Source organism: Pseudodesulfovibrio hydrargyri (assembly GCF_001874525.1).
Classification (GTDB): Bacteria; Desulfobacterota; Desulfovibrionia; order Desulfovibrionales; family Desulfovibrionaceae; genus Pseudodesulfovibrio; species Pseudodesulfovibrio hydrargyri.
The window spans coordinates 119,925-234,731 of the sequence record NZ_LKAQ01000005.1 but is presented as its reverse complement, the minus strand read 5'-3'; the positions used below and the strand labels follow the sequence as shown (position 1 = coordinate 234,731).

Genomic DNA, 114,807 nt, shown 5'->3' with positions numbered 1-114,807 from the left:
GCCCGCACGGCCGTCTTCCGGCGGAGGATTCCCCACCAACGGAGCAGCAGCGCCCAGACCGAGTCCCAGGTGAAGCCGATCACGGCCTGCAGGGAGATGATGGTCACGAACAGCCAGAGCAGGAACGTGCCCACGGGCCGTAGGTACGGCATGGTATATTTAGTGATGATGGACCGGCCGAAGAACCCGGAACCGATGAGACCGTAGGCGTCCTCGGGCACGGTGAAGAACCACGGGTGCATGGTCCAGGCCTCGAAAGCCACGAACAGGCCGACGAGGCCCAGCCAGCGCAGGGGCGAGAGCTTCAGCCGGGCCACGAACCGGATCAGGCCGAGATAGAGGAAATACAGGGGCCAGAACACGGCCCCCATGCCGAACATCTCCACCAGGAAGCCGGCGCAATAGGATCCCGCGTAGCCAACCACGTTCTGGACCTTCCGCCCGGAGGTGACGGCCTGGTTGAAGCTTGGGTCGCCGGGGCTGAAGGAAAGGATGCTTAAGAAAAGGAAAGCGGAGAGAAAGAGAAAGAACAGCCCGATGAACTCGTTGCCGCGTCCCTTTCCCTTCTCCGTCTTGACCGTGGTTTTCCGTCGTCTCGCCATTGAGCCTCACTTGATGAAAAAGGTCCTGGGCGGCAACCCGCCCACGACCTTTTTACGCAATTTACACAAGGTGTTGCAAGTCCGCTTTATTCGCGACCAAGGTACTCTCCGCTTCGGGTGTCCACCTTGATAACGTCGCCTTCGTTGATGAACAGCGGGACGTTGACCTTCAGGCCCGTCTCCATGGTGGCGGGCTTGGTGGCGTTGGACACGCGGTCGCCCTGGATGCCGGGATCGGTCTGGGTCACCTTCAGGCTGACGTTGGCGGGCAGGTCCACACCGATGAGCTCGCCGTTGTACAGAAGCACCTTCACGGTGTCGCCTTCCTTGATGAAGCCGCCCTGCGGGCCCACGTTAGCGCCGGGCACGTGCATTTGCTCATAGGTCTCAAGGTCCATGAACACGAAATTCTCGCCTTCCCGAAAGATGTACTGCATCTCGGTCACGGACATGTCCGGCTTTTCGACCTTTTCCCCTGAGCGGAAGGTCTTGTCCAGGACCTGGCCGGTCATCATCTGGCGCAGCTTGGTGCGCACCATGGCCCCGCCCTTGCCCGGCTTGAAGTGCTGGAACTCGATAATTTCAAAGGGCTTGCCGTCAATCTCGATCTTCAGGCCGGTCCTGAAATCCTTGGTTGAAATCATGTATTGTCTCCAAATGGTTTCCGGGATTCCCCGGGTATTTTTCTATGCAATCAGCCCCGAAGCCGCTGGTACAGCGCCTGGACACCGAGGGCATAACCCAGAATCCCGAATCCGGCAATCACGCCGACGCACCTCTCGCCCATGAGGGACCGCTGGCGCAGGGGCTGATCCGTGCGCGCCCAGATGTTGCTGATGTGCACCTCGACGCAGGGAATGCCGATCCAGGCCAGGCAGTCGGCCAGGGCGAGCGAGGTATGAGTGTACGCCCCGGCGTTGAAGACCACGCCATCCACGCCCTGCTCGCGGGCCTGTTCCAGCCGGTCGATGAGCGCGCCCTCGGAGTTGGACTGGAAATGCTCCAGCACAACCTCCTCCCCGTTGGCGCCCATGACCTGCGAAAGGAGTTCGGGCATGTCGCCCATGGTCCGCGATCCGTAGATCTCGGGCTGGCGGGTGCCGATGTGGCCGAGATTGGGGCCGTTCATGATCAGAATTTTGAGCTTGTCCATGCGTCTTCCCTTGTGCGGCGGGATGGTGTATTCCCCGCTCTCCTTGACGCGCCCCGCGAAAAAAAGAACATTGGGGGCGTTCGAAAACAAATTGCCGAAACGGTACCTCTTTATGAACCGAACCATCGAGTTAGTCAAAACAATATACGAAATCAAGCAGCTTGAGGCCTTTGACGAACCCCAGATCGCCCTGGCGGGCCGGTCCAACGTGGGCAAGTCCTCGCTGGTCAACCGGCTGGCAGGACGCAAGGCCCTGGCCAAGATAAGTTCCAAGCCCGGCAAGACGCGCAGCCTGAACTACTACCGGGTCCAGCCGGACGGCTACTTCCTGGTGGACCTGCCCGGCTACGGCTACGCCAAGTGCTCCAAGCAGGAGCGGCTCAAGTGGGCCAAGCTCATCGAGGCCTACATGAAGGACAACCAGGGCCTCAAGGCCGTGGCCGTCCTTCTGGATTCGCGGCTCTCCCCGCAGAAGATAGACCTGGAGCTGACCGCCTACGTGCGCGGCCTGGGCATCCCGGTCATCCCCATCCTGACCAAGGCGGACAAGCCCAAGCAGCGCGAACTGGCCCAGCTACAGAAACAGTGGCAGGACATTCTGCAACAGGACCGTGCCCCGGTGCTTTTTTCCAGCAAGACCGGCAAGGGTGAGGAAAAACTGTGGAACCGGCTCGGTGAATACGCCGGGCTGTGATCACGCCCGCCGGGGAATCAGCCCCTGAACCGCGGTCAGGACCGAGGCCTTGAAGGCCGGCACGGTCACCCAGACCAATCGCAGACAGGCCAGCCCCCCCATGATCCCATTGCCGAGCCAGGCCGCCATGATCGGCGGCAACACGCCCTTCTCCCCTGCGGTCGCCCCGACCACATGGACCCCGTATTGCAGGAATATGAGGATGAGCGACAGGCCTATGTTGGCGTAGACGTTCTCCGAAAAAGTCACCAGCGCCAGGGCCAGCAGGGCCATGATCACTATGGAGAAGGCGTAGGACAGCTTGCTGTGCCAGACGGTCCGCAATATCTCCACGTTGGAGCCCGACTCCTGAAGTCTGTTTATGGCTTTGGACAATTCGAACAGCGGCAGCTGCGCGGTGTCGCCCTTGAGCTCCACGGCGGCGTAGGCGCTCAGGTTCTGCCGTACGGACAGAAACTGGGACGGCCGGTCCACGGTGATGAACGTCCGGGTGTCCAGTTCGTGCACATCCAAAAGCCCCCAGCCGTGGTCGTCGATGAGCGCCTTCTTGGCGTTCAGGATGCGGATGAGCTCCTGGTTGTCCGTGGTGAACTCGTAGACCGTGATGTCGTTCGCCCTGCTCTTGCTCGGCTGGGCCTCCTTGGCCAGGACGATGAACGGCCCGTCCCGGAACCATAAATCCTGGATGGTCAGTTCGTCCATCTGCTTCTTGCGGACGTCCTCCTTCCAGATGCGGTTGGCCTCCTGCTCGCCGAACACCCCGAGAAACTGGGAGAATACCAGCTGCCCGACGCTCCAGACCAGGGCGTAGGCGACGAAAAAACGGATGAACCATGTAAAGGCCACGCCCCCGGCGCGCAGGGCGAGCATCTCTCGCGACCGGCTGAGCACCCCAAGCTGGATGACCATGGCCAGGAGAAAGACCGCGGGCATGAGCTGCGAGACGATGAGCGGAATCTTGACGATGAAATAGAACAGGATGGTCTGCGCGCCCAGCCCGGCCCGGATGAAATCGTCCAGCCGGTCGAAGATGTCCGACAAAAGGTACAGGCTGGTGCCCACGGTCAGACAAATGGCCATGAGATAGAGATTCTGCCGGATCAGGTATCGGTTAAGGACGCCGATGAGCTTCATGCCCCGGCCTCCCCCCTGCGCCCGGGCAGACGCAGGTGCATGAGCCAGTGGACCACTGTGGGCGTACGCTCCAGATTGGCGTAGCGCATGCCGAAGAGGGCCACGAATACGAATAGGATATCAGAGGCCCACATGCCGTACTGGGGCGGGATCGTTCCCGATTCCCCCATGCTTACGCCGACGGAGAACATGGCGTAGTAGACCATGAACAAGCCCATGGCCAAAAGCAGGCCGTATTGCTGCTTCAGCCCCCGAAAAACCGAGGCGATGGGGATGGCGAACATGCCCAGGATGAAGCAGCCCAGCGGCAGGGTCAACCGCTTGTAGAACTCGGTGTCCACCTTGCGGAAGAACCGGTCGTTCTCTAGCGGCATCAAGCTGTGGTCGTTTCGGATGTCATTGAGGCGAAAAAACGGCATGTCCTTGGCCTTCTGCTCCACGAAGTTGAAGCCGGTCAACAGCTTGCCCAGGTCGAGCTTGATGGAATACGTGCCGAACTTGAGGATGTTCAATTCGTCACCGCTCTTGCGGAAGATGCGACCGTTGTGAAAGACCACGTGAATTTCGGCCTGGCGCGGCTTGGAGACCACCTCGGCCTCCGGCGCGACCACGACCACCGAGGTTCCCTTGATGGAATCGTCGCGGACAAAGGCGAACTTCAGCTCGCCCTTCTCGTTGTCCACCTGGTGGGCATAGAAGGTAATGCCCGGGAATTCCTTATTGAACACACCCGGTTGCAAGGCGAACTTCGAGTTGGTCTTGGCGAAGTAGTAGAGCTTGGTCTTGAACATGTCCATGCCCCAGGCCAGCCCCCAGAAGGAGATGAAGAAGGCAAACAGCGTGCACAGGCTGCAAAAAAGCACGGGCGCGGGGAGCATGCGGTACAGGCTGACCCCGCTGGCCTTGAGCGCCACCAGCTCATTGTCCGTGCTCATGCGCAGAAAGGTCAGAAAGACGCTGAGCATGGTGGCGATGGGTGTGATCAGCAGCAGAAAAAAGGGAGTCAGGAAGAAGAACAGCTGCATGATGTTCAGCACGCCGATGTTCTGTGACAGGAACAGGGAGCGCAACTGGAGCATCCGCCCCACCAGGATGAGGCCCAGGAGGCAGGACACGGTCAAGCCGAAGAGCTTGAGCAGTTCGAGGAAGATCTGACGCTGAAGCAGTTTCACCGGAAGGAATCAGCCCTTGTTTTCCTTGAAGAAGCGCAGAAGGAACTCCATGTCCCTGGGACCAAGATTGAAGCGCACGCCAGCCTCTTCGATGAGCGCGGGGAGCGCCCTCTTGTCGCCGTTGTCACGCGTCTCGCAAATCCAGGCCACGGCCTTGCGGGTCAATTCGCTCTGCGGCATTACGGTCGTCATGGCTCGCTCCTGTTGTTGAACATGGTTCCAGCGAAACGAAATACACCAGCTTCCGCAGGGTTGCAAGACGGCATTACCTGGGCTAGACCCTAGCGTATTGCCCGTCCCAACCCTATTTCGCTCATGAGGATCACATGGCACCCTGGTATGTTGCGATCATTCTCGGCATTGTCGAAGGCCTGACCGAATTCCTACCCATCTCGAGCACCGGCCACCTGATCATCGCCGGACATCTCCTGAACTTCACCGGCCCCAAGGCCGAGACCTTTGAGATCGTCATCCAGCTCGGGGCCATCCTGGCCGTGGTGGTCCTGTACTGGGACCGCTTCGTGGGGCTGCTCTTCCCGGACAAAAGCCGCAAGTTCTCGGGCGTGTACGGCCTGTGGCTCCTGTTCCTGACCTCCCTGCCCGCCTCGGTGCTCGGGCTGCTGACCCATCACTACATCAAGGAATACCTTTTCTCGCCCTTTACCGTGGCCGTGGCCCTGGCCGTAGGCGCGGTGCTCATCTTCGTGGTCGAGGGCATGGACAACCGCAGCACCACCTTGACCCTGGACGAGATCACCCCGAAGACGGCGCTCGGCATCGGCTTGTTCCAGTGCCTGGCCCTGTGGCCCGGCTTTTCCCGGTCCGCCTCGACCATCATGGGCGGCATGCTCCTGGGCGCCAAGCGCACTGTGGCCGCCGAGTACTCCTTCATCGCGGCCGTGCCCATCATGTTCGCCGCCACGGGCTACGACTTTCTCAAGAACTACGCTCTGTTCGAGACAGGCGACTTGATCTTCCTGCTCATCGGCTTCGTGGTCTCCTTCATCGCGGCCTGGCTGGCCGTCAAGGGGTTCATCGTCCTGCTGGGCCGCCTGACCCTGCGCCCCTTCGCCGTATACCGCATTGCCCTGGCCGCCCTGATTCTCCTGTTTTTGTAATATGTTCCATTTTTCAGCCCGAACCGGAAATTTACACTTGCCAAGCCCGAAAAGACGGTCTATAGACTGTGACCGCTTCGGCGAAACAAACGTGGCGAGGTAGCTCAGTTGGTTAGAGCATGCGGCTCATATCCGCAGAGTCGGAGGTTCAAGTCCTCTCCTCGCTACCACGAATGAGACGAAAACCCCTGAAATCATTTCAGGGGTTTTCTTTTTTTTAAGGCCTCCCTAGGCGGATCGATCCCTTTTCCTTTCTTCCAGGATACACCGCAACCCTCGGCCATCGGCGGCCGATTGGAAGCATCCGTTGCAGGCCAGGCAGGCGGGCATTTCATGATGATCGCGTTTCCAGCGACGGATAAGATCCGGCTGGCGGATCAGGGGGCGGCTGAGGCCGACGGCGTCGCACGCACCTGTTTCCACGAGGTTTCGAGCCGTGGCAAAGGAGCGTATCCCCCCTACCAGGATCACCGGGACATTGACGGTCTCTTTCAAACGTTGCGCGCTTTGAGCGTACCAGGCTTCGGGGCCTTTCCTGCCCGGCCGGGCCGGGCCATGTTTCCCCAAAGGATCCATCGTGCCGCCGGAAAGCTCGATGGCGTCAATGCCATGGGCTTCCAGCAGGGTGCAGACCCTCAACATATCCGCCTCGGTGAAACCGTCCTCCAGATAGTCGTCGGCATTTATCTTGACCAGGACAGGATAGTCCCGGCCCACTTTTTCCCGGATGGCGTCCAGGACTTCCACCAGAATCCGGGCGCGGTTTTCCAGAGGCCCTCCGTAGGCATCCTTTCGATTGTTGTAGAAGGATGAAAGGAACGCCCCCAGATAGAATCCGTGGGCGGCGTGGATCTGAACCCCGTCAAAGCCCGCCTTTTTTGCCCGAAGAGCCGCATCGGCAAAGGAGCCGATTGTCTCCTCAATCTCTTTCCGTGTCACGGCCCGGGCAGGAGTGCGCCCTTCGGCCGTGGAATCGGATGGCCCCAGAGGCTCCATGCCCGACAACACAGGGACCGCCCATATGCCCTGATGGGCCAGTTGGACAACGATCCTTCCATCCGCCGCATGGACCGCGCGGGTCAGTTCTTCAAGCCCCGGCAACAGAAAATCGTCATAGATGCCGATCTGGCCCGGACCGCCGATGCCCCTTTTCTCAACATTTGCGTGGCCGCTTATGATCAGCCCCACCCCGCCCTTTGCGAGATAGGCATACGTCTTGACCAACGCCGGGGTAACGCCGCCCTTTCCGTCCGCCATTGCTTCGCAGGTGGCGGACCGGACAAACCGGTTCTTCAGGGACAAGACGCCGATGGATACGGGCTCAAACATGCCGCTCATTCATTTCCTTCCTTCAGCCTTTTCAACTCAGCCAGAGTCTCTTCCGGTTCCGTCCGGACAGTGTAATCGGGATTCACGTCTGCGAAACGGATCACTCCATGCCGATCAACGACATAGCGCGCGGGCATGGCGAGAACCCAGGAGTCGTCGCCGTTGATCCGTTCCAGATCCAGGTTGAACGATTTGTAGACCTCCTTGAGAGCGCCGGAAAGGGTGAACGCCAGCCCGAACGCCTTGGCCAACCTGTTGCCGGTATCGGAAAGGATCTCAAAACCGAGGTTGGCGTCACGGATGACCTGCCGGTTAAAGGGGCGGCGCTGTGGAGATACGGCCAGAAGGGTTGCGCTCAGGGAATGAAACTCGGGTAGAAAGTCGTTGAGAGCTTCCAGCTCTGCTACACAATACGGTCACCACTGGCCTCGGAAAAAGGTGAGCACCAGCGGGCCGTTTGCCAGGGCGGCGGAAAGCCGCACCTTGGTGCCGTTGGAATCGGGAAGCGCGAAGTCCGGCATCCGATCGCCGACTTTCAGGGCCTTTTCAAGAATCCCCGAATTCGCAAGATCATCAGTGGCCCGGTGCATAACCTCAAGCACCCGGCTCGGGATGTTGCTTTCCAGGCTCGTTTTCATGGTGCGGAGCTTGTCTTGCAATTTCATTTTAGTTTCCTTGTTTGCAAAGTACAGGTTGGGAGTCCGGTGATTCTTAGCCCTCCGCCCCGGTCTCGGGACGATTTCCTCGGGCCTCGGTCAGCTTTCTCCACAGGGACTTATGCAGGAAGCTGTTTTCATCCAGATTGCAGATCCGTTCGAACATGGACTTGGTGACCGTAAACGCGAGGATATTTTCCGGCAGGTATTTGCGCATGCCCAGGTCCGTTGCACCGATGACGGCTTTGGGGAGATCGAAATCCCGCAAGACGGCGGCCAGTTGCGCACAGCCCGATCCAAAGGGAGCCTGGACCGGCGGAGGATTCACACCGGCATTATCGTACTCGCAGGCCATGACCAGGCAGGCCAGTTGATCAGGGGTGACGTAGAAAGTGACCGATTTGAGGGAGTCGTACTGGTCGTCTTTCAAAGGACCGACAACGATATGCTCATACTCCCCTTTAAAAGGCGGCTGGCTGTCAAGCCACTTGCCCATGAGATCAGTCGAGCATTTCAGTCCTTCTCCTTCCGCCAACATGTGGGCGAATTTCTCCCGAGGCAGGGTCTCGACGCCGCACATCCAATACCTGGCTCCGATGCATTTGAAATCATCTGGGGAGACATGGATGTATTCCCCTTGGAAACACTGATCAATCGAAGCGAAGATACACGAACCGGGTTTGGCGAATGCACCGAATCCCTCAGTGTCTTGCACATTATAATAGCCGATGAGCGGTGTCTCGATGCCAACGGTTTCCACCAATCTTTTCACGTCTGGTTTCATCGTAATTCCTTGTTGCTATTTTGTTTGATTTTCAAAGTAAAACAATCGTTCTCAATATGTATAAAAAAAACTGGTCAGGCTCACGCAAACCAAAGAGGATCATTTATTTTTTACAATGCTGAGGGCGGTATCCACACGTGCGGTCAAGGCCATTTTTCCGGGTTTGGTCTTGCATAGGGCCATCATGCCCGCCGTGAAGGTCATCAAGAATCCCGCCAGGACTTCGAGGTCTTTGCCCTCCGGAATTTCTCCCCTGTCGGCGGCAGCCTCAAGGCAGGCAAAAAAAGCATCCTCAAGACCGGCCAGGGACTCTTGGACCAGATCAAACGTTCCGGCATCGATAAGCTTTTTTTCAACAGCGGAATTTATGACCATACAACCATCGCTGTCGCAGATGCTCGCCTGATCAATGCGGTTGGCAAAAAAGGCTTCGATATTGGCCAGTCCCAGTGGCTGGCGACTTAAAATGGAGCTGGCCTCCCTGTTCAGATTGAACATGTAGTTCTGGAGGCATTCCCGAAAGAGATTTTCCTTGCTGCCGAACTCCTTGTACATGCTCCGTTTGCCCAGTCCCGTGGCCTGGACCAAGGCGTTGACCGAAGTGCCGGTGTATCCCTTTTCCCAGAATACGCGCGTGGCGGCGTTCAACACCTGGTCCTTTTCATATTCCTTGTTCCTTGCCATTCCAATCTCTTTTGGTATGAGTTGGCCACTTAATAGACCGATCGTTCTCAAAAGTCAATCCCAAAACAATTCACGGCGAATTGCGATCTAGAAATGAAAACAGGCCGCCCTCTATATAACGGACGGCCTGTCTTACTCGTTCCAGGGGGATCAGAATCTCTCGAACCCGTCTCCGCCTCCGGGCTCTCCCCTCTCGGAATGCAGGGCGGGAGTGGCACTTCTCCTGCTCGCCCTAGTGGGCCGTGTGGAACTGTTGCCGTCGATCTTGAAGTAGGCCACCGCGCTCTTGAGATGCTCGGCCTGGCTGGCCAGTTCCTCGGACGTGGACGACATCTCCTCCGAGGCCGAGGCGATCTGCTGGATGACCTGATCCAGTTGATGGATGGCGGTATTGACGCCTTCCGCGCCGGACTGCTGCTCGTTGCTCGCGGCCGTGATCTCCTGGATGAGCTCTGCGGTATGCTTGATGTCCGGGACCATCTTGCCCAGCATTTCACCCGCTTCCTCGGCCACCTGCACGCTCGAGATGGAAAGGTCGCTGATTTCCGCAGCGGCCATGCCGGAGCGTTCCGCCAGCTTTCTGACTTCAGCGGCGACAACGGCGAATCCCTTGCCGTGCTCACCCGCCCGGGCCGCTTCGATGGCCGCGTTCAGGGCCAGGAGGTTGGTCTGCCGGGCGATTTCCTCGATGACGGATATCTTGTCCGCGATCTCGCGCATGGCCACCACGGTCTGGGCCACCGACTGGCCGCCCCGCTCCGCGTCAACGGCGGATCGTTGGGCTATATGCTCGGTCTCGCGGGCGTTCTCGGCGTTCTGACTGATATTGGCCAACATCTGTTCCATGGACGAGGCCACCTCCTCGACATTGGCCGCCTGCTCGGTGGCGGCCTGGGCCAGACTCTCCGCCGTGGCCGACAACTCCACCGCTCCGGAGGCCACTCCGTCCACAGTGCTTCTGACGTCGCCGACCACGCCCCGGAGCGTGCGGCCCATTTCGGACAGGTCCTGGGCGAGAACGGCCACCTCATCCTTGCCGGACACGGTGATGGCGGCCGTCAGATCGCCACCGGCCACCTGGCGCGTAAACTCGCCGCTCCGGATGATGGGGCCGGTCATGGACTTGGCGATCCGCCAGCCGCCCAAGGCGAACAGGGCCGCGATGACCAGCCCGATGACGGCGGTGTTGAGAACGGCAGTGTTGGACGCGCCCATGATCTCACCGCGCTCGATGAGCGCCACGTACTTCCAGCCGGATTCCGGAGAGACGTAGACGCTGCCGAACATGTTCACGCCGTCGATGTCGAGATCCTCGACCAGTCCGCCCTTTGTTCCGTCCAACGTCACAAAGGTTCCGGGCAGTTCGCCCATCTTCTTGAAGACGAAATCCTTGTGCCTGGGATCGGCCAAAATGGTTCCGTCATTCTGGATAATCATCATATAGCCGGTCTTGCCGATCTTGATGCTGGCCGCGATTTCCGTAAGCTTCGCCAGGGACATATCCACGGCCCCGATGCCCACGAGCTTGCCGGAGGCGTCATGCGCCTTTGCCACGACGCCGATGTTCGGCACCCCTTGGGTGGTGATGTAGGCGCTCAGCAGGGTCACTTCCGTGGCCGACTGCTTGCCCTGGGTGTACCACGGCCGCTTTCTGGGATCGAACTTGTTGCCCATGTTCTCGCTGGGGGACTGGGTGTAGCCGCCGTCTTCTAGCCCGGCATAGACGTAGGCGAAATCCGGGTGGGACTTCATCAACCGTTCAAAGGTGTAGAATGCGGAGCGTTCCTTGTCGCTCATGCCCTCGTGCAGGACGGGATTGTCGCCGGCGGGCAAATCGAAATAGCGGGTCCACTCTCCCGTTCCTTCGGTCATGGCCGGAAGGGAAGCGACGTATTTCGCGATTTCTGCAGGCCCCTTCAGCAATTGTGTGACGAAGCCGTCAACCACACGCAGTTCTTCCTGGGACGACATCTTGAACTGCTCCGTGACCGTGCTGCTCACCTGCAGGGAGACCACGCTGGAGATGACGACCACGGACACGACCACCGGAACGATGATCGACGAAATAAACTTGGCTCTAATCTTCATGGCAACCCCTCCCACTACGCGAATTTAATGGAATAATAGCCCACGTAATACAATATGCAATTATATTTCCCATTTTCATACAATTGTCGACTAGAATTGAAGAATTCAATCTTTGCAGACTGTTCCTTCCTGGTTTCAAGCAGAAAACGCCCCCTGTCTCGCTGCCGGGAGACGCTAAACAACTTTTGAGTGCACCCCAAAGGCCATTTCCGCCGTTTCCGCGATTATTCCGAATAATGAGATACCGTATTTGGCCGCTCTTCCCTTGTTGGACGACTTTTGATGTAAACCACTCCGGAATTACGTCACTCGGGATGATGACAGACTGGAGCCTGTTATCATGGGCGCTTGTCGTTTGTTGCGACATGCAGGTTAAAATTTCCATGGACCGATTCACCATTCATCCAATATAAATAGCAAGATACCACAAGCTCATTCCTCCTGGCGGTCTTCCTTCCCCGGTCCCGGCTCGAATCGATGACCACCTCTCACGCAACAAAAAAAGCCCGCACGGCATGCCGTGCGGGCTTTTTTTGTTGGTGCTGAACTAGACGGTGAACTTGGTTACCCAGAAATCATGCAGGTTACAGAAGCTTGTGGCGTAGTATTCACCCTTGGCCGGAAGGTCGTAGGTGGAAACAGGCTTGTCCTCGGGCGTGAAGACCGTGGCGCCGATGACCGTGCCGTCCGCAGCGACAACGGTATGGCGGACGATAAAATGGGCCGCGCTCATGGAGTGCTTGGTCTGCACGGTCAGTTTGCCGTCCGCCATGCTCACCTGGGGCAGGTGAATCGCGGCCTTCTTCTCCCAGATACCGGGATCGTCGGCCGTGTAGACGATGTTCGAAGGGAACGGGCCGGTTTCGGCCGAAGCCTTGTGGACACCGAGGGAAAGCCCGGCCGCCAGGGCCAGGGCCGATTTGAGGAAAACACGTCTGTTGCTCATGATGCCTCCATGTGGAAATAATTATTGTCCCCACCTTACCACCATCCGGCCGACATGCAAGCCATTTTCCGAATAAAAACGGCTTGTCTCCCCGTTGACACGCAACCTGAGCCAATCACCGCCAAGATCGGCGCCAAAGAAAAGAGCCCTTGAAATCTTCTGATTCCAAGGGGGCCGATCCTTTGCGCCAGAGGCTGTCGCGCCCATTCCGGAGGGGACGCATATCCCCCACGTCCTCAACCCGCAAGCGCCAGATAGACGTGCTCATAGGCCATATCTCCTGCCACGAGGAAGAGCATGACTCCCATGATGTAGTTCAGCAATTTGAAATACCTGGCATTATCGATTCGCTTGGAGACCAGGGCCCCGATGGCGGCATAGGAGAATGGCGCTCCCACGCTCAGGATGCCGAGGACCAGGGACCATCCCGCCACCGCCGCTCCCCCGATCCCGGCCGCCGGAAACTGGATCGTGGTCACGGGCAAGACCACCATGAACGCCTTTGGATTGAGCAGTTGCATGAACAACCCGTCCTTGAAATCCATTGCGGGCACGGACTCCGCGTCTCGGCCCAGGTTGACATCCGAGGTCACGACCTTCCAGCCGAGATAGAGGATGAAGCAGGTCCCGAGTCCGGCAATGAGCGGAAGCATGCCGCCGCCGACAACTACGGCTCCGGCATAGCCCACCACGGTGAACCAGAAGGCCAGGGCCGTGCCCACGCCGAGGCAGAACGGGATGTGCCGGGAAGGACTGCGCTGCATGCCGCAGTTGAGGCTGAGGATATTGACCGGACCGGGAGTATACATGACCCCGATGCAAAAAAGAATGATGCCGAGCATGGGAACCTACCTGGTGAATTGGATCTGGTACTGACGGGGCGTAAGGCCGTAGGCGCGCTTGAAATGGCGGTTCATGTGGCTGACGTCGAAAAAGCCGAACCGGGCGGCCACGTCCGTGGAGGGCGTGCCTTGGGCGAGCTCCTCCCGCACCCTGTTGATCCGGTGGTTGATGACGTACTGGTGCGGAGTCAGTCCGAACTGGCTGCGAAACAGGCGGATGAAGTGGAATTTCGACAGATGGGCCGTGCGGCTCAGGTCGTCGATGGAGATGTCATCCTCGATATTCTCGTGGATGTAGTCCCGAACCCGCAGCAGGAGCGCATCTTTGGCATCGGTCCAGCCGTCCGGGCGGTACACGCCCAGCCGACTCGTCAGCCGCCGGGCCAGGCCGTACAGGCTGGACTCGATCTCGAGTACGCTGCCGCCCGGGGCCGCCACCAGCCGTGCCGTGCGCAAAATCAGGGTTCGTAGGACCGGATCCGAAAAATTGATTTCCCGGGCGTGATACTCCGCCCGGCCGCCATCGGTCGCGCTCCGGGCAAGCTCGTTGAATATGACCGGATCAAGATACAACATGGTGTATTTCAGGGCGGTCTTGTTGCCGGGATTGCCGTTGTGCGCCTGGTCTGGATTGAACAGGATGATGCCGCCGGGGGGGCTGCTGAACTGCTCTCCGTTGCAGGAAAACTCCTGCACGCCGTCCAGGGTCACGCCCATGGCCACTTCCTCGTGGGCATGCCTGCCGTAGGCGAAATCCGACATGACCGCGTTGAGCACGGTCACGCCCAGGTCCCGCCCGCTGTTGACGAATTGAAACATATTGCCCTTGGCTGTCGACATTCCCTGTCCCTCTGTTCTGTACTTGGTACTCCACGCGCACCCGGTCGGCTTGGACAAAATTGCGCAATCCAGTTCCCACGCGAAATAAACAAAGCGTCGGCCAGCAAAGAGGTAGCCATTGCGCCGCAGCCGTCAAGCCCGGCCCGCCCTTCCGCACGGCCGCCACTCGCGTCAGGGGGAGTCTAGACTCCAGGCGGTAGGAATCGAAAGTCCAACCCACCGGACTCGCAAACGATCCGTTTTACCTGTCCCAAACAGCCCACAAATCGGCCGTATTTATCTAGATTTTTTCTATATTTTTTCTAGATATAATATATCTACATGATAAATCGTATTTTTTCATCGAACACAGTCACCGGATGCCCTTTCCGAAAAAAATACCGGTTTTAGTTGCCAAACGGTCACAAGAACTTATATAGGACATGTCCCGAACGGTTCTTTGACATGGGGGCGCACTGGTTTCGACGGGGATAGTTGAAGCCGAAGCCGCAGGTCGAGGTTGGTCGATGGCCTCGTAAAAATCGACCACAAAGATAATTGCCAACGACAATTACGACTACGCAATGGCTGCTTAATTGCAGAGTTGCACCTGACAACACAGCTTGTCACGATTCACCCGCCGACGCCTTATAAGCGGGCCGGATCGTCAAACCCATAGGGCTAGCATCGTATGCTGGTTTCTTGCCTGGGATGTGAAACTCTAACAGAAACTAGCCCGCCGGCCGTCTGGCCCGGAGCAATCCGACGGGCGAACCTTTATTCCGGACCTAAACCTGTAGACGCTTTCGCGGATCGTTCTCGGACGGGAGTTCGACTCTCCCCGCCTCCACCATTTTCCCTTCATCTCATTTATATGATGAAGAAAAGTGGAAACACTTTGAGCTTCAGCACACTCACGGGGTCAAACTCAGCCATAACTCATGGCTGAAAAGAGACTCTTTGAAGTGAAGCTCGAAATCCTTCCTGATCAAAAATAAAGAACCGACCATTTAGTCAACCATAGACATACCTCGCCCATTGGTAGGACACCCTCCTGCCTGTGGAGGAGGTGTGGTATTCTTCGCTTTGGGTATGCCATCCCCCCCCCAACCGCGCTCTCTCCCGGGCAAGTCGAAACACAACTTCAGCCTACGCCACCTCCATTTTGGGCAAGAGGTTATTGTTGCAGTACTGCTGGTTTTGACGAGGAAATAATCAAAGCATATATTGGTCGCCAAACTCAGCACCCAATCTTGCAGCCGGGATGCGGCATGTTTCTAGGTAACGGCTCCAAGCCCGGTAACAAGGTTCGGAATCACCTAATCCGCAACCATATATGGAACAACCGACAATGAACAAAAGTCCTTTTTACACGTTAAACAATGGCGTGCAGATGCCGGCCTTCGGGCTTGGCGTTTTCCAGAGTTCACCCGAAGAAACCATCGGCGCCGTCTCGTCTGCCATTGCCGAGGGCTACCGGCTGATCGACACCGCGGCTCGATATGTCAACGAACGCGAGGTCGGCGAAGGCATCCGCCAGAGCGGCGTTGACCGCAACGAGATTTTCGTCACCACCAAGTTATGGTTCACGGACTACGGCTACGATGCGGCCCTGCGGGCTTTCGACAACAGCCTGTCGCAGCTGGGTCTGGATGAACTGGACTTGTACCTGCTGCATTGGCCGGTTCCCACCGACTTCGACAACACCATCGCGGCATGGCAGGCGCTGGAGAAGCTGCTGGCCGAAGGGCGCGTCCGCGCCATCGGTGTCAGCAACTTCAGCCCCCAACACCTGAAGCGTCTTGCCGAGCACGCCACGGTTGTTCCGGCTGTAAATCAGGTCGAGCTGCACCCGTTCTTCGCTCAGCGCCAGCTGCGTGAGGCCAATGCTCAACTTGGTATCGTGACCCAGGCGTGGTCACCCATCGGCGGAATCCGACGCTACGGAAAACCGGGCGACCAGGAAGGACAGGATCCACTGAGCCATCCCTTAATCACCGGCCTGGCGCAGAAGTACGGCAAGACCGCAGCACAGATCATCTTGCGCTGGCACATGGACATCGGGGTCTCAGCTATCCCTAAATCGGTCAAGCCGGCACGTATTGCCGAGAATTTCGATATCTTCGACTTCTCGCTGACGGCCGACGAAGTTTCGGCCGTCACGGCTCTGGATACGGGTGAACGCGGCGGCCCCGACCCGGAAAAGGTCAGCACCCAGTTTTTTGGCAGTTAGCCGGCACACCACAAACTACCGGGCGGATGCGAGCATCGCGTCCGCCCGGCCGCATTCCGCAGCTTCCTCCGGCCGATAAGCCGGCTCTGTAAGGCCGCATCCACTCCCCCGCCCTTAGGCCGGGATTGCGTATTCTTCAGTACGGTTGGCTACCGGGATCTCCCCAGCGGGAAAGCCCCTGCGCTACCACTTGGAGCGGCCGGACGGGAGGAAGAAGAATTCCACGCGGCGGTTGGCCTGGCGGTTTTCCTCGGAAGTGCTCGGCAGAAGCGGCTTGGAACCGCCGTAGCCCACGGCCTTCATGCGGGTGGGCGGGATGTCCGAATTATCGAGGAGATAGCGCAGGCAACGGGCTGCGCGGGCGGCTGACAGGGCCCAATTGGAGCCGTACTGCCGGGACTCGGGCGCCTCGCCGTCTGTATGGCCCCGGATGACCAGGTTGAAGTCGGTCTTCTTCATGGAGTCGATGACCATCTCCAAGGCCTGCCTGGCCTCGGCGGTCAGCTCCACGGACCCCTTGTCGAAGAGCACCGGGCTGCTCATCCTGAGCATGACGCCCGACTTGTCGGAACTGACCTTGGCCATGTGGGTCAGGTCCTTGGCCCGGATGGCCTTTTTCAGGATCACGCCGAGCTCGACTATCTGTCTGTTTTCCTTGACGCTCTGCCGTTCCTTGAAGGTCGTGTCCGCATACGGAGTGGACAGGGCCACCCTGTCCTCGTACTGGACGCCCAAGGCCTCCTGGATGGACCCCATCAGCTTGCGGAAGTTGGTCACGTCCTGGTTGGTAAATGACAGGAGCAGGACGAAAAAGCACAACAACAGCGTGACCATGTCGGCGAAGGTCGCCATCCACGGCGGAATCCCCTCTTCGGGCTTGGGCGGATCGGACTTGGGCCCCCCGCCCTGCTGTTCCATCGCTTCCTGTTCAGCCATATCTGTCCCTACCAGGCGTCCCGCTGGGGCATGTGCATGTAAAATTCGACCCGCTGGTTCCTCAGCCGGTCCGCCTCGGTGTCGTTGGGCACCTCGGGCCGGGTGTCCGCATAGCCCACGGCCTTGGCCCGGTTGATCTCGATCCCGCCCTTGTTGACGATGTAATCCAGGGCCACGGCGGCGCGCGCTGCGGAAAGCTCCCAGTTGGACGGGTACTTGGCCGTATGGACAGGCCGGTCGTCCGTGTGACCCCGGACCACGAGATTCAGCTTGTAGTCCTTGAGAACCTTGATGACCGCGTCCAGCATCTTCCCGGCCTCGGGCCGCAGTTCGGCGGTGTTGGGCATAAACAACGCGGCCGAATTGGCCCTGAAGACCACGCCGTCGCGGTCGGCGCTCACCCCCGCCCCCTCCTTGAGCTTCACGTCCATCTTCTCAAGCATGGACTTGACGCGCATGACCACCGAGAGGAGCAGCCGCTCATCGTGGGAGATGGACGAGACCATCTTCTCGGTCGCCTCGGAACTGGTGTTGAACTGGGCCATCTCATCGGAGACCGCCCGGACTTCCCTGACCCCGAAAGCCCCCTTGAGCGAGCCCAACGCGTCGCGGAACTTTTCCTCACTCTGTTGGGCAAAGGACAACAGCAGCACAAAAAAGCACAACAAAAGAGTGACCATGTCGGCAAACGTGGCCATCCACGGCGGCAATCCCTCGTCGCCCGGAGGATCCTCCGGCGGCTTTCTGCGTATGACTTCTTCGGCCTTGGCCATGGCTTCTCCGAGTATCGTATACTAGGTCGCTTCGCGCAGGGCCGGGGACAGGAATGCCTGCAGCTTTTCCTTGACCACCGACGGGTGGTCGCCGCGCTGCAGGGAGGAGACGCCCTCGATCATGATCTGCATGAACAGGACGTCCTCGGCGGACCGCTCCTCCAGCTTGGTGGCCATGGGCAGGAACATGACGTTGGCCATGATGGCCCCGTAGAAGGTGGTCAGCAGGGCCACGGCCATGGCCGGGCCGATGGACGAAGGGTCGGACAGGTTGGAGAGCATGTTGACGAGGCCGATGAGGGTGCCGATCATGCCGAAGGCCGGTGCCATGGTGCCCATGCCCTTGAAAACGGCCTGCCCCTGCCGGTGGCGTTGTTTCATGAATTCCAGTTCGATCTCCATGACCGAACGGACCAGCCCTTCGCTGGAGCCGTCCACAACCAGCATCACGCCCTTTTTCAGGAATGGATCGTCGATGTTGACCTTTTCCAGGGCGACCAGGCTTTCCTTGCGGGCCGTGTCGGACAGGGAGGTTATCAGTCGGATGATATCCTGAGGGTCGGACGACTTGAACAGGAGGGTCTTCATGCCGACCTTGAAGGCGTTGATGACCACGCCCATCGGAAACATGATAAAGGTAACGGCAAAGGTACCGCCGATGACGACCACCACCGAGGGAATGTCGATGAAACCCGCCGCGTTGCCGCCCATGAAAATGGTTGTGATGACCAGGGCAAAGGCCCCGACCAGGCCGATAAGAGTTGCGATATCCATATGTTATTTCTTGCTTTTTGCTGCTGAAGCGCCAATCTTGACTTCACCGTTGTCATAATAGAAAAAGACATCTTCCAAAAAATCATCCACTCTATAATATGCGGAACCGATGCAGATTTCCACGCCTGGCTTGACCACGCCCGGTACAAGAACCCGGCAGTCGTCCAGCCGTTCGGTGGCGTAGATGCCGTCCCACAGCTTGACCTTCAAATCCTTGAGTAGATCCAGCTCCCTGCGGGCCGACTCGAGCCGGGGCTGGTATTCGGCCTTGAATTCCTCGCCCTTGTTCAAGGCCTTTTCATAGGAGGCGATGTCCTCGTGCAAGGTCTTGATCCGTACGTTGTAGCGCTGGTCCGCGAAGAGCAGCGACGGTTTGTACCCCAGGATCAGGGAGGTATCGGTGTCCATGCCTCCGCCCAGCTGTTCGCCCACGTAGATGTAATTGTAGGCGCAGATGTTCCCGCCGGTGAGCCGTCCGCCCACGGCCAGCCGCTTGCCCGCGTAGACCTCGCTGTGCATCAGCGCGCCCTTGATCATGATGTCGCCGCCCGACAACAGGGTCGCGAATTCGCAAAAGGCCAGCTTCATGTCCTTTCCGGCCTTGAGCAGCGCCTTCCGGCCGCCCTTGACCCCGCCCCGGCAGTCCAGACCACCCCGGGCCTTGATGGTCGCCCCGTCCACCTGGGCATTGACCCGCACGTCCGTGGCCTCGATGGAGAAGCCGCTTCGCACGGACCCTTCGACCACCACATTGCCCACGAAATTCACGTTGCCGGTATGATAATCGATGTCGGAGTGGACCGTCAGCGGATTGCGGACGAGAATCCTCCCCTCTTTGTAGCAGACGTAGCCGTCCACGGCAGCAAAAAGCTTGTCCGGAAACTCCCTCTTGATGCCCGTGCCCTTGCCCGCGGGAAAGGATTTTTCCTCGGAGACGAACCGTTCGTCCAGGTCATCGCCCGCCTCTTCCACCGGAATCCATTCGGCGATGAGGTCGCCGGCAGCCACATTCACGACAAACTGGCGCTCGTGATGGTCCACGCTTCCGTCCGCCTGCTCTTCCGGCGTGAGCTTGGCCGGGTCCCAGTCGGGGTCGAAGTAGTGTTTCAGGAAAAACGGCATTGCCCCTCTGGAGAATTTGATGGAAAACCGACCGCCCAAGGGTGCATTGGGCCGCCATGAAGACTCAAGCAAACCGACCTGTTACAAGCCTGATTCAATACTTTCGGATCGTATTGAATTATCGACTTTGCGTCAATGATTATCAACTTTTGCGCACCCGTCACAATACTTGAAACCAAATATTGCCTCACCCTAAAGAAAACGACGATCAGGCCGATATTGATCGTAAGAGACATATTGGGTTGGGATGATTCGTGCAACACCAGGGAGGGAGACCATGAATATCCCCATGATGAACATCGACATGAAGCAAGAGCTGCGCTCGGAGAGCGTTGTTCCGGCCAAGGCCGTGCACAAGCCGCCCGTTCCGGACGGCTCGGTCCGGCGCGATGACATGGTCATGGCGCAGGATGAGGCGCAGTCGGACGGGCAATCCGGCACCCCCACCCGGGAGGAACTGAACACCTTGATAGCCGAGGCCGAGGAGCATCTCGAGTCCAAGAACATCAAGCTGAAGTTCAACATCCTGGAGAACAACGACACGATTCAGGTGGAGATCATCGATTCTGACGGGAAGACCATCCGCAAGATTCCGGAGGACGACCTGCTCAAGTTGACCAAGTCCCTGAAGAGTCTCGGACAGGGGTTCCTGGACAAGATGTCCTGAGCCGATTCGCACGCAGCCATGGATCGCGTCCCAGCCTTGCGGCCGGGGGCGTCTTTGGCGCTGACGCGCCCATTTCTCATGGGGTTGCCAACCAGTTCGGGCTCGTGCATAGTCTAGTGGTACACTGCCCAACAACGGAGGCGCCCATGTCGGACATCAGCATATCCATGGACACGATCCAGAGCATGAGCATGGACAACCAGCTGCTCGGCCCGGAGTCCCTCAACAACTACGCCGACGAGATCGGCTCGGGCATCAATCCCACGGGAGGCATGGACAACCGCGAACAAACCGTGGCGGGCCTGGAGGTCGCCTCCCGGACCGACGATTACCTCGGCGCGGGCACGGACTTCTCCTCCACCGGCACGGACGTGGACATCCAGCAGACCATGCACCAGATGGCGGCCGAGACCGGCATCGGATCCATCACCGACAAGATCGCCTGACCCTTTGCAGAACAAATGAAAAGGCCCCGACCTGAGCGGTCGGGGCCTTTTTTTATTGCCTTCATGCAGTGGCTACCACTGCTTCTTGCGCTGTTTTTCCAGGGCCGCCTCCTGATCCTCGAAGGTCGCGAAACCGGCGTGGTGCATGGCGTCCTCCACGGTGTTGTGCCAGTCCCAGCTGGCGTAGATGACCGGCTTGTGGAAGGTGGCGCGGAACTGCTCCATCTCCTGGCGGTAGAACTCCTCCTTGGGGGTCTCCATGTGGTCGCGCAGCTGTTCGCTGAAGCGGTCGAGCTCGCCCTCGTACCATTCCATGAAGTCCTCGGGAGACTTGTACTTCTTGAGGATGTGCCCGTAACTGTTGGCTTCCAGCAGCTCCTGCAACTTGACCATGTGCTGCTTCTTGAGCCAAGCCCCGAGTTCGCTGGTTTTGATGTTCTCGGACTCGATCTCGGCCATGTCCAGCTTGGTCTGATGGTAGGTGTCGGGCACCACCGAGGCGGACACGATGCCCGCGATGGCCACCAGGCCGCGCAGGATCACGGAGTTGGACACGCCCTGGCCGCAGAAGCCGACCTTCTTGCCGACCTTCTGGCCCGCGAAGATGGCGGACAGAATGGCCCAGACCACGGCCGGGTCCTCCTCGTCGTAGATGTGCTGCAGGCTGGCGTTGTCGCGGTCCGTGGCCAGGACCATCTGGGTCATGTCGTTGGAGCCGATGGAGAACCCGTCCACTTCCTTGAGGAATTCCTTGCACAGGATGGCGTTGCTCGGGATCTCTGCCATGAGGATGACCTTAAGATCGTCCTTGCCGGATTCCAGGTTGTGGACCTGTTTGAGGTAGCGCTTCATGGAGCGGGCCTCTTCCAGGGTACGCACGAACGGGAACATGATGGACAGGTTCCGGCCGCCGTAGATGCCCCGGGCCAGCTTGAAGGCCTCGAGCTCCCAGTCGTGGATGTTCCGCGAGACGCCCCGGTAGCCGATCATGGGGTTGTCCTCGTGGGCCTCGAACAGCGAGCCGCCCAGCAAGTTGCGGTACTCGTTGGATTTGAAGTCGGTGGTCCGGTAGACGATGTTGGAGCCGTAGAAGGCCATGGCGAACAGGGCCAGCCCCTGGGACAGGGTCTGGATGTAGTTCTCCTTGCCGGTGGTGTAGCCGCGCGATTCGAGCAGGCGGCGGATGCGGTCGGGCAGGGTCGCCACCTCGTCCATCTCGGACTTCAGGCCCATCTTGAGAGCCACTTCCTCGCGCAGGCGGGTGATCTTGTCGAGGTGGGCCACGAATTCGGGATCCTCCTTGAGGCGGGCCACGTACTCGGAAACGGTCTTCTCATGCTGCTGGCGGATCTTCCACGCCTCGGTTCGGACCGACGGGGTCGGCTCGAGCATGTCGTGGTAGCCCAGGACCACGGCCACGTGGGCCTCGGGGTCGATGGAGGTCTTGAGCACGTCGAGGCGCTCGGTGGCGTGGGAGATGTGCTCGTCAAGCTTGTGGTCCATCTCGCGCAGGCGGCGGTGCATGGCCAGGACCTCGTCCGTGCTGCGGGCGCCCTCCTGCTCGGCCAGGGACTCCATCTCGCGGGCCAGGCCGGTGATCAGACCGACGTACTCGCGCAGTTTCAGCGGCATGGTGATCAGGCCGGAATCCAGCTGCTCCTTCATGACCTTGGTCAGGTGGTGGTCCATCTCCTGGAGCTTTTCCTCCACCAGGTCGTTGAGGGCGTCCTTGTCGTAGGCCTCAAGCGCCATGGGGTGGACGCCGATGTTGCCGAGCATGAACTCGGCGCGCAGCAGGCCGACCTCGAAATCGGGCACGTTGCGCAGGCGGGACAGGAACAGGGCCTGGCCCACGTCGGCCAGGATCAGGCCGACCTTGGTCTTGGTGGCGGGCAGCTCGCTGACGTTGATCTCGCCGCCGACCTCGACCAGGGGCAGCTCGCCCCGGTAGACCTTGCCCCGGGAGCCGTCCACGGTGACCTGCTGGCCGTCCATGGAGCGCAGGGCCTCCAGGCGCTGGATGCCGATGATGGCCGGGATGCCCAGCTCGCGCGAGGTGATGGCCGCGTGGCTGGTGTCGCCGCCCACGTCGGCCAGGATGGCCGAAGCGATGCGCATGCCCGGAACCATGTCCGGGTCGGTGCGATCGGCGGCCAGGATGTCGCCCTTGTTGATCTTGTTCAGTTCCAGGGCGGAACGCAGATACTTGACCGTACCCTGGCCCGCGCCGCGGGACGCGCCGTTGCCTTCCAGGATGACCTCGGCCGAGTCGATGGCCTTCTTGTCCACCTCGAGGCGGCGCATGAAAATAGTGTGCGGATGGAGCTCGAAGTCCTCGTTCCAGCGGGTCTCGGGCCGGGCCTGGACGAACCACAGACGGTCGGTCTTGTCGATGCAGAACTCGGTGTCCATGATCATCCCGCCGTAGGCCCGGGAGATGTTGCGCACGCCCTGGGCCACGGTCTCGGCCTGGGCGATGGACAGGGCCCAGCGGAAGACCTCGTTGTCCGCGACCTTGACCACGTGGGTGCCGCTGCCATCCTCCTTGTAGACGATCTTCTTTTCCTTGCAGCCCATGTAGCGGATGACCACTTCGCGGCCGCCGTCGCGCTGGAAGACGTAGAACTTGTCCGGGGTGACCATGCCGCCGACGACCGCCTCGCCCAGGCCGTAGCTGGCGTCGATGGACACGAGATCGTTGCGGTCCGTGCCCCGGCAGCCGGTGGCGGTGTCCGCGCTGAACGCCGTGCCCGAGATGACCGGATTGATCATCCGCATGATGCAGACCGACAGGGAGGTGTGCTCGATGGCCCACTCCTTCTTGGCGGTCTCGGCAATGGAGTCGTCGCCGGTCTTCTCCGCCTTGGTGATGGCGTCGAGAATGGCCTCGCGGCGGTAGGTCATGGAGCGCAGGTTGTAGGCCGAGGCGCAGTCCCAATGGTAGGCCTCGAGGCACTCCTCCTCACCCACTATGTTAAGGTAGGTGTCCTGCAGACCGGCAAAGGCCTTCTTGCGGCTGTCCTCGCCCGCCGCCGAGGAACGCACGGCCACGGGCACGTCGTCCAGGCCGGCTTCCTTGCAGATGGACTGGTAGGCGGCCTTGACCTCCTTGCCGACCTCTTCGGGCATTTCCACGGACAGGATGGCCGACTGGACCAGGACCGAACGCATGCGCAGCTGGTCGATGCCCTCGGGAGAGGTGGCAAAGCCCTCGACCACGTTGTTGATGAAGGTGCGCAGGCGGATCGGCGTGCCGGACTGCTTCTTGGACTCCTCGCGGATCTTCTTGCCCACCTCGCGGACAAAGTGCTGCAGGTAGTCGGAGTCCTCGTTGACCGCGTCGGAGTACCAGTCGATCTTGTTGTACTCCTTGTCCACAGTGGCCCGGACCACGGCGGCGTTCACCTTGGTCTCGTCCAGAAGGATATGAAAGGCATTGGAGGAAATAGCCCGGAACTCCGGAGCGCGGATGCCTGGCACCTGGCTGATGATAGCCGTATTGTAGTTCTTGCCGCCGACTAGCAGTTCGGCGTCTTCACCGATTTTCTTGATTTCGGCGCCGTTCAGGACGAGCTTCTGCTTGAGACTCTCCACCTTGGCATCGGGTTTCTTGGCTTTGGCCGCCGGTGCTTTATCCGTTGCGTCATTTTTGGCTTTGGCCATCTCTTCCTCCTGGTATAACCGTGCCGGGCGGACGTTTCTCACTTCGCCCCACCCTGAAACCACGGCGCTTTCTATTTTGAATCATCAAAAAAGAACAATCAAAATCTGCGGTTCGAGTTTCCGCTTACAGGGTTAATTACCGCTTCGTCAACGAAACAATTGGTCCAACCATTATGCCAATTACTTGCAACAAAAACTCCAAAAAACGTCTGAGATTATGTCTCTTGAATTCTGCTGAATCGATAAAAATAAAGGCCGACGCGCTGTTGTAGCGCGTCGGCCGATTCATTTCGGATATCGCTTCGTCATAGAACGACGAGCTGCCGGATCAGACCAATTCAATCGGTCGTGTTATTTTTTTACAGTTTCTGGCCGCAGTTGGGGCAGAAGTTGCAATCCTCCATGGGCACGTCGACCTTGCAGGTGGGGCAGGTGCCCGCCTCGGGTCCGAGCTCCACGAGCAGCTCCCCTTCCACCACCGGGATCATCTTCTTGTCCTCGGTGTAGTTGGCGGACTTGATGACCCGCCGGACCATGCCGGTGACCGGCGCCAGGACCGCCTTCTCCTGCTTCATGATGGAGATGTTGAACAACTCCTCGCCCGCCTTGACGCGGTCGCCGGGACGCACATGGGTGACCCACAGGTCGCCGTTGCTGGGCGAGCCCACGTGGTAGACGTTGGCCGGATCGGCCATCTCGGTGGCGTCCTTGCCCCCGGCCTCGGCCTCGGCCACCTTGACCTGGTGGCTCATGATCTCGGAGTCGAGCACGTAGCGGACCACGGCCATGCCGTTCTCGTCCGGCTCGGAGATGTCCAGGATGCGCATGAGGTGCGGCTTCTTGCAGTTGCCCTGGAAGTCCAGGACCTCGCCCTTCTCCAGACCCTCGAACCAGATGTCCACGGGCAGGTTGTTGATGTTGCCGAACTTCTCGCAGAAGTCGATGGTCTTGATGGCGTCGCCCGGATGGTTGAGATACATGATGAACTCTTCCTCGGTGGGCTGGCGGTGCAGGCGGGACTGGAGCGCCTTCTTCTCGGCCACCAGGTCCACATCCTTGAGGGTGGTCAGCGGGGAGGCCTCGGTGCGCTCCTTGATGGCCGTCTCCCAGCCCGAACCGAAGGCGGACTGGTAGACCCAGTCGGCCGGGAAGCCCAGGGGCAGCTTGCCGAACTTGCCGAGCAGCAGGTTGCGGAAGGCGTCGTTGGAGTCGCGGTACAGGTCGAGACGCGCCTCGCGCTCGAGATCGGTCAGCTCGTCCTCGCGGCACAAGGTGACCACGTCGAGCATGTTCAGCAGGCGGCGCACTTCCCGCTCGCCGCCGCGCTTGTAGGCCCCGGTCACGGCCAGGAAGGCGGTGTTCCAGGTGATCTGGGAGCCCGGGGTGACGTCGTGGTAGCGAACCACCTTGCGGGTCCCTTCCAGGAACTTGAGCATGTAGGGCAACAGCTTGATGTAGCCCTGCTTGAGCGCCCCCTCCTGGGAGGAGGACGTCGCGCCGCCGGGCATGCCGTGGCGGACCACGTCATGGTCGATGCCCTGGAAGTACGGAGCGGTGTAGCGGTCGTAGTACGGCATGATCTGCTTGAGCCGGAAGTTGGTGGCCCGGATCATGTCCTTGTCGAGGTGGGTCTTCAGTCCGATCTCGTCCTCGATGTAGGCCGCCGTGGACAGGACCTCGCCCTGGCCGTACCAGCGCACGCTCGCGCCGATGGCCACGTCCACGATGTGCGCGCCTGCCTCGGCGGCCGCGCCCATGGTCGGGACGAACAACCCATCGGTGTAATGCCGGTGGCTGTGGATGACCAGTTCGGGATATTTCTTGGTGATGGCGCCGATGAGTTCGCGCATGAACCTCGGGGGGCACACGCCGCCCATGTCCTTGAGGCCCAGGATGATCATCTTCTCGGCCTGCTTGGGGGTCACGCCCGCGGCCTCGGAGCACATGTGGATGATCTCGTCGGTCACGGTCATGTATCGCTCGACCGTGAAGCCCTTGGCCCAGGACAGGGAGATGGCGGGTTCGAAGATGTTTCTCTTCGAGGTCATGGCCACCTCGGCGAACGGCCGCATGTTGTCGACATGGTTAAGAAAGTCGAAACAGCGGATGATCTCGTAGTGCTCGTTGATCATCTCGCCGGTCAGCCGCATGACGTTCTTGGGCTGCGGTTTGTAGCCCAGGATGTTGGTCGACCGGATGAGAATCTGCTTGAGGGTATTGGGCGCGAACTTGTTCCACTCGGCCGCCTCGGAGAACGGATAGGTCATGTTCGCGAGCATGGCCACGTGGAAGTGCGCCCCGCCGCCGTTCTCCAGGGAGAAAAAGCCGCATTTGTCGAGCGAGGGGCCGATGATGCGGTCTTCGGCCAGGCGGAACCGGTTGCCGCTGTTGGACTGGGTGATGTCGCGGGTCGTGGTGTCCGTCATGTGGATGATCCCGGCCTCGCGGTCCGTGCGCAGGGTGTCCAGGATGGCGTCGCGGTCCATCTTGCGCGAGAAACGCGGCTCGAACCAGGAGGACACCTCGGGCGGTTTGGCCAGGTGGAACCGGCCCACCCTCTTGTCCTCGCGACCCCGGTATTCGCCCAGCTGGACGTACCGGTTGTATCCCTGGGCCGATATCTCGGCCACCAGCCGGGTCAGGCGCAGGGAATCCGGCTCGCGGTCGGAGTAGTCCATGAGCTCGGCGTAGTTCTGGCGGACGAAGTTGGTGTCGTAGTCCGCCTCGACGAACTTCAGATGGTCGATGATCTTGCGGTGAAACGGGATGGTCGTCTTGACCCCGCCGATCATGTACTCGCGCAGGGCCCGGGTCATCAGGGCCACGACCTTCTTCCAGGAGTTGCCGTAGGCGATCAGCAGGGAGGCCGCCGAGTCGTAGTTGGACGGGAAGCGGTAGCCGTCGCCCACGCAGGAGTCGATGCGGATGCCCTGCCCGCCGGGCGAGACGTACCGGGTGATGCGCCCGGAGTTGGGTTCGAAATGCTTCTGCGGGTCCTCGCAGTTGATCCGGCACTGCATGGCCCACTGGAACGGCTTGGTGTTCTCCTCGTTCAGGCGCAGCTTGGCACCGAAGGCGATGGCGATCTGCTCCTCCACCAGGTCGATGCCGTAGCGGCACTCGGTGATGCCGTGCTCCACCTGGAGCCGGGTGTTGACCTCGATGAGGTACGGCACGCCGTCGCCGTCCACCAGAAACTCGACGGTGGCCAGGGAATAGTAGCCCACGGACGAAACCAGCCGCCGGGCGTAATCCTTGAGCTGTTCGCGCAGCTCGGGGGTGAACTTGGGCCACGGAGACGGAGTGATCTCGATGAGCTTCTGGTGGTTGCGCTGGACCGTGCAGTCGCGCTCGTCCAGACAGAACACGTTGCCGTACTGGTCGGCGATGACCTGGATCTCGATGTGGCGCACCGAGGTCAGCAGCTTTTCCACGTACAGGCGCGGATTGCCGAAGGAGGCCTGAGCCAGGGCCGAGGCCTTGGAAAAGGCGTTTTCAAGGTCTTCTTCCTGGTAGACCTCGTAGATGCCTCGGCCGCCGCCGCCGCCTTCGGCCTTGAGCATCACCGGGAAACCGATCTCCTGGGCGATCTTGCGCGCCTCGGGGATGGACACGGCCCCTTCGGAGCCGGGGACCACGGGCACGCCCTGCTCGATGGCCAGCTTGCGCACGGCCACCTTGTTGCCCAGAATGCGCATGGGCTCCTGCTCGGGGCCGATGAAGATGATCCCCTCCTTGGCGCAGCGGGCCGGGAAGGAGTCGTCTTCCGAGCAGAATCCCCAACCCGGATGGATGGCGACCACGTTGTTGGCTTTGGCCTCGTGGATGATTTTGTCCTGATCCAGATACGCCCGGGGGTCGGAGCCGAGCATCAACAGCTCGTTGGCTCCGGAGGATGCCGGAGAGGTTTTATCAACGTCGGTGGCGGTCATTATCGCCTTGGCGTTGAACATTTCGGTGATGGAACGGCAGATGCGCCTGGCCGGGATACCCCGGTTGGCCACCAGTATCCGCTTCCCCTTGACCTCTTCAAGTACCTGTTCAAAGGACTTCGGCTGCATGAATCTCACTGGTCTCCTACGACAGAAATGACTGAAAAAAACCTTATTGGCCCGTCCCGCCCCATGCGGGACCTAGAGAGGAAATATCGATCCCGAATAGAGCACCGACTCCCCCCCGTCTCGACGGAGAACAAGTCCACCATCCAAGGAAAGGCCCGCCAAAAGAGCCTCGTAGGAGCTATCGTCTCCTTCCTTGACCAAGATAGTTCGTCCGAACCAGGCGAGTTTGCTCTCGAACATGGAGATGAATCGAGGGGGTGGAATCTCGTCGAGCATTACTGCATACACGCTTTCCCCATGGTTTACAAGCTGATCGATGAGGGCTGCGGGGCCGGAAGAAAAGAACGGAAGCCGGATTTTTGCGGCGGGCACCGAACGATCTTCGCGCATTTGCGAATCATCCGGACAGTCGGCGAGATTCAGCCCCACGCCGACGATGGACGTACCGTTTCGCTCTTCGATCAGCATCCCGCCAACCTTGCGGCCATCCTGAAGAATGTCGTTCGGCCACTTGATCCTCAGCTCCGCGCCCAGGCCGCTCAGGACCTCGGAGAACACGTGTCCCACGACCAGGGGCAGGAGGTCGGACAGGGCCTTGGCCCATGTCCCTGTCGCGGGCGCGGGCGGGAGCACGATGGAAGCGTGCAGGTTCCCGGCCAAGGACGCCCACGGCCGCCTGAGCTGGCCCCTGCCCCGCGTCTGCCGGGCGCAGACCACCGCGCCCCACGGGCCGAGCCTGCCGTCGGCGACCAGCCGGGCGGCCAGCTCCATGGTGCTGGTGCAGGACCGGGCAACGACCACGGTGCCGTTCGCGAGCCCGCCGCCCATGAGCCAGCCTGCCGGGACCGCGTCCCTATCCGCCGGGGTCCAGGGGCCGTATTCGCGCAGGTCCCCCTGCCACAGCGGATGCACCGGCGGCTCGTCGGCGGTCACCGGATCCATGAGAAAAATTCCTTGTGGAAGCATGGGTTACCTTGTGCTACACGTGGGCAATGAAAGTCTATCTGGCTGGCGGCGCGGTCCGCGATCTCCTGCTCGGCAGGCCCCTGCACGACAGGGATTACCTGGTCATGGGTGCCACCCGCGAGGAGTTCCGCCGGGCCTTTCCGGCCGCCCGCGAGGTGGGCCGGACCTTTCCGGTCTTCCTGGTGGACGGCCTGGAGTTCTCCTTTCCCAGGGCCGACTCCCTTGATGAAGAATTAAAAGCCCGCGACCTGACTGTCAATGCGCAACTGCTCGACGAGGACGGCGAACTCGTCTGCCATCCGCAGGGGCTGAACGACCTCGCGGCCCGCATCCTGCGCCCGGCCTCGGACCATTCCCTGACCGACGACCCCCTGCGCGTCCTTCGCGCGGCCCGTTTCGCGGCCCAGTTGCCGGACTTCACCGCCCATGCGGAACTGATCACGGCCATGCGCGCGGTCGGCGCTTCGGGAGGGCTTGCGTCCCTCTCCGCCGACCGGGTGGTGCCGGAACTGCGCAAGGTCCTGGAGAGCCCGAAACCCGGCAACTTCCTGCGGCTGCTGGCCGAGTCGGGCTGCCTCCTGCCGTGGTTTCCGGAGTTCGAGACCGGCCGGTCCGTCCCGGCGGGCCCCGCGCCCTACCACCACAGCGACATGCTGACCCACACCTGCCGGGTCATGGACGATCTGGCCGGGGACCCGGTGGCGGTCTGGATGGGACTGGCCCACGACCTCGGCAAGACCCTGACACCCCGCGAACGGTGGCCCCGCCACTACGGCCACGACCTGGCGGGCGTGCCCCTGGCCGAGACCGCCGCCCTGCGGCTGCGCATGCCCAACGAATACAAGACCGCGGGCATGAAGGCCGCGCGCTGGCACATGACCGCGGCCCGCTACGGCCACCTGCGCCCCGGCACCCGGGTGGACCTGCTCATGGACCTGCACCTGTCCGGTACCCTCGTCCCCCTGTTCAAACTCGTCCTGGCCGACCACGGCGAGGATCATCTTGAACGCGCCCGGACGGAGCTGGCGGCCATCCTGCCGGTCCGGCTCGCCCCGAAGGACATGAACCACGGGGCCGAGTCCGGAGAAAAGCTGCGCATGCTCCGGGCCGAGGTCCTGCGCGGCGGCTGACCGCCGGGCAGCGGCTTTGACAAACATTCCCCGACCGTCTAGCATGCATCATCCTGCATAAGACAGGCGAAGACAACCGGCAATCACCCGCGATACATGGAGAATCAGCATGAGACTCGTGACCCGATCCGACTTCGACGGCCTGGCCTGCGCCACCCTGCTCAAGCACCTGGGAATCATCGATGATTACCTCTTCGCCCACCCCAAGGACCTGCAGGACGGCCGGGTGGAGGTCGGCGGCGGCGACGTCCTGGCCAACGTGCCCTACGTCAAGGGCTGCGGCCTGTGGTTCGATCACCACACCAGTGAAAAGGACCGGCTGGGGGAGATCGAATTCGAGGGCGCGAGCCGACCTCTGGCCAGCTGCGCGCGGGTGGTCTACGAGTATTACGGCCCGGACAAATTTCCGGCCGCGTGCGACGCGTTCGTCAAGGCCGTGGACAAGGTGGATTCGGCGAGCCTGACCGTGGAGGAGATCACCCATCCCACCGACTGGATCCTGCTCGGCTTCATCATGGATCCCCGGACCGGACTCGGCCGTTACCGGGACTACCGCATCAGCAACTACCAGCTCATGCTCGACATGATCGAGTACTGCCGGACCATGACGGCGCGGGAAATCCTTGAAATCAACGACGTGAAGGAACGCGTGGACAAGTATTTCGGGGATAGCGAGGACTTCGCCCAAATGCTGCGGGACAACGCCGAGGTCCACGGCGACGCCGTGATCCTGGACCTGCGCCATCAGGAGCCCATCTACTGCGGCAACCGGTTCATGATCTACACCCTGTTCCCGGAGTGCTCCATCAGCGTGCGCGTCATCTGGGGATTCAAGAGACAGAACGTGGTCCTGTCCGTGGGCCATTCCATCATCAACAGGACGAGCAAAGTGGACGTGGGTTCGCTGATGCTCACCCTGGGCGGCGGCGGACACCGGGCAGTGGGCACCTGCCAGGTCGCGGAGGCCGAGGTTCCCGAGACCCTGGAAAAAATCCTCGCCCGGATCAACGCGGCCTAGCCGGTCGGCTCAACGCCCTCTGAACGCGTCCACGGCCTTGAGCGCCTCTTCCCGGCGCTCGTCGTAAACGCGTTTGCAGAACCGTCTCAGGGCGGGCCTGACCGCATCCAGCGGCGGCGGTTCGGTCACCTCGGGGAAACGGTAGCCGTCGAAATCGATGGGCATGAAGCACATGTCCCTGTCGAGCCCCTCGCCCCTGCCGTAGCAGACGTCGCCGAGCAGGTCCTCGCGTTCCATCTGTTCGGGGTTCATGTTCTTCACTTCCCGCAGCACGGACGACACGGACCGGTCGTTGTTGGCCTTGTGGACCTTTTCGTTAATGATGTCGGCGATCTCCTCGAGCCGATGGTAGTGCATGGTCATCCGTTTGCGGCCGGGCCGCTTGGGATCGTCGTAATAGTGCCCGTGGAGGTAATCCCGGATGGCGTCGAAAAGCCCCCGGTAGGCCGCTTCCACGCAGACCGCGTACCGTCCCTTGGCGGTCAGGGTGAACGGCAGGGATTCTCGGACCAGAATGGGGGCGTCCTCGGACGGAGGGAGCCGGTGGGGATCAAGGCCGAGCTCGGCGCAGAAGGCGTCCGTCGTGGCCTCGTCCAGGAGCAACAGACGCAGGGTCGCGGCCGCCCGGAACATGGTCTCGATGACAGGCAGGAATTCCTCGACCATGAGCGCGAAGGCTTCCAGCGCGTTGTCCAGCTCCTTCCTGTCGCCGAAAAAACTCTCGGCCATGTCCGAGATCACATCGGCCTGCAACTGGTCGGCAAAATCACTGATGTCTGACACGATTCCTCCGCTTTCAGGACCTTACCCGTCCTAAGAATCCATTTTCCCTCCAAACAACGCCATGGTCAATATATTTACATTGATTCAAACGCTCAAACCCACTAAGGTTCCACCGTCCCATAAGCCAAGACCAGGAGCCATCCATGTTACTCGATGAGCACAACAGCAAACTCCTCTTCGCAGCGTCCGCAATTCCCGTCCCCCAAGGCGCGGCAGTCTTCCCCGGCGAGGAAGACGATTTCGCCCCGGGCTACCCCCTGCCCTGGTTCCTCAAGGCCCAGATCCTGTCCGGCGGGCGCGGCAAGGCCGGGGGCATTCTGCGCATCGACGACCCCGCCGACTTTCCGGCCAAGGCCCGCAAGCTGTTCTCCCGCGAAATCAAGGGCGAATCCGTACCGTTCATCCGCGTGGAGCCGGGCGAGGACATAGCCCACGAGTTCTACCTCTCCCTGTCCGTGTCCCGTCGGCAGCGCTGCATACTGCTGACCTGCGGCCGCCAGGGAGGGGTGGAGGTCGAGAAACAGGGCGCGGAAAACCTTCTGATCCAGAAGATACGCCTGCCCGAAGGCCCGGCCCCGCACCAGATCAGGGCGGCCTTCTTCCATCTCGGCCTGGACAGGGAACGGTTCCGGGATTTCGCCGGGTTCCTGGACGCCCTGTTCCGCTGCCTGCTCGACAACGGCTTGCTTCTGGCCGAGATCAACCCCCTGGTCCTGACCCCGGACAACCGGCTGGTGGCCCTGGACGGCAAGGTGGAAATGGACGACAACTTCGCGGACCTGCACCCCGAGACAGAGGTGTACCGCAGGCGAGAACACGCCGCGCCCGAGGAGAACATGGCCCGCGACGCCGGGTTGTCCTTTGTCCGCCTGCCTGGCTGGGTTGGGCTGATGGTCAACGGCGCGGGGCTGGCCATGGCCACCATGGACCTGCTCAACTTCTCCGGCCTGCCCGCCAGCAACTTTCTGGACCTGGGTGGCGCAGCCGACCAGAAACGCATGGAGACCGCCCTGGAGCTGCTCTTCGGCGATACCCGGGTCAAGGCAATTTTCATCAATCTCTTCGGTGGAATACTCTCCTGTGAAAAGGTCGCCCTGGCCATGCAGGGTGCCCTTGGGGGCACATCGCCGAAAAAACCCATCGTGGTCCGCATGTCCGGCAAGGACGCCGAGGCCGGACTCAAGATCCTCAGGGAAATGGACGGGAACAACCTGCACATGGCCGCTGACATGCAGGCGGCCATAGCCATCCTGGACACCATCCGGCCCGCCGACGCCGCGCCGGTGGATCACCCCGCTCCCCTGGACATCCCCCTCGGGCCGCGACCGGCTCCCACGGATTGGCGAAGCGATGCGCATTTCCTCATCGGCGCGGACACTCCCATCCTGGTCCAGGGCATCACCGGCCGCGAAGGCCAGCTGCACACCCGGCTCATGCAGGAGTACGGGGCCAGGGTGGTGGCGGGCGTGACCCCGTTCAAGGGCGGCCAGGAGACCCTCGGCGTCCCGGTCTACAACTCCATCGCCGAGGCCAAACGCCACCATGACATCGGGGCGTCCATCATCTTCGTGCCGCCGCGCATGGCCGCCGACGCCGTGGCCGAGGCCGTGGACAACGGAATCCCGTGGACCGTGTGCATCACCGAAGGCATCACCCAGCACGAAATGCTGGCCGCCTTCGAGCGGGCCGAGGGCTCACCCACCCGCATCGTCGGCCCGAACACGCCGGGGATCATCGTCCCGGGCAAGACCAAGATCGGGATCATGCCCACCATGCCGTTCATGCCCGGACCGGTGGCCGTGTTCTCCCGCAGCGGCACCCTGACCTACGAGGTGGCCGACCGTTTGACCCGGGCCGGAATCGGCCAATCCATATGCGTGGGCATCGGCGGCGACCCGTTCATCGGAGTCGATTTTGTTGATCTGTTTGAAATGATTCGAAATCACGACCAAACCAGGGCCGTGATCATCCTTGGTGAAATCGGTGGACAGGCAGAGGAGAATCTGGCTGAATACGTCGTCCGCACGGGATTCGACAAACCGGTCATCTCGTTCATCGCCGGACAGACCGCCCCAGCGGGCAAACGACTGGGCCACGCCGGAGCCATATTGGAGGCCGGCGGCGGCATACAAGACAAGCTTGAAACCATGGGCAGAGCCGGATTCGCGGTCTGCCCCAGCCTGGAAGCCGTTGCCGAGGCGACGAAAAAGGCTTTGAAATAGAAGAGGTTTACGTTGAAGGTACTGTTACTCGACCTGGGCAAGATCATGCGCGGCGGACAACGCCAGGTATATTATCTGGCGCGGGCCCTGCACCGCGCCGAACGGTTCGAACCCCTGGTCGCGATACCCGGGGACTCGCCCCTCAAGCCCCTGCTCACGGCCGACGGCATCCCCTTCACCGAGCTCCCCGGCCACACGGACTACAATCCCATGAACATCCTCCGGGTGCTTGGGATCGTCAAATCCTTCAAGCCGGACGTGGTTCACACCAACGACGCCAAGGGCGCGTCCCTGGGGGCCATGGCCAAAAAGCTGCGCAACACTTTCCGGCTGGTCCACAGCCGCCGGGTGTCCTACCGCCTCAAGCCGGGCTGGAGCAAGAACAAGTACCTCCTGGGCGACGTCATGGTCGCCGTCAGCCGCGAGATCCAGGAGGTTCTGGTGGACTGCGGCGTGCCCGAGGAAAAGACCACGGTCATCCACAGCGGCATCGACCCGGCCATGTACACCACCGAGTCACGCCAGCATCCGGTGCTGACCCTCGGTGCCGTGGGCGCGCTCAGCTCGCAAAAGGGGTTCGAAGTCCTCATCGAGGCCCTGGCCCATCTGCGCAAGTCCCCGAACATGCCGGACTGGCAGTGCATGATCGCGGGCGAAGGCCCCTTGCAGCAGGATCTCAAGAGGCAGGCCGAAAAACTCAACCTGGCCGATTCCATCCTTTTCCTGGGGTACCGCGACAGCCGCGAGGTCCTGCCCGAGATCAACATCCTGACCGTCCCGTCCGTGGACGGCGAAGGGTCCAACGCGGTCATCAAAGAGGGCTGGGCCACCCGGACCCCGGTGATCACCTCGGACCTGCCCTCCAACCTCGAACTGGTCACCCACGAACGCGACGGCCTGGTCTTCAGGAACCGCGACGCGGCCGACCTGGCCGCGTGCATCGTCCGCCTGGTCAACGACCGGGAACTCAGCGACCGGCTGGTCTCGGGCGGCGCGGAATCCGTCACCGGCTACACGGACGTGAAAATGGCCGACCGGTACATGGCCCTGTACAAGGGCTTGCGCGGCTAACCTTCTGGCGCGGCAAGCGCACCCCGATCAAGAAATTACCGGAACTCCCCGTCCAGAGCCAGGTGGGAGAAGTAGCCCAGGACAAAGGCGGCGTAAAACGGCGCGAAGCGCTGGGCCAGCCCCGGGGTCTGCATGAAGAAGGGGATGACCACGATGGGCAGCGGGACCAGGAGCATTGCCCACCAAGTGTGCGTCCAGCCCCGGTGCGAACCCACGGCCGGGAGCATGGAAAAGAGCCCGAACCAGGCAGCCCAGACGTACATCCCCTTGATGATCAGCCCCAGGTCCACGAGCACGAAGACCGCATAATACAGGTTCTGTCCCTTGGAATTGGTGTCCACGTCCGGGAACAACGCTCCGAGCAGACAAAAGCCGAGCAGTCCGGCGGCCATGAGCGGATCGAAGGCCATCCAGCCCAGCAGGATCACTCCCACCAAGCCCATGACGCCGAAAAAGAGCCCTCCGGCCAGATGTCCTCTGTAATCAGGCATAATAAAAGACGGAATGAAAAGTTCTAGGCGCAGACGCTGTGCAGGACGAATTCCCTGGCCTCGGCAAACAGGCCGGGGATGTCGTAAGGGGTCAGGAACCGGGTGCGGACCGCGCCGACGATGACGCCGTAGACCATGAAGGCGGTCTGAGGGACCGGCAGGTCCCGCATGGAGCCGTCCTCGATCCCGCGCCGCAGGATGTCCTCGATGATGTGGATGAGGTCCAGGAACTTGGCCGCGATCTTCTCGCGGTCCAGGTCAGGATTGTCGTCGCTGAACGGCGAACAGCGGATGATCGTGGGAAAGGTCTTCTCGTGCTCGATGGTGAAGTCCAGATAGGCCCTGACAAAGGTGCCCAGGGCCTCGCAACCGGAACTCGTCTCGTCGGTAACCTTGCGCAGTTCGGTGACCATGTCGTTGATCAACTCGGCACCGGCCACCATGAACAGGTTCTCCTTGGACTCGTAGTAGTGGAAGACCAGGCCCGAGGCCACGCCGGCCTGCTCGGCGACCATCTTCATGGTCGTGCCCGCGTAGCCGCAGCGGGCGAACAGTTCCTGGGCCGCCAGCAGAATCCTATCCTTTTTCGTCATTCTGCACTCCCTGTCAGGTCGCTATTCTTTGATAAATCAATGCCATTGATTAGTACGTCAACCCGGTTTGTTCAAGGGCTAATTCAACCCGCGGCGGCAAAACAAAAGGGGCGGTGGCCGAAGCCGCCGCCCCCGTGACGTGCATTGTTCTGGACTACATGGCGTTGGAAGCCTGCAACTCCTCGATCTGCTTGTCGATTTCCTTCTGCAGGCGATCGGGCAGCCCCATGATGTCGGTGTTCAGGAAACCGCGTACGATGGTCGAGGTGGCTTCGTTCTCGTCCATGCCACGGGCCATGAGATACTCGATCTCCTCCTGGGCGATCTTGCCCACCGAGGCCTCGTGGGAGAGCTCCACGCCCTCGACCGTGCCGTCCAGCTCGGGGATGGCCCAGATGCGTCCGCCGCCGAGGATCAGCCCCTGACATTCCAGGTGGCCCTTGCTCGGCACGTTGTTGGCGGCGATGTGGCCCCGGTTGATGATGGTCCCGCCCGCGGCGATGGTCCGGGCGATGATCTCGCACCGGGTGTCCGGAGCGTTCATGACCACGCGGTTGCCCATGTCCAGAAGGGAACCTTCGGTGGCCACCACCACGGAGTTGAAGCGGGCCACGGAATCCTTGCCGTTCAAGGTGATGGCGGGATACATCTGCAGGTCCTTGACCGGCTTGAGCAGGACGTAATTGTTCAGGAACTTGCCGCCCTCCTCGACCACGCCCGCCGAACGCGGCCGCACGGCCACGGCCTCGGACCAGTTGTGGACCATGGTGAAGGTCAGCGACGCGTTCTTCTTGACGAAAAACTCGGAGATGCCCAGGTGCGCGCCGGATTTGGTGCCGTGGGCCACGGAACAGCCGGTGATGATGTGCGCCTCGGCGCCCTCCTCGATGATCACGATGTTGTGGACGTTCTGGCCCACGTTCTCGGACTTGAGCATCAGACAGGACTGGATGGGCTCCTTGATCTTGGCCCCGGCCTTGACGCGGATGAAGTAGCCGCCGTGCAGGTTGTCGTGCGCGGACCGGGTGAACTCGTCCTTGTCCTTGTCCACCAGGGTCCAGAAGTACTCCTTGAGGCCGTCGTACTTCTTCAGGGCGTCCTTGATGTCCATGATCTCCACGCCGTCGTTCCTGGACTGACAGTGCACCGCGGACTGGTCCATCTGCAGGTAGGAGGCGGAACGGGTGGACAGGTCCGAAACCACGCCCGCCATGAGGAGCTGATCCTTGTCCGCGTCGGACAGGGCGTTGAGATCGCTGATGGCCTCCTGTTTGAGGCCGTCAAACTTGAAATTCTTCAGATCGACTTTGCTCATATCTATAATCTCCCGTGCCGGGCTAGTTCATGCAACGGACACATTCTTGGTAGCCGTGCTCCCGGATGTGGTCCAGAATGTCTCTGGGGCGGCCTTCGCAGCACAGATGCCCCTGGTACAGGACCTGGCCCCGGTCGGCGTTCACGTAGTCGAGGATGTACCCGGTATGGGTGATGATCAGACCGGCGGTCTTGACCCGCTCCTTGCGCTCCTTGAGGCTCAGGTCCGGGGCCACGCTGAACTTGCCGTCCAGCACGTCCCTGGCCACCTTACCCACCAACTGCATGTTCTCCATGTCCACGCCGGACTCGGGCTCGTCAAAGAGCACCAGATCGGGCTGCTGAGCCATGAGCTGGAGCAGTTCGGAGCGTTTGATCTCGCCGCCGGAAAAGCCCGCGTTGATGTCACGGTCGAGGAAGTCGCCCATGTTCACGGTCTCGGCCAGCAGGTCGGTGTTGACGTGGCCCTTGCGCGAACACATCTGCACCAGATGGCGGGTACGCAGGCCGTGGATGGTCGGCGGCCGCTGGAAGGACATACCCATGCCCAGGCGGGCGCGCTCATACATGGGGGCGTTGGTGATGTCCTCGCCCTTGAATATGATCTTGCCCTTGGTCACCTCGTAGCCGGAGAAGCCCATCAGGGTCATGAGCAGGGATGTCTTGCCCGACCCGTTGGGGCCGAACAGGATGAAGGTCTCCCCGTCGTTTATCTGTAAATCGATCCCTTGCAGGACCTCTTTGTCGCCGATATTGACATGCAAGTCTTCAATGGTCAGCATGTAATTCCTCGCTTTGAATGATGTGCAACAGGCTCATTACTCAAGCACGTCGCGGAAGTCCAGCGCTCGCTGCGCTGGGCGGCACCAGCCACCACCCCCTCGAGGGTTTCGGATATACTCGGCTCGACCAAAGGAAGGTTACATGATGGGCAAGAAACGCATGAACGACCTTGGCGATCTCAAGCAGATCAAATTCAAGAAGGAAAAAGAGGACATCTATTCGCTTCCGTACCAGAAAAATGAGCCTCCAAAAGAAAAAGTCAACCCCGAGAGCGACCCCAAGGCCGAGGAAATCTTCATGGCGGCCATGCACGGCGTACAGCGCATGGACGGCAAGAGCGGCCGCAAGGTCGCCCCTGCCGTCGCTTCCGCACCGGCCCAGCCCCTCGAGGACGAGACCGGCAACGACCTGGATCGTTTCATGCGCGGGGACATCGAGTTCGAACTCGAATACACCGACGAGTTCATGTACGGCTACGTGCGCGGCCTGGACATCAAGATATTCCAGCGGCTCAAGGCCGGTTCCCTGAGCGTGGCCGCCCACCTGGACCTGCACGGCATGACCTCGGACCAGGCGCGGGACTCCCTGCTTTTCTTCATCCGCGAGTCTTATCTCCAGGGCCACCGCTGCGTGCTGGTGGTCACCGGCCGGGGCCGAAACTCCCCCGGCGGCCAGCCCATCCTGCGCACCGAGGCCGAGAGCTGGCTGACCAAGGAGCCGCTGCGGCGCGTGGTCCTGGCCTTCTGCACGGCCCAGCCCAAGCACGGCGGGGCCGGAGCCCTCTATGTGCTGCTGCGCAAGCAGAAGAAGACCGAAGGCAAGGTCCGCTGGGACAAGATGATGAACTGGGAGGAATAACCCCCGCAAAGGAGGAGTCATGCAAGCGTCTTTCATCTCCGCGCAGGAATTGGTCCGGGCCGTCCTCGGCGTGGTCGGGGAATGCTTTGACGGCGCACAGGACCGGGGCGCTTTCCTGGTCCCGGGACAAGGCGGCCTGCTCGCCCTGCTCGACGGGTTGTCCGCAAGCCAGGCATCGACCCCGGTCGCGGGCGAATCCATAGCCACCCACGCCCTGCACCTGGCCTTCAGCCTGGACGCCTTCACCGACTGGATAGAGGGAACGCGGGACAAGGAGTACGATTGGGAATCCAGCTGGACCGTGTCCACCGTGAACGAACGGGAATGGCTCGCCGTTCGCCGGAGGATGGCCGATCAGGCCGGGAGATTGCGGGAGGTCATCGAACGCCGCGCGCCCGTGGACCCGGAGGCGGCCTGGAGCGCGGCCGGGGTGCTGGCGCACACGGCCTATCATCTGGGCGCCGTCCAGGTGAAGGCGGACGTCCTCTCCAACGGCCATTAGGCAAAAAGAAACCCCCGCCCTTTCCGGACGGGGGTTGTTGTTTCGGCTCTAGGCCTGCGCCGGTGCGGCGGCCTCTTCCGGGGCCGGGACGCGATCGCCTCCTCCCAGGCTGGCCATATCCTTGGCGATGGCCAGTTCCTCGGCGGAGAAAATCTTGTTGATGTCGATGATGATGATGAACTGCTCGTTCTGACGGCCCATGCCCTTGATGTACTCGGCGTTGATGGCCGCGCCCATCTTGGGCGCGGGCTCGATGGTGTCCGGGGTCATCTCGAAGACCTCGCGCACGGAATCGACCAGCGCGCCCATGATCGTGAACTCGCCCTCGTACTCGATCTCCACGATGATGATGCAGGTGTCCACCGTGTCCTCACCCTTGGACATGCCCAGCTTGAGGCGCATGTCCACCACGGGCACGGCGTGGCCGCGCAGGTTGATGACGCCGCGCATGAACTTGGGCGTCCTCGGGATCTTGGTGATGGAAGTCAGCTCCAGGACCTCACGGACCGTTCCGATATCCAGGGCGAATATTTCCTTGCCCAACGTGAAGGTCAAAAACTGATTGATGTCTTTCAGAGCTTCATCAGCCATGCCAACCCCCTGATTGCTTTTACATTATGTGAAAATTCACCCGAAGTGGCCGCACCGTTCGGCGCCTTTGCCCTTCAGGGGTTATCCTGCGTTCCTGCCTTGTTATTATACACGACCGCGGAAAAATGCCATTATAAATATCCGCGTCCAGGCAATGAAAAGTCTGCGCGGGCCGGGGACAATCCTCAAAAAAAACGACGAGTTGACTTTTTTCCCCAAAAAACCGTTGACAACAAACCCGTGCACGGCTAGTTACTCACTTCGCGTCGGGATGTAGCGCAGTCTGGGAGCGCACTTGAATGGGGTTCAAGGGGTCGAAGGTTCAAATCCTTTCATCCCGACCAAACGAAGAAATACCCCGGCGGGCCGATGAAAAATCGGCCTGCCATTTCTTCGAAAACAGCCGGAACGCTGCTGTAGCTCAATCGGTAGAGCGCATCCTTGGTAAGGATGAGGTAGGCGGTTCAATCCCGCCCAGCAGCTCCATATATCAAAACCGCCGTTCGCAAGATCGGCGGTTTTCTTTTTGGACGACCGCCACTTTCCCCGTATGATCGCTCGGGCTCCTTCCTTGCTGAAACGGCGAAGGAGTTTTCTTCGTCGTGCAGGGGCTGATGCCCCCTTCACCCGCACCGCGTCCAGGCCGATTTCATGCGCGACGTCGCCGGCCAGCACGGCGACAGGCTAAAAACATCATTCTACCTCGGGCGCATCCTCAGGACACCGGTATGGACATTGCCCGGGTGTTCCGGTGAACGGAAAGAGGCTCATCTGAATTATTCCGCTTCGGGAAAAAACCTCTTGATTTCTCGCCAGACCGTGCCCCTTGAATCAGTACTGACGGTTCTACTATGAACTGACTTACTTATGTACCAAAAGACAAGAATGGATTTTTAAATAGAACAGTGGTAATAACGTGTTACCCTTTAAAAGAAGGCGGCGTATGCGGCAAATAAAATATAAATTAGTTCAAATTTAAAGACAAACACTATAACAAACCACCGATTCGCATACCTTGGATTTGCGTTGCCGCAAAAGCCATAACCTAATTAAAATAACGTAAAAATAAAACGGTTGCCAAAATTACGTGAGCAAGTTGCGCATTCGATACGATACTCCGTAACCATGCGACAGGGAACGTCAACACTATAACGCATCAGGCGGAATTCCCTGCCCGGTGCTGCCGGAATGAAGAGAAAACTGTTGCTGCCATGTGTCGCTGTTTGTGCTAGTATCCACACATGCCATATTTCAAAATTTCGGATTAGTGCGGTTCTGGAGTCCCGCGCCAGGATAGGTGTCACGTTGGAAGGAAGATCAAATCGGCTTGACTAAAAACGACTTTGGACGAAACCTGTCTCAGGACTGAACCAGCCTGACAATTGCGGACCGTCAAAAGATATCCCCGTCGAATCAAGGACAAGACACAAAACTTAAGCGCAGGGCAAGAGAATACGCTTATGGACAATATCATTTAGCCCTGCTCATCATAACAGTAAGGATTTAGAATGGCCTCTTACGGAATAATAAACAATACGGCTCGATTCAAACTGCTCTCAACACTGTTTCTGGCCGTTTCCCTTCTCTTCGGGTGCAACGATGGCGCGGATACGGCGATGCCCGCATCAACAAGCCGCCAGGTCAGCACGGTCGCGATACACAGGCAGGCGGTCACGCTGACCATGGAACTGTCCGGGCGTACCACCCCCTTTCGCATAGCGGAGATTCGTCCGCGCATCAGCGGACTGATCCAGCGGCGCCTGTTCACGGAAGGCTCCGACGTCAAGGAAGGAGAGGTCCTCTACCTGATCGACCCCGCTCCCTTCCAGGCGGAGTACAACAACGCGCTGGCGGGACTCAAGCAGGCCCAGGCCCAACTTCAGTCCGTAGGCTCCAAGGCGGAACGCTACGAAAAGCTTCTGGAGGCCAAGACCGTAAGCCAGCAGGACTACGATGATGCCGCCTCCGCTCTGAATGAACTCAACGCCAGGATCAGGTCGTTGCAGGCGTCCCTGGAAGTCGCCCGCATAAACCTGGGATACACCAAAATCACCGCCCCTATTCCCGGCCGCATCGGCAAGTCCTCCGTCACGGACGGGGCCATTGTCACGGCCTATCAAAGTACCGCCCTGACCTCCATCCAGCAGCTCGACCCCATTTATGTGGATGTTCCCCAGTCCACCACGGAACTGCTGCGTATCCGGAACAGCGTCGGGAAGGGGCAATTCAAATCGAATTCGCAACAACCCGAGGTCCAACTTATCTTGGAAGACGGCACCCTTTATCCCCACGAGGGAACGTTGCAGTTCAGCGACGTCACGGTGGATCAGACCACCGGGACGGTGACCCTGCGGGCGATTTTTCCCAATCCGGACAAAACGCTGCTGCCCGGCATGTTCGTCAAGGCGGTGGTACAGGAAGGCGTCGACGAACAGGCCATCCTCGTTCCGCAACAGGGCGTGTCGCGCGATCACCGGGGCGATCCCTACGCCTTGATCGTGGATGACGAAAGCAAGGTTCAGCTGCGCCGTCTGGTCCTCGACCGGGCCATCGACGGCGACTGGCTGGTTGTCTCCGGGCTGGTCCCCGGCGACCGTGTGATCGTCGAGGGTTTACAACGGCTGCAGCCGGGCACGGAGGTCAAGGCCACCCCGTTCAATCCGGCGCAGGGACAGGCTGCTACACCCGCTCCTGACGCGCAACCCCGGAAACAAGGCGCTGGTGCAGAATAATGCTGTCGAAATTCTTTCTTGACCGTCCGGTCTTCGCCTGGGTCATCGCCATCATCATCATGACGCTCGGCGCGCTCATGATCTATGTAATGCCGATCTCGCAGTATCCGCCCATCGCTCCGCCCTCCATCTCGATCGAGTCCTTCTACACCGGCGCTTCGGCGGAGACCGTCGAAAACACGGTCACCCAGATCATCGAGCAGAAGATGACCGGCCTGGACGGCATGCTCTATCTGACCGGTACGAGCTCCTCTTCTGGCCAGTCGCGCATCGAATTGACCTTTACCCCGGGCACCGATCCGGACCTTGCCTGGACCAAGGTGCAGAACAAGCTGCAACTGGCCACGGCCAGCCTGCCCGACTCGGTGCAGCGCTTCGGCATCAAGGTCAGCAAATCCACCCGAAACTACCTGATCATCATCGGGCTCATTTCGAGAGACGGGAGCATGAGCAGCGAGGACCTGCGGGACTACGCCCAGTCCAACCTGGAAAAGGTCCTGGCCCGCGTCCCCGGCGTGGGCGAGGTGGAGAGCTTCGGCACCCAGTACGCCATGCGCGTATGGGTCAATCCCGACCGCCTGACCAACTACAGCCTGACCATGGACGACGTCATCACGGCCTTGCGGAACTACAACGTCGAGGTTTCGGCCGGACAGCTGGGCGGCACGCCGGCCGAAAAGGGGCAGCGCATCAACGCCCCCATCGTGGTGCAGCACCTGTTGCAGACCCCGGATGAATTCGCCTCCATCCCCATCCGCTCCAATCAGGACGGCTCGGTAATCCGCATCAGGGACATCGCCCGCACCGAATTGGGAACCGAGCGCTACGACGTCGACGCCCGCTACAACGGCGTCCCCTCGGCGGCCATGGCCATCCGCCAGGCCGCAGGGGCCAACGCCCTGGACACGGCCAACGCCATCAAGGCGAAACTCAAGGAGCTGAGCGCCTACTTCCCCGTCGGGATGGAAGTGGTCTACCCCTACGACACCACACCGTTTACCGTGGTGGCCATCGAGGAGGTGGTCAACACCCTGTTCGAGGCCGTACTCCTGGTCTTTGTCATCATGTACGTCTTCATGGGGAGTATCCGGGCGACCCTGATCCCGACCATCGCCGTACCGGTGGTTCTTTTGGGAACCTTCGCCGTGCTCGGGCTTTTCGGCTTTTCCATCAACATGCTGACCATGTTCGCCATGGTCCTGGCTATCGGCCTATTGGTGGACGACGCCATCGTCGTGGTCGAGAACGTGGAACGGATCATGGCCGAGGAAGGGCTCTCGCCACGGGAGGCCACGGCCAAATCCATGGACGAAATCACCAGCGCCCTGATCGGCATCGGGCTGGTGCTGTCCGCGGTCTTCGGCCCCATGGCCTTTTTTCAGGGCTCCACAGGCGTGCTCTACCGTCAGTTTTCCATCACCATCATCGCCTCCATGCTCCTTTCGGTGCTCGTGGCCCTGATCCTGACCCCGGTGCTGTGCGCGACGTTCCTCAAACCCACGGAAAAAGGGCACGGCCCCGCGACCAACGCGATCTTCTTCATGCGCCCGTTCTTCCGCTGGTTCGAGAGCGTCTTCACCAAGACCAGAAGACTGTATGTTGAACTCGTCCACCATTCCTTCTCGCGAAAGATCCCGTACCTGATGTTCTACGCCCTGCTCGTGGCGGCCGTGGGCTTTTTGTTCATGCGCATGTCCACCTCCTATATCCCGGATGAGGACCAGGGCATCCTGCTGGTTCAGGCCACGCTTCCCTCGGGTTCCACCTTGGAGCAGACCACGGCGATCATGGACGAAGTCCAGAAATACTTCATGGAAAACGAACAGGACGTGATCGAGTCCATCATGCCCATCGCCGGTGTCTCGTTCGGCGGTCAGGGGCAGAATATGGCCTTTGGCTTCGTCAAGCTCAAGCCGTGGGAGGAACGCAACGATCCCACCATGTCGGTCCCCAGTCTTGCGGGCAGGGCCATGCGGGCCTTTTCCAAGATCAAGGGTGCCTCCGTGTACGCCTTCCCGCCGCCCCCGGTGGTGGAGTTGGGCATGGCGTCGGGATTCGACTTCGAGCTGCTGGACATGGGAGGCCTGGGACATCAGAAATTCATGGAGGCCCGCAATCAGCTCCTGGGCATGGCCGCACAGGACCCCCGACTGGCCCGGGTCCGGCCCAACGGTATCGAGGACGCCCCGCAGTACTACGTCGATGTCGACTGGGGAAAGGCGGGCGCCCTGGGCGTGCCCATCTCGTCCATTCACACGACCCTGTCCGCGGCCTTCGGCGGTTCCTACGTCAACGACTTCGTCCAGGCCGGACGGGTCAAGAAGGTCTATGTCCAGGCGGATTCCCCCTACCGCATGCTGCCGACGGACCTTGAGAAGCTCTACGTCCGCAACGACGAGGGCACCATGGTTCCCTTCTCCTCCTTCGCCACCGGCCGGTGGGCCACGGGATCGCCGAAACTGGAACGCTACAACGCCTTCCCGTCCTTCAACATCTGGGGCGAAGCCGCGCCCGGTCACAGCACCGGCGAGGCCATGACGGCCATGGAGGAAATCGTCCGCAAACTGCCTGAGGGCATCGGCTACGACTGGACCGGCCTCTCCTATCAGGAGCGCATGGCCACGTCACAGGGACCAATACTCTATGTCTTCTCCATCTTCGTCATCTTCCTCTGCGTGGCCGCTCTGTACGAGAGTTGGACCATCCCCGTCGTCAACCTGTTGATGCTCCCGCTGGGCGTGTTCGGTGCCATCGTGGCCACCTCGCTGCGCGGGCTGCACAATGACGTCTACTTCCAGATCGGCTTCCTGACCACGTTGGGCCTTTCGACGAAAAACGCGATCTTGATCATTCAGTTCATCAAGGAGCGCATGGGACACGGCGAGGGCCTCATTGATGCGACCCTGGGCGCGGTCAAGACCCGGTTCCGGCCGGTGCTCATGACGTCTCTGGCCTTCTTCTTCGGCGTTTTGCCCCTGGCCCTCAACAGAGGGGCCGGCGCCGGTGCCATGAACGCCATCGGTACGGCGGTCTGCGGCGGCATGATGTCCGCGACGTTCATCGACCTCGTATTCATTCCCCTGTTCTTCGTGCTGATTTACGGCCTGTTCAAGGGAAAGAATAATCCATCCGGTTAGGATGGCGAAGGCCAACGGGAAGTGGTCCGCTTTGGTGGACGATTCAACCCCATCCATACCAAAACCGCTGATCGAAAGATCGGCGGTTTTTTCTTTTTGGGCACGCCGAGACGGAAGCCCGACGGCATACCGACAGCATCTGTCCTCCAACTCCCCTGCCCCATTCCCGGCGGCGGTTTTTCCAACTTCATGCTAAAATAGTTACAGGCCAGATCTCGGGATGACTTGCGGGAATACCTATAGTAATATATCAAATTGCGAAGTTTATTCGCAACGTTGCATATCGGCTCATTGGCGGCCGTCAACACCAATGAAACCGGAGGGATAGGTTGAAGTTAATTATCCAGATTCCATGCTACAACGAAGAGCATACGCTTCCGGCGACGCTTGCGGATATTCCGAGGGAAATCGAGGGGATAGACGAGGTCGAAATCCTGATCATCGATGACGGCTCAACGGACGAAACCATACGCGTCGCCCAAGAGAACGGCGTGGACCATATAGTCGTGAACCGCAAGAACCTGGGGCTGGCCAGGACGTTCCGCAAGGGGTTGGAGGCCTGTCTCAAGCTGGGCGCGGACATCATAGTCAATACGGACGGCGACAACCAATACGCCGGATGGGACATACCGAAGCTGATCCAGCCCATTCTGGCGGGCGAGGCCGAGTTGGTGGTTGGCAACCGGCAGACCGAAAAGGTGGAACACTTTTCCCGGGGGAAAAAAATCCTCCAGTGGTTCGGCAGCGGCATCGTCAGCAGGCTGGCGGGCGTGGACATCCCTGACGCCGTCAGCGGGTTCCGGGCCATCACACGGGAGGCCGCCCTCAAGATCAACATCGTGTCCAACTTCAGCTACACAACCGAAATGATCATCCAGGCGGGCAAGAAGCACATGGCCGTGGCTTCCGTGCCCGTGGAGACCAATCCCAAAACCCGGGAATCGAGATTATTCAAAAGCATCCCCCTGTTCATCCAAAAGCAGGTCTCCACCATGGTGCGGATGTACGCCATGTACCAGCCGCTCAGGGTATGCTTCTATGTGGGGTCCGTCTTCTTCATCATAGGGTTTATCCCGATAGTCCGTTTCCTGATCCTGTATATGATGGGTGAAGGTGCCGGCCATATCCAGTCGCTGGTCATCGGAGGCGCCCTTCTCATTCTTGGATTCGTCGCCTATTTATTTGGTATCGTTGCCGATGTCGTAAACTTCAACCGACATTTGATAGAACTGACCCTGGAAAAAGTCCGTCGGCTGGAACTCATCGAAGACGAGAAGTCAAAGAACGGCAAGTCCGAGCCATAGTTCATCGGCATGGCAGTTCATTATTCTTGGCCCACCCCGGCTTGCGTCTGCTCTCCAGGAGGATCGTGTGCATTCCGCCGACTTGAATATTGACAATCACCAAAAGATAACGCCTCTCTATTATTCAATCATTCTCATATGCATCGTTTGGAACGCCCTGCTGATCACGAACGGCACGCTCAACTTCTTCGGGCTGGAAAAGTTCGGCTTGGTATATAACGATTTCTTCCTGAGCCTCTGGGATGGAAGGCTGGATCTCACCCCCGCCGTCATCGGGGACGAAGGGTTCTATGCCCTTGACGGCCGTGTTTACACCTACTTTGGTTTTTTCCCGGCGCTCCTCAGGTTGCCGTTTCATTTCTTCGTCGATCTGGCGACGGTCCCGGTTTCGCGAGTCATCGTCTTCGCCTCCTCGATCGGCATCGCGGCGATCTCCCAATCCATCCTGCACACCGTGATGCGGCATGCCTCCAAAGGCTACGGATGGAGCGGCAAGCTGTACCTCTCGTCCACCCTGCTGATATGGCTCGCCTCCCCGACATTGATATTGTGCGCAAACGGTTCGGTCTATCATGAGCCCATCGCTCTCGGGCTCCTCGGGGTCATGCTTTTCGCCTGGATCGTCCTGCGCGGCATGCTGGTCCGTTCCGAATCCGCGCCCGGGAACATGACTGCCCTGGCTATCATCGCGGGGATCATGCTGCACACGCGCCCGACCATGGCCATCGCATTGTATTTTGGGGTCACGCTGTTCTGCCTGCTCCATGCCTACCAGGGATATGTGCGGTTCCGGACGGAACACGGCCCCCTGAAAAGTGCCGTCAGGGCGATCTTCGCCCCGAAGACGGTGGTCGCCCCGATGCTCATACTGTTCGCCTTCGGGTGCCTGCTGCTCTTTTTGAACTGGGTCAAATGGGGAGCCCCCTTCGACCCCGCGCCCCTGGAGCGGTACGGTTTCATTCTGAACGGCGAAGGGTTGTCCGGACGCCACCTCGCGGTCAAGCAGCATGGCCGCTTCAGCATCCGCAGGATCATTCCCGGCGCGATATTCCATCTGACCGGCGTCGGGATGGGAGGATACGCCCATTCGGTCTACGACAGGCTGACCGGCCTGTTCGGGACCGGGACCATGCGGTTGGAAGACCCGGCCCCCCTGCTGCTCATGTGGAGTCCCTGGTTCTTCGCCGCCCTGTTCACCTTTGGCAAGGGAAGAAAGGAATTCACCAAACAGCCTGAAACCATTTCCTATTTTATCCTGGCGACCACGCTCCTCATTCCGATGCTGCTCATGTTCTCCTATCCGACCATCACCGTGCGCTACAAAGCGGAATTCTGGCCGTTTCTCTTTTTGGGACTGTGCGTCCTTTTCGCAGCGAAAGGCCGGGTTTCCCCCACGCAGCTCCATGGCGGATTCATCAGGTTCTTTGCCTGGTGGAGCGTGTTCTCCGCATGCGTTTCCATGGCCGAATCCGTGGCTTACAGAACAGCATGGGTTTCACACTCGAGCGACTCCTGGGTGATGGACCTCGTACTGCATAAGATCAGGACTATTATCTAGAATCGACTTGGGTATGGGGTGATGGCTAAAACCTTTTGCACTCTTATAGGGGCAGTCCTTCAAAGGAAAAGTGGACGATGAAAACCGACGGCAAGACGGATGAAACCAAACGCATTCTGGTTCTGACATCGACATTCCCCCGTTTCGAGGCGGACCACACCCCGCCATTCGTCTACGAACTCTCCAAAAGGCTGGCGACGTCGTTCGACGTGCTGGTCCTCGCTCCCTACGGCGTGGGAGCGCGAAAGGATGAGCAGTGTGATGGAATGACCATTCACCGTTTCAATTACTGGCCTTTTCCCGAAAGAGTGACGGACGGCGCCATGCTTCCCGCGCTGAAAAGAAACAGGCTCCTCTGGCTGCAACTGCCGTTCTTTCTCCTCTTTCAATTGGCGGCCACCATTAGGATGATCCGGCGGTTTAATCCCCACTATATCCATGCCCACTGGGTGGTCCCGCAAGGGGCCGCAGCCGTGCTGGCCCGCTTCCTGACCCGCAGCCGCTGCAAGATCGTCAACACGTCCCACGGCGCGGATTTGAACGGCCTGCGGAGCCTGGACGGGCTGAAACGGTTCTTTTTGAACCGTTGCGATTACGCCACTGCCGTCTCAAAGGAACTTCGACAATTGATTTCGGACATCGGGGTCAGGCCCAGCCTGGAGTGCCCCGTGATCCCCATGGGGGCCGATTCCGCGAATTTCACTTCCTCTGCCGACAACGGCGAGTTGAAAAAGCAGCTTGGGCTCGAAGGCGAGGTCCTGCTCTTTGTCGGCCGCCTGTCGGAAAAAAAGGGCATCGAGTACCTTATCAAGGCGATGCCGGACATATTGGGCGCGCACCCCAAAGCCCGGCTGCTGATCATCGGATCCGGCGAACTGGAAAAGGGCCTGAAGGAACTCGCCCGGCGAACCGAGGGCGCGGAAGGGAGCATCCTCTTCCTGGGGCCCAAGCCGAACCGCGAACTCCCTCAATATCTCGCCGTCGCCGACATGTTTGTCGGCCCTTCCATCGTCGCCAGGGACGGGGATTGCGAAGGGGCGCCGGTCGTCCTGGTGGAATCCATGCTGAGCGGCTGCCTGACGCTCGCGAGCGATCTGCCGACAATCGATGCGACCATCGAGGACAAGGTGACCGGCTACCGGTTCAAATCAAAAGACCCGCAGGCTATCAGCGACTGCGTCCTGCACGCCCTGAACAACCCCCAAGAGGCCGAAGCGATCAGGAAACGCGGACAGCAGTACGCCCGCGACAATTTCTCCTGGGATGTCTGCGGAGAACGGTACAAACAGATTTTCTTTTCGCTGCAATAAAACTATATTCCGCGAGACTCTTGATCCGCCTTGCAGCCTCCGCGTTTGCCGGAATCCACCGAGCGGAAACGAATCAGAGAGGAATCCCGAACGATGCCACTGAAAAAGATACTGACGATCCTGTACCTCCTGGCCGTAGCGCTTTCCTGCGCCTGGTACATAAACGCCAATCTCGACGCATTGCGGGAGAGTTTGAGCAGGATCGACGTCAAGTGGCAGCTTCTCTCCCTGACCTGCCTCCTTCCCCTGTATCTCAGCCTGTTGATGAACTTCGTCGCCACGCAAAGGCGGGTAGAGGAACCGGCGCGGAAGATTCGGTTCAGCCAGTGGTTTTGCGGCTTCATATACGGCCACATAGGACGCTACGTCCCGGGGAAGGTCGCCATGATCTTCGGACGTATCCATTTTTTCGAACGGCTCGGCCTTTCGAAGAAGGCGCTCACCGTCAGCACGCTCTACGAGAACTTCTTCCTGGTCATCGTCTCCATCGTCCTGTCCATGCCCGCTCTGGGGGCGGCAATCGACCGTGACGGCGATGCCGTTTCCCATTTCGTGACGGGTATCGCCTTCATCGCCCTGTCCCTCGTCTTCATCGGCTCGCCGCTCTTCGAGAAATCCTTTCTGCTGGCACTCAGAATCTTCAAAAGGGAACCACCGAAACAATCCCTGTTCCTGACCAAGAGCCAGATCCTCGCGGTCCTGCCCTACGCCTTCCTGGTGGTCGTGTTCACGGGATGCGCCCTTTTCGCCCTGCTGCGGAGCTTCGCCCCCCTGGAGTGGACCTTCTACAACGTGGCCATGGTGACCAGCGCCTATGCGTTCGCGTCCGCCGCCGGTATCCTGGCGCTCTTCGCGCCGTCCGGCATCGGGGTCAGGGAGGGAGTCGCGGCTTACATACTCGGGGGCTGCCTGCATCTCGTCGACCCCGTCGTGCTGGTCATGGCCCTCATCCTGTTTCGCGTCGAACTGATGGTGGTGGAATTCCTGCTTCTCAGCGTTGCCTGGCTGATAAAAGACGAAGGAAGAACCATCTCATGACCCAGTCTCTCCAATGAAGAAGCGCCGGTCCGTACGGACCGGCGCTTTCGTTTTCACTGCCTTCTTGGGAAAATCAGCCGTTGCCGTCGAAGATCGTGCCCGTGGTCCGGGCCACGAGATCGGCCAGGAGCTGTTCCAGGGAATAGTCCGGGTCGGACGGTTTGCGCAACTGGGCGGCCTGGTCCAGGAGCTGGGCCTGGCTCTCAAGGTTGAGCTGCTGCGACTGGAGGCTGTCTTCCTTGCCCTCGTACACGTCCTGAATGGCCGACATCTCGCTTTGCAGCGACTGGACGTACCCGAGTTGGGTGGCGCGAGTGCCCGCCGCGCCCAGGTCGGTGCCGTCCAGGTCGGACCAGGCCACGCCGCTGGACGGAGTGTCCACGGAATGAAAGGTGATGTTGAACCCGCCGTCCTTGCTCGACTGGATGTAGACATTGCCGTTGGCGTCGATCTGATCCGTGCCCCACTGGGAGGAGTCGAGCACCGCGATGCCGTTGAAGTCCGCGGCGGAGATGGTCCCGGTGATCTTGTCCCGAAGCGCGTCGAAGTCGCTCTGGACCACGGAACTGGTGCCGTCCAGCTCGCCGGAGTTGATCTGGTCGATCATGTCCTCCATGTCGTTCAGGGCGTCCATGACGGTGGCCATCTCGGTGCGGGCCACGCCCATCATGGACGCGGCCTCGCCCACGTTGCGCGAGGCCTGGCGCACTGCCGACGCATCGCCGCGCAACTGGCCGCTGATGGCTTCCTCGAAGGGATTGGTGAAGGTGGCCGCCCGGACAGGTCCGCCCAGCACCAGGCTACGCAAATTTTGCCCCACGCCGGACGCCCCGAACAGCTGATTGGTCAGCATGTCCTGCTGCAACAGCTGCAAAGAGTAGTCGTAGATGAAGCTCTTCTCGATGTCGGTCAGGGCCATGACGTCTCCAGTGGATTAGACCTATCCACATGGTTTATCGGCCGCTAGGGCAATATCTTTAGAGCGGGCAAACGCATTTGTCTCCCATGCCGCCCTCACTTGATCCGGCAAGGCATATCCGGGTATACCTGTCCGGACGGATACCCAACAAAGGACAGGCAATGCGCATTCTCAACCTGGACGGCCACTATTTCGTCAGGCCCTTCAAGGAAATGGGCCACGAAGTGCTGTGGCTCGGCACGGACCCCGGCTGCGAAGTCCGCCTGGAGACCGTCATCTCCCTGGCCGACCTGATGCGGCTGCTCGGGGAACGGGCCTTTACGCCGGACCTGGTGGTCTGGAGCGACATGTGCCGCCCTCCCTCGGTCATCGGCATCGAATCCCTGCCCGCCGTGACCGTGGGCTTCTCCATCGACCAGTACTGCAACCCCTGGCACATGGCCTATGCGGCCGCCTTCGATCTGATGCTCGTGGCGCAAAAGGACTACCTGCCGCTCTTCGAGCAGGAGCAATTGGGCAACAGGCTGGAATGGTTCCCGCTCTTCTGCAATCCCTTCCGGGATACGGACCAGGGGCTGGAGCGGGACGTGCCGGTCTCGTTCGTGGGCACGGTGGAGGGATCCATCAACAAGAGGCGCAAGCTCTTTCTCGACGATTTCAGAAAACGGCATCCCCTGTTCGTCACCCAGGGGGATTTCGTGCCCATCTTCAACCGCAGCCGGATCGTGCTCAACCAGTCGGCGGCCGGGGAACTGAATTTCCGGGTGTTCGAAGCCATGGCCTGCGGCGCGGCCCTGCTGACCGAAGACGTGGGCAACGGCCTGGGCGACCTGTTCACCGACGGTGAAGACGTGCTCCTCTACCCGCGCGGCGACGCGGCGGGGGCTGCGGAAAGGGCCCGCCGGGCGCTGGCCGACGGCAGCGCGGAAGCCGTCGCGGCCAACGGCCGGCGCGAAGTGGCGGCGCGCCACTCGTCCACGGTCCGGGCCGCGCACATCGTCAAACGGGCCGAACAGCTGCTCGCCCGGGGGACCACTTGGCGAAAACAGCAGCAAACGCTGGTGCGCCGCCGCATGGCCAACGCCTACAACGTCCTGGCGACCGACGACCAGCTGCCCCTGAACCGGGAGCTGCGCGCCTTTTACCAACAAGTCGGCAAGATGACCCTCGACGCGGCCGGGTCCTAGGCGGAACCGGCGTTGTCGCGGTTCCGCCTACAGGACTACTGGACGAATTCGGCCATCTTGGCGAAGACCGGGTGGCCGCTGTCGTAGCGCTCTACGATGAGCACGTCCTCGAGCTTGTCCACCTGCTTGATCATCTGGTCCAGGCGGTCGTCCGCATCCACCAGAAGCCATATCTTGCTGGTCTGTCCGCCGTTGACCGGCATGCAGGCGATGCCCTCGACGTTGTAGGCCCGACGCGCAAACAGGCCGCAGATGTGGGACATGACCCCGGGGTGATTGTTCACGGACAATTCGATGACGGTCTGCCTACACATGGTTCTCACCTCCGATCATTTGGGAATTGGCCGCTCCGGGAGCCACCATGGGATAGACGGGCTCGTCCGGGCTGACCGGCACGTGAACCAGGGCCGGGCCGGGCGCGGCCAGGGCCCGGGCCAGGGTCGCCTCGGGGTCGTCGCAGTTGCCCAGGTCATAGGTGTTGATCCCGAAGCCGTCAGCGATTTTCATGAAGTCCACGCACTTGCCGTAGTTGGAGGCGACGTAGCGCTTGCCGTAGAAAAGATCCTGTTGCTGGCGGACGAGCCCCAGGGCGTTGTTGTTCGTCAGGATGATCTTGACCGGGATGTCGTATTCCATGGCCGTGGCCAGGTCCTGGATGTTCATCATGATGGAGCCGTCGCCCGAGAAGCAGATGACCGGTTTGTCCGGCGCGGCCAGGGCCGCGCCCAGAGCGGCGGGCATGCCGAATCCCATGGTCCCGAGGCCGCCGGAGGTCAGCCAGTGGCGCGGCCGGGTGAATGGATAGACCTGGGCGGTGCGCATCTGGTGCTGGCCCACGTCGGTGCAGACGATGGCCTGGTCCCCGGCCAGCTCGGCGGCCTTGAGGATGACCCCGTAGGGCGAGGTCGGGTCGTCCGCTCCCGGAACGAGCATGGGATGGGCACCCTTGAGTGCCTCGATCCGGCTGTTCCATTCGGTCCGGTTTTGGCGCTCGATGTGCGGCAACAGCGCCTTGAGCACGTCGGCCACGTCGCCGCGCACCGAGGCGTGGGCGGTCTTGATCTTGTCCAGCTCGCTCGGGTCGATGTCCATGTGGATGACCTTGGCGTTGGGACAGAATTCCGAGACCTTGCCCGTGGCCCGGTCGTCGAAACGCACGCCCACGGCGATGAGCAGGTCGCATTCCTCCAGAGCCAGGTTGGTGTAGCGCGCCGCGTGCATGCCGAGCATGCCGAGGTTCAGCGGATGACCCGAAGGGATGGATCCCAGCCCCATCAGGGTCATGGCCGCCGGGATGGCCCCCTTCTCGGCCACGGCCACGGCCTGGGAAGCGGAGTCGGACTGAATCACCCCGCCGCCCAGATAGAGGATGGGCTTTTCCGCGCGGTTGATCATGGCCGCCGCGTGCTCGATTTCGCCAGCGAACAGCTCCGGGGTCCGGTCCGGGACGCCGGGTTCGGGCCACTGGTCAAACTCGATCTCGGCCATCTGCACGTCCTTGGGCACGTCGACGACCACCGGGCCCGGACGGCCGCTGGCCGCGATGCGGAAGGCCTCGGGAATGACCCGCAGCAGGTCCTCGGCGGACCGGACCAGGAAATTGTGCTTGGTGATGGGCACGGACAGGCCGTAGGTGTCCACCTCCTGAAAGGCATCGGTGCCGATCATGGACAGGGGCACCTGGCCGGTGATGCAGATGACCGGGATGGAATCGAGCTTGGCGTCGGCAATGGCCGTCAGGGTGTTGGTCGCGCCCGGCCCGGAGGTGGCGAAAAAGACCGCGGGCTTGCCCGAGACCCGGGCCATGCCCTGGGCGATGAACCCGGCCCCCTGTTCGTGCCGGGTCAGGATGTGTTTGATCCCGCCGTGTTGCCCCAGGGCGTCGTAGAGCGGCAGATTCGCCCCGCCCGGAATGCCGGCAATGGTCCGCACACCCTGCCGTTCCAGCAATTTGATGATTATTTCCGCACCTGACATTTTCATGAGAGCCTCCTGTTGCCCCGTGTCCGGTGGGAATCAAGAAAAACCCCCACCGGTTAGCACCGACGGGGGTTTATGAAATTCGCTTGTAACTATCCCGCTATGGCGCGTCCCTATGAACACCACCTACTACTACGTCCACGACGACGCATACGCTGGCCACGGCTAGGCTGGCGGGAATGATGGAAATGGTGTTTTCGAGACGCAACATGGAAAGTTCCTTTTGTCTTTACGATTCGATTAGTCCGGCCCAAGGGAAAGGTCAAGCGCTTTCCCGAAAAAACTTGCCATTTCGTTCCACTCCAGCCTATTGCATGGCAAAATCAATAAGGAAGAAAACCATGCGGATACTCATGATCCTGGCCCACCCGGACCCGAACAGTTTCAACCACGCCATCGCGGCTGCCGCGCGGCAAACCCTGGAAGACAACGGACACCAGGTGACCTTTCATGACCTCTACGCCGAAGGATTCGACCCCCTGCTGCCCGCCGGGGAGATCGCGCGCGGAGCGAAGCTGCCCGGCGACGTGGCCCGCCACTGCGAGGAGACGGCCCAAGCCGACGGCCTGATCGTGGTCCACCCGAACTGGTGGGGCATGCCCCCGGCCGTGCTGGCCGGATGGGTGGACCGGGTCATGCGGCCCGGCACAGCCTACGAGTTCGTGGGCGAGGACGGCGGCGAGGGCGTACCCGCCGGGCTGCTCAAGGCGGACAGGGCCATCGTCTTCAATACCTCGAACACGGAAGCGGGCCGTGAGGAGACGGTCTTCGGCGATCCGCTGGAGCGGATTTGGAAAGACTGCGTCTTCGGCCTGTGCGGTGTGCCGGACGTCACCCGGAAGATGTTCCGGATCGTCTGCACCTCCACTCCGGATGAGCGGCGCGGGTGGCTGGACGAAGCGGCCCGGATCGTGGCCGCGACCTTCCCGTCCGGGGCATGATCAGGACGGCCGGAAACGTCCGCATGGCGTGCGATCAGCCATGATCGACGATGCCTAGAGCCGGTCCACGACCAGCCACAGGGCAACAGCCCCGACGAACAGCCGGACCACATGGCCGACGTTGAAATGATAGCCCCAGTCGATGGCGAACATGAGCACCACGGCGGCCAAAAAACCGCCCAGGATGCATTTTCTCCAGATATTCAGACGCAACAGATTCATGCAAACCTCGGAAAAGGGTTGCGACGTATCGCAACCCTTTTGTTGTGATCGGATGAGCGCGTCGCCCTACTTCTTGGCGGGCTTGCTCCTGGTCGTTCTCTTGGAGGACTTCTTCTCGTCCTTCTCGTCCTTGCCGAAGGCGGCCAGCTTGTCGGCCAGCCCCTTCAGCTTGTCATCCACCAGCTTGTTGATGGTCTTGGCGGGATACGTGCCATCCGCCTTGCGAACGCCCGCCTTCATGCCGGTCAGTATCTCGATGCCCTCGTCGATGGTCTTCACGGCCCAGATGTGGAACTTGCCGTCCCTGACCGCCTGAATGACCTCGTCGCGAAGCATCAGGTCCTTGATGTTGGGATACGGGATCATGACGCCCTGCTTGCCGGTCAGGCCCGCGTGCTTGCAGCACAGGAAGAACCCTTCGATCTTCTGGTTCACCCCGCCGATGGGCTGGACCTCGCCGTACTGGTTCACCGAACCGGTGACCGCGATGTACTGGCGGATGGGCACCCCGGACAGGCTGGACAACAGGGCGTAGAGTTCGGTGGACGAGGCCGAGTCGCCGTCGATGCCGCCGTAGGACTGCTCGAAGGCGATGCTGGCCGCCAGGGACAGAGGCCTGTCCTGGGCGAACCGGCTGCGCAGGAACCCGGACAGGATGAGCATGCCCTTGTTGTGGGTCGGCCCTGACATGTCAGCCTCGCGCTCGATGTTGATGATCCCCTCCTTGCCCAGCGAGGTGACCGCCGTGATCCTCGAAGGCTTGCCGAACATGTAGTCGCCCAGGGAATACACGGCCAACCCGTTGACCTGGCCCGCGACCTCGCCGTCCGTGTCCACGAACAGGCTGCCCCGGTCGATCATCTCCTGGAGGCGCTCCTCCACCTGGTTGGAGCGGTAGACCTTGGCCTCGATGGCCTCGGCGACATGCCCGCCCGTGACCGCGTCGGAACCTGCGCGGCCAGCGAAGTAGTCGGCCTCGCTCAAGAGATCGCCCAGTCCCGGGAAGGCGGTGGTGATCTTCTCCTGCCTGCCCGCCCAGCGGACGCCCTCCTCCAGCACGGCGGCCACGCCGGACTGGTCGAACGGTCTGAGCTTGTTGCGGTCCACCTCGGCCCTGACGAACCGGGCAACTTCGAGAACCGACTCGTCGGTCACGTCCATGCTCGACTCGTAATCGGCCCGGACCTTGAATATCTTGGGCACGTCCTCGTCGTAGTTGCGCAGCATGGCGTAGAGGTACGGGCTGCCCAGCACGACGACCTTGACGGCCATCTCGATGGGCTCGGGCTTCAGCCCGGTGGCGCTGATGAAGTAGTACGGATCAAAGGTCTCGATCTCGATCTTCTCGGTCTTGAGCGCCCGCTTCAGGGTCTGCCACACGCCCGGCTCCATGATGGCGTCCATCAGGTTGATGACCAGGTAGCCGCCATTGGCCTTGACGAAGGAGCCCGCCTTGATCTTGGTATAGTCCGTGTGCCAGCCGCCCATACGGTCCATGACCCGCTCGATGGAGCCGAACAGGTTGCGGTACGTGGGATAGGACTCCACGATGACCGGCGGCCCCTGGGTCTCGGCGTTGTCCACCAGCAGGTTGACCTGATACGGCTGGAAGACCATCTCCGGCGATGGGCCGGGCATGATCATGCCCGGTATGGGGCCGGGCTGGCCGCCGCCCCCCAGGGCCTTGATGGAATCCAGATCCTCGACCATATTGTCGAGCACGGAATCCAGGTACTTCGATATCCTCTTGTCCGGATACTCCTCGCGCACCGGCTTGACGAACTCCTGGGCCAGGGCCAGAAACATGAGCCGGTCCACCTCGCGGTGCTTCTCGCCGACCTCCTTCTGGAGCTCCTTGAGTTCCTGGACGATGTGGTCGATCTGCTCCTTGAGCTCCAGCCGCTTGTCGCGCAGCCTCTCGTATTCGTCGCGCGGGAAGCGGCCCTTGTCGACCAGCTCCTCCAGCTCGATCATGCGCTTGGGCTCGCCGTCCACCAGCGGGACCACGTCGGGCCGCTGGATGGGGCCCATCTGCATGCGGACCACCACCAGGCCGGTGTCCTTCACCTGGTCCTCGATGGCCTTGTAGAAGCCCATGACCTTCTTCTCGTGGGCCTCGGCGATCGCGTTCTTGCGGGCGATGTACTCCTCGCTCTCGAAGAGCTGCGGGACCTCCCTCTTTATGTTGTCCAGGAACTTCTGCATGTCCTTCTTGAAACGGTCGCCCTGCCCCGGCTCGAAGCGGAGCAGAATGGGCGCCTCGGGATGCTTGAAGTTGTTCACGTAGCAGATGTCGTCGGGCGTCGCGCGTCCGTCGCCCATTTCGCCCAGGAGCTTGCGCACCGTGGACAGGCGTCCGGTGCCGGGCTGGCCCGTGACAAAGATGTTGTACCCCTTCTTGACCATGCCCAGGCCGAAGCGGAAGGCCTCGACGCCGCGCTTCTGCCCGATGATGTCCTTCTGGGGTTCGAGGTCATCGGTCGTCTTGATGGATAATTGATCGGGGCCCGGGGTCCACTTGAGCTTCTCGACGGGAACTTCGAATGCAGTGCTTGTCTTGGCCATAATCCGTCTCCGTATGTTATTTCCGGGAAATTGCGATTTTCTGCCCCGATTGGAGCGAGCACTTGGGCAGCCTGACCACGAGCACGCCGTCGGCGAACTCCGCCCTGACGCCGGCGGTGTCGATGCGGCACGGCAGGCGCAGGTCCTTGTGAAAGCTGTGGGTGCTGGTGTGGCCCGGGCCCGATTCGCGGGTCTCGGCCACGATGGACAGCTGCCGGTCCATCACCGAGACGTGCACGTCGTCCGGGTCCATGGTGCCCAGCTCCAGCCTGACCACCAGGGTCTCCCCCTCTTCCTCGAGGGTGAGATCGCCCGCCATGCGGCAGAACATGGACGGCAGGTTGAAATCGGCGCACAGATCGTCAAAGAGCCGGTCCACGTCGCTGCGCATGCGCGATATCTCGTCGCGGCTCCATCGTTTCAAATCAGCCATTGACGCTAACCCTCCTTTGCGAATCAACCGTCAAAGCAATATCGTAACAGTATTGATTACCAGTACACTTTACAACAACCGAACAAAAAAAACAGGGGCTTGACGATTTTTTTCGTCAAGCCCCGGCACGGCGCGATGAATTCCGCTCGCCTACAGGCTGCGGAATAGATTGGAGATGGCCAGGATGACGAACCCGGTGGCCACGAGCCAGAAGGGCCGGACCAGGTTCTCGAGAACCGGAATGGACATGACGTCGATCCGTATGAGAATGCCGAGAAGGCCGATGATGACGGCGACGATCCAGGTGAGCAGTTGCGGTGCGCTGAGATTCATGGGGAAAAGCTCCAGTGATTGAGAGAGATGAAATGCCGGTAAAGCTACTCGGAATCCTTGACGAACTCTTCGGCCTCATCCCGTGGGAGAGGCCGCGAATACAAGTAGCCCTGACCGTAATCGCATTGCAGGGAATAAAGCAAGTCCCTTTGGCGCTCCGTCTCGATGCCCTCGGCCACGACCCGCAACCGCAGGGAATGGGCCATGTTCACGATGGCCCGGATGATCTCGATGTTTTCCGGGGTGGATTCCATGCGCTGGACAAAGCTCAAGTCGATCTTGAGCTGGTCCGTGGGGAATTTCTGCAGATAGCTCATGGACGAGTATCCGGTGCCGAAGTCGTCGATGGACAGGAGGATGCCGAGATTCTTCAGCGTCTTCAGCTGATTCACGGACTTCATGGCGTCAAGCATGACCACGGTTTCGGTGATTTCCAACTTCAGTCGGCCGGGCTGTAGCCCCGATTCCTTCAGCATGCGTTCCACATTGCCCGCAAGGGTGCTCTCGGCAAACTGCTTGGCCGAGATATTCACGGCCATGGTCAGTTTTTCCGCCGCCGGATAGAGCCGGGTCCATTCCTGCATGGTCGTACAGGCCTCTTCCAGGATCTGAGCCCCGAGGGTCACGATCTGACCGGTCTCCTCGGCCACGGGGATGAATTCGCCGGGGCTGACCAGACCGCGTTCGGGGTGGTTCCACCGGGCCAGGGCCTCGAATCCGTACAGGCTGCCGTCGGCCAGGTTGACGATGGGCTGGTAATGGGCCGTGAACTCCCGTGCCTCCAGAGCGCGCTTGAGCTCGTTTTCCACGGCCAGGACGTTGACCATGCCCTCGCGCATGCGCTTCTCGTAGGCAGTGATCCGGTTCTTGCCCTCCTCCTTGGCCTCGTTCATGGCCACCTGGGCGTTGTGCACGATCTCCTCGGCGTCCACGTTCGCGCCGGAGCCGATGTCGTAGCCTATGCTGGCCGACAGGGTGAAGGAGATGCCGTCCACCTCCACCGGTTCCTTGAAGGAGTCGAAAATCTTGCGGGTCAGGGACCGGACCTCGCTCCGCCTGGGGATGTCCTCGAGGAGCACGCCGAACTCATCGCTGCCGAACCGGGCCACGGTGTCCACGGACCGGACCGTCTGCTGGAGCTTGACCCCGAGCCGGACCATGAGCTTGTCGCCCACGCTGTGCCCGTAGTGGTCGTTGACCGCCTGGAAGCGGTCCATGTTGATGAACAGGACCGCGAAATGCTCGCCCGTGCGTGAACACCGCTCCGCAGCCCGGTTGAGCCGCTCCAGAAACAGGGCCCGATTGGGCAACCCGGTCAGGGTGTCGTGGAAGGCGCTGTGCTGCAGCTTGCTTTCGATGAGCTTGCGGTTGGTGATGTCGCGCATGCTCAGGCGGATGCCAAGCGACGCGCCGTCGTCCGCGAAGATGGAGTGCCGGACCAGGCTCAGCCACTTGATCTTGGCGTTGACGTCGCTGATCCGGAAGTCGATGCTCTCCTCGTCGCCCACGGTGTCGTCCCGCATGAACTGGAACCACCGGCTCAGATCGTCCTGGTGGACGAGGCGCTCCATCAACTCGGGCTCCTCCATAAACCGCTGGGGCGGATACCCGCTGATCCGTTCGCAGGAAGGCGAAATGTACCGGGGCTCGCCGTCCGGACCGATCCAGCTCTCCCAATCGTAGTTGTAGTCGGCCACCATGCGGTAGCGCTGCTCGGACCGGGCCAGGGCCTCCCGGGACGCCTCGAGTTCCTCCACCGTGGCCTCGAGTCGCCTAGTGGTTTCCAACAGGGACCGCTTGTGCCGGTGCAATTCCGCGAAAATATTGGTCTTGCCACGCAGAATCTCCGGCTCCACCGGCTTGAACAGGTAGTCCACCGCACCCAGTTCGTAGCCATGGAACACATGCCGCTGCTCCTTGCTGATGGCGGTGATGAAGATGATCGGGATGTTCCGGGTGGCTTCCGAGCTCCTGAGCCGCTCGGCCAGCTCGAAGCCGTCCATGCCGGGCATCATGACGTCGAGCAGGGCCACGGCAAAGTCGTGGTCCGGGATCATCTTCAAGGCCTCCGCTCCCGACATGGCCATTTTCAGGTTGAGGTCCTGCCCCCGCAGGATACCCTCGACCAGTTTGAGATTGATCCGTTCGTCGTCGACGACAAGAACGTCAACTATATCGTTCATTTCCCTTCCTTATTCGGCTCAAAGCGCCGCCCGCGCCCATACTCGATATTGGACCATATCCCAGCTTATTCCGTATTGATGTTATAAATTGCGTGATTGAAAAACCATTTTATTGGAATAGTTGGTTCTTTACGTTATGCTGCCGACTGGTTTGACACGCCGGAAACAAACCCTCTATAGACCGTTTCGTAAAAATCGAAACAGGAGAATCTTATGTCCGACAAATCAAAACAATTCAAGCAGGCTCTTGATGATCACCACCAATGGCCGTGCCCGTACGTCTATAAATTCATCGTCCCGGCGGAGAGTCTCGGCAGTTTCCAGGAGCTTTTCTCGTCGGAAAAATTGGAGACACGCCAGTCCAAAACCGGAAAATATACCAGTGTGACAATGACTTCGACCATGTGCTCGGCGGACGAGGTCATGGCCGTTTATGAAAAGGCGGCCCGGATTCCGGGGATCATGTCGCTGTAATCCCCGCTCAAGACTTTACAGTCGGCGCAGTGGGACTTACTGTACACACATATGATCGTATCACACTTGTTACAACTGTTCAGACATCCTCAGCCATTCCGGAGAGAATATGTGGGAATATACCGACAAAGTTAAGGACCACTTCCTGAACCCGCGCAACGTGGGCACCATCGAAGACGCCGACGGGGTCGGGGAGGTCGGTTCGCTGGCCTGCGGTGACGCCCTGACCCTGTACATCAAGGTCGACGACGGCGGGAAGATCACGGACGCCAAGTTCCAGACCTTCGGCTGCGCCAGCGCTATCGCCTCCAGCTCCGCCCTGACCGAGCTGCTCATCGGCAAAACCGTGGACGAGGCGCAAAAGATCACCAACAAGGACATCGCCGAATACCTGGGCGGCCTGCCGCGGGAAAAGATGCACTGCTCGGTCATGGGCCAGGAGGCCCTGGAGCAGGCCATCAAGAACATGCGCGGCGAAGCCCCGTCCAAGGCCGAGCACTCCCACGAAGGCGAGCTCATCTGTGAATGCTTCGGCGTGTTCGACGAGGAGATCCTCGAAGCCATCAAGGTCAACGACCTCAAGACCGTGGAGGACGTGACCAACTTCACCAAGGCGGGCGGCGGCTGCGGCAAGTGCATCCCGGACCTGGAGCGCCTTCTGGCCGAGGCCCACGGCGAGAGCGTATGCCCCACCCCGTCGGACAAGCCCGCCTTCCCGGCCGAGGGCATGACCAACATCCAGCGCATGCACCTGATCGAGTCGGTCATAGACGACGACATCCGGCCCAAGCTCAAGGCGGACGGCGGCAACATCGAACTTGTGGACATCGACCGCGACACCGTGGTGGTCCGCTTTCTGGGCATGTGCTCGGGCTGCCCGTCCAGCCAGGCGACCCTCAACAACCTCGTCGAGTCCACCCTCAAGGAAAAGGTCGATCCCGGCCTGAAGGTTCGGGAGGGCTGATTCATGGACACCATCTATCTGGACAACAACGCCACCACCCAGGTGGACCCGGCGGTTTTCGAGGCCATCAAGCCCTATTTCACCGAACTGTACGGCAACCCTTCGTCCATGCACCGCTTCGGCGGACAGGTGGGAGCCACGCTCAAGCAGGCCCGCGCCTCGGTGGCTTCCCTGCTGGGCTGCGAGCCCGAGGAGATCATCTTCACCTCCTGCGGCTCGGAGTCCGACAACACGGCCATCCGCTCGGCCCTGAACGCCCGGCCCGACCGGCGGCATATCGTCACCACCGCCGTGGAGCATCCGGCCATCCTGAGCCTGTGCAAATATCTCGAGAAAAAGGACGGCTACGAGGTCACCTACCTCGGTACCGACGAATACGGCCGGCTGGACCTCGAGGAGTACAAGACCGCCCTGCGCCCGGACACGGCCATCGTCTCGGTCATGTGGGCCAACAACGAGACCGGCAACATCTATCCCATTGAGGAGATGGCCCAAATCGCCAAGGAGCATGACGTCATCTTCCACACCGACGCGGTCCAGGCCGTGGGCAAGGTGGACATAGACCTGTCCAGGGTCCCGGTGGACATGCTCTCCCTGTCCGGACACAAGCTGCACGCACCTAAGGGCGTGGGCGCCCTGTTCGTGCGCAAGCGCCTGCCCTTCCGCCCCTTCCTCATCGGCGGGCACCAGGAGCGCAGCCGCCGCGCGGGCACCGAGAACACCACGGGCATCATCGCCCTGGGCAAGGCCTGCGAGCTGGCCCGCGAGCACATGGCCGAGGAAAACACCGAGGTCAAGCGGCTGCGCGACAAGCTAGAAAAGGGGCTGCTCGCGGCGATTCCGGACAGCAAACTCAACGGCGACCCGGAACACCGGCTGCCCAACACCGCGAACATCTCCTTCGGCTACGTCGAGGGCGAAGCCATCCTGCTGATGATGGACCAGTTGGGCATCGCGGCCAGCTCCGGCTCGGCCTGCACCTCGGGCAGCCTGGAGCCGTCCCACGTGCTCCGCGCCATGGGCGTGCCCTTCACCTTCGCCCACGGCTCCATCCGCTTCTCCCTGAGCCGGTTCAACACCGAGAAGGAGATCGATTTCGTGGTCGAGACCCTGCCGCCCATCATCGCGAACCTGCGCAAACTCTCGCCGTTTTCGGCGGACAAGCAGGCCCCGGCCTGCACCAAAAGCTTTTCGGAGTAACCATGAAAATAGCCGACAACATGACGCAGCTCATCGGCCGGACGCCCCTGGTCCGCCTGAACAGCCTTGCGGACGGCCTCAAGGCCGACGTGGTGGCCAAATTGGAATTCTACAACCCGTGCGGCTCGGTCAAGGACCGCATCGGCGCGAACATGATCGAGACCGCCCTGGCGGACGGGACCATCAACAAGGACACGGTCCTGGTGGAACCGACCTCCGGCAACACCGGTATCGGCCTGGCCTTCATCTGCGCGGTCAAGGGCATGCGCCTGATCCTGACCATGCCCGAGTCCATGTCCGTGGAACGGCGCAAACTGCTCCACGGGCTGGGCGCGGAACTGGTCCTGACCCCGGCGGCCGAAGGCATGAAAGGGGCCATCGCCCAGGCCGAGAAGATCGTCCAGGAGACGGACAACGCCTTCATGCCCATGCAGTTCGAGAACCCGGCCAACCCCGAGGCCCATCGCAGGACCACGGGACCGGAGATCTGGGAGGACACGGACGGCAAGGTGGACATCTTCGTGGCCGGCGTGGGCACCGGCGGCACCCTGACAGGCGTGGCCGAATCCCTGAAGGCCCAAAAGCCCGGCCTCAAGGCCGTGGCCGTGGAGCCCGACGCCTCCCCGGTCCTGTCCGGCGGGCAGCCCGGCCCCCACGCCATTCAGGGCATCGGCGCGGGCTTCGTGCCCGGCGCGCTGAACACCGGCATCATTGACGAGGTCGTACGCGTCAAAAACGACGATGCGGTGGAGACGGCCAAGCGGCTCATGCGCGAGGAAGGCATCCTCTGCGGCATCTCGTCCGGGGCCAACTGCGCGGCGGCCCTGGAACTGGCCCGGCGCGAGGAAAACGCGGGCAAGATGATCGTGTTCATCGTCTGCGACACCGGCGAACGGTACCTGAGCACCCCGCTCTTCAGCTAGAGGAGATTCCATGACCAGTGAAGACTACACATTGGCGGATGTGGTCGCGCTCCTCGTGGAGTCCGGAGACAAGGGCCCGCGCTCGCACCGCAGGGCCGGCGAGGCGCCCATGCCCTCGGTGGACGTCCTGCGCGGCATTGTCGAGGACCTGCGCTGCGTCCTGTTTCCCGGCTATTTCGGCCCGTCCGAGATCACACCGGACACCATGCCCTACTACATCGGCTCCACCCTGGACCAGCTGGAACGCAAGCTCGCGGACCAGATCAACCGGGGCTATTGTTTCGTCTGCGACGCCACCACCACCGAGCGGTGCAACGACTGCGAGCAGCGGGCCAAGGCCATAGCCAAGAAGTTCATCACCAAGCTGCCCGAGATCAGGGAGTACCTGCTCTCCGACGTGGAGGCGGCCTACATCGGCGACCCGGCGGCCAAGACCCACGGGGAGACCATCTTCTGCTACCCGTCCATCCGGGCCCTGACCAACCACCGCATCGCCCACGAACTGTACGAGCTCGGCGTGGACATCATCCCCCGCATCATCGGCGAGATGGCCCACTCGGACACGGGCATCGACATCCACCCGGGCGCGACCATCGGCAAGTCCTTCTTCATCGACCACGGAACGGGCACGGTCATCGGCGAGACCTGCATTATCGGCGACAACGTGCGCGTGTACCAGGGCGTGACCCTGGGGGCCAAGAGCTTCCCCAAGGGGGAGGACGAGATGCTCATCAAGGGGCTGCCCCGCCACCCCATTGTGGAGGACGACGTGATCATCTACGCCGGGGCGACTATTCTGGGCCGGATCACCATAGGCAAGGAAGCGGTCATCGGCGGCAACGTCTGGATCGTGCGCGACGTCGCGGCCGGGGCGCAGATCGTCCAGACCCGGGCCCTGGAGCAGTCCTTCGAACACGGCGCGGGCATCTGATCCGGCAACGATCCTTCGAATAAAGGCAAATAAAAAAGGAGGCATGGACAACCACGCCTCCTTTTTCTTCATGTCGAACTTTAACTATTTTTCCAGTTCCCGAACCATGTCCGCCACGGGCTGTCCGGTGGGCGACTTGGCTTCGGGGTTGATGGCCAGGACGCCCTTCCAGGCCTTGAGCGCGGACGCCGGGTCGTTCAGGTCGTGGAGGTAGACGATGCCCATGTTGAACCTGGACGTGATGTGGCCCTTGTCCAGGGACGCGGCATGGCCGAAGGCGTCCACGGCCTTGTTGAACTGCTTGGTGCGCCGGTACATGACCCCCAGGTCGGACCAGACGTTGACCTCGTTGGGCTTGAGTTCCAGGGCCCGCTCATAGGCATTGACCGCACGGGCGGGCAGGTTGTGATCGAAGCAGAAGTTGCCGAGCTGCACCCACAGATCCGCGTTGGTCGGGTCGGCGGCCGCGGCGTTCTCCATGCTGGCCAGGGCCTCGGGGTCGGCTGAATGCGGCACCGGGGACTCCGTGGGGGTGGCCTGGGTGGACACGCTCATCCGCTGACCCCGCTGCCCCACGTAGAGCATGGTCACGGCATTGCCGATAAAGACGCCCAGCAGGACGCCGATGACGGCCAGCATGACCGCCGAACTCTTTTTGACGTATTTCCCCTCTGATTCGGCTGCCTCGCGTTCGCGTTTATGTACTCCCATCTTATCTCCTGATTCTTGTTTTTTTCAGAGTCCGGACCTTGTCGTCCACCTGTAACAAAAGCACGTTTCGCAAGCCCTGTAAACATTGTGCAAGTACCCGCCCAGTCCGTGCAATGCTTGACTTCCAGCCCGGCTTATACCAATCTACGCCGTCTCATAAAAGCGGACACTTTAAGCTAAAGAAATATACGGTTCCCGGAGGACTTGAAACCCATGAGCGACTACAAAAAGACTTTGCTCCTGCCCAAAACCACCTTTCCCATGAAGGCCAACCTCACCCAGCGCGAGCCTGAAATGCTCAAGTTCTGGGAGGAAATCAAGGCCTATGATGAAATGGTCGCGGCCGGAGACGCCGACGACAGGTACGTGCTGCACGACGGTCCTCCCTACGCCAACGGCCACATCCACATGGGCACGGCCCTGAACAAGGTCCTCAAGGACATCATCGTCAAGTCCCGGAACATCCAGGGCCAGAAGGCCGAGTACGTGCCCGGCTGGGACTGCCATGGCCTGCCCATTGAGCACAAGGTCGAGCAGGAACTGAAGAAGAAGAACAAAGAACTGGATACCCTGACCATCCGCAAGATCTGCCGTTCCTACGCCGCCAAGTGGCTGGACACCCAGCGCAGCGAATTCAAGCGGTTGGGCGTGTTCGGCGTGTGGGACGATCCGTACATGACCATGAAGCCCGAGTACGAGGCGGCCACCGCCCGCGAACTGGGCCGGTTCATGGAGCGCGACGGCGTGGTCCGGGGCAAGAAGCCCATCTACTGGTGTTGCGACTGCCGCACCGCCCTGGCCGAGGCCGAGGTGGAATACGAGGACCACACCTCCCCGTCCATCTACGTCCGCTTTCCCATGGTCGACGAGAATTTCAAAAAGATCGCGGACATCGACGTCTCAAAGCTGTACATCCTCATCTGGACCACCACCCCCTGGACCATCCCGGACAACATGGCCGTGGCCGTGCACCCGGACTTCGACTACGTGCTGGTCAAGGCCGGGGACGCCTATTACGTCCTGGCCGAGGGGCTGCTCGAATCCTGCGCCGCCAAGTTCGGCTGGGAATCCTACGAGACCCTGGCCACCTTCAAGGGGGCCGAGCTCGAGGGCATGAAGGCCAAGCATCCCCTGTACGACCGCGAATCCCCGGTGGTCCTGGCCGACTACGTGACCTTCGACACCGGCACCGGCTGCGTCCACACCGCCCCGGGCCACGGCCGCGAAGACTTCGAGACCGGCCTGCGCTACGGGCTGGAGATCTACTCGCCCATGAACGACAAGGGCCAGTTCCTGCCCGAGGTCGAATATTTCGCCGGTCTGAACGTCTGGGAGGCCAACCCCAAGGTCATCGAAAAGCTGACCGAGGTCGGCAACCTGATGGCCTCGGAAAAGATCACCCACTCCTACCCCCACTGCTGGCGCTGCAAACAGCCGGTCATCTTCCGGGCCACCACCCAGTGGTTCATCGGCATGGACGAGAACGACCTGCGCAAGCGCGCCCTGTCCGCCATCCGCAACGACGTGCAATGGATTCCGTCCTGGGGCGAGGAGCGCATCTACTCCATGGTCGAAAACCGGCCCGACTGGTGCATCTCCCGCCAGCGCAACTGGGGCGTGCCCATCTCCGCGCTGATCTGCGAGGACTGCGACGAGACCTGGTTCGACGCCCAGTGGGTCTACGACATCTGCGACAAGTACGCCCAGCACGAGACCGGCTGCGACTACTGGTTCGAGGCCCCGCTCGAGGAAATCGTGCCCGAGGGGCTGACCTGTCCGAAGTGCGGCGGTACCCACTGGAAGCGCGAGACCGACATCCTGGACGTCTGGTTCGATTCCGGCACCAGCTACGCCGCCGTGGTGGAGCAGCGCAAGGAGACCCGTTTCCCGGCGGACCTGTACCTGGAAGGCTCGGACCAGCATCGCGGCTGGTTCCACTCCTCCCTGCTCGCCTCGGTGGGCACCCGTGAGCAACCGCCCTACAAGGCCGTCCTGACCCACGGCTACGTGGTCGACGCCGAAGGGCGCAAGATGTCCAAGTCCATCGGCAACGTGCTCGCCCCCCAGGAGATCATCGACAGGTTCGGCGCGGAAATCCTGCGCATGTGGGTCTCGGCCTCCAACTACCAGGAGGACATCCGCATCTCGGACGAGACCCTGAACCGCTTGGTGGACGCCTACCGCCGCATCCGCAACACCTGCCGCTACCTGTTGTCGAACCTGAACGACTTCGACCCGGCGAACAAGGTGGACGTGGCCGACATGCCGCCGCTCGACCGCTACGCCCTGGACATGGTCGTGCGCCAGCACGACGCCATTCGCAAGGCGTACCGCAACTTCGAATTCCACAAGGTCTACCACACCCTGCACAACCTCTGCGTGGTCGACCTGTCCGCCTTCTACCTCGACATCATCAAGGACCGCCTGTACGTGGAGGAGGAGAACGGCCTCAAGCGCCGCTCCGCCCAAACCGTGCTCTGGCAGATCCTGCTCATGCTCCTGGAGGACATGGCCCCGGTCCTGTCCTTCACCGCCGAAGAGGCCTTCCAGGACCTGCCCGAGGCGATCAAGAACGCCCTGCCCCAGGACAAGACGGTCTTCGCCCTGCGCTTCGCGCCCGAGCGGCCCGAGCTGACCGACGCCGAGCGCGCCCGCTGGGAGAAGCTGGCCCTGGTCCGCGCCGAGGTCAACAAGGCCATCGAGCCCAAGCGCAAGGACCGGGTCATCGGCAAGTCCCTGGACGCCCAGGTAACCCTGTACGCCGATGCGGATATCCGCGAGCTGGTCTCCACCAAGGACATCGACCCGCGTGAGTTCTTCATCATCTCCAAGCTGGTCCTGGACGAGCCGGAGAACGCCCCGGCGGACGCCTATGTCGGCGAAGACCTGACCGACCTCAAGGTGGCCGTGGACGCCGCGCCCGGCGAGAAGTGCGAACGGTGCTGGCGCATCGCCGAGGACCTGGGCACCGACCCGGACTACCCCGACGCCTGCCCCCGCTGCACCGCCGTACTGAAAACCCTCGCCTAGGACGCCCATGAACCGTTACAAGCTGGCAGCACTCTGGGCGGCGGGCACCCTGGCGCTCGACCAGGCCACCAAGCTGACGGTGCACACCCTCATGCAGCCGTGGACCGGCCGGGAAATCGTTCCCGGCCTGTTCAATCTGGTCCACGTCCTGAACAAGGGGGCGGCCTGGGGATTTCTGGACGACGACAACATCGACTGGCAGCGTCCCCTGTTCATCCTCATCTCCCTGGCCGCCGTCCTGGTCATCGCCTACATGATCAGGCTGACCAGAGAGGGCGACCGCTGGATGATCGCCGGACTCGGCATGATCGCCGGCGGGGCCGTGGGCAACGCCATCGACCGCATCTGGCTCGGCTCGGTCATCGACTTTCTGGATTTCTACGCGGGCAGCTATCACTGGCCCGCGTTCAACGTGGCCGACAGCGCTCTGACGGTGGGCGCGGGCTGCATTATCGTGTCCACACTGCTCAACCGCAAGGACACGCGAGGGGCGTAAGCCCTATCAAGGAGAACGTGACATGTTCGCAGACTTCTCGGCCCTGACCCCGACCCAGTGGGCCATCGTGCTGGTTGCCGTGGGCGTCTGTTTCGTCTTCAGCGCCTGGTCCATCCTGGACGTCTGGAAACGGAACTTCGAATCCCCGACGGAAAAGAGCCTGTGGATGCAGATCTGCATTTTTATTCCCATTCTCGGCGCTCTGACGTATCTTTTCCTTGGCAGAAAAAGAGGGAGCTTACAATGAAGATGAAAAATATCAGTCTGTTCAGTGTTCTTTTGATCCTCCTTAGCATGTCGGCCCTGCCCGGCTGCGCCACCAGAACCGACGTGGAGGCCATGCAGTCCGACCGGCAGCAGGACCTCCACCGCATCCGCCAGCTGGAGGCCGAACTGGCCGAATCCAAGGAGCAGCTCAAGGCCGAAATCGAAAAATCCAACGATCCCCTGCGCGAAAAATCCGCCGACATGTGGGCCGAGATCCAATCCCTGCGTTCCGAAATCGCCAAGATGCGCGGCGAGGTGGACAGCCTGAACATCCGCATGGACAACCAGGTGGGCGCGGCCGACTCGGCCGTGACCGTGCAGGAACTGTCCAAGCGGCTGTCCGAGGTGGAATTCGCCATGGTCAACGAACTCCAGGTGGACCTGCCCGAGACCGGCAGGGCGCGCGGCGCCGCCGTGGGAGCCCCCGCAGCGGCGACAGCCGCCACCGCTCCGGCCGACGCGCCCGAGGAAGGCGTTGCGGCCCAGGCCGGCGCGGCGACCGCCACGGCCGCCGCTCAGACCGCTCCCCAGGCGGACAGCGACCCGGCCAAGGCCCTCTATGACAAGGCTTATGCCCTGTACAAGGAAGGCAACTTCGAACGCGCCCGTTCCTACTGGGCGGAGTTCACCGACACCTTCAAGGGCCACGCCTTCACGCCCAGCGCCGTATTCTGGCAGGGCCAGTGCTACTACATGCTCAAGGACTACGCCCGGGCCGTCATCCTCTACGAGGACGTCATCGAGAAGTACCAGAAGAGCTCCAAGTACAAGGCCGCCCTGCTGCGCGCCGGCTTCTCCTGGGAGCACCTGGGCAAGCCCGAGCTGGCCAAGATGCGCTTCGAGGAAATCATCAAGAAATTCCCCAAGTCCGTGGAGGCCACCCAGGCCAAACGGTCCTTGGACAAAATGAAATAATAGCGGCCGCCGCGCCGCTCGTGCCATAAGGCATTCAGGACATCCCCATGAACGAAGTCAAGAATGGTTTCAGAAAAATCGTCTACCTCTCCTTCCCGCCCGAGGTCTCCGGCAGGCCCGTGGTCTGCAACCTGCTGCGCAAGTTCGACCTGAGCTTCAACATCCTCAAGGCGGACATCTCGCCGCGCCACGAAGGAACCATGACCCTCGAGGTCTCGGGCCGCGAGGACGAGTTCCACAAGGGTATCGGCTACCTCAAGGAGAACGGCGTGCGCATCACCCCGGTGGCGCACAAGATCTTCCGCGACGACGAGTCCTGCGTCCACTGCGGCGTGTGCACGGCCATGTGCCCCACGGACGCCCTGCGCCTGGACCTCGAAACCCTCAAGATCGTCTTCGACGTGGACAAATGTTCGGCCTGCGGCATGTGCACCCGTGTCTGTCCGGTCAAGTGCATGACGCTCGACATGGATGAAAACGGCAGGCCCTAAGCAAACCCCAAGGGGGTCCCATGAGTGAAGAGAAACGTTCGTTCTCGCGCATACAGGTCAGACTGAAGGCCCAGGCCAGGATCATGGAGTCCCTGGACTCGCCCCAGCTCTTCACCGGCGAGTCCATGACCCAGCCGATCACCCGCGAGGACTTCGTCAAGAAGAGCAAGCTCCCCGAGGAAGTCACCGGATTTCTGGTGGAGATGGACCGCAAGCTCGACCAGATCATCTCCATGCTCGGCCAGGACACCTTCAAGATGGACTTTTCCCTGCCCGTGGAGGTCATGGAGATCTCCGCGGCCGGGGTCAAATTCCGCTCCGCAAGGCAGTTCCACCCGGGCGACGCCCTGGAACTGATCATCTACCTCAGCCAGACTCCCCTGCGGCTTGCCGGCAGCAAGGGGCGCATTCTCGACCAGGAACCCGACACCGGCCTGTACCGCTTCGAATTCGTGGATCTTCGCGGATCGGACATGGAGGCCATCGTGCAATTCGTCTTCAAGGAACAGCGGGAACAAATCCGCAATTCCAAAATGTAGCCCCTCCCGGAGAACACGCATGACCAGCAATGAAGAATTGGTAAGGGAACTGATGGAAAAGGTCTCCGACGAGCTCGTGGGAACCCTCAAGGGAACCATCGCGGCCGCCGTGGAAAAGGAGATCGCCCGAAACCTCACCAAGGCGCTGCTGGAAGGCGAGTTCTACCGCCGGGTAAACGAGGACCTGCAGGGGGGGCTCAAGAAGATCTACCAGGAGGTCAAGGCGGCCCGTGGCGGGACCGAGATCAAGTGCATCACCGCCGACATCGACCCCGAGGAGCTCTTCTCCGAGACCTCGGACCAGCTGGACGCCGTGCTCAAGACCACGGAAAAGGCCGCAGTGGAAATCATCGACATCGTCGAGAAGCTCCAGGACCTCCAGGGGTCCGTGGCCACCATCGTCAAGGGATTCGAGTCCGGCGGGGTGACCAAGGAGGACCGGGAAAGGCTCAAGGACATCAACAACACGCTCGGCACCGACCTGTCCAACATCATGGTCTCCCTGAGCTTCCAGGACCTGACCGGGCAGCGCATCAAGAAGATCATCAACTCCATCCGCCAGATCGAACAGATCGTCCGCGAGGTCATGCTCTCCACCGGCCTGATGATCCGCCAGCGCGAGGTCGAGCCGGAAAAGGACTTCGAGGCCCTGTCCAAGGAGGCCCGTAGCGAGGCGACCTCCAAACTCCAAGGCCCGACCGAAGGGACCAACCAGGGCGACGTGGACGATCTGCTCGCCTCCCTCGGCCTGGACTAGCTTCTCCGCAATAAAAACGACAAAAGGGCGGCCCGGATATCCGGGCCGCCCTTTTGTCGTCTGGTTATCGGGAAATCAGGGGTTGAAGGCCGCTTCGCGGCTATTACCAGGAGACTTCGCCTCCGGCGGGCAGCGGCAGCTCTTAGCGAGTCTTGGAGCCTGAGAGATGGCGACTGCAGCGATAGGGCTCGCACCCTTGCATCCCATACCGCGCCCTCGGCGCTTTAGATAGCTTCCCTGGTCTGCTTTTCTAATGAAGCAGGACCAACCCGGCCAGACCGAGGAGGATGAGGAAGCCCATGGAGTCCGTGATGGTGGTCAGGAAAATGCTCGACGCCTGGGCCGGGTCGCGGCCCATTTCCTTGAGCAACAGGGGGATGGACGCCCCGGCCAGGGCTCCGAGGAGCATGTCCAGCCAGAGGGCCGAGCCCATGACCACGGCGAGCAGTATCTTGTGCGTGCCCGCGAAGACCACGCCGAAGACCAGGCTCGAGATGATCACCCCGTTCAGGAAACCGACGCGCAATTCACGGAGCACGGCGAGCCACGCCCGCTTGCGGTCGAAACGTTCCATGGCCAGTTGGCGGATCATGACCGCCAAAGCCTGTTGCCCGGTATTGCCCGCCTGGTTGGCGACCACGGGCATGAGCACGGCCAGCACCGCCATCTGGGCGATATTGCCTTCGAAAAGATGGACCACCCAGGCCGACACGGCCGAGAAGACCACGTTGAGGATCAGCCAGGGCAGACGCACGCGCACGGAATACAGCCACGGGGAATCCGTGGTCTCGTCCGCGCCCGCGCCGACCATGGCCTGCATATCCTCGGAGGCCTCTTCGTGGATGATGTCGATGACGTCGTCGACCGTGACCACGCCGAGCAGACGGTTGCCGAAATCAACCACGGGCAGGGCCAGAAAATTGTAGTGGGCGATGAGGTGGGCCACCTCTTCCTTGTCCACGTTGTAGCCCACGGTGATCAGGTTCTGGGTCTTGACCAGATCCTTGAGCAGCGCCCCGCGCCGGGCCAGCAGCAGATCACGCAGGGAGAGCACGCCCACCAGCCGGTCCTTCTTGTCCACCAGGTAGGCGTAGTAAGGGATCTCCTTGTCCTCGACCTCCTCGCGGATCTTGGCCACGGCCTCGTCGGCCGACAAATCCTGGTCGAGGATGACCACCTCGGTGTTCATGACGCCGCCGGCGGTGTCCGGGTCGAAGGTCAGCAGGGTCTTGAGTTCCGCGCGATCCTCTGCCGCCACGCGGCTGAGCAGGGCCTTCTGCAGGTCGTCGCTCAGGCCGTCCAGGAGGTCGGTGGCGTCGTCCGGGGCCATCTCCTCGACGATGCGGGCGGCCAAGCCCCGGTTCAGGTTGCTGATGAGCGCTTTCTGGTCGAGGTCATCCATCTCCGCAATGGATTCGGCGGCGTCCTTGATGGGCAGCTGCTTGATGAATTTGACCTGATCGGCAATATCCAGCCCTTCGATCGTCTCGGCGGCATCCGCCGGATGCTGCGATTCGAAGTCCACGGCCGTCATGCCGTCCAGTTCCTCGTCATTACGAGGGGTGTATTCCTCTTTCGCGCTCATGGGCTGGATACCTAGCCCAAATCGAGCCTCAGGTCAAAGAAATCGGACTTCGACAAGGTGATATTAATGTGAAATATTTCATCAACCGGTGCGCCCCTTGACGAAAGGCCGTCCGTGCCTTACTTGCGAACATCACCTTGAAAATATATGGAAGAAACCATGCCCACCAACCTTTTCGACGAATTTTTCCAGGCAGAGGCCAGAATGTTTCTGCTGGCCACCATCCGCATAGCCCTGGCCGAGGACGGTTCGGACCTGACCAGCCAGGGGCTGTTCACCGATTCCGACATGGCCCAGGCCATGATCGTGGCCAAACAGCAAACCGTGGTGGCCGGACTGCCGATCATCCCGCTCGTGCTCGAGTTCGGCGGCCAGGAGAGCCAGGTGCACCTCAACGTGGACGACGGCGACACCGTGTCCGCGGGGACCATGGTAGCGGCCATCCAGGGTCCGGCCGTCCAGCTGCTCAAGGCCGAACGGGTCATGCTCAATTTTCTCTGCCACCTGTCCGGCATAGCGAACCTGACCGCGCGGTACGTCCAGGCCATCGAGGGCACCAAAGCCACCCTGCTCGACACGCGCAAGACCCTGCCCGGCCTGCGCTACCCCGAAAAATACGCGGTCCTGGCCGGAGGCGGCAAAAACCACCGCCTGAACCTGTCCGACATGCTCATGCTCAAGGACAACCACATCGACCGCGCCGGCTCCATCACCGAGGCCGTGCGCCAACTTCAGACCGTGCACTCGCCCTGCCCGCCCATCGAGGTGGAATGCCGGACGCTTGAAGAGGTCGAAGAGGCGTGCAAGTGCACCATACAACGGATCATGCTCGACAATATGGACGCGGAGACCGCCAAGACCGCCCTGTCCATGATCCCCGACGCCATCGAGACGGAAATCAGCGGCAACGTCTCCCTGGAAACCATCCGCGACATTGCCGGGATCGGGGCGGACTTCATCTCCGTGGGCAAACTGACCCACTCCGCGCCCAGCTCCGATTTCAGCATGCAATTCGTGCCGTTGCCCTAAAGAGGAACACTGTGGAAAACGCCAAGGAAACCATTTTCCGGATAAAAGACGAACGGGGCGACTCCCTGGCCGTTCTCGGCCATCACTACCAGTCCGACGCGGTCATCGACTGCACGGACATCCGCGGCGACTCCCTGGAGCTGGCCCGCAAGATCAACGGCCTTGAGGCCGAGCACGTGGTCTTCTGCGGGGTCTACTTCATGGCCGAGTCCGCCGCCATCCTGAGCCGTCCCGGCCAGAAGATCCACCTCCCGGACGTCACCGCCACCTGCCCCATGGCCGACATGGCCGAAGCGGGCCGCGTGCGCAAGACCCTGGCCATCCTGGAGGAAGGGGGTCGCAAGATCGTGCCCCTGACCTACGTCAACTCCTCGGCCGCGGTCAAAGGCGTGGTCGGCGAACACGGCGGCTCGGTGTGCACCTCGGCCAACGCCAAAGTCATGCTCGAGTGGGCCCTTTCCCAGGGCGACGCCGTCCTGTTCCTGCCCGACCAGCACCTGGGCAACAACACGGCCGACGTGCTCGGCATACCGGCCGACGAACGCCTGCTGCTGCCCGGCGACGTCATTCACGGCGACCCGGCCCTGGCCGTCAACCCGGACGAGGCCGAGGGCAAGAAGCTCATTCTCTGGCCCGGCTACTGTCCCATCCACGCTGAATTCACCCTGGACGCCGTGCGCCGCATCCGCGAAAACGAACCCGAGGCCAAGATCGTGGTCCATCCCGAATGCGACCCGGCCATCGTGCGCGAGGCAGACGGCAACGGCTCCACCACCTTCCTGATCAAATACGCGGAAGAGGCCCCTGCCGGGTCCACCGTGTACATCGGCACCGAGGAGAACCTGGTCAACCGCCTGGCCGCCCGGTACGCGGGCTGCAAGACCATCAAGCCCCTGCTCGGCGTCATGTGCGAGGACATGGGCAAGACCACGCTCGAAAACCTCGCCCGCACCCTTGAAACCCTCGACTCCGCCGCGCCCGTCACGGTGAGCAACGCCGTGAAGGAGCCCGCCAAGCTCGCCCTGGAGCGCATGCTCGCCGTTTGCTCATAGACGGACATGGTGCTACACCAATGGCCATGAATCATTTTCGCTTGCAATCCGACGCGTTAATCATTGGTTCCGGCATCGCCGGTTCCGTAGCCGCCCTCACCCTGGCCGACCAGGGGCGCGACGTCATCCTTCTCACCGCCGGGGCCGACCTGAAAACCGGCAATACATCCCTTGCCCAGGGGGGCATCGTCTACCGCAACGAGCAGGACGATCCCAAGATTCTGGAAAAAGACATCATGACCGCCGGCTGGCGGCACAACTACTCCCGTGCCGTCCGCCATATCGCCCGCAAGGGACCGGAAGTGCTGAAGGAACTCTTCCTCGAAAAATACAAGATTCCCTTCAACCAGCGCAAACCCGGCGACTGGTACCTGACCCGCGAGGGCGGCCACTCCATGGCCCGCATCCTCTACTGTGACGACCACACCGGCCGGAACATCATGGAAGTGCTGGCCGAGGCCGTGGAAAAGCACCCGAACATCCGCGTGCTGACCCAGCGCACGGCCATCGACCTGCTGACCACTCAACACCACGCCCGGCACCTGGACTTCAAGTACAACCTGTCCAACCAATGCGTGGGGGCCTACGTCTTCAACGACCAGGTGGGCAAGGTCGAGACCATTCTGTCCAAGTTCACCATGCTGGCCACCGGCGGCATCGGGCAGATCTACCTGCACACCACCAACACCAGGGGCTCCATCGGCTCGGGCCTGGCCATGGCCCACCGCGCCGGCACCCGGCTGATGAACTGCGAGTACGTGCAGTTCCACCCCACGGCCCTGTACGGCGGCACCAAGCGCGGCGAGCGCCGCTTCCTGGTCTCCGAGGCCGTGCGCGGCGAGGGCGCGGTCCTGGTCAACTCGCGCGGCGAGCGCTTCATGCCCCGTCACGACCCACGCGCCGATCTCGCGCCCCGCGACATCGTCACCCGGGCCATCATGGACGAGATGCTGACCTCGGGCGACGACTCCGTGTACCTGGATTGCTCCGGCATCAAGCAGGACGTGGACAAGCGGTTCCCGACCATCTCCGAGCGGTGCCGCAAGATGGGCCTGAACATGGCCGCCGACCCGATTCCCGTGGTCCCGGCCGCGCACTACTTCTGCGGCGGCATCCTGGTGGACAACCGAGGCCGGACCACCCTGGAGCAGCTTTACGCGGCCGGGGAATGCAGTTGCACGGGCGTGCACGGCGCCAACCGGCTGGCCAGCACCTCGCTGCTCGAAGGCATGCTCTGGGGGCATTCGGCGGGCCACGACATGGCCATGCGCCTGAACCGGACCTCGGGCCTGTCGCGCAAGCTCCTGGATTCCATCCCGGACTGGGTGCCCCACGGCATCCGCGACGAGGACCCGGCGCTCATCTCCCAGGACTGGGCCAACATCCGCAACACCATGTGGAACTACGTGGGCGTGTCCCGGTCGAGCAACCGGCTCAACCGCGCCTTCGTGGACCTGCGCAAGCTGACCAAGAACCTCCAGGACTTCTACCGCGAAACCGCGCTGAGCAAGTCCATCATTGACCTCTTCCACGGCTCCCAGACGGCCTACATCATCACCGTGGCCGCCCTGCGCAACAAGGAAACCAAGGGCTGCCACTACCGCATCGACTAGCCCCCATGCTTCAAGAAACGTCAAAGCGGCCCGCACCGTCCGTAAAGGATGGCGCGGGCCGCTTCTCTTTTGGCCGACAACCTGCCTCAAAGGCTACCGCCCCCCTGCGCCCCCTATTATCCCGGCTAGCTCCCCCGCCATCCGGTCGCCTCGGCTTATCCTTGGCGACTCGGTCGATGCTTTGTGAATGGATCGGGCGCGGCAGCGCAACCCAACCCGCCAGCAGCCTGGAAACCGTTGCGGAGCAACAAGTCTGGAAAAAATCTAGAGAATATCAAGAGTATTGAGAGCCGTTTCGGGGAGGGAGGGCCGCGCCTTTGCCGGTCTACTTGCGCCAGAACTCGGGCACGAAAAGGATGATGACGGTGTAGATCTCCAGCCGTCCCAGGACCATGCAGAAGGTCAGGACCCATTTGGCCGTGTCCGGCATCCAGGCGAAGTTGTCCGTGGGCCCCACTCCGCCGATGCCCGGGCCGATGTTGCCGATGCAGGCCAGGGAGGCGGCAAAGGAGGTGACCACGTCCACGCCGGTGGCCGCGACCACAAAGGCGGCCAGGACGAGCAGCCCCACCCACAGGAAGGCAAAACCCCAGACGCCGCTGATGACGTCGTCCTTGACCACGGTGCGGCCCATTTTCACATGGCTCACGGAGCGCGGGTGGATGAGCCGGAAGAGCTCCTGGTAGGACTGCTTGAAGAGCAGCATGATGCGCATGACCTTCATGCCGCCGCCCGTGGACCCGGCGCACCCGCCCACGAACATGCAGAACAGGAGGATGGCCTGGGCCAGGCCGGGCCACAGCTCGTAGTCGGCCGTGGCGAACCCGGTGGTGGTCAGGATGGAGGCCACCTGGAACGAGGTGTAGCGCACCGCGTCCGCCGGGCTGTTATAGTTGCCGGAGACCAGGACCACGACGGTCAGGACGGCCACGAAGGCCAGGACCATACCCGCGAAGACCCGGAATTCCGGGTCCTTGAACATGGCCGAGGGCTTCCACTTGAGGAGCAGATAGTGCAGCGAGAAGTTCACGCCCGCAATGAGCATGAACACGGTGATGACGTAGTCGATGTAGGCGGAGTCGAATCCGGCCACCGAGGCGTTCTTCGTGGAGAAGCCGCCCGTGGCCATGGTTCCGAAGGTGTGGCATAGGGCGTCGAACAGGTCCATGCCGCCGAACATGAGCAGCACGGTCTCGGCCGCGCTGAACAGGACGTAGACCTTCCACAGGGTCATGGCCGTGTCCTTGATGCGCGGCTTGAGCTTGTCCGGGGACGGCCCGGGCACCTCGGCCTTGTACAGCTGCATGCCGCCCACGCCGAGAAACGGCAGGATGGCCAGGGACAGGACGATGATGCCCATGCCGCCCAGCCAGTGGGTCAGGCTGCGCCAGAAGAGCAGCCCGCGCGGCACGGCCTCGATGTCGGCCAGCACGGACGACCCGGTGGTGCTGAACCCGGACAGGGACTCGAACACGCAGTCCACCACGGACCCGAAGGTTCCGCCCAGCCAGAACGGCAGCCCGCCGAAGGCCCCGGCCGCGAACCAGCCGAGCGCCACGATGGCCATGCCCTCGCGGTGGGTCATGATCGAGGCCTTGTGCGAACGGTCTCGGAAGATCAGGAAGGCGCTCCCGCCCATCAGGACGGTGATGCCCATGGACAGGGCCAGGGGTTGGGCCGTGCCGTCGCGGTAATACAGCCCCCAGGCCAGGGGCAGGACCATGGTCAGCCCCACGCAGGCCACCAGCGCCCCGATGACGTGCAGGACGTAGCGCCAGCGCATCTAGAAGAGCTCCACCTTGGTGGTCAGGACCCGCTCCACCTTGGGGATGTTCTGGCGGGTGGAAATGATGATCAGCCGGTCGTTGGGCCGGACCACGGAATCGCCGCGCGGGATGACGACCTCGTCGCCCCGCTGGAAGCAGAGGACCAGGCTCCCCCGGGGGAACCCGAGGTCCTTGACCGCCTTGCCCACGATGGGGGAATCCTCCTGGGCCACGGCCTCGAGCGCCTCGGCCTCCTCGCCCTTGATGGACACCGAGGAGATGATCTTGCCCCGGCGGATGTAGTGCAGCAGGGAGTTGATGGCCGACAGCCTGGGGCAGACCACGTAGTCGATGCCGATGGGCTCGATGAGCGGCATATACCCGAAATTGTTGACGCGCGTCACCGTGCGCCGGGCCCCGAGGGACTTGGCCAGCAGGCAGGACAGGATGTTGGTCTCCTCGTCGCCGGTCACGGCGATGACCATGTCCATGTCCTGGATGTTCTCCTCGCGCAGGATCTCCTGGTCCGTGGAGTCGCCCATGAGCACGATGGGCCGGTCCAGATGCTCGGACAGGTACTCGCAGCGCTTCTGGCGGTTCTCCAGCAGCCGGGTGTGATAGTATTTATTGTCCAGGGCCTTGGCCAGACGGAAGCCGATGTTGCCGCCGCCGATGATCAACACCTTGCGCACCGGGTCGTCGGCCACGCCCAGGCGGGTCATGATTTCTTCCTGGTCGCGGATGTCGCAGACGAAATAGACCAAGTCGCCCGGCTTTAGCACGTCCAGACCGCTGGGGATGATCAGTTTGTCATTGCGAACGATGGCCGCGATGACCAGTCCAAGGTCATCGCCTATCTTGTCGCGCAAATGGATGAGCTGGCTGCCCATGATCGGGCTGTGGTCCGGCAGGTGAATGCCTATGAGCCGAATCTTGCCGCCCGCGAACTCGTTGATCTCCACCGCGCCGGGAACACTCATGAGCCGGAGCACCGAGTTGACCACCTCCTCGTCGGGATTGATGATCTTGGTGATGTTGGCCCCGCGTTCGGTGAGCAGGTGCCCGTAATCCGTATACATTTCGCTGCGGATACGGGCGAGTTTGGTCACCCCCTGGCTGAGCATGTTGGCGTAGTAGCAGCTGATGAGATTGATCTCGTCGGAGTCGGTCACGGCCAGAAAGATGTCGGCCTCGGCGATGCCCGCCTCTTCGAGAACCTTGGGGCTGGACCCCGAGCCCTTGATGGTCTGGACGTCCGAGCTCTCCGCCACCTTGCGCAAAGCCTCGTCGCTGGTGTCCACGACCACGACTTCCTTGTTCTCCACCGCCAGCCGCTGAGCGAGATGGTAGCCGACCTCGCCGGCGCCTATGATGATGACCCGCAAATGATGCTCCTTCATTGAGTGAAATCATTTTATATCTACCCATGTTTTTGCGTCAGCGCAATACCGCGCCTACCATTTCGGCTCAATGATATCCAGTCGTTAACGAAAAAACGGCGGTCTGAATCCCGTCGTCCATCCCCCGGCAGGGGCGGGGCGAGGGAGGATAGACGGCGCACCCGTTCCAGTAGCGTGGAGGTGTACAGCTTTACACGGAAATTTACATGTAAACCCTGACCTGAACATTGGAAGCAACTCGCTTTACACAAAACGAAAACGTCATAACCTTCTTGAATAACGACGCATATACACGTTCCCCCCTCATGGCACAGCTGTTGCTTTCTCTTCCGAAAAACGAGGTGCCACATGAGTTCACTGTTTCAGAAAAGAATGTACATCAATGGCGTGGAAACAAACGTTTTCACCCAGTCCGACACGACCCTGGCCGAGGTGCTCAGAGAGCAGTTGCATCTGACGGGCACAAAAGTCGGGTGCGGGGAAGGCCAGTGCGGCGCCTGCTCCGTGATTCTCAACGGGAAGGTCGTCAGGTCATGCATAACCAAAATGAAGCGGGTTCCCGACTACGCCAACATCACCACCATCGAGGGCATCGGCAAGCCAGGTGCCCTGCACCCGCTGCAAAAGGCCTGGGCAATACACGGCGCGGCGCAATGCGGCTTCTGCTCTCCGGGGTTCATCGTGTCCGCCAAGGGGCTGCTGGACGTCAACGACAGCCCGAGCCGGGACGATGTCCGCAACTGGTTCCAGAAACACCGCAACGCCTGCCGCTGCACCGGCTACAAGCCGCTGGTCGACGCCGTCATGGCCGCGGCCGAGGTTATCAGGGGCGACGCTCCGGCGGAGAGCCTCGAATTCAAGATGCCCGAGGACGGACGCATCTGGGGCTCCAAATATCCCCGGCCCACCGCCGAGGCCAAGATCACCGGCACGCTGGACTACGGCGCGGATCTCGGCCTGAAGCTCCCCGACGACACCCTGCACATCGCCCTGGTCCAGGCCGAAGCGCACCACGCCGACATCCTGAGCATCGACACCGCCAAGGCCGAGACCATGCCCGGAGTCGTCGCGGTCCTCACGGCCAAGGACGTGAAGGGCAAGAACCGCATCTTCGGCCTGGTCCAGAGCCCCTACCACAAGGGCGACGGTTGGGAACGGCCGATCATCAACGACACCAAGGTGTTCCAGTATGGTGACGTGCTGGCCCTGGTCTGCGCGGACAGCCGGGAGGAAGCGGAAGCCGCGGCCAGGGAGGTGGTCGTCCGTCTCGATCCCCTTCCGGCCTATCTCAGCGCCCCGGAAGCCATGGCCGACGACGCCATGGAAATCCATCCCGGCACCCCCAACGTGTATTTCACCCAGCCCCTGATCAAGGGCGACGACACGGGCCCGATCTTCAAGCGCGACGACGTGGCCGTGGTGCAGGGCGATTTCGTCACCAGCCGCCAGCCCCACATGCCCATCGAACCGGACGTCTCCTTTGCGTTCAAGGGCGAGGACGGCCTGCTGCACATCCACAGCAAATCCATTGCCGTGCACCTGCACGCCTTCATGATCGCCGAGGGAATGGGCCTGACTCCGGACCAGATCGCCCTGGCATCCAACCCCATGGGCGGGACGTTCGGCTACAAGTTGAGCCCGACCTCGGAAGCCCTGGTCGGCGTGGCCGTGCTGGCCACCGGCCGCCCCTGTTTCCTGCGCTACAACTACTTCCAGCAGATGACCTATACCGGCAAGCGGTCGCCGTTCCACATCTCCGCCCGCATGGCCGCGGACAGGAAGACCGGCCGCATCCTGGCCATGGAGCACGACTACTCCGTGGACCACGGCCCCTACTGTGAAATGGGCAGCGTCCTGACGGGACGCGGCATCCAGTTCATCGGCGCGGGATACGATATCCCGAACATCCGGGGCATGGGACGCACCGTGTGCACCAACCACGCCTGGGGCGCGGCGTTCCGGGGATTCGGAGGCGTGCAATCCGTTTTCGCGGGCGAAACGCTGGTTGACGAAATGGCCTACAAGCTGGGCCAGGACCCGCTGGAATTCCGCTATGCCAATTGCTACCGCGAAGGGGCCACGACACCCACCGGCGCCATACCCGACGTTATCGCCCTGCCCCAGTTGCTCGAAGCGCTGCGCCCCAAGTATCAGGAGGCGAAGAAACGCACCGCCAAGGAATCCACCGACGAGATCAAAAGAGGCGTGGGCATTGCCGTGGGCGTCTACGGCGCGGGCGCGGACGGCGTGGACTCGGCGGAAGTCTTCATCCAGTACGATCCGGACAACGGCGTCACCCTGGGCTGCTCATGGGAGGACCACGGCCAGGGCGCGGACATCGGCGCGGTGGGCACCACCCACGAGGCGCTGCGCCCCATGCGCGTCCCGGTGGAGAAAATCCGTTTCAGCTGGCCCGACTCGTCCAAGCAGCCCCCGGCGGGCCCGGCCGGCGCGTCCCGTTCGCAGGTCGTGGTCGGCAGCGCCCTGAAGGCGGCCTGCAAGGCCATGATGGAGGCCTTAAGTAAACCGGACGGCACCTTCATGACCTATGAAGAAGCCATGGCCGCCGAAAAACCGACCCGCTTCGACGGCTCCTACAGTTCCATGGGCAGCGTCTGCGACCCGGAAACCGGCCTGGGCACCCCGTTCGTCAACTGCATGTACACCATCTACCAGGCCGAGGTGTCCGTGGAAGTCGCCACAGGAAAGGTCAAGGTGGACCGGTTCTCCTGTGTCGCCGATCTCGGCGCCATCAACAACCGGCTCGCCGTGGACGGACAGATATACGGCTGCATAGCCCAGGGCATCGGCCTGGCGCTGAGCGAGGACTTCGAGGACATCAAGAAGCATTCCACCATGATCGGCGCGGGATTCCCGTACATCGAGAGCATTCCGGACTCCATGGAGGTAGAATACTTTGAGAACAACCTGCGGGAACACGGTCCCTTCGGCGCCTCCGGAGCCGGGGAAGGCCCCATGGTCAATCCCCACATGGCCGTGATAAATGCCATTCGCGATGCCTGCGGTGCAAGAATCTACAGACTTCCCGCCACGCCGGACAGGGTTCTCGAAGCCTTGCAAGCCATATAGGGGGGGCTCCCCGCGCGCCGTCCGCCGGGCAACGCGCAGGCCGAGCCGGATGACCGATCGCCCATGAACCACGAGTACGTAATCCTTTAACACCATGAGGCAAGCTATGATTACTGCGTTTCAACTGGCCAACATGATCTTCACCGGCGTCGACGCACTCGGCAAGGTTCCTGAATCCATCAAGATGCAGGGCTTGAAGAAACCGTTGATCGTTACGGACAAGGGGGTTGTCAAAGTCGGCCTGGTCAAGAAGGTGACGGATGTTCTGGAGAGCGAGGGCATCGCCTATGCGGTCTACGACGAGACCGTACCCAATCCCAACGAACGGAATGCCGAAGACTCGTTCAGCCTGTACCAAAAGGAAGGGTGCGACTGCCTGATCGGGCTTGGCGGCGGCAGTTCCATGGACGCGGCCAAGGCCTGCGGAATCCTGGCCACCAGCGGCGCCCCCATCGAAAGCTACCGGGGCATGGGCCTGCTCAAGGCCCCCCTGCCCTTTTACATAGCCATCCCCACCACGGCCGGGACCGGCTCCGAGTCCACCTGCGCCGCGATCATCACCAACACCCGGGACGATCATCCCTGGAAAATGGTCATTCTCGACGGGCGGTTGCTGCCCAATGTGGCCGTCATCGACCCCATGCTCATGGTCGGCCTGCCTCCGGCCATCACCGCCTCCACCGGCATGGACGCCATGACCCACGCCGTCGAGGCGTATCTGTCCATCGGCGCGATGGAATACACCAACGCCCTGGCCCTGGGAGCCATCGAGCTGATTTTCCAGTACCTGGGAAGGGCCGTGGGCAACGGCAACGACATGGAGGCGCGGGAAAAAATGGCCTACGCCCAGACCATGGCGGGCATCGCCTTCAGCAATGCGGGGCTGGGACTGGTCCACTCCATGGCCCATCCCCTGAGCGCCTTCTACCATTTCGCCCACGGCTTCGCCAACGCGGTCTGCCTGCCCACGGTGCTGGATTACAACAAGGTCGTCTGTCGTGAAAAGATGGCCAAGATCGCCCGGTTGAGCGGAATGACCGAACTCGGGAACAACCCGGAAGACGCGGGCGTGGAAGCGATCCAGCGGCTCAACGATCTGGTGGGCATCCCCAGGACCATCACCCAGGTGGCCACGATGATGGGGACCACGGTCGATACCAAGGATATCGAACCCATGTCCAAGGACGCGCTCAACGAGGTCTCCACCGTGACCACCCCGAGGGTGCCGAACCTGCAGGACGTCGTGGGACTGTATAACAGGTGCTGGTAGGCACTCCGGTTCCTTAACGCGGGGATACAATCAGTAACTGCCCTGTCCGGCAAGGAATGAAGGGCGGGCCCGCTTGGCCAAGCCGCGAACGCGGGCCCCCTTTCATTCCGATGGCGGCTCCCTGCGGGAACGGACGTCCGTTCCGCGACATGCACGGGACAAGCAGCCCGGCCTCCCCTCTCCGTGAAAAGCTTTTCCGAAGGAGACCAAAAAGATGAAATTCACCGACCTCATCGCCGCAGCAGCCGTCGTATCGGCCATTTTACTGTTCACCGCGGTGCCGGATGCCGTGCCCGCATTGGGCGGGTTCGCCGAGGCGCACCCGTTTATCATGAGCTTCCTCAAATTCGCCATCCTCGGCACCCTCGGCGAAATGGTCGCCCTGCGCATAGCCACGAAACGCTATACCCACCGGACATTCGGCCTGATGCCGCGATGCCTCGTCTGGGGAAGCATCGGCCTGGTCATTCATACCGCCTTCATCGTCTACGCCACGGGAACGCCGAATTTCCTCATGGGACTCGGGTTCTCGCTCCCTCCCGACGCGCTCGCCGACGGGGACTTCGCGACCCGCCTTGGGCTGGCCTTCTCCATCAGCGCATTGATGAACATCCTGTTCGCTCCCCTGTTCATGCTTGCGCACGGAGTGGTGTCCATGCACATCGAAAAGACCGGCGGCTCCCTGTTGGGCTTTTTCTCCCCCATACACATCAGCAAACTGCTGGGCGACATAGACTGGAACATGGTCTGGGGATTCGTATTCAAAAAAACCATTCCTTTCTTCTGGATACCAGCGCACACCATCACCTTCCTGCTCCCTCCCGAATTGCGTGTACTCTTCGCCGCCGCGCTGGGCATAGTCCTGGGCGTCATTCTCGCCCTGGCGAGCCTCAAAAGGAACGAAGCCACGGCATGATTCGGTCACTGCCCCGAGGGTCGGCATCGCGACGCCATCGCCTGGCGGACCGCGATGCCGACCCTTCACGGCTATCCAGTGACTGGCGCGCCGCATGCACTCCGGCTTAATCCCGTATCGGCTTGTATCCAAAACTTTTTACAGTTATGCTGGGTCCGAAAAACCAATTCTTGAGGTCAAGCGGCGGGCCTCTTGCGGAGGATTGGCTGATCTTTGGAAAACCCAACGAGGAGGGGGTCATGCATGTCTCTGCTTCCAAAGGCGATCGCAGGCGATACGAAGACGAGCTCCTGGTCCCTTTTGAAAGGTCGAACCAGAAGGACTGTTACAGCGAATTCACTTCTCCCGGCGTGTCACACGCCCTTTTATGGAAAAAGATTCATGAGGCTCGGTCGGCCTTTCATACCGGAAGCGAAATCGATCCTTCACTGATCCGGCCACATGTGCTCCGCTCCTGGAACCGGTCCCGCGAAGGCAACGCCCCCATCTCGGGGCTGCCTTCGGTGCACTTGAGCAATACGGAAATGGAGCGCATCCTCAAGCGCAACGAGTTTCTCCTCTCCACCGCCGGACCGGTCATGGAGGAGTTGCTCAGCAACATCCAGCCCACCAGCAACTGCATTATCCTGACGGACACCAACGGGGTTTATATCCATACATTGGGCGACGGACTCGGCTTCGGGCGCGGCGCCACCAGCCCCATGAGGGGGCTGGTCTGCGGCGAGGCCATCGAAGGGACTACCGCCATGGGAATCTGCCGGGTGGAGCGACAGGCGACCTGCGTGCTCGGCTGCGAACACTACAACTCGTACTTTGATGGCTGGTCCTGCTCGGCAGCGCCGATCTTCGACCACCGCAACAACCTGGTCGGCACGCTCTCCATGACCATGGAACGGGACAGCTTCAACCACCACGCCTTCGGTCTGGTCATCGCCGCGGCCAAGGCGGTCACCGAACAAATGCGTTTGAAGCATCTGCTGCAGGAGACGAGGACCGTCATGGACATCCTCGGCGAGGCAGTGGTCGTCCTGGACGACGCCGGCGGCATTCGGATGATGAACAAGTACGCCAAGCGGCTGTTCCACGTCACCGGCGACGTGACGGGCAGGCATCTCTCCGAAGTGGCCGAGTCCGTGGATGCGGGTCTGTTCCCCAGGTACGGCGAACAAACCAGGGACAGTGAATGTACCCTGCAACTGGCCAACGGCACCCCGTTGCAGTGCCTGTATTCCTCCTCCCCCGTTCCCGAGGGCGGCCTCTGTCTGACCCTCCGGGAGAGCCGCAGGGTAAACCAACTGACCAACCGGATGACCCGGGCCAAGGCGATCTACCGCTTCTCCGACATCCTCGGCGACGCCCAGCCAACCCGCAAATCCATCAGGCTGGCCCAAAAAGCCAGCGAAAACTCCATGACCACGCTGATTCTCGGCGAAAGCGGCGTGGGCAAGGAACTGTTCGCCCAGGCGATACACAATACCAGCGCCAGAAATCAACAACCGTTCATCGTCATCAACTGCGGTGCCATCCCTCGCGATCTGGTGCAGAGCGAACTCTTCGGCTACGAGGCCGGGGCCTTCACCGGGGCGGCGCGCCAAGGGGCACCGGGCAAATTCGAACTCGCCGACGGGGGCACCCTGTTTCTCGATGAAATCGGCGACATGCCGCTGGCCACCCAGGCCAGCCTGCTCCGCGTCCTGCAGGAGGGGGAAGTGACCCGCGTCGGCGGCAAGAGGTCGCGCCGGGTGGATGTCCGCGTGGTGGCGGCGACCCATCGTAATCTCGCCGAGAGCGTGGAAAACGGGACATTCCGCCACGACCTGTATTACCGGCTCAACGTGCTGGTCATCGATGTCCCGCCGTTGCGGCGGCGCGAAGGCGACGTCCGCCTGCTTGCGGAATTCTTCCTCGGAAAAATGGCCCGATCCCTCGGCAAGGAACTGACGGGCTTCACGCCCGGGGCCATGCGCCGCCTTGAGGAATACGTTTGGCCGGGGAACATCCGGGAACTGGAAAACCTGATCGAACGCACGGCGGTCATGGCGGACGGCCCTGTCATCAGCGAAGATATGCTGCCCGAACTCCGTCGCCCGGGCCAGCCGGCCCATCCGATGGCGCCGAATCCCGAATACGGCGACAGGAAGCACGAAGCCATGCCCGCCAGGGCCGCAGACAGAACGGCAATGGACAAACAGCGACTCTTCGACGCCCTGCATACCACCAAAGGCAACGTCCAGGCGGCGGCGAAAAAGATCGGCGTATCCCGCGTCACGCTCTACGCGCACATCCGACGCCACGGCCTGTCCCTGGAGTCCTTCCGCCAGTGCTGACGCCCTCGGGGCGAAAACGACGATTCGGGAGGGGGCTGCCACATCGCGAAATCGCCTTATGGCGATATCCTCCGGTGTGACAGCCTCCACTCTTCCGCGATCAGTCCTCGCCGAGCGCGGCCCGCTTGAGCGCGTCGAGGCCGACCCGTTCCACGAACCGGGCGGTCCGTTCCTTCTTCTTGGCGTTGTCGGCGTAAAAGGCCAGGGCCTTGGCGATGATGGCAAAGGCCTCGTCCCCGGACACGTTCTCGGCCAGGATGTCCCCGCAGCGCACGCGCTTGCCCGCGTTGCCGCCAAAGGACACGGTCCAGCCGCCCTTCTTGCCGAAAAGCCCCACGTCACGGGCCATGGATTCGGCGCAGCACATGGGGCAGCCGGAGACACCGGCCTTGACCTTGCACGGCATGTCGAAGGTTTCGAGCAGCTCGGACAGCCGCGCGGCCGCGGCCCGGGAATCCTGCTGACCGAGCTTGCACCCGCCGGTGCCGAGGCATCCCTGGGCGTTATGTTTGTAGGCGGGGCCCACTTCGCCCAACGCCTCGACCACGGCCTTGAGCCGGTCTTCGGAAACGCCGTCGATGAGCACCTGCTGTCCGGCGGTGATGCGTATGCCGGGCAGGTTGTTGGCCTCCACCACCCGGCTGATGACGGCCAGCCGGGCGGCGTCCAGTTTGCCGTGGCGCATGCGCGGAAGCACGGTGTAGGTGCCGTCCGGACGCGGGCGGGCGGCCTTCTTGGGCAGCGTGTCGATGTATTCTTTAATATCCATATCAGATCGGGGGGGCTATGGTTACGAGGACCCGCATGTCGGTGATCGCTCGGACGCCGTGGGGTTCGGCGATCTCGGAGACCAGGACGTCGCCGGGGCGGGCGGGCATGGACGCGCCGTCCGCGCCCAGAAACTCGCCCTCGCCCTCGAGGATGGTCAAGGTCAACTCCCCTTCCAGGTCATGGGAGTGCACGGGCAGCTTCTGCCCGGCCCGGAAGTTGAAATTGATCACCTTCATGAACTCGGACTCGTGTACCAGATAGTTCGAGAAGGTCAAATCCTTGAATCCATGGACTTCGAATAATTCAATCTTCTTCATAGACTACTCCTTAAACATCAAATTCCAGGGGCACGGTCCGCAGCACGGCGCCGGTACGGCTCACGGTCACGCGCTCCGTGGGCACTCCCTTGCCCGCGCGCTTGACCGCCTCGTTCAGGATGACGCTCATGGACGAGCAGCACGGCACTTCCATCTCCATGACGGTGATGGAATTGAGATCGTTTTCCGCGATGATCCCGGCCAGCTTGTCCACGTACTCCATCTGGTTGTCGAACTTGGGGCAGCCCATGAGGACCACCCGGTTCGGGACGTACTCGCCGTGGTAACTCGGCATGGCCACGGGCACGCAGTCCGCTGTCAGGAGCAGGTCCGCATTCTTCAGGAACGGGGCGTTGGGCGGCACCAGGCGCAGCTGCACGGGCCAGTGGGACAGGGCCGAGCCGCCGGCCTGGGCCGTGGGGATGTTGGCCTGGCCGCACGGGGTCATGGTCTTGAGTGCCGCGCCGGGGCAGCCGCCCGCCGGAGGCTTGGGCGAGCTCACCCGCAGGGACTCGGGAGCGGGCATGTGGTCCGGGACCTCGCGGCCCTGGGCCTTGAGGTGCTCGGTAACGGCCTCGGGGTCGAAATCGGCGGCCTCGCGGACCTCCACCTTGAGCGCGCCCGTGGGGCAGTCGCCCAGACACGCGCCCAGGCCGTCGCAGTAGATTTCCTTGACCAACTTGGCCTTGCCGTCGACGATGGCCAGGGCCCCTTCGGCGCAGGCGGGCACGCACTGGCCGCAGCCGTTGCACAGTTCCTCGTTGATGGTGATCATCTTGCGCTGGTGTATCATTTCTCTATCCTCTCTTTTTCCTTATAGTTCTATATTCTGGCCACACCGAGAAACACGGCGTGGAGGCTGACCGCCAGGACGATGAACGCCGCCCGGGCGGTTTCGCGGGAAAGACCGGGAAAGACATAGCCTATCCGCCCATGCGCGCAGGCCGACACGCAGTCCCCGCACAGGGTGCAGGACAGAGCCGGGCGGCCCAGGGCCACCCTGCCCTCGTCCAGGGCGTTGTACCGGCAGCGGGAGAAGCACGCCCCGCATCCGGTGCAGTCCGCGCCGATGCGTATGCGCCAGGGCGAAATGCGCCCCAGGACATTGCCGACCAGCCCCATGGGGCAGAAGGCGGTGCAGTGGACCATCATGCCCCGCCCGCGCGACACGAACACCATCACGCCCACGCCCACGAGTCCGAAGGCGGCTCCGAGGAGCACGGCGCTCGCGCCCGGCACGCCGAGGACACGCAACCCCCAGGCCACTCCCACGGCCAGGACCAGGGTCGCTCCCCGGCCCAGGAGGCTCAGGGAACGCAAGACGTTGGACGGGGCGGGCCTCGGTCCGAGACGGCTCATGGCGTCGTCCCAGGCTCCTATATAGCACAAATGGCTGCACCACGCCGGGCCGACCAGGAGCAGGGTCGCGCCAAACAGAACGAGCATGAAGTACCCTCCCCCGCGAAAGACCGGTCCGGCAGCGATCAAGGCCGGGACCGGAAGATGCAGGGTCCCGGTCATGAGCATGCGGTCCATGCCCAGAAGCCCCAGGGCGAGCTGTAGGAAGAATACGGCCGAGAACAGCCCCCAGATGCGCGGCCGGACCATCCTGTGCCCCTTGGGGGTACGCATCATCGAGCCGATCCACTGGGCGTAGCAGCCAAGCAGGAAGATTTCGAGCCAGCCCCAGCCGGGCAGATAGCGGTCAGCCAGCAGGATGGGGAAATCCACCTTGGCGCGGGCCATGACCAGGCCGAAGACGGTGAGCAGGAACATGGCCGCGCGGGGGACGGCCCACTCCCTGTCGCGGTCGAACCAACGGTCGAGCCCCCGGCCGAGGAGGACCATCAAGGCCAGGCCATCCATGAGGATGACCCCGCCCATGATCCAGGCCAGCCGCTGCCACGGCAGATCGAAGGCCTGGCGAAAGGCGATGAAGTCCACCGTGGCCCGCGCCCAGACGAATCCGCCCCACAGCAGCGCGGCCACGGCCACCGGGCGCGCCCAGGCTCGCCGTGCGCAGAGCAGCCCGGCCAGGAGGGCCAGGGAGGCGGCCAGGCCGAAGTCGCCCAAACGCAGGCCATGCGCCCCGAGCAGGAGCAGGGCCGTGACGGGCGGGATCAGGCGGTATGGCTTCAGGGTTCCGTTTTCCATGGCCCCACTATGGACAATCCTTTTGACCTCGGCCATGACTTAGATCAAATTATCCGCAGCACTGAAAAAAACAGGGAGAAATGACGGTATGGACAAACTGGCCGCCGTGCGGGAAACGACTTTTTTCCGGGGATTGCCCGATGACCAACTGGCCAAGCTGGCCGATCTCGCCGTGATCAAACGGTACGACAAGGGCGAAACCCTGTTCCTGGCCGATGTCCCGGCCGACGGGTTCTATTCGCCGATTACGGGCCGGGTCAAGGTCTTCAGGACCTCCCCGGCGGGCAAGGAGCAGATCCTGCACGTCTTCGGCCCGGGCGAGGCCGTGGGCGAGGTGCCGGTCTTCGAGGGCGGGACCTTCCCGGCCCAATGCGAGGCCGTGGAGCCGTGCGAGGCCCTGTTCTTCGCGCGCGGCGGCTTCCGCGACATCCTGCGCGACGACCCGGACCTGGCCATGCGGATGATGGCCATGCTCTCCCAGCGGCTGCGCATCCTGGTCAACAAGATCGACGATCTCAGCCTCAAGGAGACCCCGGCCCGGGTGGCCGCCCACCTCCTGCTCCTGCGCTCGTCCACCGACTCCGACACCTTCCGCCTGGACCTGCCCAAAGGCCAGATCGCTCTGTACCTCGGGACCATCCAGGAGACCCTGTCGCGCATCTTCAAGCGCTTTACCGAGGAGGGGCTGATCGACATCAAGGGCCGGGAGATCACCATCCTCGACATGGACCGGCTGCGCGAACTGGCCGACGAGGGACGCTAGCCGCCCTGCCCCGATTACTCCGATCCAACGCAAAAAGCCCGCCGCACATGTCGTGCGGCGGGCTGAAGAAAACAATGAGAAAAGAAACTATTCCGCGATCTTGTTGACCGCAGCCTGGAGCCGGGCGATACGGCGCTGGGCCTGGCGGGCGTGGATCACGTTCTTGCGGGCGGCGCGGTCCAGCACGGAGCTGGCTTCCTTCAGGGCCTCCTGGGCCTTGTTGGTGTCCTTTTCCTCGATGGCGACGCGAACGGCCTTGACGGTGTTCTTGATGCGGGTCTTGGAAACGCGGTTGCGGGCGCGACGCTTCAAGCTCTGACGGTGCCTCTTCAGGGCGGATTTGTGATTGGCCAAGGTAATTTCTCCTGATCGATTTATTATCGCATTAAAAAGCGTTTGTTTTGCAATTCTTCCCGAAGGGAGTGCCTTTTATATGGACTCCCCGTCCGATGTCAAGACTTTTCTCAACCGCCGCTACACCTGCAGGGCGTTGAAGTCGGCCAGACGGCCCAACCGGTCCACCAGTCCCTTGAGCAGATTCAGCCGATTCAGGCGGACATCCTTGGCATCGCACATGACCATGACGTTGTCGAAGAAGCCGTCCACGGCCGGACGCAGTTCCCCGAGCAGGCCGAACAGGCCGCCGAAGTCGCCGCTCTCCCAGAGGTCCTCGAAGCGCGGGGCCAGTTCGTCGAGCTTGGCGCCGAAGGCGGTCTCGTGCTCGTCCTCGAACAGGTCCGCGTCATAGCTGCCGGTCAACGGCTCGCCCGCCTCGTCACCCTGCTTGCGGATGATGTTGGCGGCGCGCTTGAAGGTCAGGACACTCTGCTCGAAGCCCTCGCCACGGCTGAACTCGGCCAGCGCCTCGAGCCGCGCCTTGAAGGTGCGGATGTCGCGGAACCCGGCGCCCAGGGCGGCGTCCACCACGCGGGTGTCGAACCCCTGGCCGGTGAACAGGGCGCGCAGCCGCTGTCCGAAGAAATCCATGAGCTTGTCCAGGGCCTCGCCCTGCTCCACCTTCCACTTCACGCCGGAGTATGCCTCCTGGGCGTCCCTGAGGAAGGTTTCCAGGTCCACGTCCAACCCGTGCTCCATGATGATCCTGGCGATGCCCAGGGCGCAGCGGCGCAGGGCATATGGGTCGTTGGCCCCGGTGGGCACCTTGCCCAGGCCGAAGCAGCCGGCCATGGTGTCGGCCTTGTCGGCCATGGAGACCAGCGCGCCGGACAGGGAAGACGGCACCGGGGTGTCCGGACCGGCGGGCAGGTACTGCTCGTAGACGCCCTGGGAGACGATCTCGCCCAGGCCCGCGCGCTCAGCGTAAATGCCGCCCATCTTGCCCTGCAGGGAGTCGAACTCAATGACCATTTCGGACACCAGGTCCGCCTTGGCCAGCCGCCCGGCCCGGGCATACTGTCCGATCTCACCGGGCAGGATGGACTTGGACGCGTCCAGGGTCTCGGCCAGCTTGCGGCAGAGGGTCTCGATGCGCCGGGACTTGTCGCCCACCGAGCCGAGAGGCCCGAGAAAGACCACGTTGTCCAGCTTCGCGAGCCAGGTGTCGAACTCGACCTTGCAGTCCGCCTCCCAGAAGAAGCGGGCGTCCTCGAGGCGGGCCTTGAGCACCCGCTCCCATCCCTTCTTGACCAGGGCCACGTCCAGAGGCTCCAGGTTCAGGGTGGTCAGAAAATGGGGCAGCAATTTGCCGTCGGCCCCTTCCACGCCAAAGGATTTCTGGTGGGACTGCATGGAGGTCAGCAGGACCTCGCGCGGCAGTTCCAGGTAGCGCGGATCGATATCGCCGATGAGCGGCTTGGGGTATTCCACCAGGTTGGCCACCTCGTCCAGCAGCCCGTCGTTCCAGACGATCCTGCCGCCGAGGGCTTCGGCCAGCCGGTTGCCCGCGGTCACGATGGTCTCGCGGCGCTCGACCGGGTCGATGACCACCTTGCACAGGTCGCGGACAACGGAAAAATAGTCGGCCGTGGAAGCCACGGAGAACGGGCCCGGGCCCATGACCCGGTGGCCGCGCGTCTCGCGCCCGGAGGTCAGGTTCTCCACCGTGAATTCGACCACGTCCGCGTCGAGCAGGGCCAGAAGCCAGCGCACGGGACGGCCGAAGGTGAAATCGTAATTACCCCAGTGCATCCTCTTGGGAAAGGACAGGGATTCGATGGACTTGCGGCAGATATCGGGGAGGATGTCCACGGTCTTGCCGCCGCCGACCATCTTCTTGGCGGCCAGATACTCGCCCTTGCCGGTCTCCATCCTGAACAGCGCGTCCTCGGGCACGCCCTGGGTCTTGGCAAAGCCTTGGCCCGCCTTGGTCAGATTGCCGTCATCGTCATAGGCGATGCGCACCGGGGGCCCGGTGACGGTCTCCTCCTCCTGCAGCTGGGTCAGGGCCAGGGACGGCACGTGGGCGGTGATGCGGCGCGGGGTGGCGTAGCATTTGACCCCCTCGTTCTCGACCATGGACTCGGCGAGCGCCTTGGCAAAGGCCTCCTCAAGCTCGGCCGCCAGCTTGGGGACGAAGCGGGCGGGCATTTCCTCGGTTCCGATTTCCAGAATGAATTCGGCCATTGTTCTTCTCTTGTGTAATCTATTGCGTGACGAAGGCGTCGCTTATTTCTTGAGCATGGGGTAGCCCATCTCTTCCCGCTGGTCGGCGTAGAGCCTGGCGATCTTCGAGGCCAGGTTGCGCACACGGCCGATGTAGGTGGCGCGCTCGGTGATGGAGATGGCCCCCCTGGCGTCCAGCAGGTTGAAGGAATGGGAGCACTTCAGGCAGTAGTCGTAGGCGGGCCAGGGCAGTCCCTCCTCGCACAGCTTCAGGCATTCGCCCTCGAACTTGTTGAACAGGTCGAAGAGCATGTCCGCGTCGGACAGTTCGAAGTTGTACTTGGACATCTCCACCTCGTTCTGGTGGTAGACGTTGCCGTAGGTGATCTCGTTGTTCCACATGAGATCGTAGACCGACTCCTTCTCCTGCAGATACATGCACAGCCGCTCGAGGCCGTAGGTGATCTCCACGGACACGGGCTTCAGGTCGATGCCGCCGACCTGCTGGAAATAGGTGAACTGGGTGACCTCCATACCGTTGAGCCAGACCTCCCAGCCCAGGCCCCAGGCGCCCAGGGTCGGGGATTCCCAGTCGTCCTCCACGAACCGGATGTCGTGGGCGGCCGCGTCGATGCCGATCTCCTTCAGGCTCTCGAGGTACAGTTCCTGGACGTTGTCCGGGGACGGCTTCAGGATGACCTGGAACTGGTAGTAGTGCTGCAGACGGTTCGGATTCTCCCCGTATCGGCCGTCGGTCGGACGGCGGGAAGGCTCCACATAGGCGGTCTTCCACGGTTCGGGGCCGATGACCCGGAAAAAGGTGGAGGGGTTGAAGGTCCCCGCCCCGCACTCGATGTCCATGGCCTGGACCACGGCGCACCCGTAATCCGCCCAGAAATTCTGTAATTTCAGTATGACTTCCTGAAAATTCATTGTTGGCTCCAACTCATACCTTTTTATACATGCCGCCCTCCCAGGACAGGCCCAGGTGGTAGGCGACGAAAAGTTCGATCAATTGACTGACCTGTCGGCGTACCTCGCCGTCCATGGTCACCGCGGCCCAATCGGACGGCCTGCTGTGCTGAATCCAGTCCAGGACGCGCAGGACCCCTGCGGAAATCGGCCGAGCAAGTCCCTCTAACGGTTTCCCGTCCGAAAGACAAGTCCGGCAGGCCACTTGGCCCCGTTCCACGCCGAAGCGGTGGCCGCATTCGCAGGACAGGGGGCGGCCGCACACCCCGCAGGCCAGGAAGTCGGGCGTGAAGCCCATCTCGAAGGCCAGCTTGGCCCGAAAAAGCCACGGCGTGAAGTCGCTGTGCCCACCGCTCTCGTCGAGCATGTACAGAGTCTCGAGAAGCAGCTCGTAGGCGGGCTTGGCGTCGGCCGGGTCGATCTCCACCGCCTCCACGAACTTGACGCAGTTCACGGCCAGACCGGTCTTGGCCGGGTCCTTGCGGACCTCGGGAAAATTGTGCAGCAGACTGCCCTCTTCGAGGACGGTATAGGTGCCGGTCTTGTTGGTGCCGATGGTGAAGAGGACGTGGCTCAGGGGGTCGAGGCAACCCACGAAGCGGCGGCGCGAGCGGCTGCCGCCAAAGGCGAACCCGTTGAACACCCCGCGGGTGGGTGTCAGCAGCCGGACCCATACGTCGGCCTCTCGAAAACGCCCGGTCTTGAGTACGAGGGCTTTCTCGGTGGCGCTCATGTCGTCCGTCCGCGCGCGGGCCGTGAAGCTCCGGCTACATGCCGAAGGTGATGGTCTGGATGTTGCCCTTGGCGTCGTCCAGGGCGTAGGGCTGTCCGTTGTAGGTCACGGTCACGCCGGAGACGTTGCCGATACGGATGCGGCGCGGGCTGTTGAACATCAGCCGCAGGGGCTCGCCCCTGCGCAGGACGAAGTCGCGGGCCATCTGGGTTTCCTCGCCGCGCCAGACGCCGATCCAGCACCCCTTGTCGGTGGTGGCGCGGATGATCAGCACATGGTCGTATTTCGGCTCGTCGGGCGCACCCTCCTGGGTAATGGCGGCCTCCTCGTCCACGACCTCGTCCCGGGCGGGCGCCGGAACAGGCGCCACGGCCTGCTCCTGCGCGGGTTCGGCCTCGGCGGGCGCGGCCGGTGCGGTCACTTCCGCAGGCAGTTGCTCCGTCTCCTCCGCCCCGCCCTGCTCCAGGGCGGGTGCGGCTTCGGGAGCGGCCTGCTCCTCGGCGGGCGCGGTCTCGGGAACCACGGCCTCGGGAGCGGCCGGGCCGGGTTCGGCGGGTTGCGCGGACTGCTCGGCCGGGGCGGGCGCGGGGTCGGAACCGCCCGGCAATTTGGCCTTGTTCAGGTTCAGGACCAGAATCCCGGCCGCGACGGCCAGGGCCAGGACCACGAGCAGCGTGGGCCACACGGACCGCTTGCGACGACCCGCGCTCATGTCGTTATCCTGAAACGCCTTTTCCGCGTTGGGGGCCACATCGTAGGAGACATCCCCGGCTTCGGGCGGCTCCATCCGGTATTCGCGGTCCACGACCATGGACAGTTCGTCCGGGTCCAGCCCGAGCAGGCGGGCGTAGCTCTTGACGAACCCCTTGGTGTACACGGGATGCGGCAGGACCGAGCGGTCGCCGCCTTCCAGGGCGAGGAGGATGACGCGGCTGATTTTGGTGGCCTCCATGACCGCCTTGATGGTCAGCCCCTTGGCCTCCCGCTCGTTTTTCAGTATTTCGCCGAGTTCCTGAAATGTCATTGGGATACTCCGTTATCGGGCTTGAGCGAATCGTCCATGTAGATGATGACCGCGCTCTTCTTCAATTTCTCGAAATAATCCGTGAACACGGTTTCCCGCTTCTTCTGCATCAGGTCCTTGTAGATGTTGTCCCGGACGTCTTCGAGCGGGACCATGCGATCCTCGTTGATTTTGACCGGCGAAAGCAGCGCCTCGTGGCCCTGAATGGTCAACGGTGAACTCACGCCGCCCTGGGCAACCCCGTCGAGCGAGCTCTTCCATTCTTCGGCCAGGTCCACCCAGTTCAGTTCGCCGATGGACCCGCCGGAATCCTTGCCCGGCCCGACGCTGTATTTGGCCACCGCGTCGGCAAAGGTCATCTCGCCGCCGGTGATCTGCTCGCGGACCTCCACCGGGGAGACGTCGGACGGCAGGAGGATGATGGCCAGTTCGACCATCTTGCCCATGGAATAGTCATCCTTGCGGGCGTCGTACTCCTCCTGGATCTCCGAGTCCGTGACCACGACCTTGCTGTTGACCATGTGGCCGATGAGCTCCTGCTTCTCGAGCAGCTTCTTGAGCCTTTCCCGGAACTCATCCATGTTCAGGCCGTCCTGGGCCACCACCTTTTCAAACTCCTCCAGAGTCAGACCGCGCTCGTTGCGGACCCGTTCGATCTCCTTGTCCATGTTCTCTTCGGAGACGTTGATGGAGAAACGTTTGATCTCCTGCTGGATGAGGTTGTCGCTGATGAGATTGTCCAGGGCCTGCTTGCGCAGCTCCTGCACCTGGGCCTGCTCCGCTGCGCTGAGCGTGCGGTCCTTGATCTTCTCGTAGACGGGCTTCAGCGCCTGGTCCAGGTCGTACTGGGTGATGATCGAGTCGTTGATCTTGACCAGGATGCGGTCCACGACCACATCCTTTGCCTGTGCTGTCAAAGGACATATCAGGAGCATGGCTCCCAGAAGCACGGAAAAGACTTTTACCACGCATTCACTCCTTATCCGGGAGGCGGATTTCCCTTCTCCCCCCCGAATTGTTGTCGGATTCTAGTCGTTTTGTGCGGACTATGCAACGAACGGGCCGGTCAGATGCCCGTGTCCGTGCCAAGCTGATCCATGGGAATGGCCTCATCGGCCGGTTCCTGGCCGTTCATGTCGTCCTCGACCGGGGGCGGTTCCACGGCCTCTTCCGCCGCCGGCTCCTCGGGTTCCGCAATGACGGCCGGCGCGCTCGCTTCGTCGTCGCCAGGCTTGGCCGCGGACTCCAAAAGATGTTCGCTGACCTGAATGTCCGCCTTGGCCAGATCCCCGGAGAGCCACTTCTCGAAGGCGTTCTCCATCTTCTTCTCGAGCAGGGCCTCCTCCACCAGGGGGTAGGCCTGGGCCGGAGGCAGAACCTTGGCCTCGCTGCGTTCGAGCAGGACCAGGGCCTCGAAGCCGAAGCGGTCGGTGAGCACGTCGCTGGCCTGGCCCGGCTTGAGCCCGGTCAGCGCGTTGCGCCAGGGCGCGGACAACCGGCCTTCGCGGACCACCACCTCCCGTGTCTCGACCTCGCCGAACGCAGTGGCCAGGTTCATCTGGTCGTGATCCTTGAGATATTTTTCAACAGCCTTGACCACCAACTCCCGGCTCGGGCCGCGCACCACCAGGATGCGCAGGCTCTCGGCCAGGTAGAAATCGGAGATATGGTCACGGTAGTATTTCTCGGCTTCCTTGTAGTCGATCTTGATCTGCGGCCGCAGGACCAACTGGAAGAACTTCTTCTGGGCCAGGTAATAGCGCAGCTGCCGACGCCAGGACTTGAGGTCGATGTACTCCTCCACCAGAACCTGTTCGAAGGCCCCTTCCGGGTAGTCGCCGCGCACCGTGTTTTCGGCCTTGCGCAGTTCCTCGTCGGTCACCGACAGGTCGCGGCGGGCCAGTTCCTGGACCACCAGTTCCTGGACGATGAGGTCGGACAGGATCTCACCGTACTCCCTGCGCAGCTTGGCCACGCTGGGGACGTACGCCCCGACGCTATCCTCCTGGAACTGGTCGTGCTGGAACTCCAGCTGGCTCAGATAGATGGGTGAACCGTTGACCCGGGCCACGATGCCGATGTCGTCCGCGTCCCCGGAGCATCCGGCCAGCAGGGCCGCAAAAATGAAGAGTATCGCTATGTGACGTTTCATATTCTCTCGTTATGGGCCGCCCGGCGGCACGGTTTGAGCATCGAGCATGCCTTCCAGGTCCGCGGCGGTGGACTCCAGCGCCTCCCGCATGGAATGCGCACCGTCGTATCGGATTTCCAGCTTGGCCGGAGGAATGAGCCGGGTCCCCTCCCCCCGGTCGTTGACCCAGCTGATCAGCCTCTCGGGGTTGACCGCGATGGCGTTGTCCTTCCAGGTGATGACCATCCGGCCCGGATAGAGCTCGGCCCGGGCCGCCTGGAGCCGGGACAGGGTCCGCTTGATGCGCAGCACGCCGAAGAAGGCGTCCAGCGGCTCGGGCAGCGGCCCGAAGCGGTCGCGGATCTCGGCCTCGTATTCACACAGTTCCATGTCCGTGGCGGCCGAGGAAAGGGACCGGTAATAGCGCAGCCTCTCCCGCGAATCCGGGATGTATCCGCCCGGAATGTGAGCTTCGAAAACGAAATTCAGTTCCGTATCCGCCGCCCCGGCGTGTTCCTCGCCGCGCAGTCTGGCAACCTCCTCCTCGAGCATTTCGAGGAAGAGTTCCAGGCCGATCTTGGCGATCTGCCCGGACTGGGCCTCGCCCAGGATATTGCCCGCGCCTCGAAGCCGCAAGTCCTCCATGGCCACCTTGAATCCAGCCCCCAGATAATCCATGTCCAGAATGATGCGCAAGCGTTTGCGGACGATTTCGGAAATATCCTTGATGGACGGGACCACGAAATACGCATAGGCCTGCCGCTCGCTGCGCCCCACCCTGCCCCGCAGCTGGTAGAGCTGCCCCAGGCCGAAAAGCTGGGCCTGGTCCACGATCAGGGTGTTGGCGTTGGGGAAGTCCAGGCCGGACTCGACGATGGAGGTGCACACGAGCACGTCCATCTCGCCGTGCCAGAAATCGCGCATGGCGTCCTCCAGCCCCTTCTCGCTCATCCGCCCGTGGGCCATGCCCACCTTGGCGTCCGGGACCAGGCCGCGCACGTAATCGGCCACCCGCTCAAGCCCGTTGACCCTGTTGTACACCCAGTACACCTGGCCGCCCCGGTCCAGCTCCCGGCGCAGGACCGCCTTGAGCTCCAGCTCCTCGCGCTCCATGATGCCCGTCTCCACGGGCTTGCGGTCCACGGGCGGGGTCTCGATGACCGACAGGCCGCGGATGCCCGAGAGAGACAGTTGCAGGGTCCGGGGAATGGGTGTGGCCGTCAGGGTCAGGACGTCGATGTTCTGACGGAAATGCTTGAGCTTTTCCTTGTGCTTGACCCCGAAGCGCTGCTCCTCGTCCAGAATGAGCAGGCCGAGGTTGGGCAGCTCCACGTCCTTGGAAAGAATGCGGTGCGTGCCGATGAGGATGTCGATCTCTCCCCGGCTGGCGGCCTCGAGCACGGTCTTCTGCCGCTTGGCCGTGACGAACCGGCTGAGCAGCCCCACGCGCACCGGGAATCCCTCCATGCGCCTGGTGAAGGTCTGGTAGTGTTGTTCGGCCAGAACCGTGGTTGGACACAACAAGGCCGTCTGGCGGCCTTCGAGCGCCGCGCGGAAGGCGGCGCGCAGGGCCACTTCTGTCTTGCCGAAGCCCACGTCGCCGCAGACCAGCCGATCCATGGGCTCGGGCTTCTCCATGTCGCGGAACACGTCGTTCACGGCCTTTTCCTGGTCCGGGGTCTCCTCGAACCCGAAGGTGGCCTCGAACTCGGCGTACATCTCGTCGAGCGGACCGTAGCCGTACCCCTTGGCCACCCGGCGGAAGGCGTACATCTCAACCAGTTCATGGGCGATCTTCTCGATGGCCTTGCGGACCTTGGCCGTGGTCTTGGCCCAGCGCGAACCGCCGAGCTTGTCCAGGGACGGCTGCTTGGCTCCCTCGGGCCCCTTGAACCGCTGGACCAGGTTGAGCCGGTCCACGGGCAGATAAAGCTTGTCCTCGCCGGAAAAATACAGGAGCAGATAGTCGTTGGCCCCCTCGCCGATGGACATGTGATGCAGCCCGCCGAACTGGGACAGGCCGTAGTCCCGGTGGACCAGCAGATCGCCCTCGGACAGGTCGTCGTACCGCTCCAGCCCCTTGAAGGCCTTGTCCCGCCCGGGCCGGGCGCTGGGCGCCTGGGGCTGGATGACCTCCTCGCCCAGGACGCGGGTCCGGTTCCAGCCGATGTCCATGCCCTTGCGCAAGGGAGAGACCAGGGCGTAGAGTCCCTGGCGGTCCGGTACGTATTCCAGGGTGATGGGCAGGCTCTCCTGCTCGGCCAGGTTCAGGAACTTGGTCCGCGAGCGCTGGGTGCGGAAACTCAGGATGGTGGTCTCGCCCGCGCTCTGCCACTCCTTGATTCCGGTCATGAGAGCGGCCCACGGCCGTCTGGTGGCCTCGGGCCGCCAGAAGATGTCGGTGAAATCGCTGTACGGAGTCTCGGGCAGGTCGATGCCGGTCTTTTCCCGGCCGATGGTCAGTTCCTCGAAGACCAACTGGCGGGCCGAACTCCACGCCTTGCGGGCCACGTCGTGGGAACGGATGATGAACCGCCGGGGCAGACTGACGCCCTTGTCGCGCTCCTCGTCCTTCAAATAGTCGCGCCACGCCTGTTCGCGGTCCTCGAGCCGGGCCCGCAGGGTGCCGCCCGAGGAAAGCAGCCAGGCCGCATCCTTGGGCAGATAGTCCTCGAGCCCCACAGGCGCGTCGTAGTACAGGCCCGGCCAAACGTACCCGTCGTTGGCGTCCAGCCGCTCGGACAGTGCCTGTTCCTGGGCTGCCGTGATCTCGCCGGTCTTGCGCAGTTTCTCCCATTGGTCGCGGGCGCGGAAGGCCCGGTCCGGCGTAGTGATGCCCGGCCCAACGGGCAGGAGCACGGCCTCGTTCAGATCCGCCTTGGATCGCTGGGAGGACGGGTCGAACAGCCGGACCTCCTCAAGCACGTCGCCAAAAAATTCAAGGCGCAACGGCAGTTCGTAGCCCGGCGCGTGGATGTCCAGGATGTCGCCGCGCATGGCCATGTCGCCGGGGTCGGAGACCAGCTTGCGGCGCACATATCCCCAGGAGACGAGCTGTTCGAGGAGGATGTCCGGGGACATCTCCTCGCCCTTGGTCAGGGTGGCCCAGTTCTCGCGCAGGACCGTCTCGCCGGGCCAGTGCGGCAACAGGTTGTCGGCGGTCATGAGCACGCCGCGCGGACCGTCCCGGTAGACCAGCCCGTACAGGGCGGCCCACCGCTCGCTCCACCCCTGCGGTTCGGGCGTGCGCGAATGATACGGCGGCAGGAAGACCCATTCCCGCTCCCAGGCGGGCTGCTCCAGGCCGCCCGGCTTGCCACGCGACAGCAGGGTCAGCAGGGCCTGCATCTCCTTGAACTCGGCCACGCCCGGGACGACCAGGACCACGTCGCTCCCGCCGGCCAGCAGGGACCCGGCCAGCAGGGCTTGTGAACCCGGCCCGCTTTTGAACACCCGGACCGAATCAACGGCCCCCTTCATGAAGTCGGCTATGTCCTTGGGATAGGTGGCTGGCATGGATTCGCTGTGAAAAGGGTTCCTCGGCCTCTCGGCAATCAAAACGGAAAAGCCGCCTCTTCCCTAGCGGGACCAAGACGGCTTGTCACCAAGTATCTGTCGGGCTAGACGGTGCCCAGAGCTTCCTTTTCCTCGTTGTCCAGAAGCGAATCCAGGTCGAGCAGGATCAGCAGGCGGTCGTCGAGCTTGCCCACGCCGTCGATGTAGTCGGAGTCCATGCCGGCCACCACGGGCGGCGGCGGCTGCACGGAGTTGGCCGGGATGCGCAGGACCTCGGACACGGAGTCCACCACGAAACCGACGATGATCATGTCGATCTCGATGACGATGATCCTGGTGTACTTGTCGTGCTCCTTGGAGCGGAGCCCGAAGCGGCGGCGCATGTCAACGATGGGAATGACTTTGCCGCGCAGATTGATGACGCCTTCGACGAACTCGGGCGCGCGGGGGACATTGGTGATCTCCATGGTCCGGATGATCTCCTGGACCTGGAGGATGTTGACCCCGAACTCCTCGTCGCCGATGCTGAAGGTGACCAGCTGGGTCAATTCCTGATCGACTTCGCCTTCTTCGTCATCGATGATGTCTTCAACTTCCGTTCTCATGGCTACCCCGTCTAGGATCCGGATACGGCCGTGAGCCGCTCCCGGTTTTACAAGGACCGAATCTGTCAACCCCGCCCATTTTTGTCAATGAGAATATCCAGCCTCTCGAAATCGTTGACAAGAACCGACCCACAGCCCCGGCAAAGGGTGCCGCTTCCCCGCTTTCCGCACTTTTTCGCCAATTAAAACATATTGTTGAGGCTTTTTATATCGGTCCGCCCACAAAGTATGGTTGACGGTCATGAGATAAAGGGCTAACGTAGGTCCCACTTCGTTCCTATATGTTTGATTTTTTTCACCTTTTGGAAAAGAGGCAGGCCATATCGCATGGGTCAGTACGCCAATTTCAGTGACCACGACACCTTGGAGGCCCAGGTGAAAAGCCTGGCCGATGACGAACTCCTGGACTTCTGGGAAGAAACGCAACAACTTGCCAGGATGCTGGACCAGGCCGAACAGACCGACCTGGAATACAACCCCGAATACGAACGGGTCATCCTCCAGGAGCTGCAATACCGGACCTGCTCCAAGGGCCGCTTCTGACCGTTTTCGACACCAACCAAAAAAACTCCCCGTCTCTGCCGAGACGGGGAGTTTTTTTCATGCCTGTAAACGGCCCCTTACTCCACCGGGGTGCGGCCGATGGAGAAATAGGCGAACCCGGCCTTGCCCATGCGCTCGGGCAGGTACAGGTTGCGGCCGTCAAAGACCAGGGGCGCGGCCAGGGCGCGCTTGATGCGCTCGAAGTCGGGGTTACGGAACTGGTTCCAGTCCGTGACCACGGCCAGGGCGTCCGCCCCGTCCAGCACGTCGTATTGGCTGTCCATGATCTCAAGGTTCTCTATGTGCCCGATCTCCTCGCGGGCCCGGGTGTTGGCCACCGGGTCGAAGGCTCGAACCTTCATGCCCAGGGAGGTCAACGCCTTGATGACCTGGACGGCCGAGGCCTCGCGGATGTCGTCGGTGTTGGCCTTGAAGGCGATGCCCCACAGGGCCAGGGTCTTGCCCGCCACGCCGCCCTGCGGCTCGAAGTAGGCCTTGATCTTCTCGGCCAGGACGAGCTTCTGGGTGTTGTTGACCTCGTCCACGGAGCGGATGAGCCGGGCGTCGTAGCCGTACTCGGCGGCCGTGTCGATGAGCGCCTTGACGTCCTTGGGGAAGCAGGAACCGCCGTAGCCCACGCCAGGGTAGATGAAGGAGTAGCCGATGCGCGAATCCGAGCCGATGCCCACGCGGACCTCGGAGACGTCCGCCCCGACCCGCTCGCAGATGTTGGCCACCTCGTTGATGAAGGATATCTTGGTGGCCAGCATGCAGTTGGCAGCGTACTTGGTCATCTCGGCCGAGCGCACGCCCATGACGATGAGCTTCTCGCGGCTGCGGGCGAACGGGGCGTACAGGGTCTTGATCGTCGTGGCCGAGTTCTCGTCGCCGGTGCCCACGATGACCCGGTCCGGCTTCATGAAGTCGTTGAGGGCGTCGCCCTCCTTGAGGAACTCGGGATTGGAGACCACGTCGAAGTAGATGGACTCGCCGCGCTTCTCAAGTTCGCCCGCGATGATCCCGCGTACCCGGTCGGCGGTGCCCACGGGCACGGTGGACTTGTCCACCACGATCTTGGGAGAGGTCATCTTCCGGCCGATCTCGGCGGCCACGGCGTCCACGTACTTGAGGTCGCAGGAGCCGTCCTCACGCTGCGGGGTGCCCACGGTGATAAAGACCACCTCGGCGTTATCCAAACCCTCGCCCAGGTCGGTGGTGAAGTTCAGGCGGCCCTGCTCGGTGTTGCGCTTGACCAGGTCTTCCAGGCCGGGCTCGTAGATGTGGACCTTGCCGCTCTCCAGGGTCTCCACGACCTTGGGGTTGACGTCCACGCAATAGATATTATTTCCCATCTCGGCAAAACAGGCCGCGGAAACCAGTCCCACATAGCCGGTGCCGACAATGCACACGTTCATAACTCGTTGCTCCGGGTTGAGTGTCCATATCCTTAACAGGACAAGCGGATACCGTGTACGCGCATGCGCGTCAATACGAATGCAAAACACCGCCCCGACGCCCCTGCTATTGCCATTCCGCCCCAGGTGTCTTAATCAATGAGGATATTACGCAATTACGCACTCGGAGGAAGATACAATGCCGGTACTCGTTGTCAACGTCGATCATGTGGCCACCCTGCGTCAGGCCAGAATGGGCATCGAACCCGAGCCCGTGACCGCCGCCTACATGGCGGAGATGGCCGGCGCCACGGGCATCATCGTCCACCTGCGCGAGGACCGCCGCCACATCCAGGACCGGGACGTGAAACTGATCAAGGAGACCTGCAACACCCGCCTGCACCTGGAAATGGCCGCCACGGACGAGATGCAGTCCATCGCCCTGGACATCGAGCCCGAGATGGTCTGCCTGGTGCCGGAAAAACGGCAGGAACTGACCACCGAGGGCGGCCTGAACTGCATCGGCCGCGAGACCGAGCTCAAGGATTTCCTGGCCCCGATCCACGAAAAGGGCATCCGCTCCAGCCTGTTCATCGACGCCGATCCCAAGCAGATCGAGGCGGCCATCGCCACGGGCGCGGAGTTCATCGAGATCCACACCGGGCACTACGCCGACGCCAAGGAATTCAAGCAGCGCAAGGCCGAGCTGGAAAAGATTCTCAAGGGCATCGCCCTGGCCAGGGACGGCGGGCTCAAGGTCAACCTCGGACACGGACTGAACTACCGCAACATCTTGAACTTCAAGGACGTGCCCGGCGTCAGCGAATACTCCATCGGGCACGCCATCATGGCCCGGGCCATTTACGCTGGCCTGGACCGGGCCGTCCGGGACATGGCCGAACTGATCCGGACCTTCGCGGACTAGCCGGACGGAACGACGCGGCATGATCAAGGGAACGGGCATCGACCTGACGGAGCTGGACCGCATCCAGGCCCTCTGGGAGCGGTACGGGGACAGATTCGCCCGCAAGATCCTGACCGAGCGCGAACTCGCCCAGCTGCCGAGGCGCAACCCCGTGCCGCGCCTGGCCGCCCTGTTCGCCTGCAAGGAGGCGGCGGTCAAGGCGCTCGGCACCGGATTCGCCAAGGGCGTGCATTTCAAATGCATCGAGATCCTCCACAACGAGGACGGCAAACCGGAGATCGCCTTTCTCGGCGAGGGGCTCGCCCGCTGCGGGCACATGGGCGTGACCGCGGCGCACGTGTCCATGACCCATTCCCGTGACACCGCCGCCGCCACCGTGATATTGGAAGGATAGACGAAACCCCAGTCCAGGAGAGCTCATGCTGCTGCCCCTTCCGACCCCCGCCGAAATGTCCGTGTGGGACAGGGAAACCATCCACACCGTCGGCATCCCCGGCGTCACCCTCATGGAGTCCGCCGCCCGCGAGGCCGTCAACGTCCTGCTCGAGGAGTACGGCGACGTGGACGGCGCCACCGTTTACTGCTTTGCCGGGTCCGGCAACAACGGCGGCGACGCCTTTGCCATGGCCCGCGCCCTCATTGACCTCGGAGCCGAGGTCACGGTCTTCCACACCCGCCCCAAGAGGGGGTACCGGGGCGAGACCCGGGCCAACCTCCTGTGGGCGCAGAAGCTCGACATCCCCCTCATCCACCTGGCCGGGGTCGACCTCGACGGACTTCCCCAGCCGGACATCGTCGTGGACGGCCTGCTCGGCACCGGCTTCCAGGGGACCCTGCGCGAAGACATTCTGCATTTGGTGCGGACCATAAACCGACTGGGCCAACGCGCCTTCGTCCTGGCCGTGGACATCCCCTCGGGGTTGAACGGGCTGACCGGCCGCGCCCAGCCCGAGGCGGTCGAGGCCGACGCCACGGCCACCTTCCAGTCGCCCAAGCTCGGCCTGGTCATGCCCGAGGCCATGGAGTACACCGGCGCGCTGCACGTCTGCCCCATCGGCATCCCGCTGAAGGTCCAGGCGGACAATCCGGTCCGGCACCATCTCATCACCGGCGCGGTCATGGACGGACTGCCCGCGCCCGACCGCGACATGCACAAGGGCACCGCCGGGCACGTCCTGGTGGCCGGCGGCAGCGTCGGCCTGACCGGCGCGCCGCATCTGGCCGCCCTGGCCGCCCTGCGCAGCGGGGCCGGACTGGTCACTATGGCCTGTCCCGCGGGGCTGGCCGACGCGGTCAAGGGAGGCTCGCCGGACATCATGACCCTGCCGCTCGGTTCGGGCACGGCCTGGACAAGGGAAATGGCCACCCAAATCCGGGAGGAACTCCACCGTTTCGACGCCGTGGTCCTCGGGCCCGGCCTGGGGCGCGCGCCCGAGGCCATGGCCTTCGCCCTGGAACTGCTCGCCTCCTGCGAGCTGCCCATGGTCCTGGACGCGGACGCCCTGTTCGCCCTGGCCGCCTTCCCCGAGCACCTGAAGACCTTGCCCGAAAAGGCTGTGCTCACGCCCCATCCGGGCGAGATGGCCCGCCTGCTCGACGTCCCGACCGCCGACATCCAAGCCGACCGCATGGGCGCGGCGGACCGCTTCCTGGCGAACTGCGACACCACCCTGGTCCTCAAGGGCGCGGCCACGCTGGTGGCCGACCCGGACGCGGTCTGTGTGTCCCCGTTCGCCGAGCCCAACCTGTCCGTGGGCGGCTCGGGCGACGTCCTGTCCGGCGTGATCGGCAGCCTGCTCGCCCGGGGGCTCGCCCCTCTGAGCGCTGCCTGCGCCGGAGTCTTCTGGCACGGCCTGACCGGACACGCCCTGAACAACGAATTTCCCGCACGCGGCAACCTCGCGTCCGAAATCGCCAACATGCTGCCCCACGCGGCGGCAGCCTTCACCAAGGAGCTTGAAACATGCTGACAGCCAAGGACATCATGACCACCGACTGCATCACCCTGACCCCGGACACCGACATCACCGCCGCGGCCGCCATCCTTCTGGAGAAGAAGATCAACGGCGCGCCCGTCATGGACGGAGGCAAGGTGGTCGGCGTGCTCTGCCAGTCCGACCTGGTGGCCCAGCAGAAGAAGGTCACCCTGCCCTCCTTCTTCACCCTGCTGGACGGGGTCTTCCCCCTCTCCTCCCACGACCAGTTGGAGCGCGAAATGACCAAGATCGCGGCCCTCAAGGTCGGCGACGCCATGACCCCGGCCCCGACCTTCGTGCACCCGGACACCACCATCGAGGACGTGGCCACCATGATGGCCAACGAGAAACTGTACACCCTGCCCGTGATCGAAGACGGCAAGCTGGTCGGCGTGGTCGGCAAGGAAGACGTGCTCAAGACCCTGCTCAAGGGCTAGGCGCCGGACCCGGAACGTGAGCCTGACACTGCACCTTCCCGACAGCGACGCCACCGTGGCCCTGGGCCGCGCCCTGGCGTCGATCCTGTCCCGAATGGACGCCCCTCCGGCTTTACTCTTGCAAGGCGAGCTCGGATCGGGCAAAACCACGTTGGTCAGGGGTTTCGTGGAATCCCTGCCCGGCGCGGAGGCGGCGGAGGTATCAAGCCCGAGCTTCAACATCTGCAACCTGTATCCGACCTCGCCCGGCGTGGCCCACTTCGACCTCTACCGGCTCGAAGGCATGCCTCCGGACGACGCCCTGTTCGACTCGCTCGAGGACCCGGACACGATCACCGTGGTGGAATGGATACAGTTCCTGCCCAGGGAAATGTGGCCGGATCAGGCCCTTTTTCTGGAATGGACCCCATCGGACACTGGACGAAGCCTCGTATTGCATGCGATGGGAGGTGCGGCCCGGGACGTCGTCGACGCCCTGCGGCCGGAATGACAACCGTTTCTAGAGAGCAGAATCGAAAAAATGAACATCGTCGTACAAAAGTTCGGAGGCACATCGGTCCGCAACCTGGAATGCCAACGCCAGGTCATGCAGAAAGTCCTGCGCCCCTACCGTGAGGGCAACAAGGTCATCGTGGTCCTGTCGGCCATGTCCGGCGAGACCAACCGCCTATTGGGACTGGCCGAGGAGTGGTCGGACAACCCCGATCCCGCCGAAGTGGATTCCCTGGTCTCCACCGGCGAACAGATTTCCTGCGCCCTCTTCGCCATGCTGCTCAAACAGCAGGGCGTCAAATGCCGCTCCGTGCTCGGCTTCCAGGCCCCGGTCAAAACCGACTGTTGCTACGGCAAGGCGCGCATCACCGCCATCGACGAATCCCGGCTCAAATGCATGCTCCAGGAATACGACATCCTCGTGGTGGCCGGATTCCAGGGGTGCGACGACCACGGCCGCATCACCACCCTGGGGCGCGGCGGCTCCGACACTTCGGCCGTGGCCCTGGCCGCGGCCCTCAAGGCCGACGTCTGCGAAATCTACACCGACGTTACGGGCGTGTTCACCACGGACCCGAACCTCTGCTCCGACGCCCGCAAGATCGACCGCGTTTCCTATGACGAAATGCTGGAAATGGCCAGCATGGGAGCCAAGGTGCTCCAGATCCGCAGCGTCGAGTTCGCCAAGAAATACAATGTAACCGTTCATGTCCGCTCCACCTTTTCCGACGAGCCGGGCACCATAGTCACGCAGGAGGATGAAAACATGGAAGCCGTCATGGTCTCTGGCATCGCATACGACAAGGATCAGGCTCGCATCACGCTGATACACGTCAAGGACAACCCCGGCGTGTCGGCCCAGATTTTCTCCCCCCTGGCTGAAAAGAAGATTCTCGTGGACATGATCGTCCAGAACCCGTCCAAGGACGGCTTGACCGACATGACCTTCACCGTGCCCCGCGCCGACGTGAAGCAGACCATCAAGACCCTGGAAGCGCTCAAATACGAAATCGGCTACGAAGAGCTATCCAGCAATCTCAACGTCGCCAAGGTGTCGATTATCGGCGTCGGCATGCGTAACCATTCCGGCGTGGCCTCCAAGGCCTTCCGGGCGCTTGCCGATGAGAACGTGAACATCCTGATGATCAGCACCTCGGAGATCAAGATCACCTGCTTGATCGACGACAAGTACACCGAACTGGCCGTACGCACACTCCACAAAGCCTTCAACTTGGAGGAAGGCAAACACATCGAGTAGCCGATGCAAAAAATCACCATATACGACACGACGTTAAGAGACGGAGCACAAGCCGAAGAACTGAACCTGACCACCCAGGACAAGATCCGCATAGCGCAGAAGCTGGACGACCTGGGCATCCACTACATCGAGGGCGGCTGGCCCGGCTCCAACCCGACGGACAGGAGATTTTTCGACGAGATAAAATCCTGCACCTTCAAAAACGCCAAGCTGGCCGCCTTCGGGTCCACGCACATGGCCAAGTTCACGCCCGAAAAGGACCCCAACCTGACCGGGCTGCTCGAGGCCGAGACCCCGGTTGTGACCATCTTCGGCAAGACCTGGGACATCCACGCCACTGTGGCCCTGGGCGTTCCGCTCGAGCGCAATCTCGAGCTCATCGCCAATTCCGTGGCCTATCTCAAGGCGCGGGTGGACGAGGTCATCTTCGACGCCGAACACTTCTTCGATGGGTTCAAGAACAACCCCGAGTACGCCATCCAGGCCCTGACCGCCGCGCTCGAGGCCGGGGCCGACCGCCTCGTCCTCTGCGACACCAACGGCGGCTCCCTGACCCACGAGATCGGCCATGCCGTGGCCGAGGTCCGCAAGCGGCTCCCCGAGGCCAGCCTGGGCATCCACGCCCACAACGACTCCGAGCTGGCCGTGGCCAACTCCCTGGAAGCGGTCCGCCTGGGCGCGGTCCAGGTCCAGGGCACGGTCAACGGCTACGGCGAGCGCTGCGGCAACGCCAACCTCTGCTCGGTCATCCCCAACCTGGAGCTCAAGATGGGCTATGAGGTCATCGGCCAGGAAAACCTGGCCCGGCTCCAGCCCATATCCAACTTCATCAGCGAAATCGCCAACCTGCGCCCGTTCATGCGCCAGCCCTTCGTGGGCATGTCGGCCTTTGCCCACAAAGGCGGCATCCATGTCAGCGCCATCCTCAAGGACGCGCGCACCTACGAGCACATCCCGCCCGAGACCGTGGGCAACGAACGGCGCGTGCTCCTCTCGGACCAGTCGGGCAAATCCAACATCCTGTTCAAGGCCCACGAACTGGGCTACGAACTGGCCAAGGACGACCCCACCGTGGACCGCCTGCTCAAGGAGCTCAAGCTCAAGGAGTCCATGGGCTACGAATACTCCGTGGCCGACGCCTCCTTCGAACTCATGCTCCGCCAGGCGTTGGGCAAGCCACTCGACTACTTCCATTTCCGCCACTTCTTCGTGGTCGACGCCAAGCGCGAGGAAGACCCGGAACCCATGTCCGAGGCAACGGTCATCGTGGACGTCAAGGGCCAGCAGGAACACACCGCGGCCACCGGCATGGGCCCGGTCAACGCCCTGGACCGCGCCCTGCGCAAGGGGCTGGAACGGTTCTACCCCCGCCTGGGCGAAATCCGCCTGCTCGACTTCAAGGTCCGCGTCCTGTCCGGCGCGGTGCGCGACACCGGCGGCACCGCCTCATTCGTCCGCGTCCTGGTCGAATCCGGTGACGGCACCGACCGCTGGACCACCATGGGCGTGTCCCACAACATCATCGAAGCCTCCTGGCAGGCCGTGGTCGACGGCATCAACTACAAGCTCTTCAAGGACGAAATGACGGAGGCGTAAGCAGCCTCCGGCGGCCGGGGGAAGGGGAGAGG

Annotated in this window: 101 protein-coding genes, 3 tRNA genes and 1 other RNA gene (1 of these 105 cut by a window edge); 51 read left to right on the top strand and 54 right to left on the bottom strand. The window is 62.0% G+C overall.

Translation table 11 applies throughout. From position 1 onward, the window contains the following. From BerOc1_RS18415 to BerOc1_RS18405, 3 genes are all read right to left on the bottom strand, one after another. Positions 1–602: the 5' portion of a DNA translocase FtsK gene (locus BerOc1_RS18415; RefSeq protein WP_071547373.1), read on the bottom strand. The gene continues 1,651 nt to the left of window position 1, outside the view; the window shows 602 of its 2,253 coding nt (coding positions 1–602); the start codon lies at positions 600–602; the stop codon falls past the left edge of the window. 86 nt (positions 603–688) lie between these two features. After that, positions 689–1,246, bottom strand: a complete 558-nt coding sequence (efp, locus tag BerOc1_RS18410) for an elongation factor P (RefSeq protein ID WP_071547372.1) — start codon at positions 1,244–1,246, stop codon at positions 689–691. 50 nt (positions 1,247–1,296) lie between these two features. Next, entirely contained in the window at positions 1,297–1,755 is a 459-nt protein-coding gene (locus BerOc1_RS18405) for a type II 3-dehydroquinate dehydratase (RefSeq protein WP_071547431.1), read from the bottom strand. 112 nt (positions 1,756–1,867) lie between these two features. Here BerOc1_RS18405 and yihA point away from each other — a divergent pair, with 112 nt between their 5' ends. Further along, positions 1,868–2,449: a ribosome biogenesis GTP-binding protein YihA/YsxC gene (gene yihA / locus BerOc1_RS18400; protein ID WP_071547371.1), complete on the top strand. Its 582-nt coding sequence runs from the start codon at positions 1,868–1,870 to the stop codon at positions 2,447–2,449. On the opposite strand, the gene BerOc1_RS18395 is transcribed toward yihA, so the two are convergent. Genes BerOc1_RS18395 through BerOc1_RS18385 form a run of 3 tightly spaced genes read right to left on the bottom strand, consistent with a single transcriptional unit; the run spans position 2,450 to position 4,947 of the window. Next, positions 2,450–3,583 (bottom strand): LptF/LptG family permease, encoded by a 1,134-nt coding sequence (locus BerOc1_RS18395; protein ID WP_084641774.1) that lies wholly within the window; start codon positions 3,581–3,583, stop codon positions 2,450–2,452. Then, positions 3,580–4,755 (bottom strand): LPS export ABC transporter permease LptF, encoded by a 1,176-nt coding sequence (gene lptF, locus BerOc1_RS18390; RefSeq protein WP_071547370.1) that lies wholly within the window; start codon positions 4,753–4,755, stop codon positions 3,580–3,582. Before lptF ends, BerOc1_RS18395 begins: the two co-directional genes overlap by 4 nt. Positions 4,756–4,764: 9 nt before the next feature. Beyond that, a complete protein-coding gene (locus BerOc1_RS18385; RefSeq protein ID WP_071547369.1) occupies positions 4,765–4,947 on the bottom strand; it encodes a hypothetical protein in 183 nt (60 codons plus the stop codon). Between the two features lie 134 nt (positions 4,948–5,081). Between BerOc1_RS18385 and BerOc1_RS18380 the strand changes: the two genes are divergently transcribed. Both BerOc1_RS18380 and BerOc1_RS18375 read left to right on the top strand, forming a co-directional pair. Further along, positions 5,082–5,873: an undecaprenyl-diphosphate phosphatase gene (locus BerOc1_RS18380; protein ID WP_071547368.1), complete on the top strand. Its 792-nt coding sequence runs from the start codon at positions 5,082–5,084 to the stop codon at positions 5,871–5,873. A 93-nt stretch (positions 5,874–5,966) separates the two neighbouring features. Continuing rightward, a tRNA-Met gene (locus BerOc1_RS18375) sits at positions 5,967–6,043 on the top strand. Positions 6,044–6,101: 58 nt separating this feature from the next. Here BerOc1_RS18375 and BerOc1_RS18370 read toward each other — a convergent pair. The 9 genes from BerOc1_RS18370 to BerOc1_RS18335 form a co-directional block, all read right to left on the bottom strand. After that, positions 6,102–7,211, bottom strand: a complete 1,110-nt coding sequence (locus tag BerOc1_RS18370) for an NADH:flavin oxidoreductase (RefSeq protein ID WP_071547367.1) — start codon at positions 7,209–7,211, stop codon at positions 6,102–6,104. Next, complete coding sequence (locus tag BerOc1_RS19525; protein ID WP_371912984.1) at positions 7,208–7,561, bottom strand: redoxin domain-containing protein; 354 nt, start codon at positions 7,559–7,561, stop codon at positions 7,208–7,210. Before BerOc1_RS19525 ends, BerOc1_RS18370 begins: the two co-directional genes overlap by 4 nt. 57 nt (positions 7,562–7,618) lie before the next feature. After that, positions 7,619–7,867, bottom strand: a complete 249-nt coding sequence (locus tag BerOc1_RS19180) for a thioredoxin domain-containing protein (protein WP_207503331.1) — start codon at positions 7,865–7,867, stop codon at positions 7,619–7,621. Between the two features lie 46 nt (positions 7,868–7,913). Beyond that, positions 7,914–8,642, bottom strand: coding sequence for a DUF169 domain-containing protein (locus BerOc1_RS18360; protein ID WP_071547366.1), 729 nt, complete (start codon positions 8,640–8,642; stop codon positions 7,914–7,916). Positions 8,643–8,741: 99 nt separating this feature from the next. Continuing rightward, entirely contained in the window at positions 8,742–9,326 is a 585-nt protein-coding gene (locus BerOc1_RS18355) for a TetR/AcrR family transcriptional regulator (RefSeq protein WP_071547365.1), read from the bottom strand. Between the two features lie 150 nt (positions 9,327–9,476). Beyond that, positions 9,477–11,414 (bottom strand): methyl-accepting chemotaxis protein, encoded by a 1,938-nt coding sequence (locus BerOc1_RS19385; RefSeq protein WP_071547364.1) that lies wholly within the window; start codon positions 11,412–11,414, stop codon positions 9,477–9,479. Between the two features lie 547 nt (positions 11,415–11,961). Next, positions 11,962–12,360, bottom strand: coding sequence for a desulfoferrodoxin family protein (locus BerOc1_RS18345; RefSeq protein WP_071547363.1), 399 nt, complete (start codon positions 12,358–12,360; stop codon positions 11,962–11,964). 236 nt (positions 12,361–12,596) lie between these two features. Then, on the bottom strand, positions 12,597–13,202 hold the full coding sequence (locus BerOc1_RS18340; RefSeq protein ID WP_071547362.1) for a LysE family translocator: 606 nt from the start codon (positions 13,200–13,202) through the stop codon (positions 12,597–12,599). A gap of 6 nt (positions 13,203–13,208) precedes the next feature. After that, positions 13,209–14,042, bottom strand: a complete 834-nt coding sequence (locus tag BerOc1_RS18335) for an AraC family transcriptional regulator (protein ID WP_071547361.1) — start codon at positions 14,040–14,042, stop codon at positions 13,209–13,211. A 446-nt stretch (positions 14,043–14,488) separates the two neighbouring features. Here BerOc1_RS18335 and ssrA point away from each other — a divergent pair. Together ssrA and BerOc1_RS18325 are read left to right on the top strand one after the other, a co-directional pair. Continuing rightward, positions 14,489–14,874: a transfer-messenger RNA gene (ssrA, locus tag BerOc1_RS18330) on the top strand. 498 nt (positions 14,875–15,372) lie between these two features. Next, complete coding sequence (locus BerOc1_RS18325; protein WP_071547360.1) at positions 15,373–16,254, top strand: aldo/keto reductase; 882 nt, start codon at positions 15,373–15,375, stop codon at positions 16,252–16,254. 183 nt (positions 16,255–16,437) lie between these two features. Here the strand turns inward: BerOc1_RS18325 and BerOc1_RS18320 are convergent, their stop codons facing one another. Genes BerOc1_RS18320 through BerOc1_RS18305 form a run of 4 tightly spaced genes read right to left on the bottom strand, consistent with a single transcriptional unit; the run spans position 16,438 to position 19,859 of the window. Then, on the bottom strand, positions 16,438–17,190 hold the full coding sequence (locus BerOc1_RS18320) for an OmpA/MotB family protein (RefSeq protein ID WP_071547359.1): 753 nt from the start codon (positions 17,188–17,190) through the stop codon (positions 16,438–16,440). A gap of 8 nt (positions 17,191–17,198) precedes the next feature. Then, positions 17,199–17,963: an OmpA/MotB family protein gene (locus tag BerOc1_RS18315; protein WP_071547358.1), complete on the bottom strand. Its 765-nt coding sequence runs from the start codon at positions 17,961–17,963 to the stop codon at positions 17,199–17,201. 21 nt (positions 17,964–17,984) lie between these two features. Then, positions 17,985–18,737, bottom strand: a complete 753-nt coding sequence (locus tag BerOc1_RS18310) for a motility protein A (RefSeq protein ID WP_071547357.1) — start codon at positions 18,735–18,737, stop codon at positions 17,985–17,987. A gap of 3 nt (positions 18,738–18,740) precedes the next feature. Continuing rightward, positions 18,741–19,859, bottom strand: coding sequence for a FapA family protein (locus BerOc1_RS18305; RefSeq protein WP_071547356.1), 1,119 nt, complete (start codon positions 19,857–19,859; stop codon positions 18,741–18,743). Positions 19,860–20,136: 277 nt separating this feature from the next. On the opposite strand from BerOc1_RS18305, the gene BerOc1_RS18300 reads away from it, so the two are divergent. Together BerOc1_RS18300 and BerOc1_RS18295 are read left to right on the top strand one after the other, a co-directional pair. Then, complete coding sequence (locus BerOc1_RS18300) at positions 20,137–20,526, top strand: flagellar protein FlaG (protein WP_071547355.1); 390 nt, start codon at positions 20,137–20,139, stop codon at positions 20,524–20,526. Positions 20,527–20,672: 146 nt separating this feature from the next. Then, the gene (locus BerOc1_RS18295) at positions 20,673–20,972 is read left to right on the top strand and encodes a hypothetical protein (RefSeq protein ID WP_071547354.1); all 300 of its coding nucleotides are present in this window, start codon (positions 20,673–20,675) and stop codon (positions 20,970–20,972) included. Between the two features lie 72 nt (positions 20,973–21,044). Here BerOc1_RS18295 and BerOc1_RS18290 read toward each other — a convergent pair whose 3' ends face one another. From BerOc1_RS18290 to BerOc1_RS18280, 3 genes are all read right to left on the bottom strand, one after another. Next, complete coding sequence (locus tag BerOc1_RS18290; RefSeq protein ID WP_071547353.1) at positions 21,045–24,635, bottom strand: PEP/pyruvate-binding domain-containing protein; 3,591 nt, start codon at positions 24,633–24,635, stop codon at positions 21,045–21,047. Between the two features lie 359 nt (positions 24,636–24,994). Next, complete coding sequence (locus BerOc1_RS18285; RefSeq protein WP_071547352.1) at positions 24,995–28,696, bottom strand: pyruvate carboxylase; 3,702 nt, start codon at positions 28,694–28,696, stop codon at positions 24,995–24,997. 72 nt (positions 28,697–28,768) lie between these two features. Further along, positions 28,769–29,662, bottom strand: coding sequence for a biotin--[acetyl-CoA-carboxylase] ligase (locus BerOc1_RS18280; RefSeq protein ID WP_071547351.1), 894 nt, complete (start codon positions 29,660–29,662; stop codon positions 28,769–28,771). Between the two features lie 26 nt (positions 29,663–29,688). Between BerOc1_RS18280 and BerOc1_RS18275 the strand changes: the two genes are divergently transcribed. Further along, positions 29,689–30,792: a tRNA nucleotidyltransferase/poly(A) polymerase-related protein gene (locus BerOc1_RS18275; protein ID WP_071547350.1), complete on the top strand. Its 1,104-nt coding sequence runs from the start codon at positions 29,689–29,691 to the stop codon at positions 30,790–30,792. 109 nt (positions 30,793–30,901) lie between these two features. Beyond that, positions 30,902–31,810, top strand: coding sequence for an exopolyphosphatase (locus BerOc1_RS18270; protein ID WP_071547349.1), 909 nt, complete (start codon positions 30,902–30,904; stop codon positions 31,808–31,810). A 9-nt stretch (positions 31,811–31,819) separates the two neighbouring features. Here the strand turns inward: BerOc1_RS18270 and BerOc1_RS18265 are convergent, their stop codons facing one another. Then, positions 31,820–32,593, bottom strand: coding sequence for a hypothetical protein (locus BerOc1_RS18265; RefSeq protein WP_129586586.1), 774 nt, complete (start codon positions 32,591–32,593; stop codon positions 31,820–31,822). Between the two features lie 143 nt (positions 32,594–32,736). Here BerOc1_RS18265 and sucD point away from each other — a divergent pair, with 143 nt between their 5' ends. Beyond that, positions 32,737–34,815: a succinate--CoA ligase subunit alpha gene (gene sucD, locus BerOc1_RS18260; RefSeq protein ID WP_071547347.1), complete on the top strand. Its 2,079-nt coding sequence runs from the start codon at positions 32,737–32,739 to the stop codon at positions 34,813–34,815. Between the two features lie 12 nt (positions 34,816–34,827). Continuing rightward, a complete protein-coding gene (locus BerOc1_RS18255) occupies positions 34,828–35,886 on the top strand; it encodes a glycosyltransferase family 4 protein (protein ID WP_071547346.1) in 1,059 nt (352 codons plus the stop codon). A gap of 35 nt (positions 35,887–35,921) precedes the next feature. Here the strand turns inward: BerOc1_RS18255 and BerOc1_RS18250 are convergent, their stop codons facing one another. The 4 genes from BerOc1_RS18250 to BerOc1_RS18235 all read right to left on the bottom strand — a co-directional run bounded on the left by BerOc1_RS18250 (position 35,922) and on the right by BerOc1_RS18235 (position 39,066). Continuing rightward, positions 35,922–36,377 carry a metal-dependent hydrolase gene (locus tag BerOc1_RS18250; protein ID WP_071547345.1) on the bottom strand — a complete coding sequence of 152 codons (456 nt, stop codon included), beginning with the start codon at positions 36,375–36,377 and terminating at the stop codon, positions 35,922–35,924. Positions 36,378–36,400: 23 nt separating this feature from the next. Then, positions 36,401–36,970: a TetR/AcrR family transcriptional regulator gene (locus tag BerOc1_RS18245; RefSeq protein WP_071547344.1), complete on the bottom strand. Its 570-nt coding sequence runs from the start codon at positions 36,968–36,970 to the stop codon at positions 36,401–36,403. Between the two features lie 154 nt (positions 36,971–37,124). Further along, on the bottom strand, positions 37,125–38,285 hold the full coding sequence (locus BerOc1_RS18240) for a SufB/SufD family protein (protein ID WP_071547343.1): 1,161 nt from the start codon (positions 38,283–38,285) through the stop codon (positions 37,125–37,127). A gap of 22 nt (positions 38,286–38,307) precedes the next feature. Then, positions 38,308–39,066, bottom strand: a complete 759-nt coding sequence (locus BerOc1_RS18235; RefSeq protein WP_071547342.1) for an ABC transporter ATP-binding protein — start codon at positions 39,064–39,066, stop codon at positions 38,308–38,310. Between the two features lie 142 nt (positions 39,067–39,208). On the opposite strand from BerOc1_RS18235, the gene BerOc1_RS18230 reads away from it, so the two are divergent. Both BerOc1_RS18230 and BerOc1_RS18225 read left to right on the top strand, forming a co-directional pair. Next, on the top strand, positions 39,209–39,925 hold the full coding sequence (locus BerOc1_RS18230) for a Smr/MutS family protein (RefSeq protein ID WP_084641768.1): 717 nt from the start codon (positions 39,209–39,211) through the stop codon (positions 39,923–39,925). Between the two features lie 19 nt (positions 39,926–39,944). Beyond that, positions 39,945–40,427, top strand: coding sequence for a DinB family protein (locus BerOc1_RS18225; protein WP_071547341.1), 483 nt, complete (start codon positions 39,945–39,947; stop codon positions 40,425–40,427). Between the two features lie 48 nt (positions 40,428–40,475). Here the strand turns inward: BerOc1_RS18225 and BerOc1_RS18220 are convergent, their stop codons facing one another. Next, positions 40,476–41,018: a chemotaxis protein CheW gene (locus BerOc1_RS18220; RefSeq protein WP_071547340.1), complete on the bottom strand. Its 543-nt coding sequence runs from the start codon at positions 41,016–41,018 to the stop codon at positions 40,476–40,478. Between the two features lie 267 nt (positions 41,019–41,285). Between BerOc1_RS18220 and BerOc1_RS18215 the strand changes: the two genes are divergently transcribed. The 8 genes from BerOc1_RS18215 to BerOc1_RS18180 all read left to right on the top strand — a co-directional run bounded on the left by BerOc1_RS18215 (position 41,286) and on the right by BerOc1_RS18180 (position 52,097). Then, positions 41,286–41,362: transfer RNA gene (locus BerOc1_RS18215), tRNA-Pro, on the top strand. A gap of 66 nt (positions 41,363–41,428) precedes the next feature. Then, a tRNA-Thr gene (locus BerOc1_RS18210) sits at positions 41,429–41,504 on the top strand. A 1,022-nt stretch (positions 41,505–42,526) separates the two neighbouring features. Continuing rightward, complete coding sequence (locus tag BerOc1_RS18205) at positions 42,527–43,750, top strand: efflux RND transporter periplasmic adaptor subunit (RefSeq protein WP_071547339.1); 1,224 nt, start codon at positions 42,527–42,529, stop codon at positions 43,748–43,750. Continuing rightward, a complete protein-coding gene (locus tag BerOc1_RS18200; RefSeq protein ID WP_071547338.1) occupies positions 43,750–46,887 on the top strand; it encodes an efflux RND transporter permease subunit in 3,138 nt (1,045 codons plus the stop codon). Before BerOc1_RS18205 ends, BerOc1_RS18200 begins: the two co-directional genes overlap by 1 nt. Positions 46,888–47,216: 329 nt before the next feature. Next, positions 47,217–48,191: a glycosyltransferase family 2 protein gene (locus tag BerOc1_RS18195; RefSeq protein WP_071547337.1), complete on the top strand. Its 975-nt coding sequence runs from the start codon at positions 47,217–47,219 to the stop codon at positions 48,189–48,191. A gap of 67 nt (positions 48,192–48,258) precedes the next feature. Then, positions 48,259–49,749: a hypothetical protein gene (locus BerOc1_RS18190; protein ID WP_071547336.1), complete on the top strand. Its 1,491-nt coding sequence runs from the start codon at positions 48,259–48,261 to the stop codon at positions 49,747–49,749. A 77-nt stretch (positions 49,750–49,826) separates the two neighbouring features. Beyond that, entirely contained in the window at positions 49,827–51,059 is a 1,233-nt protein-coding gene (locus BerOc1_RS18185) for a glycosyltransferase family 4 protein (RefSeq protein ID WP_071547335.1), read from the top strand. Positions 51,060–51,152: 93 nt separating this feature from the next. Then, entirely contained in the window at positions 51,153–52,097 is a 945-nt protein-coding gene (locus BerOc1_RS18180; protein ID WP_071547334.1) for a hypothetical protein, read from the top strand. 73 nt (positions 52,098–52,170) lie between these two features. On the opposite strand, the gene BerOc1_RS18175 is transcribed toward BerOc1_RS18180, so the two are convergent. Next, positions 52,171–53,016 carry a flagellin gene (locus tag BerOc1_RS18175; protein ID WP_071547333.1) on the bottom strand — a complete coding sequence of 282 codons (846 nt, stop codon included), beginning with the start codon at positions 53,014–53,016 and terminating at the stop codon, positions 52,171–52,173. Positions 53,017–53,177: 161 nt separating this feature from the next. On the opposite strand from BerOc1_RS18175, the gene BerOc1_RS18170 reads away from it, so the two are divergent. Then, positions 53,178–54,203, top strand: a complete 1,026-nt coding sequence (locus tag BerOc1_RS18170; RefSeq protein WP_071547332.1) for a glycosyltransferase family protein — start codon at positions 53,178–53,180, stop codon at positions 54,201–54,203. Positions 54,204–54,238: 35 nt separating this feature from the next. On the opposite strand, the gene ilvN is transcribed toward BerOc1_RS18170, so the two are convergent. Further along, a complete protein-coding gene (gene ilvN, locus BerOc1_RS18165; protein WP_071547331.1) occupies positions 54,239–54,517 on the bottom strand; it encodes an acetolactate synthase small subunit in 279 nt (92 codons plus the stop codon). Beyond that, a complete protein-coding gene (gene ilvB, locus BerOc1_RS18160; protein ID WP_071547330.1) occupies positions 54,510–56,186 on the bottom strand; it encodes an acetolactate synthase large subunit in 1,677 nt (558 codons plus the stop codon). The genes ilvN and ilvB overlap by 8 nt, the downstream gene beginning before the upstream one ends. A 338-nt stretch (positions 56,187–56,524) precedes the next feature. Between ilvB and BerOc1_RS18155 the strand changes: the two genes are divergently transcribed. After that, positions 56,525–57,124 (top strand): NAD(P)H-dependent oxidoreductase, encoded by a 600-nt coding sequence (locus BerOc1_RS18155; protein ID WP_071547329.1) that lies wholly within the window; start codon positions 56,525–56,527, stop codon positions 57,122–57,124. A gap of 54 nt (positions 57,125–57,178) precedes the next feature. Here BerOc1_RS18155 and BerOc1_RS19155 read toward each other — a convergent pair whose 3' ends face one another. From BerOc1_RS19155 to BerOc1_RS18135, 5 genes are all read right to left on the bottom strand, one after another. Beyond that, positions 57,179–57,346, bottom strand: a complete 168-nt coding sequence (locus BerOc1_RS19155; protein WP_165610841.1) for a hypothetical protein — start codon at positions 57,344–57,346, stop codon at positions 57,179–57,181. Positions 57,347–57,412: 66 nt separating this feature from the next. Then, on the bottom strand, positions 57,413–59,911 hold the full coding sequence (locus BerOc1_RS18150; RefSeq protein WP_071547328.1) for a Lon protease family protein: 2,499 nt from the start codon (positions 59,909–59,911) through the stop codon (positions 57,413–57,415). A gap of 16 nt (positions 59,912–59,927) precedes the next feature. After that, the gene (locus BerOc1_RS18145; protein WP_071547327.1) at positions 59,928–60,344 is read right to left on the bottom strand and encodes an Hsp20/alpha crystallin family protein; all 417 of its coding nucleotides are present in this window, start codon (positions 60,342–60,344) and stop codon (positions 59,928–59,930) included. Between the two features lie 150 nt (positions 60,345–60,494). Beyond that, positions 60,495–60,677 carry a hypothetical protein gene (locus tag BerOc1_RS18140; RefSeq protein WP_071547326.1) on the bottom strand — a complete coding sequence of 61 codons (183 nt, stop codon included), beginning with the start codon at positions 60,675–60,677 and terminating at the stop codon, positions 60,495–60,497. Between the two features lie 44 nt (positions 60,678–60,721). Then, on the bottom strand, positions 60,722–62,860 hold the full coding sequence (locus tag BerOc1_RS18135) for an EAL domain-containing response regulator (protein ID WP_071547325.1): 2,139 nt from the start codon (positions 62,858–62,860) through the stop codon (positions 60,722–60,724). 213 nt (positions 62,861–63,073) lie between these two features. On the opposite strand from BerOc1_RS18135, the gene BerOc1_RS18130 reads away from it, so the two are divergent. The 5 genes from BerOc1_RS18130 (at position 63,074) to epsC (ending at position 67,352) form a co-directional block, all read left to right on the top strand. Continuing rightward, on the top strand, positions 63,074–63,334 hold the full coding sequence (locus BerOc1_RS18130; protein ID WP_071547324.1) for a DUF493 family protein: 261 nt from the start codon (positions 63,074–63,076) through the stop codon (positions 63,332–63,334). 109 nt (positions 63,335–63,443) lie between these two features. After that, on the top strand, positions 63,444–64,298 hold the full coding sequence (gene nifU, locus BerOc1_RS18125) for a Fe-S cluster assembly protein NifU (protein ID WP_071547323.1): 855 nt from the start codon (positions 63,444–63,446) through the stop codon (positions 64,296–64,298). Between the two features lie 3 nt (positions 64,299–64,301). Beyond that, the gene (nifS, locus tag BerOc1_RS18120; RefSeq protein WP_071547322.1) at positions 64,302–65,498 is read left to right on the top strand and encodes a cysteine desulfurase NifS; all 1,197 of its coding nucleotides are present in this window, start codon (positions 64,302–64,304) and stop codon (positions 65,496–65,498) included. A 2-nt stretch (positions 65,499–65,500) separates the two neighbouring features. After that, a complete protein-coding gene (gene cysK / locus BerOc1_RS18115) occupies positions 65,501–66,421 on the top strand; it encodes a cysteine synthase A (protein WP_071547321.1) in 921 nt (306 codons plus the stop codon). 10 nt (positions 66,422–66,431) lie between these two features. Further along, positions 66,432–67,352, top strand: a complete 921-nt coding sequence (epsC, locus tag BerOc1_RS18110) for a serine O-acetyltransferase EpsC (RefSeq protein WP_071547320.1) — start codon at positions 66,432–66,434, stop codon at positions 67,350–67,352. An 84-nt stretch (positions 67,353–67,436) separates the two neighbouring features. On the opposite strand, the gene BerOc1_RS18105 is transcribed toward epsC, so the two are convergent. Then, positions 67,437–68,063 (bottom strand): tetratricopeptide repeat protein, encoded by a 627-nt coding sequence (locus tag BerOc1_RS18105; protein WP_071547319.1) that lies wholly within the window; start codon positions 68,061–68,063, stop codon positions 67,437–67,439. Positions 68,064–68,276: 213 nt separating this feature from the next. On the opposite strand from BerOc1_RS18105, the gene ileS reads away from it, so the two are divergent. From ileS to BerOc1_RS18070, 7 genes are read left to right on the top strand one after another with little or no spacing between them, the layout of a single operon-like run. After that, entirely contained in the window at positions 68,277–71,093 is a 2,817-nt protein-coding gene (ileS, locus tag BerOc1_RS18100) for an isoleucine--tRNA ligase (protein WP_071547318.1), read from the top strand. A 7-nt stretch (positions 71,094–71,100) separates the two neighbouring features. After that, positions 71,101–71,589, top strand: a complete 489-nt coding sequence (lspA, locus tag BerOc1_RS18095; protein ID WP_071547317.1) for a signal peptidase II — start codon at positions 71,101–71,103, stop codon at positions 71,587–71,589. Positions 71,590–71,611: 22 nt separating this feature from the next. After that, positions 71,612–71,836, top strand: a complete 225-nt coding sequence (locus BerOc1_RS18090; protein WP_071547316.1) for a PLD nuclease N-terminal domain-containing protein — start codon at positions 71,612–71,614, stop codon at positions 71,834–71,836. Further along, the gene (locus BerOc1_RS18085; RefSeq protein WP_071547315.1) at positions 71,833–72,771 is read left to right on the top strand and encodes a tetratricopeptide repeat protein; all 939 of its coding nucleotides are present in this window, start codon (positions 71,833–71,835) and stop codon (positions 72,769–72,771) included. Before BerOc1_RS18090 ends, BerOc1_RS18085 begins: the two co-directional genes overlap by 4 nt. 47 nt (positions 72,772–72,818) lie before the next feature. Beyond that, positions 72,819–73,262, top strand: coding sequence for an NIL domain-containing protein (locus BerOc1_RS18080; protein WP_071547314.1), 444 nt, complete (start codon positions 72,819–72,821; stop codon positions 73,260–73,262). Positions 73,263–73,282: 20 nt separating this feature from the next. After that, the gene (locus BerOc1_RS18075) at positions 73,283–73,801 is read left to right on the top strand and encodes a PilZ domain-containing protein (RefSeq protein WP_071547313.1); all 519 of its coding nucleotides are present in this window, start codon (positions 73,283–73,285) and stop codon (positions 73,799–73,801) included. Between the two features lie 19 nt (positions 73,802–73,820). Next, complete coding sequence (locus tag BerOc1_RS18070; RefSeq protein ID WP_071547312.1) at positions 73,821–74,558, top strand: protein phosphatase CheZ; 738 nt, start codon at positions 73,821–73,823, stop codon at positions 74,556–74,558. A 250-nt stretch (positions 74,559–74,808) separates the two neighbouring features. On the opposite strand, the gene mgtE is transcribed toward BerOc1_RS18070, so the two are convergent. Then, positions 74,809–76,143, bottom strand: coding sequence for a magnesium transporter (gene mgtE / locus BerOc1_RS18065; protein WP_071547311.1), 1,335 nt, complete (start codon positions 76,141–76,143; stop codon positions 74,809–74,811). Positions 76,144–76,302: 159 nt separating this feature from the next. On the opposite strand from mgtE, the gene nadC reads away from it, so the two are divergent. Genes nadC through nadB form a run of 3 tightly spaced genes read left to right on the top strand, consistent with a single transcriptional unit; the run spans position 76,303 to position 79,837 of the window. Beyond that, complete coding sequence (gene nadC / locus BerOc1_RS18060; protein WP_071547310.1) at positions 76,303–77,172, top strand: carboxylating nicotinate-nucleotide diphosphorylase; 870 nt, start codon at positions 76,303–76,305, stop codon at positions 77,170–77,172. Between the two features lie 11 nt (positions 77,173–77,183). After that, positions 77,184–78,224 (top strand): quinolinate synthase NadA, encoded by a 1,041-nt coding sequence (nadA, locus tag BerOc1_RS18055; RefSeq protein WP_084641765.1) that lies wholly within the window; start codon positions 77,184–77,186, stop codon positions 78,222–78,224. A gap of 26 nt (positions 78,225–78,250) precedes the next feature. Further along, positions 78,251–79,837: an L-aspartate oxidase gene (nadB, locus tag BerOc1_RS18050; protein WP_071547427.1), complete on the top strand. Its 1,587-nt coding sequence runs from the start codon at positions 78,251–78,253 to the stop codon at positions 79,835–79,837. 325 nt (positions 79,838–80,162) lie between these two features. On the opposite strand, the gene BerOc1_RS18045 is transcribed toward nadB, so the two are convergent. Both BerOc1_RS18045 and trkA read right to left on the bottom strand, forming a co-directional pair. Beyond that, complete coding sequence (locus BerOc1_RS18045) at positions 80,163–81,620, bottom strand: TrkH family potassium uptake protein (RefSeq protein ID WP_071547309.1); 1,458 nt, start codon at positions 81,618–81,620, stop codon at positions 80,163–80,165. Beyond that, entirely contained in the window at positions 81,621–82,988 is a 1,368-nt protein-coding gene (gene trkA, locus BerOc1_RS18040) for a Trk system potassium transporter TrkA (protein WP_071547308.1), read from the bottom strand. A 363-nt stretch (positions 82,989–83,351) separates the two neighbouring features. Between trkA and BerOc1_RS18035 the strand changes: the two genes are divergently transcribed. From BerOc1_RS18035 to BerOc1_RS18020, 4 genes are all read left to right on the top strand, one after another. After that, positions 83,352–86,093 (top strand): molybdopterin-dependent aldehyde oxidoreductase, encoded by a 2,742-nt coding sequence (locus tag BerOc1_RS18035; protein WP_129586585.1) that lies wholly within the window; start codon positions 83,352–83,354, stop codon positions 86,091–86,093. Positions 86,094–86,199: 106 nt separating this feature from the next. Beyond that, positions 86,200–87,363: an iron-containing alcohol dehydrogenase gene (locus BerOc1_RS18030; protein ID WP_242653094.1), complete on the top strand. Its 1,164-nt coding sequence runs from the start codon at positions 86,200–86,202 to the stop codon at positions 87,361–87,363. A gap of 214 nt (positions 87,364–87,577) precedes the next feature. Beyond that, on the top strand, positions 87,578–88,279 hold the full coding sequence (locus BerOc1_RS18025) for an Mpv17/PMP22 family protein (RefSeq protein WP_071547306.1): 702 nt from the start codon (positions 87,578–87,580) through the stop codon (positions 88,277–88,279). Between the two features lie 239 nt (positions 88,280–88,518). Continuing rightward, positions 88,519–90,606, top strand: coding sequence for a sigma-54-dependent Fis family transcriptional regulator (locus tag BerOc1_RS18020; protein ID WP_084641762.1), 2,088 nt, complete (start codon positions 88,519–88,521; stop codon positions 90,604–90,606). Positions 90,607–90,706: 100 nt separating this feature from the next. Here BerOc1_RS18020 and BerOc1_RS18015 read toward each other — a convergent pair whose 3' ends face one another. From BerOc1_RS18015 to BerOc1_RS18000, 4 genes are read right to left on the bottom strand one after another with little or no spacing between them, the layout of a single operon-like run. Continuing rightward, positions 90,707–91,375: a ferredoxin-like domain-containing protein gene (locus BerOc1_RS18015; protein ID WP_084641760.1), complete on the bottom strand. Its 669-nt coding sequence runs from the start codon at positions 91,373–91,375 to the stop codon at positions 90,707–90,709. A gap of 1 nt (position 91,376) precedes the next feature. Next, positions 91,377–91,694 (bottom strand): cupin domain-containing protein, encoded by a 318-nt coding sequence (locus BerOc1_RS18010; RefSeq protein ID WP_071547305.1) that lies wholly within the window; start codon positions 91,692–91,694, stop codon positions 91,377–91,379. Positions 91,695–91,704: 10 nt separating this feature from the next. Continuing rightward, positions 91,705–92,487, bottom strand: coding sequence for an ATP-binding protein (locus tag BerOc1_RS18005; RefSeq protein ID WP_071547304.1), 783 nt, complete (start codon positions 92,485–92,487; stop codon positions 91,705–91,707). A 29-nt stretch (positions 92,488–92,516) separates the two neighbouring features. Then, positions 92,517–93,848 (bottom strand): 4Fe-4S binding protein, encoded by a 1,332-nt coding sequence (locus BerOc1_RS18000; protein WP_071547303.1) that lies wholly within the window; start codon positions 93,846–93,848, stop codon positions 92,517–92,519. An 88-nt stretch (positions 93,849–93,936) separates the two neighbouring features. Here BerOc1_RS18000 and BerOc1_RS17995 point away from each other — a divergent pair, with 88 nt between their 5' ends. Beyond that, positions 93,937–94,611: a Crp/Fnr family transcriptional regulator gene (locus BerOc1_RS17995; RefSeq protein ID WP_071547302.1), complete on the top strand. Its 675-nt coding sequence runs from the start codon at positions 93,937–93,939 to the stop codon at positions 94,609–94,611. Positions 94,612–94,698: 87 nt separating this feature from the next. On the opposite strand, the gene rpsT is transcribed toward BerOc1_RS17995, so the two are convergent. From rpsT to BerOc1_RS17950, 9 genes are all read right to left on the bottom strand, one after another. Next, positions 94,699–94,965: a 30S ribosomal protein S20 gene (gene rpsT, locus BerOc1_RS17990; protein WP_071547301.1), complete on the bottom strand. Its 267-nt coding sequence runs from the start codon at positions 94,963–94,965 to the stop codon at positions 94,699–94,701. Positions 94,966–95,085: 120 nt separating this feature from the next. Beyond that, positions 95,086–97,194: a glycine--tRNA ligase subunit beta gene (glyS, locus tag BerOc1_RS17985; RefSeq protein WP_071547300.1), complete on the bottom strand. Its 2,109-nt coding sequence runs from the start codon at positions 97,192–97,194 to the stop codon at positions 95,086–95,088. A gap of 42 nt (positions 97,195–97,236) precedes the next feature. Next, complete coding sequence (glyQ, locus tag BerOc1_RS17980) at positions 97,237–98,106, bottom strand: glycine--tRNA ligase subunit alpha (protein ID WP_071547299.1); 870 nt, start codon at positions 98,104–98,106, stop codon at positions 97,237–97,239. A gap of 13 nt (positions 98,107–98,119) precedes the next feature. Then, a complete protein-coding gene (gene recO / locus BerOc1_RS17975) occupies positions 98,120–98,878 on the bottom strand; it encodes a DNA repair protein RecO (RefSeq protein ID WP_071547298.1) in 759 nt (252 codons plus the stop codon). A gap of 34 nt (positions 98,879–98,912) precedes the next feature. Next, positions 98,913–99,902 carry a helix-turn-helix domain-containing protein gene (locus tag BerOc1_RS17970; protein ID WP_071547297.1) on the bottom strand — a complete coding sequence of 330 codons (990 nt, stop codon included), beginning with the start codon at positions 99,900–99,902 and terminating at the stop codon, positions 98,913–98,915. Beyond that, entirely contained in the window at positions 99,899–100,870 is a 972-nt protein-coding gene (locus BerOc1_RS17965) for a SurA N-terminal domain-containing protein (RefSeq protein ID WP_071547296.1), read from the bottom strand. The genes BerOc1_RS17970 and BerOc1_RS17965 overlap by 4 nt, the downstream gene beginning before the upstream one ends. A 98-nt stretch (positions 100,871–100,968) precedes the next feature. Next, positions 100,969–102,054 carry a peptidylprolyl isomerase gene (locus BerOc1_RS17960; protein ID WP_071547295.1) on the bottom strand — a complete coding sequence of 362 codons (1,086 nt, stop codon included), beginning with the start codon at positions 102,052–102,054 and terminating at the stop codon, positions 100,969–100,971. Positions 102,055–102,063: 9 nt separating this feature from the next. Next, positions 102,064–105,549, bottom strand: coding sequence for a transcription-repair coupling factor (gene mfd / locus BerOc1_RS17955; RefSeq protein WP_071547294.1), 3,486 nt, complete (start codon positions 105,547–105,549; stop codon positions 102,064–102,066). Positions 105,550–105,653: 104 nt separating this feature from the next. Further along, a complete protein-coding gene (locus BerOc1_RS17950) occupies positions 105,654–106,154 on the bottom strand; it encodes a chemotaxis protein CheW (RefSeq protein WP_071547293.1) in 501 nt (166 codons plus the stop codon). A 327-nt stretch (positions 106,155–106,481) separates the two neighbouring features. Here BerOc1_RS17950 and BerOc1_RS17945 point away from each other — a divergent pair, with 327 nt between their 5' ends. Then, entirely contained in the window at positions 106,482–106,697 is a 216-nt protein-coding gene (locus tag BerOc1_RS17945) for a hypothetical protein (protein WP_071547292.1), read from the top strand. A 77-nt stretch (positions 106,698–106,774) separates the two neighbouring features. Here BerOc1_RS17945 and BerOc1_RS17940 read toward each other — a convergent pair whose 3' ends face one another. Continuing rightward, the gene (locus tag BerOc1_RS17940) at positions 106,775–108,112 is read right to left on the bottom strand and encodes a UDP-glucose dehydrogenase family protein (RefSeq protein ID WP_071547291.1); all 1,338 of its coding nucleotides are present in this window, start codon (positions 108,110–108,112) and stop codon (positions 106,775–106,777) included. Positions 108,113–108,290: 178 nt separating this feature from the next. Here BerOc1_RS17940 and BerOc1_RS17935 point away from each other — a divergent pair, with 178 nt between their 5' ends. Genes BerOc1_RS17935 through cimA form a run of 7 tightly spaced genes read left to right on the top strand, consistent with a single transcriptional unit; the run spans position 108,291 to position 114,775 of the window. Continuing rightward, positions 108,291–109,016 carry a pyridoxine 5'-phosphate synthase gene (locus BerOc1_RS17935; protein WP_071547290.1) on the top strand — a complete coding sequence of 242 codons (726 nt, stop codon included), beginning with the start codon at positions 108,291–108,293 and terminating at the stop codon, positions 109,014–109,016. Positions 109,017–109,035: 19 nt separating this feature from the next. Further along, positions 109,036–109,410 carry a holo-[acyl-carrier-protein] synthase gene (locus BerOc1_RS17930; RefSeq protein WP_071547289.1) on the top strand — a complete coding sequence of 125 codons (375 nt, stop codon included), beginning with the start codon at positions 109,036–109,038 and terminating at the stop codon, positions 109,408–109,410. A 25-nt stretch (positions 109,411–109,435) separates the two neighbouring features. After that, positions 109,436–110,986: a bifunctional ADP-dependent NAD(P)H-hydrate dehydratase/NAD(P)H-hydrate epimerase gene (locus BerOc1_RS17925; RefSeq protein ID WP_071547288.1), complete on the top strand. Its 1,551-nt coding sequence runs from the start codon at positions 109,436–109,438 to the stop codon at positions 110,984–110,986. Next, positions 110,980–111,429, top strand: a complete 450-nt coding sequence (locus tag BerOc1_RS17920) for a CBS domain-containing protein (RefSeq protein ID WP_071547287.1) — start codon at positions 110,980–110,982, stop codon at positions 111,427–111,429. The genes BerOc1_RS17925 and BerOc1_RS17920 overlap by 7 nt, the downstream gene beginning before the upstream one ends. Before the next feature lie 16 nt (positions 111,430–111,445). Further along, positions 111,446–111,919 (top strand): tRNA (adenosine(37)-N6)-threonylcarbamoyltransferase complex ATPase subunit type 1 TsaE, encoded by a 474-nt coding sequence (tsaE, locus tag BerOc1_RS17915; RefSeq protein WP_129586584.1) that lies wholly within the window; start codon positions 111,446–111,448, stop codon positions 111,917–111,919. A gap of 30 nt (positions 111,920–111,949) precedes the next feature. Continuing rightward, positions 111,950–113,179 carry an aspartate kinase gene (locus BerOc1_RS17910; RefSeq protein ID WP_071547286.1) on the top strand — a complete coding sequence of 410 codons (1,230 nt, stop codon included), beginning with the start codon at positions 111,950–111,952 and terminating at the stop codon, positions 113,177–113,179. A gap of 3 nt (positions 113,180–113,182) precedes the next feature. Beyond that, a complete protein-coding gene (gene cimA, locus BerOc1_RS17905) occupies positions 113,183–114,775 on the top strand; it encodes a citramalate synthase (protein WP_071547285.1) in 1,593 nt (530 codons plus the stop codon). Positions 114,776–114,807: the final 32 nt, after the last annotated feature.

What these genes read in the sequence shown, in the direction of transcription:
- BerOc1_RS18075 (WP_071547313.1), top strand. Translation starts at nt 73,283, where the DNA reads ATGAGTGAAGAGAAACGTTCGTTCTCGCGCATACAGGTCAGACTGAAG.
- ileS (WP_071547318.1), top strand. Translation starts at nt 68,277, where the DNA reads ATGAGCGACTACAAAAAGACTTTGCTCCTGCCCAAAACCACCTTTCCC.
- BerOc1_RS18045 (WP_071547309.1), bottom strand. Translation starts at nt 81,620, where the DNA reads ATGCGCTGGCGCTACGTCCTGCACGTCATCGGGGCGCTGGTGGCCTGC.
- BerOc1_RS18080 (WP_071547314.1), top strand. Translation starts at nt 72,819, where the DNA reads ATGAACGAAGTCAAGAATGGTTTCAGAAAAATCGTCTACCTCTCCTTC.
- BerOc1_RS17930 (WP_071547289.1), top strand. Translation starts at nt 109,036, where the DNA reads ATGATCAAGGGAACGGGCATCGACCTGACGGAGCTGGACCGCATCCAG.
- nadB (WP_071547427.1), top strand. Translation starts at nt 78,251, where the DNA reads ATGAATCATTTTCGCTTGCAATCCGACGCGTTAATCATTGGTTCCGGC.
- BerOc1_RS18015 (WP_084641760.1), bottom strand. Translation starts at nt 91,375, where the DNA reads ATGGATATTAAAGAATACATCGACACGCTGCCCAAGAAGGCCGCCCGC.
- BerOc1_RS18385 (WP_071547369.1), bottom strand. Translation starts at nt 4,947, where the DNA reads ATGACGACCGTAATGCCGCAGAGCGAATTGACCCGCAAGGCCGTGGCC.
- BerOc1_RS18345 (WP_071547363.1), bottom strand. Translation starts at nt 12,360, where the DNA reads ATGAGCAACAGACGTGTTTTCCTCAAATCGGCCCTGGCCCTGGCGGCC.
- BerOc1_RS18010 (WP_071547305.1), bottom strand. Translation starts at nt 91,694, where the DNA reads ATGAAGAAGATTGAATTATTCGAAGTCCATGGATTCAAGGATTTGACC.
- BerOc1_RS18295 (WP_071547354.1), top strand. Translation starts at nt 20,673, where the DNA reads ATGTCGGACATCAGCATATCCATGGACACGATCCAGAGCATGAGCATG.
- BerOc1_RS18340 (WP_071547362.1), bottom strand. Translation starts at nt 13,202, where the DNA reads ATGCTCGGCATCATTCTTTTTTGCATCGGGGTCATGTATACTCCCGGT.
- BerOc1_RS18270 (WP_071547349.1), top strand. Translation starts at nt 30,902, where the DNA reads ATGAGACTCGTGACCCGATCCGACTTCGACGGCCTGGCCTGCGCCACC.
- BerOc1_RS18175 (WP_071547333.1), bottom strand. Translation starts at nt 53,016, where the DNA reads ATGGCCCTGACCGACATCGAGAAGAGCTTCATCTACGACTACTCTTTG.
- BerOc1_RS18130 (WP_071547324.1), top strand. Translation starts at nt 63,074, where the DNA reads ATGTCCGACAAATCAAAACAATTCAAGCAGGCTCTTGATGATCACCAC.
- BerOc1_RS18230 (WP_084641768.1), top strand. Translation starts at nt 39,209, where the DNA reads ATGATGGGCAAGAAACGCATGAACGACCTTGGCGATCTCAAGCAGATC.
- ilvN (WP_071547331.1), bottom strand. Translation starts at nt 54,517, where the DNA reads ATGTGTAGGCAGACCGTCATCGAATTGTCCGTGAACAATCACCCCGGG.
- mfd (WP_071547294.1), bottom strand. Translation starts at nt 105,549, where the DNA reads ATGCCAGCCACCTATCCCAAGGACATAGCCGACTTCATGAAGGGGGCC.
- BerOc1_RS18020 (WP_084641762.1), top strand. Translation starts at nt 88,519, where the DNA reads ATGCATGTCTCTGCTTCCAAAGGCGATCGCAGGCGATACGAAGACGAG.
- BerOc1_RS18135 (WP_071547325.1), bottom strand. Translation starts at nt 62,860, where the DNA reads ATGAACGATATAGTTGACGTTCTTGTCGTCGACGACGAACGGATCAAT.
- BerOc1_RS19180 (WP_207503331.1), bottom strand. Translation starts at nt 7,867, where the DNA reads ATGAAATTGCAAGACAAGCTCCGCACCATGAAAACGAGCCTGGAAAGC.
- BerOc1_RS18005 (WP_071547304.1), bottom strand. Translation starts at nt 92,487, where the DNA reads ATGATACACCAGCGCAAGATGATCACCATCAACGAGGAACTGTGCAAC.
- cimA (WP_071547285.1), top strand. Translation starts at nt 113,183, where the DNA reads ATGCAAAAAATCACCATATACGACACGACGTTAAGAGACGGAGCACAA.
- lspA (WP_071547317.1), top strand. Translation starts at nt 71,101, where the DNA reads ATGAACCGTTACAAGCTGGCAGCACTCTGGGCGGCGGGCACCCTGGCG.
- BerOc1_RS18185 (WP_071547335.1), top strand. Translation starts at nt 49,827, where the DNA reads ATGAAAACCGACGGCAAGACGGATGAAACCAAACGCATTCTGGTTCTG.
- BerOc1_RS19155 (WP_165610841.1), bottom strand. Translation starts at nt 57,346, where the DNA reads ATGAATCTGTTGCGTCTGAATATCTGGAGAAAATGCATCCTGGGCGGT.
- BerOc1_RS18240 (WP_071547343.1), bottom strand. Translation starts at nt 38,285, where the DNA reads ATGAGCAAAGTCGATCTGAAGAATTTCAAGTTTGACGGCCTCAAACAG.
- BerOc1_RS18030 (WP_242653094.1), top strand. Translation starts at nt 86,200, where the DNA reads ATGATTACTGCGTTTCAACTGGCCAACATGATCTTCACCGGCGTCGAC.
- cysK (WP_071547321.1), top strand. Translation starts at nt 65,501, where the DNA reads ATGAAAATAGCCGACAACATGACGCAGCTCATCGGCCGGACGCCCCTG.
- BerOc1_RS18315 (WP_071547358.1), bottom strand. Translation starts at nt 17,963, where the DNA reads ATGGCCAAGGCCGAAGAAGTCATACGCAGAAAGCCGCCGGAGGATCCT.
- BerOc1_RS18070 (WP_071547312.1), top strand. Translation starts at nt 73,821, where the DNA reads ATGACCAGCAATGAAGAATTGGTAAGGGAACTGATGGAAAAGGTCTCC.
- BerOc1_RS17950 (WP_071547293.1), bottom strand. Translation starts at nt 106,154, where the DNA reads ATGAGAACGGAAGTTGAAGACATCATCGATGACGAAGAAGGCGAAGTC.
- BerOc1_RS18305 (WP_071547356.1), bottom strand. Translation starts at nt 19,859, where the DNA reads ATGCCGTTTTTCCTGAAACACTACTTCGACCCCGACTGGGACCCGGCC.
- BerOc1_RS18370 (WP_071547367.1), bottom strand. Translation starts at nt 7,211, where the DNA reads ATGAGCGGCATGTTTGAGCCCGTATCCATCGGCGTCTTGTCCCTGAAG.
- BerOc1_RS18360 (WP_071547366.1), bottom strand. Translation starts at nt 8,642, where the DNA reads ATGAAACCAGACGTGAAAAGATTGGTGGAAACCGTTGGCATCGAGACA.
- BerOc1_RS17925 (WP_071547288.1), top strand. Translation starts at nt 109,436, where the DNA reads ATGCTGCTGCCCCTTCCGACCCCCGCCGAAATGTCCGTGTGGGACAGG.
- nifU (WP_071547323.1), top strand. Translation starts at nt 63,444, where the DNA reads ATGTGGGAATATACCGACAAAGTTAAGGACCACTTCCTGAACCCGCGC.
- BerOc1_RS18220 (WP_071547340.1), bottom strand. Translation starts at nt 41,018, where the DNA reads ATGGCTGATGAAGCTCTGAAAGACATCAATCAGTTTTTGACCTTCACG.
- BerOc1_RS18225 (WP_071547341.1), top strand. Translation starts at nt 39,945, where the DNA reads ATGCAAGCGTCTTTCATCTCCGCGCAGGAATTGGTCCGGGCCGTCCTC.
- BerOc1_RS18335 (WP_071547361.1), bottom strand. Translation starts at nt 14,042, where the DNA reads ATGTCGACAGCCAAGGGCAATATGTTTCAATTCGTCAACAGCGGGCGG.
- BerOc1_RS18355 (WP_071547365.1), bottom strand. Translation starts at nt 9,326, where the DNA reads ATGGCAAGGAACAAGGAATATGAAAAGGACCAGGTGTTGAACGCCGCC.
- efp (WP_071547372.1), bottom strand. Translation starts at nt 1,246, where the DNA reads ATGATTTCAACCAAGGATTTCAGGACCGGCCTGAAGATCGAGATTGAC.
- BerOc1_RS18025 (WP_071547306.1), top strand. Translation starts at nt 87,578, where the DNA reads ATGAAATTCACCGACCTCATCGCCGCAGCAGCCGTCGTATCGGCCATT.
- BerOc1_RS18245 (WP_071547344.1), bottom strand. Translation starts at nt 36,970, where the DNA reads ATGACGAAAAAGGATAGGATTCTGCTGGCGGCCCAGGAACTGTTCGCC.
- BerOc1_RS18290 (WP_071547353.1), bottom strand. Translation starts at nt 24,635, where the DNA reads ATGGCCAAAGCCAAAAATGACGCAACGGATAAAGCACCGGCGGCCAAA.
- BerOc1_RS18145 (WP_071547327.1), bottom strand. Translation starts at nt 60,344, where the DNA reads ATGGCTGATTTGAAACGATGGAGCCGCGACGAGATATCGCGCATGCGC.
- BerOc1_RS19385 (WP_071547364.1), bottom strand. Translation starts at nt 11,414, where the DNA reads ATGAAGATTAGAGCCAAGTTTATTTCGTCGATCATCGTTCCGGTGGTC.
- BerOc1_RS18090 (WP_071547316.1), top strand. Translation starts at nt 71,612, where the DNA reads ATGTTCGCAGACTTCTCGGCCCTGACCCCGACCCAGTGGGCCATCGTG.
- BerOc1_RS18200 (WP_071547338.1), top strand. Translation starts at nt 43,750, where the DNA reads ATGCTGTCGAAATTCTTTCTTGACCGTCCGGTCTTCGCCTGGGTCATC.
- glyQ (WP_071547299.1), bottom strand. Translation starts at nt 98,106, where the DNA reads ATGAATTTTCAGGAAGTCATACTGAAATTACAGAATTTCTGGGCGGAT.
- BerOc1_RS17945 (WP_071547292.1), top strand. Translation starts at nt 106,482, where the DNA reads ATGGGTCAGTACGCCAATTTCAGTGACCACGACACCTTGGAGGCCCAG.
- BerOc1_RS18085 (WP_071547315.1), top strand. Translation starts at nt 71,833, where the DNA reads ATGAAGATGAAAAATATCAGTCTGTTCAGTGTTCTTTTGATCCTCCTT.
- nadC (WP_071547310.1), top strand. Translation starts at nt 76,303, where the DNA reads ATGCCCACCAACCTTTTCGACGAATTTTTCCAGGCAGAGGCCAGAATG.
- BerOc1_RS18250 (WP_071547345.1), bottom strand. Translation starts at nt 36,377, where the DNA reads ATGCCTGATTACAGAGGACATCTGGCCGGAGGGCTCTTTTTCGGCGTC.
- BerOc1_RS18170 (WP_071547332.1), top strand. Translation starts at nt 53,178, where the DNA reads ATGCGCATTCTCAACCTGGACGGCCACTATTTCGTCAGGCCCTTCAAG.
- BerOc1_RS18380 (WP_071547368.1), top strand. Translation starts at nt 5,082, where the DNA reads ATGGCACCCTGGTATGTTGCGATCATTCTCGGCATTGTCGAAGGCCTG.
- BerOc1_RS18150 (WP_071547328.1), bottom strand. Translation starts at nt 59,911, where the DNA reads ATGGCCAAGACAAGCACTGCATTCGAAGTTCCCGTCGAGAAGCTCAAG.
- yihA (WP_071547371.1), top strand. Translation starts at nt 1,868, where the DNA reads ATGAACCGAACCATCGAGTTAGTCAAAACAATATACGAAATCAAGCAG.
- nifS (WP_071547322.1), top strand. Translation starts at nt 64,302, where the DNA reads ATGGACACCATCTATCTGGACAACAACGCCACCACCCAGGTGGACCCG.
- BerOc1_RS18155 (WP_071547329.1), top strand. Translation starts at nt 56,525, where the DNA reads ATGCGGATACTCATGATCCTGGCCCACCCGGACCCGAACAGTTTCAAC.
- BerOc1_RS17935 (WP_071547290.1), top strand. Translation starts at nt 108,291, where the DNA reads ATGCCGGTACTCGTTGTCAACGTCGATCATGTGGCCACCCTGCGTCAG.
- BerOc1_RS18140 (WP_071547326.1), bottom strand. Translation starts at nt 60,677, where the DNA reads ATGAATCTCAGCGCACCGCAACTGCTCACCTGGATCGTCGCCGTCATC.
- BerOc1_RS18300 (WP_071547355.1), top strand. Translation starts at nt 20,137, where the DNA reads ATGAATATCCCCATGATGAACATCGACATGAAGCAAGAGCTGCGCTCG.
- BerOc1_RS18395 (WP_084641774.1), bottom strand. Translation starts at nt 3,583, where the DNA reads ATGAAGCTCATCGGCGTCCTTAACCGATACCTGATCCGGCAGAATCTC.
- BerOc1_RS17940 (WP_071547291.1), bottom strand. Translation starts at nt 108,112, where the DNA reads ATGAACGTGTGCATTGTCGGCACCGGCTATGTGGGACTGGTTTCCGCG.
- BerOc1_RS18310 (WP_071547357.1), bottom strand. Translation starts at nt 18,737, where the DNA reads ATGGATATCGCAACTCTTATCGGCCTGGTCGGGGCCTTTGCCCTGGTC.
- BerOc1_RS18035 (WP_129586585.1), top strand. Translation starts at nt 83,352, where the DNA reads ATGAGTTCACTGTTTCAGAAAAGAATGTACATCAATGGCGTGGAAACA.
- sucD (WP_071547347.1), top strand. Translation starts at nt 32,737, where the DNA reads ATGTTACTCGATGAGCACAACAGCAAACTCCTCTTCGCAGCGTCCGCA.
- BerOc1_RS18405 (WP_071547431.1), bottom strand. Translation starts at nt 1,755, where the DNA reads ATGGACAAGCTCAAAATTCTGATCATGAACGGCCCCAATCTCGGCCAC.
- BerOc1_RS17910 (WP_071547286.1), top strand. Translation starts at nt 111,950, where the DNA reads ATGAACATCGTCGTACAAAAGTTCGGAGGCACATCGGTCCGCAACCTG.
- BerOc1_RS17995 (WP_071547302.1), top strand. Translation starts at nt 93,937, where the DNA reads ATGGACAAACTGGCCGCCGTGCGGGAAACGACTTTTTTCCGGGGATTG.
- BerOc1_RS17920 (WP_071547287.1), top strand. Translation starts at nt 110,980, where the DNA reads ATGCTGACAGCCAAGGACATCATGACCACCGACTGCATCACCCTGACC.
- recO (WP_071547298.1), bottom strand. Translation starts at nt 98,878, where the DNA reads ATGAGCGCCACCGAGAAAGCCCTCGTACTCAAGACCGGGCGTTTTCGA.
- glyS (WP_071547300.1), bottom strand. Translation starts at nt 97,194, where the DNA reads ATGGCCGAATTCATTCTGGAAATCGGAACCGAGGAAATGCCCGCCCGC.
- BerOc1_RS18275 (WP_071547350.1), top strand. Translation starts at nt 29,689, where the DNA reads ATGAAAGTCTATCTGGCTGGCGGCGCGGTCCGCGATCTCCTGCTCGGC.
- BerOc1_RS18000 (WP_071547303.1), bottom strand. Translation starts at nt 93,848, where the DNA reads ATGGAAAACGGAACCCTGAAGCCATACCGCCTGATCCCGCCCGTCACG.
- BerOc1_RS17960 (WP_071547295.1), bottom strand. Translation starts at nt 102,054, where the DNA reads ATGAAACGTCACATAGCGATACTCTTCATTTTTGCGGCCCTGCTGGCC.
- BerOc1_RS17970 (WP_071547297.1), bottom strand. Translation starts at nt 99,902, where the DNA reads ATGACATTTCAGGAACTCGGCGAAATACTGAAAAACGAGCGGGAGGCC.
- BerOc1_RS18280 (WP_071547351.1), bottom strand. Translation starts at nt 29,662, where the DNA reads ATGCTTCCACAAGGAATTTTTCTCATGGATCCGGTGACCGCCGACGAG.
- BerOc1_RS18205 (WP_071547339.1), top strand. Translation starts at nt 42,527, where the DNA reads ATGGCCTCTTACGGAATAATAAACAATACGGCTCGATTCAAACTGCTC.
- BerOc1_RS18320 (WP_071547359.1), bottom strand. Translation starts at nt 17,190, where the DNA reads ATGGCTGAACAGGAAGCGATGGAACAGCAGGGCGGGGGGCCCAAGTCC.
- ilvB (WP_071547330.1), bottom strand. Translation starts at nt 56,186, where the DNA reads ATGAAAATGTCAGGTGCGGAAATAATCATCAAATTGCTGGAACGGCAG.
- epsC (WP_071547320.1), top strand. Translation starts at nt 66,432, where the DNA reads ATGACCAGTGAAGACTACACATTGGCGGATGTGGTCGCGCTCCTCGTG.
- BerOc1_RS18180 (WP_071547334.1), top strand. Translation starts at nt 51,153, where the DNA reads ATGCCACTGAAAAAGATACTGACGATCCTGTACCTCCTGGCCGTAGCG.
- BerOc1_RS18285 (WP_071547352.1), bottom strand. Translation starts at nt 28,696, where the DNA reads ATGCAGCCGAAGTCCTTTGAACAGGTACTTGAAGAGGTCAAGGGGAAG.
- BerOc1_RS18325 (WP_071547360.1), top strand. Translation starts at nt 15,373, where the DNA reads ATGAACAAAAGTCCTTTTTACACGTTAAACAATGGCGTGCAGATGCCG.
- BerOc1_RS18235 (WP_071547342.1), bottom strand. Translation starts at nt 39,066, where the DNA reads ATGCTGACCATTGAAGACTTGCATGTCAATATCGGCGACAAAGAGGTC.
- BerOc1_RS18105 (WP_071547319.1), bottom strand. Translation starts at nt 68,063, where the DNA reads ATGGGAGTACATAAACGCGAACGCGAGGCAGCCGAATCAGAGGGGAAA.
- mgtE (WP_071547311.1), bottom strand. Translation starts at nt 76,143, where the DNA reads ATGAGCGCGAAAGAGGAATACACCCCTCGTAATGACGAGGAACTGGAC.